This window comes from Marimonas arenosa, from assembly GCF_030848945.1.
GTDB classification, from domain to species: domain Bacteria; phylum Pseudomonadota; class Alphaproteobacteria; order Rhodobacterales; family Rhodobacteraceae; genus Marimonas; species Marimonas arenosa.
Genome location: NZ_JANHAX010000001.1, coordinates 1 through 110,343 on the forward strand (window position 1 = coordinate 1; position 110,343 = coordinate 110,343).

At 64.7% G+C, this 110,343-nt stretch carries 115 protein-coding genes; 57 read left to right on the plus strand and 58 right to left on the minus strand.

Going from position 1 to position 110,343, the window contains the following annotated elements:
* The 5 genes from NO357_RS00005 to NO357_RS00025 form a co-directional block, all read right to left on the minus strand.
* Positions 1–304: biotin/lipoyl-containing protein (locus NO357_RS00005; protein WP_306733556.1), on the minus strand; the 304-nt coding region annotated here is incomplete at its 3' end.
* 13 nt (positions 305–317) lie between these two features.
* Complete coding sequence (locus tag NO357_RS00010) at positions 318–752, minus strand: hypothetical protein (protein WP_306733557.1); 435 nt, start codon at positions 750–752, stop codon at positions 318–320.
* A 4-nt stretch (positions 753–756) separates the two neighbouring features.
* Entirely contained in the window at positions 757–2,136 is a 1,380-nt protein-coding gene (locus tag NO357_RS00015) for a pyruvate dehydrogenase complex E1 component subunit beta (protein ID WP_306733558.1), read from the minus strand.
* 27 nt (positions 2,137–2,163) lie between these two features.
* A complete protein-coding gene (gene pdhA, locus NO357_RS00020) occupies positions 2,164–3,159 on the minus strand; it encodes a pyruvate dehydrogenase (acetyl-transferring) E1 component subunit alpha (protein ID WP_306733559.1) in 996 nt (331 codons plus the stop codon).
* Positions 3,160–3,319: 160 nt separating this feature from the next.
* On the minus strand, positions 3,320–3,619 hold the full coding sequence (locus NO357_RS00025) for an FtsB family cell division protein (RefSeq protein WP_306734745.1): 300 nt from the start codon (positions 3,617–3,619) through the stop codon (positions 3,320–3,322).
* Between the two features lie 166 nt (positions 3,620–3,785).
* Between NO357_RS00025 and NO357_RS00030 the strand changes: the two genes are divergently transcribed.
* The 6 genes from NO357_RS00030 to NO357_RS00055 all read left to right on the plus strand — a co-directional run bounded on the left by NO357_RS00030 (position 3,786) and on the right by NO357_RS00055 (position 9,382).
* Positions 3,786–5,408, plus strand: coding sequence for an acyl-CoA dehydrogenase family protein (locus NO357_RS00030; protein ID WP_306733560.1), 1,623 nt, complete (start codon positions 3,786–3,788; stop codon positions 5,406–5,408).
* Complete coding sequence (locus NO357_RS00035) at positions 5,405–5,854, plus strand: PaaI family thioesterase (RefSeq protein WP_306733561.1); 450 nt, start codon at positions 5,405–5,407, stop codon at positions 5,852–5,854. The genes NO357_RS00030 and NO357_RS00035 overlap by 4 nt, the downstream gene beginning before the upstream one ends.
* A gap of 160 nt (positions 5,855–6,014) precedes the next feature.
* Entirely contained in the window at positions 6,015–6,521 is a 507-nt protein-coding gene (locus tag NO357_RS00040) for a peptidylprolyl isomerase (RefSeq protein WP_306733562.1), read from the plus strand.
* A complete protein-coding gene (locus NO357_RS00045; protein ID WP_306733563.1) occupies positions 6,514–7,062 on the plus strand; it encodes a peptidylprolyl isomerase in 549 nt (182 codons plus the stop codon). The genes NO357_RS00040 and NO357_RS00045 overlap by 8 nt, the downstream gene beginning before the upstream one ends.
* Positions 7,063–7,164: 102 nt before the next feature.
* On the plus strand, positions 7,165–8,127 hold the full coding sequence (locus tag NO357_RS00050; RefSeq protein ID WP_306733564.1) for a DUF3179 domain-containing protein: 963 nt from the start codon (positions 7,165–7,167) through the stop codon (positions 8,125–8,127).
* Positions 8,128–8,188: 61 nt separating this feature from the next.
* Complete coding sequence (locus NO357_RS00055) at positions 8,189–9,382, plus strand: thioredoxin domain-containing protein (RefSeq protein WP_306733565.1); 1,194 nt, start codon at positions 8,189–8,191, stop codon at positions 9,380–9,382.
* A gap of 3 nt (positions 9,383–9,385) precedes the next feature.
* Here the strand turns inward: NO357_RS00055 and NO357_RS00060 are convergent, their stop codons facing one another.
* The gene (locus NO357_RS00060; RefSeq protein WP_306733566.1) at positions 9,386–11,158 is read right to left on the minus strand and encodes an SLC13 family permease; all 1,773 of its coding nucleotides are present in this window, start codon (positions 11,156–11,158) and stop codon (positions 9,386–9,388) included.
* A 179-nt stretch (positions 11,159–11,337) separates the two neighbouring features.
* Here NO357_RS00060 and NO357_RS00065 point away from each other — a divergent pair, with 179 nt between their 5' ends.
* The 3 genes from NO357_RS00065 to NO357_RS00075 all read left to right on the plus strand — a co-directional run bounded on the left by NO357_RS00065 (position 11,338) and on the right by NO357_RS00075 (position 13,221).
* Complete coding sequence (locus NO357_RS00065; RefSeq protein ID WP_306733567.1) at positions 11,338–11,532, plus strand: hypothetical protein; 195 nt, start codon at positions 11,338–11,340, stop codon at positions 11,530–11,532.
* A 102-nt stretch (positions 11,533–11,634) separates the two neighbouring features.
* A complete protein-coding gene (locus NO357_RS00070; protein ID WP_306733568.1) occupies positions 11,635–12,381 on the plus strand; it encodes a YebC/PmpR family DNA-binding transcriptional regulator in 747 nt (248 codons plus the stop codon).
* Between the two features lie 414 nt (positions 12,382–12,795).
* The gene (locus NO357_RS00075) at positions 12,796–13,221 is read left to right on the plus strand and encodes a c-type cytochrome (RefSeq protein WP_306733569.1); all 426 of its coding nucleotides are present in this window, start codon (positions 12,796–12,798) and stop codon (positions 13,219–13,221) included.
* Positions 13,222–13,391: 170 nt separating this feature from the next.
* On the opposite strand, the gene NO357_RS00080 is transcribed toward NO357_RS00075, so the two are convergent.
* Together NO357_RS00080 and NO357_RS00085 are read right to left on the minus strand one after the other, a co-directional pair.
* The gene (locus tag NO357_RS00080) at positions 13,392–14,087 is read right to left on the minus strand and encodes a dienelactone hydrolase family protein (RefSeq protein WP_306733570.1); all 696 of its coding nucleotides are present in this window, start codon (positions 14,085–14,087) and stop codon (positions 13,392–13,394) included.
* Positions 14,088–14,117: 30 nt separating this feature from the next.
* Positions 14,118–15,014, minus strand: a complete 897-nt coding sequence (locus NO357_RS00085; protein WP_306733571.1) for a LysR family transcriptional regulator ArgP — start codon at positions 15,012–15,014, stop codon at positions 14,118–14,120.
* 89 nt (positions 15,015–15,103) lie between these two features.
* Here NO357_RS00085 and NO357_RS00090 point away from each other — a divergent pair, with 89 nt between their 5' ends.
* The 3 genes from NO357_RS00090 (at position 15,104) to NO357_RS00100 (ending at position 17,716) form a co-directional block, all read left to right on the plus strand.
* Positions 15,104–15,703, plus strand: coding sequence for a LysE/ArgO family amino acid transporter (locus tag NO357_RS00090; protein WP_306733572.1), 600 nt, complete (start codon positions 15,104–15,106; stop codon positions 15,701–15,703).
* A gap of 96 nt (positions 15,704–15,799) precedes the next feature.
* Positions 15,800–16,732, plus strand: a complete 933-nt coding sequence (locus NO357_RS00095) for a pirin family protein (RefSeq protein ID WP_306733573.1) — start codon at positions 15,800–15,802, stop codon at positions 16,730–16,732.
* Between the two features lie 78 nt (positions 16,733–16,810).
* Positions 16,811–17,716 carry a DMT family transporter gene (locus tag NO357_RS00100; protein ID WP_306733574.1) on the plus strand — a complete coding sequence of 302 codons (906 nt, stop codon included), beginning with the start codon at positions 16,811–16,813 and terminating at the stop codon, positions 17,714–17,716.
* A 46-nt stretch (positions 17,717–17,762) separates the two neighbouring features.
* Here the strand turns inward: NO357_RS00100 and choV are convergent, their stop codons facing one another.
* Genes choV through NO357_RS00120 form a run of 4 tightly spaced genes read right to left on the minus strand, consistent with a single transcriptional unit; the run spans position 17,763 to position 21,248 of the window.
* Positions 17,763–18,797: a choline ABC transporter ATP-binding protein gene (gene choV / locus NO357_RS00105; RefSeq protein WP_306733575.1), complete on the minus strand. Its 1,035-nt coding sequence runs from the start codon at positions 18,795–18,797 to the stop codon at positions 17,763–17,765.
* The gene (gene choW, locus NO357_RS00110; RefSeq protein WP_306733576.1) at positions 18,794–19,627 is read right to left on the minus strand and encodes a choline ABC transporter permease subunit; all 834 of its coding nucleotides are present in this window, start codon (positions 19,625–19,627) and stop codon (positions 18,794–18,796) included. Before choW ends, choV begins: the two co-directional genes overlap by 4 nt.
* A gap of 9 nt (positions 19,628–19,636) precedes the next feature.
* A complete protein-coding gene (locus tag NO357_RS00115) occupies positions 19,637–20,251 on the minus strand; it encodes a hypothetical protein (RefSeq protein ID WP_306733577.1) in 615 nt (204 codons plus the stop codon).
* 55 nt (positions 20,252–20,306) lie between these two features.
* On the minus strand, positions 20,307–21,248 hold the full coding sequence (locus NO357_RS00120) for a choline ABC transporter substrate-binding protein (RefSeq protein WP_306733578.1): 942 nt from the start codon (positions 21,246–21,248) through the stop codon (positions 20,307–20,309).
* Between the two features lie 81 nt (positions 21,249–21,329).
* On the opposite strand from NO357_RS00120, the gene betI reads away from it, so the two are divergent.
* The 7 genes from betI (at position 21,330) to NO357_RS00155 (ending at position 27,904) form a co-directional block, all read left to right on the plus strand.
* Entirely contained in the window at positions 21,330–21,914 is a 585-nt protein-coding gene (gene betI / locus NO357_RS00125; RefSeq protein ID WP_306733579.1) for a choline-binding transcriptional repressor BetI, read from the plus strand.
* Positions 21,911–23,419 carry a choline-sulfatase gene (betC, locus tag NO357_RS00130; protein ID WP_306733580.1) on the plus strand — a complete coding sequence of 503 codons (1,509 nt, stop codon included), beginning with the start codon at positions 21,911–21,913 and terminating at the stop codon, positions 23,417–23,419. Before betI ends, betC begins: the two co-directional genes overlap by 4 nt.
* 99 nt (positions 23,420–23,518) lie before the next feature.
* Positions 23,519–24,160, plus strand: coding sequence for a glutathione S-transferase family protein (locus NO357_RS00135; RefSeq protein ID WP_306733581.1), 642 nt, complete (start codon positions 23,519–23,521; stop codon positions 24,158–24,160).
* A 78-nt stretch (positions 24,161–24,238) separates the two neighbouring features.
* On the plus strand, positions 24,239–25,897 hold the full coding sequence (betA, locus tag NO357_RS00140; RefSeq protein WP_306733582.1) for a choline dehydrogenase: 1,659 nt from the start codon (positions 24,239–24,241) through the stop codon (positions 25,895–25,897).
* 96 nt (positions 25,898–25,993) lie between these two features.
* Positions 25,994–27,001 carry an amidohydrolase family protein gene (locus NO357_RS00145; RefSeq protein WP_306733583.1) on the plus strand — a complete coding sequence of 336 codons (1,008 nt, stop codon included), beginning with the start codon at positions 25,994–25,996 and terminating at the stop codon, positions 26,999–27,001.
* The gene (locus tag NO357_RS00150; RefSeq protein ID WP_306733584.1) at positions 26,998–27,555 is read left to right on the plus strand and encodes a hemerythrin domain-containing protein; all 558 of its coding nucleotides are present in this window, start codon (positions 26,998–27,000) and stop codon (positions 27,553–27,555) included. The genes NO357_RS00145 and NO357_RS00150 overlap by 4 nt, the downstream gene beginning before the upstream one ends.
* 109 nt (positions 27,556–27,664) lie before the next feature.
* Positions 27,665–27,904, plus strand: a complete 240-nt coding sequence (locus NO357_RS00155; protein WP_306733585.1) for an HP1242/YdcH family protein — start codon at positions 27,665–27,667, stop codon at positions 27,902–27,904.
* Here NO357_RS00155 and NO357_RS00160 read toward each other — a convergent pair.
* The 3 genes from NO357_RS00160 to NO357_RS00170 form a co-directional block, all read right to left on the minus strand.
* Positions 27,901–28,695, minus strand: a complete 795-nt coding sequence (locus tag NO357_RS00160) for an alpha/beta hydrolase (protein ID WP_306733586.1) — start codon at positions 28,693–28,695, stop codon at positions 27,901–27,903. The two genes, NO357_RS00155 and NO357_RS00160, sit on opposite strands and share 4 nt — an antisense overlap.
* Before the next feature lie 8 nt (positions 28,696–28,703).
* Positions 28,704–30,107 (minus strand): helix-turn-helix domain-containing protein, encoded by a 1,404-nt coding sequence (locus NO357_RS00165; RefSeq protein WP_306733587.1) that lies wholly within the window; start codon positions 30,105–30,107, stop codon positions 28,704–28,706.
* A gap of 224 nt (positions 30,108–30,331) precedes the next feature.
* On the minus strand, positions 30,332–31,552 hold the full coding sequence (locus NO357_RS00170; protein WP_306733588.1) for a multidrug effflux MFS transporter: 1,221 nt from the start codon (positions 31,550–31,552) through the stop codon (positions 30,332–30,334).
* Between the two features lie 273 nt (positions 31,553–31,825).
* Here NO357_RS00170 and NO357_RS00175 point away from each other — a divergent pair, with 273 nt between their 5' ends.
* The 7 genes from NO357_RS00175 to NO357_RS00205 all read left to right on the plus strand — a co-directional run bounded on the left by NO357_RS00175 (position 31,826) and on the right by NO357_RS00205 (position 37,808).
* Positions 31,826–33,358 carry an acyl-CoA carboxylase subunit beta gene (locus tag NO357_RS00175; RefSeq protein WP_306733589.1) on the plus strand — a complete coding sequence of 511 codons (1,533 nt, stop codon included), beginning with the start codon at positions 31,826–31,828 and terminating at the stop codon, positions 33,356–33,358.
* A gap of 8 nt (positions 33,359–33,366) precedes the next feature.
* Positions 33,367–33,795 (plus strand): DUF6497 family protein, encoded by a 429-nt coding sequence (locus NO357_RS00180; protein ID WP_306733590.1) that lies wholly within the window; start codon positions 33,367–33,369, stop codon positions 33,793–33,795.
* A 214-nt stretch (positions 33,796–34,009) separates the two neighbouring features.
* Positions 34,010–34,150, plus strand: a complete 141-nt coding sequence (locus tag NO357_RS00185; protein ID WP_306733591.1) for a hypothetical protein — start codon at positions 34,010–34,012, stop codon at positions 34,148–34,150.
* A gap of 63 nt (positions 34,151–34,213) precedes the next feature.
* A complete protein-coding gene (locus tag NO357_RS00190; RefSeq protein WP_306733592.1) occupies positions 34,214–34,582 on the plus strand; it encodes a hypothetical protein in 369 nt (122 codons plus the stop codon).
* A gap of 340 nt (positions 34,583–34,922) precedes the next feature.
* Positions 34,923–35,132 (plus strand): hypothetical protein, encoded by a 210-nt coding sequence (locus NO357_RS00195; RefSeq protein WP_306733593.1) that lies wholly within the window; start codon positions 34,923–34,925, stop codon positions 35,130–35,132.
* A gap of 140 nt (positions 35,133–35,272) precedes the next feature.
* Positions 35,273–37,273 (plus strand): acetyl-CoA carboxylase biotin carboxylase subunit, encoded by a 2,001-nt coding sequence (locus NO357_RS00200; RefSeq protein WP_306733594.1) that lies wholly within the window; start codon positions 35,273–35,275, stop codon positions 37,271–37,273.
* Between the two features lie 49 nt (positions 37,274–37,322).
* The gene (locus tag NO357_RS00205) at positions 37,323–37,808 is read left to right on the plus strand and encodes a hypothetical protein (protein ID WP_306733595.1); all 486 of its coding nucleotides are present in this window, start codon (positions 37,323–37,325) and stop codon (positions 37,806–37,808) included.
* A 19-nt stretch (positions 37,809–37,827) separates the two neighbouring features.
* On the opposite strand, the gene NO357_RS00210 is transcribed toward NO357_RS00205, so the two are convergent.
* Positions 37,828–38,322, minus strand: a complete 495-nt coding sequence (locus NO357_RS00210) for a DUF4174 domain-containing protein (protein ID WP_306733596.1) — start codon at positions 38,320–38,322, stop codon at positions 37,828–37,830.
* A 54-nt stretch (positions 38,323–38,376) separates the two neighbouring features.
* Between NO357_RS00210 and NO357_RS00215 the strand changes: the two genes are divergently transcribed.
* Complete coding sequence (locus tag NO357_RS00215; RefSeq protein ID WP_306733597.1) at positions 38,377–39,408, plus strand: hypothetical protein; 1,032 nt, start codon at positions 38,377–38,379, stop codon at positions 39,406–39,408.
* Positions 39,371–41,500, plus strand: a complete 2,130-nt coding sequence (scpA, locus tag NO357_RS00220) for a methylmalonyl-CoA mutase (protein ID WP_306733598.1) — start codon at positions 39,371–39,373, stop codon at positions 41,498–41,500. Before NO357_RS00215 ends, scpA begins: the two co-directional genes overlap by 38 nt.
* A gap of 78 nt (positions 41,501–41,578) precedes the next feature.
* On the opposite strand, the gene NO357_RS00225 is transcribed toward scpA, so the two are convergent.
* Together NO357_RS00225 and NO357_RS00230 are read right to left on the minus strand one after the other, a co-directional pair.
* On the minus strand, positions 41,579–42,217 hold the full coding sequence (locus tag NO357_RS00225; protein ID WP_306733599.1) for a phage tail protein: 639 nt from the start codon (positions 42,215–42,217) through the stop codon (positions 41,579–41,581).
* Between the two features lie 50 nt (positions 42,218–42,267).
* Positions 42,268–42,906, minus strand: a complete 639-nt coding sequence (locus NO357_RS00230; protein WP_306733600.1) for a phage tail protein — start codon at positions 42,904–42,906, stop codon at positions 42,268–42,270.
* Between the two features lie 248 nt (positions 42,907–43,154).
* On the opposite strand from NO357_RS00230, the gene NO357_RS00235 reads away from it, so the two are divergent.
* The 6 genes from NO357_RS00235 to NO357_RS00260 are packed head-to-tail and all read left to right on the plus strand — an operon-like array spanning position 43,155 to position 46,907.
* The gene (locus tag NO357_RS00235) at positions 43,155–43,640 is read left to right on the plus strand and encodes an MAPEG family protein (protein WP_306733601.1); all 486 of its coding nucleotides are present in this window, start codon (positions 43,155–43,157) and stop codon (positions 43,638–43,640) included.
* Positions 43,641–43,650: 10 nt separating this feature from the next.
* Positions 43,651–44,265, plus strand: a complete 615-nt coding sequence (locus NO357_RS00240) for a VOC family protein (protein WP_306733602.1) — start codon at positions 43,651–43,653, stop codon at positions 44,263–44,265.
* The gene (locus NO357_RS00245; RefSeq protein WP_306733603.1) at positions 44,262–44,738 is read left to right on the plus strand and encodes a GNAT family N-acetyltransferase; all 477 of its coding nucleotides are present in this window, start codon (positions 44,262–44,264) and stop codon (positions 44,736–44,738) included. Before NO357_RS00240 ends, NO357_RS00245 begins: the two co-directional genes overlap by 4 nt.
* Positions 44,739–44,792: 54 nt before the next feature.
* Positions 44,793–45,479: a molecular chaperone DjiA gene (locus NO357_RS00250; protein ID WP_306733604.1), complete on the plus strand. Its 687-nt coding sequence runs from the start codon at positions 44,793–44,795 to the stop codon at positions 45,477–45,479.
* Positions 45,479–46,510, plus strand: a complete 1,032-nt coding sequence (locus tag NO357_RS00255) for an endonuclease/exonuclease/phosphatase family protein (RefSeq protein ID WP_306733605.1) — start codon at positions 45,479–45,481, stop codon at positions 46,508–46,510. The genes NO357_RS00250 and NO357_RS00255 overlap by 1 nt, the downstream gene beginning before the upstream one ends.
* A gap of 31 nt (positions 46,511–46,541) precedes the next feature.
* Entirely contained in the window at positions 46,542–46,907 is a 366-nt protein-coding gene (locus tag NO357_RS00260; protein WP_306733606.1) for a hypothetical protein, read from the plus strand.
* Between the two features lie 131 nt (positions 46,908–47,038).
* Here NO357_RS00260 and NO357_RS00265 read toward each other — a convergent pair whose 3' ends face one another.
* From NO357_RS00265 to NO357_RS00285, 5 genes are all read right to left on the minus strand, one after another.
* Positions 47,039–48,577, minus strand: a complete 1,539-nt coding sequence (locus NO357_RS00265) for a trimethylamine methyltransferase family protein (protein WP_306733607.1) — start codon at positions 48,575–48,577, stop codon at positions 47,039–47,041.
* Between the two features lie 226 nt (positions 48,578–48,803).
* A complete protein-coding gene (locus NO357_RS00270; RefSeq protein WP_306733608.1) occupies positions 48,804–49,643 on the minus strand; it encodes a TPM domain-containing protein in 840 nt (279 codons plus the stop codon).
* A gap of 62 nt (positions 49,644–49,705) precedes the next feature.
* Positions 49,706–50,875, minus strand: coding sequence for a pyridoxal phosphate-dependent aminotransferase (locus NO357_RS00275; protein WP_306733609.1), 1,170 nt, complete (start codon positions 50,873–50,875; stop codon positions 49,706–49,708).
* 49 nt (positions 50,876–50,924) lie between these two features.
* Entirely contained in the window at positions 50,925–51,275 is a 351-nt protein-coding gene (locus tag NO357_RS00280) for an MmcQ/YjbR family DNA-binding protein (protein WP_306733610.1), read from the minus strand.
* Between the two features lies 1 nt (position 51,276).
* A complete protein-coding gene (locus NO357_RS00285) occupies positions 51,277–51,873 on the minus strand; it encodes a hypothetical protein (protein WP_306733611.1) in 597 nt (198 codons plus the stop codon).
* Positions 51,874–52,076: 203 nt separating this feature from the next.
* On the opposite strand from NO357_RS00285, the gene cysS reads away from it, so the two are divergent.
* The 4 genes from cysS to NO357_RS00305 all read left to right on the plus strand — a co-directional run bounded on the left by cysS (position 52,077) and on the right by NO357_RS00305 (position 56,827).
* A complete protein-coding gene (gene cysS / locus NO357_RS00290) occupies positions 52,077–53,537 on the plus strand; it encodes a cysteine--tRNA ligase (protein ID WP_306733612.1) in 1,461 nt (486 codons plus the stop codon).
* 199 nt (positions 53,538–53,736) lie between these two features.
* The gene (gene cimA / locus NO357_RS00295) at positions 53,737–55,353 is read left to right on the plus strand and encodes a citramalate synthase (protein WP_306733613.1); all 1,617 of its coding nucleotides are present in this window, start codon (positions 53,737–53,739) and stop codon (positions 55,351–55,353) included.
* Between the two features lie 8 nt (positions 55,354–55,361).
* Complete coding sequence (locus NO357_RS00300) at positions 55,362–56,066, plus strand: class I SAM-dependent methyltransferase (RefSeq protein WP_306733614.1); 705 nt, start codon at positions 55,362–55,364, stop codon at positions 56,064–56,066.
* Positions 56,063–56,827, plus strand: a complete 765-nt coding sequence (locus NO357_RS00305; RefSeq protein WP_306733615.1) for a squalene/phytoene synthase family protein — start codon at positions 56,063–56,065, stop codon at positions 56,825–56,827. Before NO357_RS00300 ends, NO357_RS00305 begins: the two co-directional genes overlap by 4 nt.
* Before the next feature lie 58 nt (positions 56,828–56,885).
* Here NO357_RS00305 and NO357_RS00310 read toward each other — a convergent pair whose 3' ends face one another.
* From NO357_RS00310 to cobA, 3 genes are read right to left on the minus strand one after another with little or no spacing between them, the layout of a single operon-like run.
* On the minus strand, positions 56,886–58,109 hold the full coding sequence (locus tag NO357_RS00310; RefSeq protein WP_306733616.1) for an MFS transporter: 1,224 nt from the start codon (positions 58,107–58,109) through the stop codon (positions 56,886–56,888).
* 43 nt (positions 58,110–58,152) lie between these two features.
* The gene (locus NO357_RS00315) at positions 58,153–59,433 is read right to left on the minus strand and encodes a cobyrinic acid a,c-diamide synthase CobB (protein WP_306733617.1); all 1,281 of its coding nucleotides are present in this window, start codon (positions 59,431–59,433) and stop codon (positions 58,153–58,155) included.
* The gene (cobA, locus tag NO357_RS00320) at positions 59,430–60,290 is read right to left on the minus strand and encodes a uroporphyrinogen-III C-methyltransferase (RefSeq protein WP_306733618.1); all 861 of its coding nucleotides are present in this window, start codon (positions 60,288–60,290) and stop codon (positions 59,430–59,432) included. The genes NO357_RS00315 and cobA overlap by 4 nt, the downstream gene beginning before the upstream one ends.
* A gap of 233 nt (positions 60,291–60,523) precedes the next feature.
* Here cobA and NO357_RS00325 point away from each other — a divergent pair, with 233 nt between their 5' ends.
* The 4 genes from NO357_RS00325 to NO357_RS00340 are packed head-to-tail and all read left to right on the plus strand — an operon-like array spanning position 60,524 to position 63,210.
* A complete protein-coding gene (locus tag NO357_RS00325; protein WP_306733619.1) occupies positions 60,524–60,742 on the plus strand; it encodes a twin-arginine translocase TatA/TatE family subunit in 219 nt (72 codons plus the stop codon).
* A gap of 7 nt (positions 60,743–60,749) precedes the next feature.
* Positions 60,750–61,337: a Sec-independent protein translocase protein TatB gene (gene tatB, locus NO357_RS00330; RefSeq protein ID WP_306733620.1), complete on the plus strand. Its 588-nt coding sequence runs from the start codon at positions 60,750–60,752 to the stop codon at positions 61,335–61,337.
* The gene (gene tatC, locus NO357_RS00335; RefSeq protein WP_306733621.1) at positions 61,334–62,365 is read left to right on the plus strand and encodes a twin-arginine translocase subunit TatC; all 1,032 of its coding nucleotides are present in this window, start codon (positions 61,334–61,336) and stop codon (positions 62,363–62,365) included. The genes tatB and tatC overlap by 4 nt, the downstream gene beginning before the upstream one ends.
* Positions 62,365–63,210: an ATP-binding protein gene (locus NO357_RS00340; protein ID WP_306733622.1), complete on the plus strand. Its 846-nt coding sequence runs from the start codon at positions 62,365–62,367 to the stop codon at positions 63,208–63,210. Before tatC ends, NO357_RS00340 begins: the two co-directional genes overlap by 1 nt.
* A gap of 168 nt (positions 63,211–63,378) precedes the next feature.
* On the opposite strand, the gene NO357_RS00345 is transcribed toward NO357_RS00340, so the two are convergent.
* From NO357_RS00345 to NO357_RS00360, 4 genes are all read right to left on the minus strand, one after another.
* Positions 63,379–64,572, minus strand: coding sequence for a LysM peptidoglycan-binding domain-containing M23 family metallopeptidase (locus NO357_RS00345; protein ID WP_306733623.1), 1,194 nt, complete (start codon positions 64,570–64,572; stop codon positions 63,379–63,381).
* Between the two features lie 56 nt (positions 64,573–64,628).
* Positions 64,629–65,282, minus strand: a complete 654-nt coding sequence (locus NO357_RS00350; RefSeq protein WP_306733624.1) for a protein-L-isoaspartate(D-aspartate) O-methyltransferase — start codon at positions 65,280–65,282, stop codon at positions 64,629–64,631.
* Positions 65,279–66,058: a 5'/3'-nucleotidase SurE gene (surE, locus tag NO357_RS00355; RefSeq protein ID WP_306733625.1), complete on the minus strand. Its 780-nt coding sequence runs from the start codon at positions 66,056–66,058 to the stop codon at positions 65,279–65,281. Before surE ends, NO357_RS00350 begins: the two co-directional genes overlap by 4 nt.
* Before the next feature lie 118 nt (positions 66,059–66,176).
* On the minus strand, positions 66,177–66,821 hold the full coding sequence (locus NO357_RS00360) for an SDR family NAD(P)-dependent oxidoreductase (RefSeq protein ID WP_306733626.1): 645 nt from the start codon (positions 66,819–66,821) through the stop codon (positions 66,177–66,179).
* A gap of 140 nt (positions 66,822–66,961) precedes the next feature.
* On the opposite strand from NO357_RS00360, the gene NO357_RS00365 reads away from it, so the two are divergent.
* On the plus strand, positions 66,962–67,270 hold the full coding sequence (locus tag NO357_RS00365) for a hypothetical protein (RefSeq protein ID WP_306733627.1): 309 nt from the start codon (positions 66,962–66,964) through the stop codon (positions 67,268–67,270).
* A 16-nt stretch (positions 67,271–67,286) separates the two neighbouring features.
* Here the strand turns inward: NO357_RS00365 and NO357_RS00370 are convergent, their stop codons facing one another.
* From NO357_RS00370 to NO357_RS00420, 11 genes are all read right to left on the minus strand, one after another.
* Positions 67,287–67,604 carry an amidophosphoribosyltransferase gene (locus NO357_RS00370; RefSeq protein ID WP_306733628.1) on the minus strand — a complete coding sequence of 106 codons (318 nt, stop codon included), beginning with the start codon at positions 67,602–67,604 and terminating at the stop codon, positions 67,287–67,289.
* Positions 67,605–67,726: 122 nt separating this feature from the next.
* Positions 67,727–69,178, minus strand: a complete 1,452-nt coding sequence (purF, locus tag NO357_RS00375; RefSeq protein ID WP_306734746.1) for an amidophosphoribosyltransferase — start codon at positions 69,176–69,178, stop codon at positions 67,727–67,729.
* Positions 69,179–69,303: 125 nt separating this feature from the next.
* On the minus strand, positions 69,304–69,861 hold the full coding sequence (locus tag NO357_RS00380; protein WP_306733629.1) for a CvpA family protein: 558 nt from the start codon (positions 69,859–69,861) through the stop codon (positions 69,304–69,306).
* 28 nt (positions 69,862–69,889) lie between these two features.
* On the minus strand, positions 69,890–71,254 hold the full coding sequence (radA, locus tag NO357_RS00385; RefSeq protein WP_306733630.1) for a DNA repair protein RadA: 1,365 nt from the start codon (positions 71,252–71,254) through the stop codon (positions 69,890–69,892).
* A 218-nt stretch (positions 71,255–71,472) separates the two neighbouring features.
* On the minus strand, positions 71,473–71,922 hold the full coding sequence (locus tag NO357_RS00390) for a paraquat-inducible protein A (protein WP_306733631.1): 450 nt from the start codon (positions 71,920–71,922) through the stop codon (positions 71,473–71,475).
* Positions 71,923–72,268: 346 nt separating this feature from the next.
* Positions 72,269–73,015, minus strand: a complete 747-nt coding sequence (locus NO357_RS00395) for an ABC transporter ATP-binding protein (RefSeq protein WP_306733632.1) — start codon at positions 73,013–73,015, stop codon at positions 72,269–72,271.
* A gap of 85 nt (positions 73,016–73,100) precedes the next feature.
* Positions 73,101–73,883 (minus strand): MlaE family ABC transporter permease, encoded by a 783-nt coding sequence (locus tag NO357_RS00400; protein ID WP_306733633.1) that lies wholly within the window; start codon positions 73,881–73,883, stop codon positions 73,101–73,103.
* Positions 73,880–74,917: an alanine racemase gene (gene alr / locus NO357_RS00405; RefSeq protein ID WP_306733634.1), complete on the minus strand. Its 1,038-nt coding sequence runs from the start codon at positions 74,915–74,917 to the stop codon at positions 73,880–73,882. The genes NO357_RS00400 and alr overlap by 4 nt, the downstream gene beginning before the upstream one ends.
* Before the next feature lie 57 nt (positions 74,918–74,974).
* Positions 74,975–75,760: a DUF1194 domain-containing protein gene (locus tag NO357_RS00410; RefSeq protein ID WP_306733635.1), complete on the minus strand. Its 786-nt coding sequence runs from the start codon at positions 75,758–75,760 to the stop codon at positions 74,975–74,977.
* A gap of 143 nt (positions 75,761–75,903) precedes the next feature.
* Positions 75,904–76,332: a hypothetical protein gene (locus NO357_RS00415; protein ID WP_306733636.1), complete on the minus strand. Its 429-nt coding sequence runs from the start codon at positions 76,330–76,332 to the stop codon at positions 75,904–75,906.
* Entirely contained in the window at positions 76,332–77,813 is a 1,482-nt protein-coding gene (locus NO357_RS00420) for a replicative DNA helicase (protein WP_306733637.1), read from the minus strand. Before NO357_RS00420 ends, NO357_RS00415 begins: the two co-directional genes overlap by 1 nt.
* Before the next feature lie 296 nt (positions 77,814–78,109).
* Here NO357_RS00420 and NO357_RS00425 point away from each other — a divergent pair, with 296 nt between their 5' ends.
* Positions 78,110–78,850, plus strand: coding sequence for a vWA domain-containing protein (locus tag NO357_RS00425; protein ID WP_306733638.1), 741 nt, complete (start codon positions 78,110–78,112; stop codon positions 78,848–78,850).
* Here the strand turns inward: NO357_RS00425 and NO357_RS00430 are convergent.
* The 8 genes from NO357_RS00430 to NO357_RS00465 form a co-directional block, all read right to left on the minus strand.
* The gene (locus NO357_RS00430) at positions 78,847–79,527 is read right to left on the minus strand and encodes an orotate phosphoribosyltransferase (protein ID WP_306733639.1); all 681 of its coding nucleotides are present in this window, start codon (positions 79,525–79,527) and stop codon (positions 78,847–78,849) included. The two genes, NO357_RS00425 and NO357_RS00430, sit on opposite strands and share 4 nt — an antisense overlap.
* 82 nt (positions 79,528–79,609) lie before the next feature.
* Positions 79,610–80,647: a dihydroorotase gene (pyrC, locus tag NO357_RS00435; protein ID WP_306733640.1), complete on the minus strand. Its 1,038-nt coding sequence runs from the start codon at positions 80,645–80,647 to the stop codon at positions 79,610–79,612.
* Positions 80,648–80,688: 41 nt separating this feature from the next.
* Positions 80,689–81,651, minus strand: a complete 963-nt coding sequence (locus NO357_RS00440) for a phosphoadenosine phosphosulfate reductase (protein ID WP_306733641.1) — start codon at positions 81,649–81,651, stop codon at positions 80,689–80,691.
* Between the two features lie 144 nt (positions 81,652–81,795).
* The gene (locus NO357_RS00445) at positions 81,796–82,836 is read right to left on the minus strand and encodes a glycosyltransferase family 2 protein (protein ID WP_306733642.1); all 1,041 of its coding nucleotides are present in this window, start codon (positions 82,834–82,836) and stop codon (positions 81,796–81,798) included.
* A 4-nt stretch (positions 82,837–82,840) separates the two neighbouring features.
* Complete coding sequence (locus NO357_RS00450; RefSeq protein WP_306733643.1) at positions 82,841–83,551, minus strand: FkbM family methyltransferase; 711 nt, start codon at positions 83,549–83,551, stop codon at positions 82,841–82,843.
* A 15-nt stretch (positions 83,552–83,566) separates the two neighbouring features.
* Positions 83,567–85,960: a glycosyltransferase family 2 protein gene (locus NO357_RS00455; protein WP_306733644.1), complete on the minus strand. Its 2,394-nt coding sequence runs from the start codon at positions 85,958–85,960 to the stop codon at positions 83,567–83,569.
* Positions 85,957–86,610, minus strand: a complete 654-nt coding sequence (locus NO357_RS00460) for a sulfotransferase family protein (RefSeq protein ID WP_306733645.1) — start codon at positions 86,608–86,610, stop codon at positions 85,957–85,959. Before NO357_RS00460 ends, NO357_RS00455 begins: the two co-directional genes overlap by 4 nt.
* Positions 86,607–87,638, minus strand: a complete 1,032-nt coding sequence (locus NO357_RS00465; RefSeq protein ID WP_306733646.1) for a glycosyltransferase family 2 protein — start codon at positions 87,636–87,638, stop codon at positions 86,607–86,609. The genes NO357_RS00460 and NO357_RS00465 overlap by 4 nt, the downstream gene beginning before the upstream one ends.
* A gap of 232 nt (positions 87,639–87,870) precedes the next feature.
* Between NO357_RS00465 and NO357_RS00470 the strand changes: the two genes are divergently transcribed.
* The 4 genes from NO357_RS00470 (at position 87,871) to NO357_RS00485 (ending at position 92,236) form a co-directional block, all read left to right on the plus strand.
* Positions 87,871–88,779, plus strand: coding sequence for an AAA family ATPase (locus NO357_RS00470; protein ID WP_306733647.1), 909 nt, complete (start codon positions 87,871–87,873; stop codon positions 88,777–88,779).
* 62 nt (positions 88,780–88,841) lie between these two features.
* Entirely contained in the window at positions 88,842–90,104 is a 1,263-nt protein-coding gene (locus NO357_RS00475) for a vWA domain-containing protein (RefSeq protein ID WP_306733648.1), read from the plus strand.
* 171 nt (positions 90,105–90,275) lie between these two features.
* Complete coding sequence (locus tag NO357_RS00480) at positions 90,276–91,238, plus strand: XdhC family protein (protein WP_306733649.1); 963 nt, start codon at positions 90,276–90,278, stop codon at positions 91,236–91,238.
* Positions 91,235–92,236: a molybdopterin-binding protein gene (locus tag NO357_RS00485; protein WP_306733650.1), complete on the plus strand. Its 1,002-nt coding sequence runs from the start codon at positions 91,235–91,237 to the stop codon at positions 92,234–92,236. Before NO357_RS00480 ends, NO357_RS00485 begins: the two co-directional genes overlap by 4 nt.
* A gap of 11 nt (positions 92,237–92,247) precedes the next feature.
* On the opposite strand, the gene NO357_RS00490 is transcribed toward NO357_RS00485, so the two are convergent.
* The gene (locus NO357_RS00490) at positions 92,248–92,835 is read right to left on the minus strand and encodes an SAM-dependent methyltransferase (protein WP_306733651.1); all 588 of its coding nucleotides are present in this window, start codon (positions 92,833–92,835) and stop codon (positions 92,248–92,250) included.
* A 69-nt stretch (positions 92,836–92,904) separates the two neighbouring features.
* A complete protein-coding gene (gene infC / locus NO357_RS00495) occupies positions 92,905–93,444 on the minus strand; it encodes a translation initiation factor IF-3 (protein ID WP_306734747.1) in 540 nt (179 codons plus the stop codon).
* 203 nt (positions 93,445–93,647) lie between these two features.
* Between infC and NO357_RS00500 the strand changes: the two genes are divergently transcribed.
* A complete protein-coding gene (locus NO357_RS00500; protein WP_306733652.1) occupies positions 93,648–94,448 on the plus strand; it encodes a translation initiation factor 3 in 801 nt (266 codons plus the stop codon).
* 74 nt (positions 94,449–94,522) lie between these two features.
* On the opposite strand, the gene NO357_RS00505 is transcribed toward NO357_RS00500, so the two are convergent.
* The gene (locus NO357_RS00505; RefSeq protein ID WP_306733653.1) at positions 94,523–95,362 is read right to left on the minus strand and encodes a ferredoxin--NADP reductase; all 840 of its coding nucleotides are present in this window, start codon (positions 95,360–95,362) and stop codon (positions 94,523–94,525) included.
* A gap of 166 nt (positions 95,363–95,528) precedes the next feature.
* A complete protein-coding gene (locus NO357_RS00510) occupies positions 95,529–95,786 on the minus strand; it encodes a DUF2849 domain-containing protein (RefSeq protein ID WP_306733654.1) in 258 nt (85 codons plus the stop codon).
* A 147-nt stretch (positions 95,787–95,933) separates the two neighbouring features.
* Between NO357_RS00510 and NO357_RS00515 the strand changes: the two genes are divergently transcribed.
* On the plus strand, positions 95,934–96,395 hold the full coding sequence (locus NO357_RS00515) for an Lrp/AsnC family transcriptional regulator (RefSeq protein ID WP_306733655.1): 462 nt from the start codon (positions 95,934–95,936) through the stop codon (positions 96,393–96,395).
* A gap of 102 nt (positions 96,396–96,497) precedes the next feature.
* Here the strand turns inward: NO357_RS00515 and NO357_RS00520 are convergent, their stop codons facing one another.
* Complete coding sequence (locus NO357_RS00520; protein ID WP_306733656.1) at positions 96,498–97,664, minus strand: cytochrome P450; 1,167 nt, start codon at positions 97,662–97,664, stop codon at positions 96,498–96,500.
* A gap of 59 nt (positions 97,665–97,723) precedes the next feature.
* Here NO357_RS00520 and NO357_RS00525 point away from each other — a divergent pair, with 59 nt between their 5' ends.
* The 6 genes from NO357_RS00525 to NO357_RS00550 all read left to right on the plus strand — a co-directional run bounded on the left by NO357_RS00525 (position 97,724) and on the right by NO357_RS00550 (position 106,184).
* A complete protein-coding gene (locus tag NO357_RS00525; RefSeq protein WP_306733657.1) occupies positions 97,724–99,400 on the plus strand; it encodes a sensor histidine kinase in 1,677 nt (558 codons plus the stop codon).
* A complete protein-coding gene (locus NO357_RS00530) occupies positions 99,397–100,623 on the plus strand; it encodes a sigma-54-dependent transcriptional regulator (protein WP_306733658.1) in 1,227 nt (408 codons plus the stop codon). Before NO357_RS00525 ends, NO357_RS00530 begins: the two co-directional genes overlap by 4 nt.
* 283 nt (positions 100,624–100,906) lie before the next feature.
* Positions 100,907–101,908 (plus strand): TRAP transporter substrate-binding protein, encoded by a 1,002-nt coding sequence (locus tag NO357_RS00535; RefSeq protein ID WP_306733659.1) that lies wholly within the window; start codon positions 100,907–100,909, stop codon positions 101,906–101,908.
* Positions 101,909–102,038: 130 nt separating this feature from the next.
* Positions 102,039–102,776 (plus strand): TRAP transporter small permease, encoded by a 738-nt coding sequence (locus NO357_RS00540; protein WP_306733660.1) that lies wholly within the window; start codon positions 102,039–102,041, stop codon positions 102,774–102,776.
* A gap of 3 nt (positions 102,777–102,779) precedes the next feature.
* Positions 102,780–104,174, plus strand: a complete 1,395-nt coding sequence (locus NO357_RS00545) for a TRAP transporter large permease (protein ID WP_306733661.1) — start codon at positions 102,780–102,782, stop codon at positions 104,172–104,174.
* A 126-nt stretch (positions 104,175–104,300) separates the two neighbouring features.
* Positions 104,301–106,184 carry an SLC13 family permease gene (locus NO357_RS00550; protein WP_306733662.1) on the plus strand — a complete coding sequence of 628 codons (1,884 nt, stop codon included), beginning with the start codon at positions 104,301–104,303 and terminating at the stop codon, positions 106,182–106,184.
* Positions 106,185–106,290: 106 nt separating this feature from the next.
* Here the strand turns inward: NO357_RS00550 and tpiA are convergent, their stop codons facing one another.
* From tpiA to NO357_RS00570, 4 genes are all read right to left on the minus strand, one after another.
* Positions 106,291–107,043 (minus strand): triose-phosphate isomerase, encoded by a 753-nt coding sequence (tpiA, locus tag NO357_RS00555; RefSeq protein ID WP_306733663.1) that lies wholly within the window; start codon positions 107,041–107,043, stop codon positions 106,291–106,293.
* Between the two features lie 76 nt (positions 107,044–107,119).
* A complete protein-coding gene (locus tag NO357_RS00560; protein ID WP_306733664.1) occupies positions 107,120–107,512 on the minus strand; it encodes a HesB/IscA family protein in 393 nt (130 codons plus the stop codon).
* 29 nt (positions 107,513–107,541) lie between these two features.
* A complete protein-coding gene (locus NO357_RS00565) occupies positions 107,542–107,904 on the minus strand; it encodes an SUF system Fe-S cluster assembly protein (RefSeq protein WP_306733665.1) in 363 nt (120 codons plus the stop codon).
* 371 nt (positions 107,905–108,275) lie between these two features.
* Positions 108,276–109,058 carry an enoyl-CoA hydratase-related protein gene (locus tag NO357_RS00570; protein WP_306733666.1) on the minus strand — a complete coding sequence of 261 codons (783 nt, stop codon included), beginning with the start codon at positions 109,056–109,058 and terminating at the stop codon, positions 108,276–108,278.
* 108 nt (positions 109,059–109,166) lie between these two features.
* Between NO357_RS00570 and tgt the strand changes: the two genes are divergently transcribed.
* Positions 109,167–110,297 carry a tRNA guanosine(34) transglycosylase Tgt gene (gene tgt / locus NO357_RS00575; protein WP_306733667.1) on the plus strand — a complete coding sequence of 377 codons (1,131 nt, stop codon included), beginning with the start codon at positions 109,167–109,169 and terminating at the stop codon, positions 110,295–110,297.
* Positions 110,298–110,343 lie beyond the last annotated feature (46 nt).

The window sequence follows — 110,343 nt, forward strand, 5'->3', positions numbered from 1 at the left end:
CGGCAGGCGCGGCCGCGGCGGGAGCGGGGGCCGCGCTGCCGGCATCGGCCGGCACCTCTTCGCCTTCTTCCACCAGCACGGCGATGGCGGTGTTGACCTTCACGCCCTCGGTGCCCTCGGCCACCAGCAGCTTGCCGATCACGCCTTCGTCGACCGCCTCGAATTCCATCGTCGCCTTGTCGGTCTCGATCTCGGCCAGCAGGTCGCCGGATTGAACCGTGTCGCCCTCCTTGACCAGCCATTTGGCCAGCGTGCCTTCCTCCATCGTCGGAGACAGGGCGGGCATCAGGATCTCGGTTGCCATCGTCTTGGTCCTCTCAGTTCGCCGGGGCCTTGGCCTCGACCTTGATCTCGTAATCCGGCCCTGCCACGAAGGAGAGTTCATGCTCCCTCAGGTGCAACCGGTAGTGCTGATGTTCTTCCACCGAATCCCCGAACGGCGGAGGAACGGCGGCGCGAATGGCGCGCATGGTCGGCGACGCGCTGGCACGTTGGAAAAAACCGGGTCGGCCAGTGCGATCTGTCTGCGGTTCGACATCCTCGCGGGTGATCTGCCCGCCGTCCGAGCCGAACACGTCCTCTTTCATCGTGAAGCCGATCACGTCGGAAAACCGCAACTCGCCCGCATCGCCCGATCCCGGCGCGAACACCCGCACCGTCACGTCGCCCGCCTCGAAACGGAAGCTTTCGAGCAGGACAAAGCCGCCATGGGCTTTCGAGGTGCGGATACCTGTCGGGATCGTCTCGAACATGGGCCTACCGGTAGGTCACTTCCTTCACCGCGGCGATCACCTCGTCGGCGGTCACCAGGGCGTGTTTTTCGAGGTTGGCGGCATAGGGCATGGGCACGTCCTTGCCGGTGCAGTTGACCACCGGCGCATCGAGATAGTCGAACGCGCGCTGCATGATCGTCGCGGCCAGGTGGTTGCCGATCGACCCCACCGGCCAGCCTTCTTCCACCGTGACGCAGCGGTTGGTCTTCATCACCGAGGCAATCACCGTGTCATAGTCGATCGGGCGCAGGGTGCGGAGATCGATCACCTCGGCTTCGATGCCGTCAGCGGCGAGTTTCTCGGCCGCCTCCAGCGCGTATTGCATGCCGATACCGAAGCTGACGATGGTCACGTCGGTGCCCTCACGCCATACCCGCGCCTTGCCGAAGGGAATGGTGAAATCATCCATCACCGGCACCTCGCCGGTGCGGCCATAGAGGATCTCGTTTTCCAGGAAGATCACCGGGTTGGGATCGCGGATCGCGGTTTTCATCAGGCCTTTGTAGTCGCTGGCCGAATAGGGCATCACCACTTTCAGGCCCGGGATCTGGGCATACCAGGCGGCGTAGTCCTGGCTGTGTTGGGCCGCCACGCGGGCCGCCGCGCCGTTGGGGCCGCGGAACACCATCGGCGCGCCCATCTGGCCGCCGGACATGTAGAGCGTCTTGGCGGCCGAGTTGATCAGGTGGTCGATCGCCTGCATGGCGAAGTTGAAGGTCATGAACTCGACGATCGGGCGCAGGCCTCCCATGGCGGCACCGACGCCGATACCGGCGAAACCGTGCTCGGTGATCGGCGTGTCGATCACCCGTTTTGCGCCGAACTCGTCCAGCATGCCCTGAGAGACCTTGTAGGCGCCGTTATACTCGGCCACTTCCTCGCCCATCAGGAACACGGTGTCGTCGCGGCGCATCTCCTCGCTCATCGCGTCGCGCAGCGCTTCACGCACCGTTTGGCTTTTCATCTCTGTGCCTTCCGGCCAGTCGGGGCTGAGATCGGGCGCCGGCGCTGCCGGTGCCGCGGCCGCTGCGGCGGCGGCCGGGGCAGGGGCAGGGGCAGGGGCAGGGGCCTCTGCCGCGGGGGCGCCGGCGGTCTGGCCCGCGTCCGCCGGCACCTCTTCGCCTTCCTCGACCAGCACGGCGATGGCGGTGTTGACCTTCACCCCTTCGGTGCCTTCGGGAACCAGGATCTTGCCGATCACGCCTTCGTCGACCGCCTCGAATTCCATCGTTGCCTTGTCGGTTTCGATCTCGGCCAGGATGTCGCCCGACTGGACGGTGTCGCCTTCCTTGACCAGCCATTTCGCCAGCGTGCCCTCTTCCATGGTGGGCGACAGCGCGGGCATCAGGATTTCGGTTGCCATTGTCTTTTTCTCCAGCCTGTCAGAGGGTTACGCTTCGGCGTAAATGTCGGTCCAGAGCTCGTCCAGCGCCGGTTCGGGACTGGTGCGGGCAAACTCGGCGGCGTCGTTGACAACAGCCTTGATCTCTTTGTCGATCGCCTTGAGGTCGTCCTCGGAGGCATGGCCTCCATCGATCAGTAGTTCTCGCACATGCTCGATGGCGTCGGACTTCTCACGCACCTTCTGCACCTCTTCGCGGGTACGGTATTTCGCCGGGTCCGACATCGAGTGGCCGCGATATCGGTAGGTCATCATCTCGAGGATATACGGCCCCTTGCCGGCGCGGCAGTGCGCCACCGCCTTTTCGCCGGCTTCCTTGACGGCCAGCACGTCCATGCCGTCGACGGTTTCACCGGGAATGCCGAACGCCTCGCCGCGGGTGTGGATATCCGGCGACGAGGTCGAGCGCTGTTGCGCCGTGCCCATGGCGTATTTGTTGTTCTCGATCACGAAGACCACCGGCAGATCCCACAGCGCGGCCATGTTGAAGGTCTCATACACCTGGCCCTGGTTGGCGGCGCCGTCGCCGAAATAGGTGAAGGTCACGCGACCATTGTCGCGGTACTTGTCAGCGAAGGCCAGTCCGGCACCCAGCGGCACCTGTGCCGCGACGATGCCGTGGCCGCCATAGAAATGCTTCTCCTTCGAAAACATGTGCATCGAGCCGCCCTTGCCCTTGGAATAGCCGCCTTCGCGGCCGGTGAGCTCGGCCATCACCCCGCCGGGATCCATGCCGCAGGCCAGCATGTGGCCGTGATCGCGGTAGGAGGTGATGCGCTTGTCGCCGTCTTCGGCCACCGCTTCGAGACCGACGACGACCGCTTCCTGGCCGATGTAGAGATGGCAGAACCCGCCGATCAGGCCCATGCCGTAGAGTTGTCCGGCCTTTTCCTCGAATCGTCGGATCAACAGCATGTTGCGATAATACGCCTTGAGCTCATCTCCTGATGTATTTGATTTCTTTGCAGGTTTCTTTGCGGCCATGGGGCGGGGCCTCCGTCTGGGAAAAAGTAGTTTAGCTTTAAACTATTAAATAGCGTATTCTGCGGCGTCATGCGAGCGGAAAATCCCTGCCGCAAGCCGGACGGCCGGTGGCGGTCACTGCGGTGATGTTGGAGCAAGCGGGCAACCTTGCCCGGCCGGGTCAGCGAATGACGATTTCGTCGGCGCGGATCAGGCCGAGAACGTCGCGGGTCTGCTGATCGAGCAGGTCGAGGTCGAGATAATCGTCCGACAGCCGCCGGGTCCGGTTCTCCATCCGGGCAACCTCGGCGTCCAGCGCCTCGAGCTCGGCCCGCAGTTCGGCGCGTTCGGCGAGGATTTCGGCGCGGCGAAACAGGCCGTAGTCGCCCTGCACCGCGGCGAAGGTGAAGTAGAGCCCGAGCGAAAAGGCGAGGGCGAAAAACGCCATGCCGCCCAATGCGGGCCGATAGCCACGGGAAATGCGAACCTTCATGTCTCTCTGCCGAACCGGGGCATTTTCGCCCTCGTTGCCTCAATGCGTCGTGTTGTGACGTTGGGAAATACATGCCACAGCCGATTCGGCTTGTGAATCCCCCTTTTTCTCGTGGCTGCGATTTGCTCTGATTGACCAGAAGGGAGAGACGAAAATGACACAATCGCCACCGCGCAGCCATCTGCCCACGCATGAGGTCGAGAACCAGCCGGCGGCGCGCGACGGGTTCGATCTTTGGGCCGCCGACCCGGTCCTGCGCGACCATGTCGCGTTATCCTCGGCCGATCCCGGCCCGCTGGGGCACTATGGCGCGCTGATGGGCGGCGCGGAGATGCGCGAGGCCGGGCGCGCGGCCAACCGTGTGCCGCCCGAGCTGGTCACCTTCGACCGCTCCGGCCGACGGCTCGACGAGGTGCGGTTTCACCCGGCCTATCACCAGCTGATGGATACGGGTCTGTCGGCCGGGTTTGCCGCAGCGGCCTGGGACGGAGCCCCCGGCGGCCACACGGCGCACGCCGCGATGTGCTACATGACCAGCCAGGTCGAGCCTGGCGTGACCTGCCCGATGGTGATGACCTATGCCGCGGTGCCGGCGCTGGCCGCCGCGCCGGACCTGGCCCGCGACTGGGTGCCGAAGCTCACGGCGCGCGCCTACGACACCGCCCTCGCGCCGGTGACGGAAAAACGCGCCGCCACGCTCGGCATGGCGATGACCGAGAAACAGGGCGGCTCGGACGTGCGCGCCAACAGTACGGTGGCAACACCCGATGGCGACGCCTACCGCCTGCGCGGCCACAAGTGGTTCTGTTCGGCGCCGATGTGCGACGGTTTCCTGACGCTGGCCCAGGCGCCCGGCGGGCTGACCTGTTTCCTGGTGCCGCGCTGGCTCGACGGCGAACGCAACAGCCTGCACGTGATGCGGCTCAAGGACAAACTCGGCAACCGGGCCAATGCCAGCTCCGAGATCGAATATCACGACACCCTGGCCTTCCGCCTCGGCGACGAGGGCCGCGGGGTGAAGACCATCATCGAGATGGTGCACCACACAAGGCTCAGCACCTCGATCGCGCCGGCCGGGCTGATGCGGGCGGCGCTGGCCGAGGCGTATTACTGGGTCCACAACCGCTCGGCCTTTCAGCGCCGGCTGATCGATCAGCCGATGATGCGCGCGGTGCTGGCCGACCTGACGCTCGATTTCGAGGGCAGCGCGGCTTTGGCCTTCCGCATCGCCCGGGCGTTCGATGGCAGCAGCGAAGACGACCGCGCCTTTGCCCGCATCGCCGTCGCGCTGGCGAAGTTCCTCGGCAACAAGCTCTGTCCGAACGTGATCTACGAGGCGATGGAGTGCCTTGGCGGGGTCGGCTACACCGAGGAGACGCCGCTGCCGCTGCTCTATCGCGAGGCGCCCCTGAACTCGATCTGGGAAGGCTCCGGCAATGTCATCTGCCTTGACGTTCTGCGCGCACTCAGCCGCGACCCGGCGGCCCGCGATGCTCTGGAGACGGAGCTGGCCGCGGCGAGGGGCACCAGCCGTGCCTATGATGCGGCGCTGACCGCCCATCGCGCCCGCTGGCCGGCACTGCCCGCCGAGGATGAGGCGCGCTGGTTCGCCGAAAGCCTCGCCACGCTGCTGACAGCCGCGGTGCTGCTGCGGTTTTCGCCACCCGCCGTGGCTGAGGCCTATGCCGCGACCCGGCTCGACCCGGCGGGCAGGGGGCGCGTCTACGGAGCCGTCACCGGCCTCGACAGCGGAGCGATTCTGGAGCGATTGGGATGAGCTTCACCACCTACGGTGATTACGCCGCCCGCACCCGTGACAGTTTTGACCGCCAGGCGGCGATGCGCACGCTGGGGATCGCGATCACCGATGTCGCGCCGGGCCGGGTCTGGCTGACCCTGCCGTTCCGCGCCGACCTGACCCAGCAGCATGGGTTCCTCCATGCCGCGGTGATCACAGCCGCGATGGACAGCGCCGCCGGCTACGCCGCCTATACCTTGATGCCCGAGGACGCCGGCGTACTGACCGCCGAGTTCAAGAGCTCGTTTCTCGCCCCGGCCAGGGGCAGCCGGTTCAATGTCGAGGCCCGGGTGCTGAAACCGGGCCGCACCCTGATCTTCACCGAGGCCGTGGCCCATGCCATCGACGGCGCGGCCGAACGCGAGATCGCCCGTCTGACGGCGACGATGGTGGTGGTGCAGGGCCGGGCAGATGTGACCGGGTGAGGGGAGTGATCTGATTGTGCGCCTCTGGCGCGCAGTTTGTTGATTGGGGGCGCTGCCCCCAAACCCCCGGAGTATTTCCGGCAAGATGAAGCAATCGGGGTGGTTGTTCCCTGTGGCAATGCGGCATAGGTATCGGGCAATGACACGAGAGGAGGGCCACATGGCCGAGATCAAGGATCCCGAAAACACCATTCTGATGGAGCTCAAGGGCGGCACCGTCACCATTCAACTGATGCCCGACGTGGCCCCCAAGCACTGCGAGCGGATGAAGGAACTGGCCCGCGCCGGCGCCTATGACAACGTCGCCTTCCACCGGGTGATCGACGGTTTCATGGCCCAGACCGGCGACGTGCAGCATGCCAACATGGAACAGGGATGGAACCCGCGCATGGCCGGCACCGGCGGTTCGGACTTGCCGGACCTGCCGGCCGAGTTCAGCCGCCTCCCGCATGCCCGCGGCACGCTGGGCGCGGCCCGATCGCAGAACCCGAACAGCGCCAACAGCCAGTTCTTCATCAACTTCAAGGACAATGATTTCCTCAACGGACAATACACCGTCTATGGCCAGGTGATCGACGGCATGGAACATGTCGACGCGATCCAGCGCGGCGAACCGCCCACCAACCCCGACCGGATGATCAGCGTCAAGGTGGCCGCCGATGCGTAAGCTGGCCTGTCTGCTGGCCCTGATGGCCAGCCCCGCCTTCGCCACCGGCTTGCAGATCGAGGTCGAGGGGGAAGCTGCCAACGGCATGATCGAGATCGATCTTCTGGAAGACGTGGCACCGGGTCACGCCGCGCGCATCGCCGAACTGGCTGCGGCCGGTGCCTATGACGGCGTCGTCTTCCACCGGGTGATCGACGGCTTCATGGCCCAGACCGGCGACGTGCAATTCGGCAAGATCGGCCAGGACATGCGCCGCGCCGGCATGGGCGGTTCGGACAAGCCCGACCTCAAGGCCGAGTTTTCGGATGTGCCGTTCGACCGTGGAATCGTCGGCATGGCCCGCAGCCAGGACCCCGACAGCGCCAATTCGCAGTTCTTCATCATGTTCGACGAAGGCCATTTCCTCAACGGGCAATACACCGTTGTCGGCAAGGTCACCGGCGGCATGGAAGTGGTCGACGCGATCAAGCGCGGCAAGGGCCGCAACGGCGCGGTGATCGGCCATCCGGATGTTATGAAAACGGTGACCGTGACCGAGTGATGCCGCAGGGCGCCCGCCGCGCACCTCGCTTCACAAGCCCGTGTGCCGGGCTGGGCAGGACTACATGGATGGGCCATCCTTCGTCATCAGGGAGAATGGCCCATGTTGTTTCGCGCTGTATCGGTGTGGCTGCTGCTGGCCGGGACGGTGCAGGCCGATCCGGCGTTCTGGCGTCACGAATGGCCGCAGACGGATTTTACCGTCACGTCGGTCGACAGCTGGACCGAGATCCTCTCGGGCGGCCCCGGCAAGGACGGCATCCCGGCGCTGAACGATCCGGCCTTCGTCCCCGTCGCCCGCGAAACCCGCATCGACCCCCGCGAGCCGGTCATCGCCGTCGAATTGCCGGGCGAGCGCCCGCGAGCCTATCCGATCCGCTATCTGACCTGGCACGAAATCGTCAACGACCGGGTTGGCGAAGTGCCGGTGGCCGTGACCTTCTGCCCGCTGTGCAACTCGGCCCTGACCTTCGATCGGCGGGTCAGGGGACAGGTGCTGCGGTTCGGCGTCACCGGCAAACTGCGGAATTCCGACATGGTGATGTATGACGTGGAGACCCAGAGTTGGTGGCAGCAGGCGCTGGGGCAGGGCATCGTCGGAGAGATGACCGGGGTCACGCTGACCCCGTTGCCGAGCTGGATGGAAAGCTGGGACGGGTTCCGGTCGCGCAACCCTGACGGTCTGGTGATGGACGAACCGGCCCACGCCCGGGCTTATGGCCGGAACCCCTATCGCGGCTACGATTCGTCGGCGCGGCCGTTTCTCTATTCCGGCGAGACCCCGCCACACGGCATCGATCCGTTGGTGCGGGTGGTGCGCGTCGGGGACCGCGCCTGGCCGCTCGCCCGGCTGCGCCAGGCCGGACGGATCGAGGAGGCCGGCGTGACCCTGTCGTGGCAGGCGGGGCAGGCCTCGGCGCTCGATACGGCGCGGATCGGGCAGGGGCGCGACGTGGGCGGCGTCCGGGTGCGCGATGGGCAGGGTCGGGACATCGCCCACGACGTACTGTTCGCCTTCGCCTTTCACGCTTTCTGGCCCGACGGCACCTGGATGCTGGGAAACTGACGCCGCGCAAAGGTTTGACCCGGATCAAGGCGGCTGTGGTACGGCGGTCTAAAGTGCCGCCATGATAGCATGTTTCATCCTCCGGATCGGCTTGCTCCTGCTGGCGGGCTGGATCGCCGCAACCGGGACACTGGCAACCGCGAGCCGGGCTGAAACACCTGTCACCCTCTATCTCTTCTGGCAGGAGGGTTGCCCGCATTGCGCCCGGGCCAGAGCCACGCTGGCGGGAATGCAGGCCGAGTCACCGGATCTGCAGGTGGTGCCGATCGAACTGGGCGTCAGCGAGACCGACGATGCGGTGTTCCGTGCGGTGATCCGCCAACTCGGCATCGACAGCCCCGGCGTGCCGCTGGTGGTGGTCGGCGACGCGGGTGCAATCGGTTTTGCCGGCGGCGGCTTTTCGCAGCGCCGCTACCAGACCCTGATCGCGCGCTGCCGCGCCGGGCCGTGCCCGGATCTGGTCGCGGGTCTCGGCGCTCCGGCCCCGCCGACCGCCCCGCCCGAGGCCGGGCTCGGGCCGATCAGCCTGCCCTGGATCGGCGAGGTCGATCTCGGCGCGCTGTCGCTGCCGCTGCTGACCGTGGTGCTGGCCGGGGTCGACGGGTTCAACCCTTGCGCGATGTGGGTGCTGGCGCTGCTGATCGGGCTGCTTCTCGGGGTGCGCGACAGCCGCCGCATGTGGCTTCTGGGGGGCGTGTTCCTGCTGGCCACCGGGGCGATGTATTTCGCGGTCATGGCGGCCTGGCTCAACGTTGTGTTGTGGCTCGGCGCGGTTGGCTGGATCCGGCTGGTCATCGGCGCGCTGGCTGTCGCGGCCGGGTTCTACTACCTGCGCGAATACTGGACCAATCCCGACGGGCTCTGCCGGATCACCGACGGCGCCCGCCGCGGCACGATTTCGCGGGCCTTCCAAACGCTGGTGGAACAACCCAACCTGCTGGTTTCGGCACTGGGGGTCGCCGTCCTGGCCATCGCTGTGAACCTGGTGGAACTGGCCTGCTCGGCCGGGCTGCCGGCGATCTACACCCAGGCGCTGGCAATGCATGATCTGACAATGCCGGCCTATTACGGCTACCTGCTGCTCTATCTCGCGGTGTTCCTGCTTGACGACACAGTGCTGTTCGTCGCCGCCATGTTGACCCTGCGCACAGCGGTCCTGAGCGGGGGGTATTCGCGCTACGCCCATCTCATCGGCGGCATCGTCCTGCTGGCACTCGGTGGGGTGATGATGCTTCGGCCTGACCTGCTGGGCTAGGGCTCACATCGGCCAGAAGATCAGGATCAGCGGCACCGACACCGCCACGACCAGGATTTCCAACGGCAGGCCCATGCGCCAGTAGTCGCCGAAGTGATAGCCGCCGGGGCCGAGGATGAGCGTGTTGTTCTTGTGCCCGATGGGGGTGAGGAAGGCGCAGGACGCCGCCACGGCCACGGCCATCAGGAACGGGTCGGGCGAGACGCCCAGCGTCTGCGCCATCTGGATGCCGATGGGGGCGGCCACAATGGCGGTGGCCGTGTTATTCAGGACATCCGACAGGGTCATCGTGACCACCATCAACACCGTCAGGATCGCCCAGGGCGCCCAGCCCTCGGTCAGGCCGATGAGGCCACCGGCGATCAGTTGGGTGCCACCCGATTCCTCGAGCGCCGCGCCGAGCGGGATCATCGACCCCAAGAGCACCACGACAGGCCATTCGATCTGATCGTAAAGCTCGTTCAGCGGGACAACCCGCATCAGCACATAGGCCACCACCACCAGCCCCAGGGCGATGGGCAGGTAAAGCAGGCCGAAACTGGCCGCGGCGACGGCGGCCGCGAACAGGCCGATCGCGGCCCAGGTCTTGGTGTTCTCGGTCACCGCCAGTCCGCGTTCGGCGAGCGGCAGGCAGCCCAGCCACTCGGTCACATCCGGTCCGGCGCCCTTGGGCACGAGCAACAGCAGAATATCGCCGGGGCGCACCTTCGTCTGGCGCAGGTGGCTGGTGATCCGCTGGCCCTGGCGCGAGATGCCCAACACGATGGTGCGCTGGCGCCAATGCAGGCCGATGCTCTGTGCCGTCATGCCGGCAATGCGCGCCTCGGCCGTGACTACCACCTCGATCATGTCGAGCCCTTCGCCGGCAGCCTTGAGCCGTTCCTCGCGTTCTTCCTCGGAGAAGGCCAGGTTCAGCGCGCTGCGGAACTCGTCAAGCGCCTCGGGCGTCGCTTCGAGCACCAGCGCGTCGCTGGCCCGCAGGATCACGTTGTGCGCCACGCCATACAGCCGCTTGCCGTTGCGGATCAGGCCGAGGATCGCCACGTCGGCCTTCTCGGCCTCTTCGTCGAGCTCGCCCAGCCGCTGCCCGATCAGCTTGTTGTCCTCCGGCACGGTCAGTTCGGCAATATAGGCGCCGAGGTCTTCGACCGCCTTCAGCGCATCCTCGCGCTGCGGAATCAGCCGCCAGCCGATCAGCGCCACGAAAACCAGCCCGATCACTGCCGTCAGCGCGCCAACGGGGGCGAAATCGAACATCTTGAACGGCGCCCCCAGCGATTCGTCGCGGATCGCGGCGATGATGATGTTGGGCGGCGTGCCGATCAGCGTCGCCATTCCGCCCAGGATGGTGGCAAAGCTCAACGGCATCAGCGACATCGCAGGGGGCCGGCCGGCCTTGCGCGCGGTCTGGATATCGACCGGCATCAACAGGGCCAGCGCGGCGACGTTGTTCATGAAGGCCGACAATACCCCGCCGACGCCGCCCATGATGGCGATGTGGCTGCCGAGACTGCGCGAGGCGTCGATCAGCGTCCGGGTGATCAGGAGCACTGCACCGGACCGCACCAGCCCGGCCGATACCACCAGCACCAGCGCCACCACCAGCGTCGCCGGGTGGCCAAAGCCGTCGAAGGCGTGCTTGGTCTCGACCACGCCCAGCACGACGCCGGCCATCAGCGCCGCGAAAGCCACGAGATCGTAGCGCCAGCGCCCCCAGAGCAGGAGCCCAAACACCGCGCCGAAAAGCGAGAAAAGAATAATCTGATCGTTCGTCATGCCCCAACCCTAGCCGCTTCGCCGGACACGCGCGACGGGGAATTCTGGCACGCTTGCCTCGATCCGGTGCAGGCCGCGTTCAATCCCTAAATTGCAGCGGGTTTTGCCACCGCGCGTTCATCCGATCTCAACCTTTTCGGCGCCAGTTTCAGGCGGGTGAGCATAAGGAGTTGGATGCGATGCCGGACGTCACAAACGCGAATCACGACAAGCCTCGGTTTCTGTTCGCCGAGGAAAGCGGGCTGGCCCTGTTCGAAAACCGCCATACCGGCCGGCGGTTCTGGCTCGATCTCGAGGATTGGCAGGATATCGTGGACTGTCTGCGGTCGGGTTGGAGCCCCGACTCGGTCCGCTCGCGACAGGCCCAAGGCTGATCCCCGGGTCTGCCTGTCGGCTCGCCGCAGCCCGGTGCTTGAACCCGGCCCCCGCCTTCGCCTATAGAGGCGCGGTCAGGAACATCACGTCGGGAGAGCGACATGGCCGGCCACTCCAAATGGGCCAATATCCAGCACCGCAAGGGGCGCCAGGATGCGGCGCGCTCGAAGCTGTTTTCAAAGCTGTCGAAAGAGATCACCGTTGCCGCCAAGATGGGCGATCCCGACCCCGAAAAGAACCCGCGCCTGCGGCTGGCGGTCAAGAACGCCAAGTCGCAGTCGATGCCGAACGACAATATCGACCGCGCCATCAAGAAGGCCACCGGCGGCGAGGGCGAGGAATACGAGGAAATCCGCTACGAAGGCTATGGTCCCAACGGCGTGGCGGTGATCGTCGAGGCGATGACCGACAACCGTAACCGAACCGCCTCGAACGTGCGCTCGACCTTCACCAAGAACGGCGGCAACCTGGGCGAGACCGGCAGCGTCGGCTTCATGTTCGATCGAAAGGGCGAGATCACCTATCCCGCGTCGGTGGGCGACGAGGACACGGTGATGATGGCCGCGATCGAAGCCGGCGCCGAAGATGTCGAAAGCTCCGAGGACGGCCATATCATCTGGTGTGCCGATACCGACCTGAACGAGGTGTCGACCGCGCTCGAGGCGGAACTGGGCGAAAGCGAGGAGACTCAACTCACCTGGCGGCCGACCACCACCACCGAGCTTGACCTCGAGGGCATGCAGAAGCTGATGAAGTTGGTCGACGCGCTCGAGGACGACGACGACGTGCAGCGCGTCACAACCAATTTCGAGGCAACCGACGAGGTGATGGAGCAACTGGCGGGCTGAGCCACCTGCCGGTCGGGCGCCGGACCATCTGCTGGATCACCTCTGGTTCGGCTGAACCCTCGGGCTATCGCGCGATCGCGGTTCTCCCGGCTGACTCCGCTCTCGCCCACGTCGAATCCGCGACGGATACCTGGTTTGAACACCCGGCCGGGAACACCCGTTTCGGCAGTGTCGCGACGCTCATACCAGACTTCCGATGCTATGCCGGTTTCTTCTTCGGACCGGATGCCCAACCTGGCTCTCCCATGGCGCGATCGCGCGTCCGGGCGGAAAGCATGGCCGAACTCCGAAAGGCCGTGACCTCATTGATCTCAGTCAACAACGCCGTTCTACTGCAGGTGATAAAATAAAAAAGTGTAGGAATTTGTATGGGATTGAGTACGGTTACAGACAATCAAGGTAGGGAGGAAAGACATGAAGTTCCGTTTTTTTGAATTCGCTCTGGCCGCCGTGGTCGCCGGGTCGCAGCTGACACCGGCCGTCGCGGAACCCGTGGACCCGGTTGCGACCGGCAAGCAGATCTATGAAGAGCGCTGCCTGATTTGCCACGGTGCTAATGGAAAAGGCGACGGCGCTGTCGGGGAGATGTTCGAGACCCGTCCCGGCGATCTGACCACGCTGCAGCCGGAAGGCCAGTTCTTTCCTTACATGGACGTGCTGGCAAAGATCGATGGCCGTGAGGTCGTGATGGGCCATGGCACCGAAATGCCGATCTGGGGCGAGGCCTTCATGGTCGACGCCCTGGAAGATCGCGGCGTCAATCCCAAGGATGCCGCCGCAATCGTGAACGCTCGGTTGGCGTCGCTGCTGTTCTATCTCGCCACCTTGCAGGGGCAATAAGGCGTCTGCCGTCCGGCAACTGCGGGTGAAAAAAACCTTCTGTTGCCGGACCGGAAAACCAGCAAAGATGCCTAAGGATCTGGTGGCGGAAGGGGCGGATGGTGTTTTGGTTCGCTTCCTTCGCCGTATGCATTCGGCCACCGGATCCGGTTATTGAAGGGTATTGCGCTTCAACTCAGCGTTTCCTCGAAAAACCGCGCCATCGCGTCCCAGGAGCGGGCGTTTGCGGTTTCGGAAAAGCCCATTCCCGGGGCGTTGGCATTGGGGTTGGTGAAGGCGTGGCCGGTATGGCCGAACGCCAGGAACTGCCAGTCCTTGCAATGGGCGGTCAATTCCTCGGCCAGCGCCACCTTGACCTCGGGCGGGTCAAGCGGGTCGTCCCAGCCGTCGAGGATGAGGATGGCGGCCGTCATGTCCCGTGAGCCGGCGGGCGGCGCGTCATAGACCCCGTGGAAACTTACCCCGGCCCGGAAATCGGCGCCGCTGCGCGCCAGATCCAGCACCGCCTTGCCGCCGAAGCAGAACCCGATGGCGCCGCAGCGCCCGGCATCGACCTGCGCCAGGCCCTTGAGCGCGTCGAGCGCTGCCTGCATCCGCGTCGCCAGCAGCGGGCGGTCGGTATTGAGCAAACCCATCATCGCCGCCGCCTCGTCGCGCGTGCCGGCGAGCGCGCCGTTGCCGTAATAGTCGACCCCTAGCGCGACATATCCCATCGCCGCCAGCCGGTCGGCGTGGCCGCGCTCCATGTCGCTGAGGCCCATGAAGGCCGGCACCACCAGCACGCCCGGGAACGGGCCATTGCCTTGCGGCAAGGCAAGGTAGCCATGGCAGCTTGTGTCACCGGCATCATAGATCATCTCGGGCATGGGCCCCGTCTCCTCGTGTTGCGTCAGGGATCAGCCGTCGGGGCCTTCCAGCGCGCCGCCGGCTTTGTCGCGCACTGCCTGCGTCAGCGGTGCCAGCACTGGCGCCAGCATGCGGCTGACCTGCCAGTAGAGCGGCACGTCGAGCGGCGCCTCTTCTTTCAGATGCACCAGGTGACCGCGTCGCAGCTGACGCCAAACCATCGGCACCGGATTCATCCCCCAGCCGAGACCGTGTTGGGTGCCGGCGGCGAAGGCGGTGCTCGACGGCACGCGGTGGGCCGGAGGCTGCCCGACGGGCTTGCCAAAATGCGTGCTCACCCAATTCGCCTGCAAATCGTCTTTCTCGTTGAATTGCATCACCGGCGCGCGGGCCAGCGTCTTGGCGTTCACGCCCCCGGCGAACCAACGCTCCATAAAGGCAGGGCTGGCGCAGGCGACATAGCGCAGGCTGCCCAGCGCGTGCACGTCGCAGCCCTGGACCGGCCGGGCATGATCGGTCACCGCCGCCATCACTTCGCCGCGGCGCAGCCAGTCGGCGGAATGGGATTCGTCGTCCACCACCAGGTCGAAGGCCAGCCCGTCATGGCCTTCCAGGGCGGCCAGAAACCAGGTGTCGAGACTGTCGGCATTCACCGCGATGCGCACCCGCACCGGCCCCGTCTCAGGTTCGGCTCTTCCGAGGTCACGGCTGACCTGGTCTTCCATCAGCGCCACCGCCTCGGCATGGGCGGTCAGCCGGATGCCGGCCTCAGTACCGCGGCACGGGCTTTCGCGCAGCACCAGCACTGCGCCCACCTGTTCCTCAAGCGCCTTCACCCGCTGGGAAATTGCCGACTGCGTCACGCCCAGTGCGCCGGCGGCGGCCTCGAAGCTGCCCAGCCGCAGGATGGCGGAAAGTGCGGCCAGTTGCCTGCTGTCGAACTGCATTAGCCCCTCTTATCACGGTTCAATATCTTTAACTGGACCTAGCGCATCCTCGGCATTAGGCCAAGCAAAACCTCTTGCCGGAGCATCGCATGACCTCCTTTCTCGCCGGTTTCTCGCTGGGCTTTTCGCTGATTCTCGCCATCGGCGCGCAGAACGCCTTCGTGCTGCGTCAGGGGCTCCGGCGCGAGCATGTGCTGGCGACGGTGCTGATTTGCGCGCTGTCCGACGCGGTGCTGATTGCCGCCGGGGTGGCGGGGTTCGGGGCGCTGGCCCGGGCCGTACCGGGGTTCGAGACGGTGATGCGTTTTGGCGGCGCGGCGTTTCTGTTGTGGTACGGCGCCCGAAACTTCGCCGCCGCCTGGCGTGGCGGAGAGCGGCTCGACAGCAGCGGCGAGGCCCGCCATTCCCTGCGGGGCGTGGTGCTGACCGTTGTGGCGCTGACCTGGCTCAACCCGCATGTCTATCTCGACACGGTGGTGCTGCTGGGCTCGGTGTCGGCGCAATATCCGGCCAGGACCGCCTTCGCGGCGGGCGCGATCTGTGCCAGTTTCACCTTCTTCTTCAGCCTGGGCTATGGCGCCCGGTTGCTGGCGCCGCTTTTCGCCCGACCGGCGGCGTGGCGGGTGCTGGATGTCGTGGTCGGTGCCACGATGTGGGCGATTGCCGCAAAACTCGTGGCGGGCGGCTGACCCGCGGGCCGCACAGTCCCTGTGCGCGCCGGCCGGCTTGTGCCGGGGCAGGGGGCGTCCCACCTCGGACCCTGTACCACAGGAAAGGAGCGCAACATGAGCTGGAACCCCGCCCTCGAACCGCAATGCCCCGCCGCCGGGCGACTCGACGATATCGAAACCCTGATCATCCCACGGGCCCGCGATCTCGGCGGGTTCGAGGTGAGGCGCGCCTTGCCGGCGCCGAAACGTCAGATGGTCGGCCCGTTCATCTTCTTCGACCAGATGGGCCCGGCCGAATTCCTGACCGGGCAGGGGATCGACGTGCGCCCGCATCCGCATATCGGGCTGGGTACCGTGACCTATCTCTATGGGGGCGAGTTCGAGCACCGCGACAGTCTCGGGACCCATCAGATGATCTACCCGGGCGAGGTCAATTGGATGGTGGCGGGCAACGGCGTCACCCATTCCGAACGCACCAGCGACACCACCCGCCAGCGCCGGTCCAACCTCTTCGGCATCCAGACCTGGGTCGCCCTGCCCGAAGACCAGGAAGAGCGGGAGGCCAGTTTCGAACATCATGGCCAGGACGCGTTGCCGCTGCTTGAAGGCGAAGGCAAGACGCTGCGCCTGATCATTGGCCGCGGCTGGGGCGAGCGGGCGCCGGTCTCGACTTTCACCGACATGTTCTATGCCGACGTGGTGATGCAGCCCGGTGCGCGCCTGCCGCTGCCCGTGGATCACGAGGACCGCGGCGTCTATGTCACCCAGGGCTCGGTGACCGTCGCCGGCGAGGTGTTCGAAGCCGGGCGCATGATGGTGTTCCGCCCCGGCGATGCGATCACGCTGACCGCTGGAGAGCGGGGCGCACGCATCATGGCGCTGGGCGGCGAGACGCTGAACGGCCCGCGCCATATCTGGTGGAATTTCGTGGCCTCGTCGCGCGACAAGATCGAGGCGGCGAAAGAGGCCTGGGCCGCAGGCGACTGGGCGCATGGCCGCTTCCGCCTGCCGCCGGGAGATGACGCCGAGTTCATCCCGCTGCCCTGAGCGCGGGGCGCTGTGACGCTGCGATCCGTTAACAAGTTATCCCTTGCGGCCCGCTACCGGCCATGAGCAGATGACGGCATGGAGACCCCGCCGCAGTCGAACCCCGTCAGGGGGGTGTTCTGGATGCTCGTCACCGGGGTGTTCTTCGTCGCCGTGACCGCGGTGGTGAAGGTTCTGGGCACGCGTATCCCCGCGCCCGAGGCGGCGTTTCTGCGCTACGCGCTGGGGCTTGTTTTCCTGATCCCGATGCTACGCCCGCTGATGAACGCGCGCCTGACCGCGCGGCAGCTCAAGCTGTTTTCGTTTCGCGGCGTGGCCCACACCGCCGGCGTGGCGCTGTGGTTTTTCGCCATGGCGCGCATCCCGATCGCCGACGTCACCGCGATGAACTATCTCGCGCCGGTCTATGTGACCCTCGGTGCGGCGCTGTTTCTGGGCGAAACGCTGGCGCTCCGGCGCATCCTGGCCGTGGTGGCGGCCCTGATCGGTGCGCTGATCATCCTGCGCCCGGGCTTTCGCGACATCGGGGCGGGGCACCTCGGCATGCTGATCGCGGCGGTGTTCTTCGCCGCCTCCTATCTCACCGCCAAGCGCATGGCCGACGAAACCGGCGCGGCGGTGACCGTGGCGATGCTGTCGATCACCGTCACAATCGGGTTGGCGCCGCTGGCGCTGATGAACTGGGTCACGCCCACGCTGCACGAGCTAGGCCTGCTTTTCATCGTCGCCTTCCTGGCCACCACCGGGCATTACACCATGTCGGTTGCGCTCGCTGCGGCGCCGGTCACCGTGACCCAGCCAGTTGGCTTTCTGCAGCTGGTCTGGGCGGTGCTGCTGGGGGCGTTCGTCTTCGATGAAGGCATCGACATCTGGGTCATCGTCGGCGGCGGCGTGATCATCGGCGCAATCAGCTTCATGACCTGGCGCGAGGCTGTGCTCAAGCGCCGGTTGCGCACGCCGGTGGCACCGGCCACCAAGCTCTAACCGTCCCTGACCGGTCCTCGTACCTGCGCGTGGCGCGGCGTCCGCGTCAGGCCCGCGGATCCAGAAGTTTGGCCAGCACCCTGTCCTTGGTGACCTGCCCGATCAGTCGGCCGTCCTCGACCACGCCCACCGGCGCGCCGCTGTGGCCGACCTTGTCCATCACCGCGCGGATGTCGGTATCCGGACCGACCGTCACTTTCGGCTCGCCGGCCACAGGCTCCATCACGTCGCGCGCGCACAGCACGCCGAGCGGGTTCATATGCGCCACGAAATCGGCGACATAGTCGTTGGCGGGGTTCGAGAAGATCTCCTGCGGTGTGCCGCATTGCACGATCCGGCCACCGTCCATGATGGCGATCCGGTTGCCGATCTTGAACGCCTCGTCGAGATCGTGGGACACGAAGATGATGGTGCGGTGCAGCCGCTCCTGCAATTCCAGCAACTCGTCCTGAAGCCGGGTGCGGATCAGCGGGTCAAGCGCCGAGAACGGCTCGTCCATCAACAGGATCGGCGCATCGGTGGCGAAGGCCCGCGCCAGACCAACCCGCTGCTGCATGCCGCCCGACAGATCGCCGACCTTGCGCTCGGCCCAGTCGGACAGCCCGACGATCTCGAGCTGTTCATCGACCTTGGCCCGCCGCTCGGCCGCGTTCATGCCCCCCAGCTCCAGCCCCAGTCCGACATTTTCGCGCACCGTGCGCCAGGGCAGCAGGCCGAAGGCCTGGAACACCATCGCGATCTGGCTCAGCCGCATCTCGCGCAAGGTTTTTGCGTCGGCCTGGGTGATGTTGACCATCTCGTCGCCGCGCTTGACCTGCACGCTGCCGCGTACCACCGGGTTGAGCCCGTTGACCGCCCGCAACAGCGTCGACTTGCCCGAGCCCGAAAGCCCCATCAGCACCAGGATCTCGCCGGCCTCGACTTCGAGCGAACAGTCATGAACCCCGAGAACCTGACCGGTCTGTTCCTGGATCTCCGGCCGTTCCAGCCCCTGGTCCATCATCGGCAACGCCTTCTCGGGATGTTCGCCGAACACGATCGAAACCTTGTCGAATATCACCGTACTGTTTCTGGAGGTCATTTGCGGTCGATCCTCAGCATCCGGTCGAGCATAATCGCCACCACGACGATGATGAACCCGCTTTCGAACCCCAGCGCGGTGTTGACCTGGTTGAGCGCGCGCACCACCGGCACGCCCAGCCCGTCGGCGCCGACCAGCGCGGCGATCACCACCATGCTGAGCGATAGCATGATCGTCTGGTTCAGGCCGGTCATGATCTGGGGCAGGGCGAAGGGCAGCTCGACCTTCCACAGCACCTGTTGCTTGGTCGCACCAAAGGCCTGCGCCGCTTCCAGAAGCGGCTGCGGCGTCGAGGTAATGCCAAGATGGGTCAGGCGAATGGGCGCAGGCAGCACGAAGATCACCGTCGCGATCAGTCCCGGCACCATGCCGATGCCGAAAAACACGATCGCCGGGATCAGGTAAACGAAGGTCGGCAGGGTCTGCATCAAATCGAGCACCGGCCGCATCGCCGCGTAAAGACGCGGCCGGTGCGCCGCGGCGATACCGATCGGCACGCCCACCGCCATGCAGACCACGCAGGAACTCAGCACCAGCGTCAGGCTCTCGGTGGTTTCCTCCCAATAGCCCTGGTTGAGGATGAAGAGGAACCCCAGCGCCACCAGCAGCGGGGTTTTCCAGCCGCGTTGCAGCACCCAGGTCAGCGCGACAAACGCCATCACGACCAGTAACTCGGGCGGTGTTTGCAGCACCCAAAGGATCGCCTCGATCAACAGCTCCATGACCCAGCTCAGCCAATCGAAAAACGGCTCGCCGGTTTCCTGCAGCCAGTCAAAGAACCGCTTGGCGTATTTGCCCACAGGAATCTTTTCCTCGGTCAGCCAGTCCATGTCATTCCCCTAGCGTTCGACATCCGATTTGGTTCCGATCCAGGTGTAGGCGAAGACCGGCACTGCTCCGTCGGCCCCGATCTCCCGCGCGGCGAGCACCAAGCCCAGCGCCGGGGCATAATCGAGTTCGAAACGCTCGGCCTTGCCGCCCGGCGTGATGCGCTCATAGCGCAGGTGCCAGCTGTCATAGCGGCACTCGGCCAGCGTATAGCTCTGTCGTCCGAGAAAGGCGACACGCAGCGCGATCTGCTCGCGCCCGCCGGAACTGTCCAGAACTTCGCCGGTCAGGGTGACCTCGCCCAGCTCGTCCAACCGGTCGAGCGCCGAAACATCGCCCCGGTAAACCGTCCGCAAGCCGCGGTCGCCCACCCGCTCGGACCTGCTCGCCAGACCGTGGGCATACCAGGCGACGCTGTTGCGGCTGCGCCCGTCGCGGTGTTCGTGGCGGACTTCCATCAGCCCCTGCGCGGTGCGCTCGAAATCGGCCCTCCGGAAGGCCGTGCCGTTCTGCACAAGGACCACGCCCCGGTCGAGATCGGCGGCGGACGGGCAGGAGGCCGAGGCCGTGGCGGGCATCAGCAGGGGCAGCAGAACGAGAAACCGGCGCATGACGGGGCGTGACATGGACAGCGGCGGGCGCTGGCTTCGCAAAAAGCCGCGTCCGCCGCCGATGGTGCGCTCAGAGGCCGAGCTTGGCCTTGACCGCGGCCACGGCGTCGCCGCCATCCATCGTGGTCACGCCGTCAAGCCAGGCCATGAAGGCATCCGGGTTGGCCTTGAGCCAGGCAGCGGCAGCATCCTGCGGGTCTTCGCCATCGTTCAGGATCGCACCCATGATCTGGTTTTCCATGGCCAGCGTGAACTTGAGGTTGGCCAGCAGGGCGCCGACATTCTTGCACTCGTCGACATAGCCGGCGCGGGTATTGGTATAGACCGTGGCCCCGCCCAGGTTCGGCCCGAAATAGTCGTCGCCGCCGGTCAGGTAGCCCATCTCGAAATTGGCATTCATCGGGTGCGGCTCCCAGCCTAGGAAGACGATCGGTTCATCCTTGCGCGTGGCGCGGTCCACCTGCGCCAGCATTCCCTGTTCCGAACTTTCGGCCACCTCAAAGTCCTTGAGCCCGAACGCATCGCTGTCGATCATGTCCTGGATCAGGCGGTTGCCGTCGTTGCCCGGCTCGATCCCGTAGATCTTGCCGCCCAGGGCATCGTTGTGCTTGGCGATATCGGCGAAATCCTTGATGCCAAGGTCCATCGCTACCTTGTTGACCGCCAGGGTGTATTTCGCGCCCTCGAGGTTCTCGCGCACCGTGTCCACCGTGCCGGCCTCGCGGTGCGGTGCGATATCGCCTTCCATCGTCGGCATCCAGTTGCCCAGGAACACGTCGACGTCACCTTCGGCCATCGCGGCATAGGTCACCGGCACGCTCAGTACTTTTATGTCGGTCTCGTATCCCAGTGCCTCCAGCACCAGCGTTGTGGCCGCGGTGGTGGCGGTGATGTCGGTCCAGCCGACGTCCGAGAAGGTGACCTTGCCGCAGGCCGCATGGCTGCCGGCAAAGGCAGGGCCGGCCGTCAGCGCGGCCAGCGCCAGGGCGGAGAAGGTGGTCTTGAGGGTCATGGATCAGTCTCCCTGTTTTTCTTGATTGACGAGTCAATAAAAAGCCAACAAGCTTCCGGCAACTCTTTTCAGGAGTGTGCGATGCCCAAGCTTGGGATGGAGCCTATCCGACGCGAGGCTCTGGTGAAAGCCACGATTGCCGAGATCGGCCAACATGGCACGCTTGACGTGACCGTGAGCCAGATCGCGCGCCGGGCGGGGATGTCCTCGGCGCTGGCGCATCACTATTTCGGCGGCAAGGAACAGATCTTCGTCGCGGCGATGCGCTACACGATGGGGGTCTATGCTGCCGAGGTGCGCGGCGCGCTGGCGATGGCCGAAGGCCCGGCGGCGCGGGTCGAAGCCATCGTGCGGGCGTCCTTCTCGGAACGGAACTTCCGCGGCGACACGGTCGCCGCGTGGATGAATTTCTATGTTCTCGCTCAGACCTCGGACCAAGCGCGGCGTCTGCTCAACGTCTATCACCGCCGCCTGCGCGCCAACCTTCGCCACGGCCTGCGCCCGCTGATGGGCGCGCGCGCCTTCGATGTCTCCGAACGGGTCGCGGCGCTGATCGATGGCGTCTACCTGCGCCAGTCGCTCGGGCACGGCACGCCGGACCGCGCCTCGGCGGTGGCGCATGTCATGGGCGCGGTGCACTGCGCGCTTGAAGGAGCAAAGCCATGACCAGACCCAACATCCTTGTCCTCATGGTCGACCAGCTCAACGGCACGCTCTTCCCGGATGGCCCCGCCGACTGGTTGCACGTGCCCAACCTGCGCGCCCTGGCCGAACGCTCGACCCGCTTCGTGAACGCCTATACCGCGAGCCCTCTCTGCGCCCCGGGCCGTGCCGCCTTCATGTCGGGCCAACTGCCCAGCCAGACCGGCGTCTACGACAACGCCGCCGAGTTCGCCTCACAGATCCCGACCTATGCCCACCACCTGCGCCGCGCCGGTTACCAGACCACGCTCAGCGGCAAGATGCATTTCGTCGGCCCGGACCAGCTGCATGGCTTCGAGGAACGCCTGACCACCGATGTCTACCCGCCCGATTTCGGCTGGACGCCCGACTACCGCAAACCCGGCGCGCGCATCGATTGGTGGTATCATAACCTCGGCTCCGTCACTGGCGCGGGCGTGGCCGAGATCACCAACCAGCTCGAATACGACGACGAGGTCGCCTTTCACGCGGTGCAGAAGGTCTATGACCTCGCCCGTGGCCACGATTCCAGGCCATGGATGCTCACCGTCAGCTTCACGCACCCGCACGACCCCTATGTCGCGCGACGTAAGTATTGGGATTTGTATCGCGATTGCGAATACTTGTCTCCCGCCGTTAAACCCATCCCCTACGCGGATCAGGACCCGCATGCGCAGCGAATCTTCGACGCCAACGACTGGCGCAGCTATGAGCTGACCGACGAGATGGTCGCCCGCGCCCGTCGCGCGTATTTCGCCAACATCTCCTATCTCGACGACAAGATCGGCGAGATTTTCCTGGCACTCGAGGCCACGCGGCAGGAGGCGATCGTCGTCTTCGTCTCGGACCACGGCGACATGCTGGGCGAGCGCGGGCTGTGGTACAAGATGTGCTTCTACGAGGGTTCGGCCCGGGTTCCGCTGATGATTTCCGCTCCTGAAATGAACCCCGGGCATGTCTCGGACCCGGTCTCGACCATCGATGTCTGCCCGACGCTGTGTGAACTGGCGGGGGTGAGCATGGACGAGGTGATGCCCTGGACCACCGGCGAAAGCCTCGTCGGTCTGGGACAGGGCCGGATGCGGCGCTGCCCGGTGGCAATGGAATACGCCGCCGAGGCCAGCAATTCGCCACTTGTCGCGCTGCGCTGGGGGGACTGGAAGTACACCAATTGCGCGCTCGACCCCGAGCAGCTTTTCGACCTGAAGAACGACCCTCACGAGCTTGAAAACCTGGCGGAAAACCCTTCCTATGCCGCGACGCTGGAAAAGTTCCGCCTCGAGGCCGCCGCCCGCTGGGACCTGGAGCAGTTCGACGCCGACGTGCGCCAAAGCCAGGCCCGGCGCTGGGTGGTCTACGAAGCGCTGCGCAATGGCGACTATTTCCCCTGGGACTACCAGCCGCTGAAAAAGGCCTCCGAGCGCTACATGCGCAACCACATGGACCTCAACGTGCTGGAGGAAAACCAGCGCTTTCCGCGGGGGGAGTGAGGGGCGGATGACGATGCGCCGCCCCCTCGACCCGCCGCCCGCCCGCCCACCCCGGCGCGCCTCGGGGGCGCCGCGCCTGTGCCTTTGCGGAGATCGCCGATGCTGACCGTCTATGGCCGCGCCACCTCCTCGAACGTGCAGGCGCTCCTCTGGGGGATGGAGGAGATGGGCCTGGTCTATGAGCGCGTCGACTATGGCGAGGTGCATGGCGGGCTCGACACGCCCGAATTTGCCGCGATGAACCCGCATCGCCGCATTCCGGTTCTGAAGGTGGGCGACACTGCGCTTTTCGAAACCGGCGCGATCCTGCGGTACCTCGCCACCCGCCACGCCCCCGACAGCTTCTGGCCCGCAGATCCGCTGGCGCGGGCGCAGGTCGACATGTGGGCGGAATGGGCGAAATACGAGGTCGCCGCGCGCTTCACCGGCCCCGTGTTCTGGCGCAACACCCGCACCGCGCCGGAACGGCGCGATCCCGCTCTCATCGCCCGCAACCTCGCCCGGTTCGAGGATGCGCTGGCCCGGGCCGAGCCGCGCGTCACCTCCCATCCCTACCTCTGCGGTGAGGCGCTGACGCTGGCCGATATCCAGCTCGGCCATGTGCTTTACCGCTATTTCGACACCGATCTCGCCCGCCGCGCCCTGCCTGGCCTCGGTGCCTATTACGCCCGGCTCACCACCCGCCCGGCCTATCGCGCCACGGTCATGGTCTCCTATGACGTCCTGAGGAACACGTTCTGATGCATCTGCCCACGCCTCTGCTCTTTCTTGGCAAAAATACTCACGGCATGCCCGTGGCCACGCGCGCCGGGGCCTGACGTGCAGGCCGATTACGTCATCGTCGGCGCCGGCAGCGCGGGCTGCGCCATGGCCTACAGGCTGGCCGAGGCCGGACGCAGCGTCATCGTCATCGAGCACGGCGGCTCTGACGCAGGCCCGTTCATCCAGATGCCGGCGGCGCTCAGCTACCCGATGAACATGTCGATGTATGACTGGGGCTACCGGACCGAGCCCGAGCCGCAGTTGAACAACCGCCGCCTGGTCGCGCCGCGCGGCAAGGTGCTGGGCGGCTCGTCGTCGATCAACGGCATGGTCTATGTCCGCGGCCATGCCCGCGACTTCGATCATTGGGCCGCGCAGGGCGCGCAGGGCTGGGCCTTTGCCGACGTGTTGCCCTATTTCAAGCGCATGGAGACATGGCACGATGGCGGCCATGGCGGCGACGCGTCCTGGCGCGGCGGCGACGGCCCGCTACATGTCACCCGGGGTCCACGCCGCAACCCGCTTTATCACGCCTTCGTCGAAGCCGGTCGCCAGGCCGGATACGAGGTCACCGACGACTATAACGGCCAGAAGCAGGAAGGCTTCGGCCCGTTCGAGCAGACGGTGTGGCGCGGCCGGCGCTGGTCGGCCGCCAATGCCTATCTCAGACCGGCGCTGAAAACCGGACGCGTGCGCATCCTGCGCGGTCTGGCCAGCCGCATCGTGATCGAAAGTCACCGTGCCACCGGGGTCGAAGTTCTGCGCGGCAGCCGGCCGATGATCGTGCAGGCGGGTGCCGAGGTCATCGTCGCCGCGTCGGCCTTCAACTCCCCGAAATTGCTCATGCTTTCCGGAATCGGGCCGGCCGCGCACTTGGCCGACCATGGTATCGCGGTAATCGCTGATCGCCCCGGCGTCGGCCGGAACCTGCAGGACCATCTCGAAGTCTATTTCCAGATGGCGGCGTCCCAGCCGATCACACTATACCGGCACTGGAACATCATTTCCAAGGCGGTGATCGGCGCGCAATGGCTGGTCACCGGCAAAGGCCTCGGCGCCTCGAACAATTTCGAATCCTGCGGCTTCATCCGCTCGCGCGCCGGCGTCGAATACCCGGATATCCAGTTCCACTTCCTGCCCTTCGCTGTGCGCTATGATGGCAGGGCCGCGGCCGAGGGCCACGGTTTCCAGGCCCATGTCGGACCGATGCGCTCGCCGTCGCGCGGCACGGTCACGTTGCGCTCGCCTGACCCGCGCGCGGCGCCGCGTATCTTCTTCAACTACATGAGCACCGATCAGGACTGGCAGGATTTCCGCCGCTGTCTGCGCCTCACGCGCGAGATCTTCACCAAGGAGGCGTTCCAGCCTTTCGTCAAACACGAAATCCAACCCGGGGCCGACAAGGTGACGGATGACCAGCTCGACGATTTCATCCGCGAGCACGCCGAGTCGGCCTATCACCCCTGCGGCACCTGCAAGATGGGCGCGGCCGACGATCCGATGGCGGTGGTCGACCCGCAGGCCCGCGTCATCGGCGTTGACGGGTTGCGCCTGGCCGACAGCTCGATCTTCCCGCGCATCACCAACGGCAATCTCAACGCGCCCTCGATCATGGTCGGTGAAAAGGCGGCCGACCACATCCTGGGCCGCAGTCCGCTGCCTGCCGCCAATGACGAACCGTGGATTCACCCCGACTGGCGAAGCGCGCAGCGCTGACGTCCGGTCCGGTCCGGTGCGCCTCGTCACGACGCCACGAAACATTTGCCGCCACCCCGGCACACTCCTACGCTGTGGCAAAACGGAAGGCAGCACATGCAATACCCCGAGAACCTCAATGCCTGGCATGCCCAGGTCCGCGAAGACATCGTCGATCCCGACCGCGAGATCACCGACCCGCACCACCATCTCTGGGCCGGACGGCTGGGCTACGACTACGAGCTCGACGAGCTCTGGGCCGATACCCAGGCGGGGCACAACGTCACGAAAACCGTCTTCATCGAATGCGGCTCGGGCTATGATCGTAGCTCGCCCAAACCCTTCGCGCCGATCGGCGAAACCGACTATGTCGAGGCGATCGCCGCAGCTGCGGCGACACAACCTGAAAAGGCCCAGGTCGCCGGTATCGTGGCCCATGCCAACCTGCGGCTCGACCCGGAAACGCTGCATCAGGTGCTCGATGCGCACGCGGCAGCCTCTTCCCGGTTCCGCGGCATTCGCCACGCCGGGGCCTGGGATGCGGAGCGCGACCGGATCATGTTCCAGGGCCAGCCGATCCCGCATCTCTATCTCGATCCGGATTTCCAGCGTGGCGTCGCGGTGCTGGGCGAGCGCGGCATTCCCTATGATACCTGGCACTTCCATCCCCAGAACGGTGAGTTCCTCGACCTTGCCAAGGCCTGTCCCGGCACCACCATCGTGCTCGACCATTTCGGCACGCCGATGGGCACGGTCCGCTTCGCCGGCCAGCGCGAGGACCGGTTCGAGGACTGGAAACGCGAGATGGCCGCCATCGCCGCGTGCCCCAATGTCGTGGCCAAGCTCGGCGGGCTGGCGATGCCGGTCAACGGTTTCGGCTGGGACGGCCGCGCCACGCCGCCGTCATCCGACGAACTGCTCGAGGCGCAGCAGCATTACTATCACCACATGATCGAGATTTTCGGCGCCGAGCGCTGCATGTTCGAATCGAACTTCCCGGTCGACAAGCTGTCGGTCGGCTACGTGGTCTACTGGAACGCGATGAAGAAGATCGCCGCGCGTTATGGTGCGGCGGCGCAGGACGCGATGTTCAAGGGCACCGCCGACCGGGTCTACCGGTTGTGAGCGACCCGCTCGACATCGCCACCCGCCACGGCCTGCCGGACGAGTTGCGTGTCCTGGCACGGCTCTATCCGCGCAGCGACTGGCACGGGCACCCGAATTTTTCCGATCTGGTCGCGTTCTGGCTCGACCGGCACCTGATGTTCCGCGAAATCATCACCCGGATGCAGAGCGCCACGCAGATGCACATGGCCAGCCCGCAGGCGCGGTTCGGCACCGAGATCGCCCGCTACACCGGCTTCTTCCTGAACCAGCTGCACGAGCATCACGGGATCGAGGATCACCACTATTTCCCCCACCTCAAGACCCTCGATTTCCGCCTGGTCCGAGCTTTCGACATGCTCGATGCCGACCACCACGCCCTCGACGGTCACATCCATGCGCTGGCCGGGGCGACCAACACGGTGCTGGCCGACCTGCGCGCCGGCAAGGCGGGCGAGACCGGCCCGCTCCTCGAGGCACAACAGGAGTTCGACCGCTTCCTCGACCGCCATCTCGCCGACGAGGAAGAGGTGATCGTGCCGGTGCTCTTGAAGTACGCCCCCGATATCGGCTAGGAGCCGCGCGAACAGCGGCAACGGCGGCCGTCTTTTGATCCGTGTCAAAGTGCACGCGACAGGCGGTGGCCTAAGCTGTCCTGCAATCCGAGTCAGAGGAGAGACACGCATGTCCAACACCCCGCACGAGCTGCACGAAGAGTTCCCCGAACATGTCGACAAGATGAGCGCGCTGAGAAACGACGACGCGCATTTCGCCAAGCTGTTCGACGACTATCACGAGATCAACCGCGCCGTGCATCGGGCCGAGATCGATATCGAGCCGACCGACGACTTGCACCTGACCGAGATGCGCAAGCAGCGAATGGTGCTGAAGGACGAGATCTACGCCATTCTGACCCACGGCTAACCGCCCGGGCGCTCGATGAAGCGCCAGAGCACGGGAAGGGTGTCGCTGCGCCACAGGTCGGTGTGCTGCCCGCCCGGCACGGCATGAAACTGCTTCTGTTGCGACGGGGCGGCGGCGAAAAGCCGCCGCCCCATCCCGATTGGGATCACCGCGTCGCGCGTGCCATGCAGCACCAGAAGCGGTGCCCGCAGCGCCGCGATGCGGTCGAGAGAATTCCACCGGTTCTGCATCCGGGCGATCTGGGACTCGAGCTGCGGATAAGCGGCACGCGCCACCGCCTGCACCGAGGTGAACGGCGCCTCCAGAACCAGCCCTGCGGGCTGGCGGCCGGTTTCGGCAATCGCCGCCAGCGCCACCCCGCCGCCCAGTGACTCGCCATACATCACCACCGGCGAGTCGCCGGCAAAGTCGCCGATCCGGCGCCATAGCCGGGCCGCGTCATAGCCGAGGTTGCGCTCGCTCGGGCGGCCGGTCGAGCCGGACGAGCCGCGGTAGCCCAGCGCCACCAGCCCGTAGCCGCGCTCGGCAAACCGCTTGAACCGTCCCGTCCGGGCGGCCAGGTTGCCGGCATTGCCGTGGAAATAGAGGATCACCGGCTTGCCCGGCCGGGCTGCGCCCACCCAGAGCACCAGCGTCTCGTGGCCGCTGACGAAGATCGCTTCCTTGAGCGCCAGACCGAGGTCGCCCGGCCGGACCCTGGTGTCGTCGAAAGGATAGACCAGCGCCCGCTCCATGCGCTGAAGCGCCAGCGGCCCGCCCAGCGCGACGACGACCGCCACCAGGGCCAGCATTCCACATCTCAGCCGACCTCGTACGGCAGCACGCCGCGCTTGTGTGCGTCGATTGTCAACCGCCGCTCCAGCGGCGGCACCGACCGCTGGTGGCAGTTGACCCGCTCGCAGATGCGGCAGGAAATGCCGATCGGCTCGAAACTCTGACGCTCGCTCACGTCCAGCCCGTCGGCATAGACCAGGCTGCCGGCATGGGCCACGTCGCAGCCCAGCGCGATGGCGAAGCGCCGCACCGGTGCGCCGAACGATCCGCCGGGTTTCGAGACGTCGCGGGCGATCGAGATATAGCGCACCCCGTCCGGCGTCTCGGCCAGCTGGCGCAGGAAACGTCCCGGCGTCTCGAAAGCACGGTGCACGTTCCACAACGGGCAGGCGCCGCCGAAGCGGGCAAACTGCAGCCGGGTCGCCGAATGGCGCTTGGTGATGGTGCCGGCTTGATCGACCCGGACGAAGAAGAACGGGATGCCCTTGGCGCCGGGGCGCTGCAGGGTGCTCAGCCGGTGCGCCACCTGCTCGATCGAGGCCCCGAACCGCTGGCTCAGCCGTTCCAGGTCGTGCCGGGTCTCCTGCGCCGCCGCCAGAAAGGCGCCATAGGGCATCAGTGCCGCGCCGGCGAAATAGTTGGCCAGGCCGATCTTGGCGATGCTGCGGGCCTCGTCGCTCTGGAATCGCGCCAGATCAAGCGTGGCTTCCAGCAGCGCATCCTGTTTCAGCAGCGCCAGTTGCAGCAGCAGTTGGAAGGCGCGGGTTTCCGGGGCCGCCCGGGCCGACAGCGTCAGCACCCGGGTTTCCGGGTCGAACCGGCGCAGCGCGGCCTCGTCGCTTTCCTGCACCCGGATGCCTTCCTTGGTCAGGCTGCGGACCGCATGCGCCGCAATCCCGCCGCCGCCCGGTGCGGCGTTCTGGGCAAAGCGTTCGGCGGCGCGGTCGACCGCGTCGATATAGTTGTCGCAATAATGGAAGAAATCGCGCACCTCGTCCCACGGGCTGGCCTGCATCCGGGCGTCCTCGCGCCCCAGCGCCTCGTCAAGGCTGGCCAGTCGCTCGTGGGTCTGGCGATAGGCCCGGTGCAATTCCAGGAAGGCCCGCGCCAGCCCCGGTGCGTTCGACGCCGTCAACCGCAGATCGGCCAGCGGCGGCGGGTCGTCGGCGAAAACCGGGTCGGCCATCGCCTCGCGCATGTCGCTGACCAGCCGCTCGCTGTCGCCGCTCGAAAGCTCGGTGACGTCGAAGCCGAACTCCTGCGCCAGCGCCAGCACCACGGTGGTGCTGACCGGCCGCTTGTTGTTTTCCATCTGGTTGAGATAGGGCAGGGACACGCCCAGCTTGGCGGCGAAATCCTTTTGCGTCAGGCCCAGGCGGCGGCGGGTTTCGCGCAGCTTGGCGCCGGCATAGATCTTCGGGTTGGCCATTACGGGCAGGCTCCGGGTCGCTAAGATGCAAACCTGATATTGCAAAATCCCGGCTTTGCATAGCGGCGCGCGCCCCGTTAACCAATGATCCGGCCGTCAGACCCGGTGTCACCGCCATACGCATCGCAGCCGGCGTGCCAGCCGGGCTGCCATACGCCCGGTTTCGGGCCGAGTCGAAGGGTTAACGCTTGCCCCGGGGGCAGGTCGTCGCAGCACCGAAGGCGTTACGCCAGCCCGCCCAGCCGCGCTTCGCGCCGGATCACCATCAGGATCAACGCGATCCCCGCCACGGTGGAAACCGTCATCAGGAGCACCAGCGGAAAGGCACTGGTGCCATCCTTGAGCAACACGCCCGACAGGGCCGACAACCCGGCGCCGCCGCCCAGCATCATTGCGCCGCTCAGCCCCGAGGCGGTGCCGGCCAGGTGCGGCCGCACCGACAGCGCGCCCGAGACGCCGTTGGGGATCGACATGCCGTTGCCGACGCCCACCGGCACCATCAGGGCAAAGAAGGTCCACAGCCGTTGCGCGCCGGCCAGTTCCAGCACCAGCGACAGGCCGACGCCGGCGAAGGTCACGATCAACCCCAGCAACAGCATCCGGTTGATCCCCACTCGCGACGAATAGCGTCCGGCGAAGAAATTGCCGAAGAAATAGCCCAGCGACGGCGCGGCGAAATACAGGCCGAGTTCCTGCGGTTCGAGGTGGAACACGTTGGTGGCGACGAACGGCGCGCCACCGAGAAACGCAAAGAACGATCCCGCCGCGAACAGCGTCGCCATGCTATACCCCCAGAATCGCGGGCTTTTCAGAAGTTCTGGCACCTCGCGATACTGCTGCGCAAGGGTGAAGCCCGACGGCTGTGCCGTCTCTCCCAGATCGACCCAGGCGAGAGCGAAAATCACCAGCCCGGCTGCAAACAGCAGCCAGAAATTGGCATGCCAGCCGTAATGCTGTTCCAGCCAGCCGCCCACCGCCGGGCCCAGCATCGGGATCACCGCCATGCCCATCGTGACATAGGCAATCTTGGCGCCGGCCTCGTCGACCGGGGTGGTGTCGCGCACCACGGCGCGGCTCAGCACCATCGCCACCGCAACGCTGGCCTGCATCATCCGGAAGGCCAGGAAAACCGCCACATGGGTGGAAGCGAGGCAGCCCAGCGTGGCCACCAGATAGATCGCCAGCCCGGCCAGGATCACCCGGCGGCGGCCGTACTTGTCGCTGATCGGCCCGATCACTATCTGCAGAACCGCGTTGACGAACAGATAGACCCCGACCGACAGCCCGATCACCGCCGGCGTGGTGTCGAAGTAGTCCGCCATGCCGGGCAGCGAGGGCAGAAACAGGTTCATCGCCAGCGCCGAAACCCCCGCCAGCGCGATCAGCGTGCCGATATGCGGCGGGCTGGCGCGGTCGAGAAAACGGACAGGAGCGTGCGGACGCATTGCGAAAACTTCGAAATTTCGGTTTATGTTGGCCAGATCGACGGCGGTATGCCATGCATGTCTGAACAGAGGTGAACTTGATCAGGTTCCCGCCCAGAAGGCCAGACCGCCCGCCCGGAAAACCCTTGCCCCGACAAAATGCCGTTGCGGAATTTCCGCTTTTGCAATTTGCGGCTCGATTCTTAGCATCAGTTTGCAAATTTGCCGAATTTCGCTTCTGTGGCGGTTTTCTCCCCTGTATGTTGGCGCAAACCGGCCTCAACGGGGGACCCCATGAAAGACATTCTCCAGGAACTCGACAATCGCCGCGACGTAGCCCGCAAGGGCGGCGGGGACAAACGCATCGAAGCGCAACACGGCAAGGGCAAGCTGACCGCCCGCGAACGCATCGAATTGCTGCTCGACGAGGGCAGTTTCGAAGAGTTCGACATGTTCAAAACCCATCGCTGCACCGATTTCGGCATGGAGCAACAGAAGCCTTACGGCGACGGCGTGGTCACCGGCTGGGGCACGATCAACGGCCGCATGGTCTATGTCTTCTCCCAGGATTTCACCGTCTTCGGCGGCTCGCTTTCTGAAACCCATGCCGAAAAGATCTGCAAGGTCATGGACATGGCGGTGCAGAACGGCGCGCCGGTGATCGGCCTCAACGACTCGGGTGGTGCCCGTATCCAGGAGGGCGTGGCCAGCCTTGCCGGTTATGCTGACGTGTTCCAGCGCAACATCATGGCCTCTGGCGTGGTGCCGCAAATTTCCGTCATCATGGGCCCCTGCGCCGGCGGCGCGGTCTATTCGCCGGCGATGACCGATTTCATTTTCATGGTGAAGGACACTTCCTACATGTTCGTCACCGGGCCAGACGTGGTCAAGACCGTGACCAACGAAGTGGTCACCGCCGAGGAACTGGGCGGTGCCTCGACCCATACCAAGAAGTCCTCTGTTGCCGACGGCGCGTTTGAAAACGACGTCGAGGCCATGGCCGAGGTGCGCCGTCTGGTCGATTTCCTGCCGCTCAACAACCGCGAAAAACCACCGGTGCGGCCGTTTTTTGATGCGCCCGACCGGCTGGACGAAAGCCTCGATACGCTGGTGCCCGACAACCCCAACACGCCCTACGACATGCACGAGCTGATCCTGAAGGTGGCGGACGAGGGTGATTTCTATGAAATCCAGGCCGATTTCGCCAAGAATATCGTCACCGGCTTCATCCGAATCGAAGGCCAGTCGGTCGGTGTGGTAGCCAATCAGCCGATGGTGTTGGCCGGCTGCCTCGACATCGACTCGAGCCGCAAGGCGGCGCGCTTCGTGCGTTTCTGTGACGCTTTCGAGATCCCGATCCTGACCTTCGTCGATGTGCCGGGCTTTCTGCCGGGCACCAGCCAGGAATATGGCGGGGTGATCAAGCACGGCGCAAAGCTCTTGTTCGCCTATGGCGAGGCGACGGTGCCCAAGGTCACGGTGATCACCCGCAAGGCCTATGGCGGGGCCTACGACGTGATGGCCTCCAAGCACCTGCGCGGTGACTTCAACTATGCCTGGCCCACTGCCGAGATCGCGGTGATGGGCGCCAAGGGCGCCACCGAGATCATCCACCGCGCCGACCTGGGTGACCCGGACAAGATCGCGGCCCACACTAAAAATTACGAAGACCGCTTCGCCAACCCCTTCGTGGCTGCCGAGCGCGGCTTCATCGACGAAGTGATCATGCCGCATTCGACCCGCAAGCGGGTGGCCCGGGCCTTTGCCAGCCTGCGCAACAAGAAGCTCCAGAACCCCTGGAAAAAGCACGACAACATCCCGCTCTGACCGTCGAGATGCAATCGCGCGCCACATCATATCTCGGGTCGGCGGCGGCCGCCGCCGCGCTGCTTTGTAGCGGCGTGGCAACGGCGTCCGACGCCCCGCCGGTGCCGCTGCTTCCGTCGGGTCTGGAAGCGGTGCTGCAGGAGGTTGTGGAGGACGTAAAACCGGACGGCACATTTGACTACGTCAGGTTCAGGTTCGTGGCCCCGGGCGTGGTCGGCGACGGGGCGCCGGACCTCGAAGCCCGGGCGGAAGACATGGATTTCCTGTGCGGCGAATACGCGCTGCCGTGGCTGGCCGAGGCCGGCGCGGCCTTCGACAAGATCTCGATTTCGATCTCCGACAGAGAAACCGAGTTCGGTGTCGCCAACCCCGACGTTACTCAGTTTTTCGAGCTCTATCGCGTTGAAAACGGGCGCTGCATCTGGGAGGAATTCTGATGCAGCCACAACATCTTGCGGCGCGCACGTGGTATCGTCCCAAGGTTGAGGCTTTGGAGTCACAACCTGTGGACAAGCATGTGGATAAGTTCCTTTCGATCGGGGATTCCGCTATTCTTGTTTCGGGTTCTCTCCAGAGCCCACTTACCTCGTATGAGGGGCAGGAAGGGTGCAAAAAGCCCGAGCTGTCCGTAACAAGAGACAGGAGAAACAGATGTCGAAAGCCATCAAGAGCGTTCTGGCGCTTGGCCTTGCAGCCCTTGTGGTTGCCTGTGCCCAGCAGGAAGAGGAATTCGTCGTGGTCGACCCCGAGCCGATCTCGACCGAACCGACCTACACCGGTAAGTACAAGTAACCGGTGCTCGGGACAGGCGCTCGCGCCTGTCCCGCCTTTGTCCGTCCATGCGGGGGACGGGCCATGCTGAAACACCGCGGCTTTCCCGGCCGTCTTCCCGGCACCGATTTCCAGTTCACCATACGTCGCGCTAACCCCCGCGGGATCACGCCGCTGAAAGCGCGCGAGCGGTTCCGCGACCGCCGGCCGGCCGACCGTCGCGCCGACGAGGCGTTCCTGGCCGCGCTGTGGGCCTATTTCGGCGAGAGTCCGTTCGAGCGCGGCAATCTCGACGCCGGTCGGCTGAACTGGCTGTTCGGCCGCGAGGTGATTCCCGCCGAGGATCCGTTCGATCCGGAAAGCTACGAGGCGCTTCTGAGAATCGATGTCGACGCCGCCCGCGCGGCCTTTCCGCAGGTTTTCGAGGCAGACGAGTGGGGGGGATCGGCATGATTTCGCTTCCCGAGCGTCAGTTTGAGCGAATCCGCGCCCAAAATGCCCGCTGTGCTTGTGCCCGCTTGGCAACCTGCGCCGGTGGCCGCAATGTGATGACTGTAGTGGCGGTCTCACGCGAGACCGAGACGCATTGTCTGAACCGTTACCCTTCCCCTAAGGGGCGGACTGGTTGTCCCCAAGGCCGTCCGCCCCATTTTTCTGCCCCGGACTCAATGTGTTGCAGCATTCGGCGAGGCCCCGCCGATGACCTGGAGTCACGCAGATTGTGCTTCACAAACCTGAACGAAGCCGCCATTCCGATGGTCGCAAGAACCATAACGGAAAGAGGCAACTCAAAATGCGCACACCACTCACGGTTCGACTTGCCGCGCTCGTGTCGCTCGCCGTCGTTGCGGCCTGCGGGGAAACGCCGGTCGAACAGGCGCTCATGGGCGGCGGTGCCGGGGCAGCCACGGCAATGGTATTGGATGGCAGCGTTGCCACCGGCGCCGTCGTCGGTGCCGCGGCCAACGTGGTCTACTGCCAGAAATACCCGACGCGCTGCTGACCGCGGCAGCGTCGTAAACCCCGCACACGCGCGGGCCAGCCTTTTTCGGGCCACCACCGGGCATTCGCCCGGCGGTGGCCTTTTGCATGCCAAATCCTCGGGGGGGCAATCCCCGGGCGAAACGACGGAAGGGACGCGACATGTTCAAGAAGATCCTGATTGCCAACCGGGGCGAGATCGCCTGCCGGGTAATCAAGACAGCCCGCAAGATGGGCATCGCCACGGTGGCGATCTATTCGGATGCAGACCGCAACGCGCTGCATGTGCAGATGGCCGACGAGGCGGTGCATATCGGCCCGCCGCCCGCGAACCAATCCTATATCGTGATTGGAAACGTGATGCGGGCGATCAAGGAAACCGGCGCCGAGGCGGTGCATCCGGGCTACGGTTTCCTGAGTGAAAACAGCAAGTTCGCCGAGGCGTTGGAAGAGGCGGGTGTCGCCTTCATCGGCCCGCCCAAGGGGGCGATCGAGGCGATGGGCGACAAGATCACCTCGAAGAAGATCGCCCAGGACGCCAAAGTCTCGACCGTGCCGGGCTATATGGGTTTGATCGAGGACGCCGATGAGGCGGTGAAGATCTCCAACGAAATCGGATACCCGGTCATGATCAAGGCCAGTGCCGGCGGCGGTGGCAAGGGCATGCGCATTGCTTGGAACGACGAAGAGGCGCGCGAAGGCTTCCAGAGCTCGAAGAACGAGGCGGCCAGTTCGTTCGGCGACGATCGCATCTTTATCGAAAAATTCGTGACCCAGCCGCGCCACATCGAAATCCAGGTGCTCTGTGACAACCACGGCAACGGCATCTATCTGGGCGAGCGCGAATGCTCGATCCAGCGCCGCAACCAGAAGGTGGTGGAAGAGGCTCCGAGCCCGTTCCTCGACGAGGCGACCCGCAAGGCGATGGGCGAACAGGCCGTCGCCTTGGCCAAGGCGGTGGGCTACAGCTCGGCGGGCACGGTGGAATTCATCGTCGACGGGCAGAAAAACTTCTATTTCCTCGAAATGAACACCCGCTTGCAGGTGGAACACCCGGTGACCGAGCTGATCACCGGCGTCGATCTGGTCGAACAGATGATCCGGGTCGCTGACGGTGAGAAGCTGGCGCTTGCGCAGAAGGACGTTAAGCTCAACGGTTGGGCGATCGAGAACCGGCTCTATGCCGAAGATCCTTATCGCGGTTTCCTGCCTTCGATCGGGCGGCTGACGCAGTACAACCCGCCGGAAGAAGTGGTGGAACCGGGGCACATCGTGCGCAACGATACTGGCGTCTATGACGGCGGCGAGATCAGCATGTATTACGACCCGATGATCGCCAAGCTCTGCACCTGGGCGCCGAGCCGCGAAGAGGCCATCGAGCACATGAGGAACGCCCTGGATGCCTTTGAAATAGAAGGGATCGGTCACAATTTGCCGTTCCTCAGTGCGGTGATGGACCATCCCCGCTTCATTTCCGGCGACATCACCACGGCCTTCATCGCCGAGGAGTATCCCGACGGGTTCGCCGGGGTCGAATTGCCCGAGTCGACGCTGCGCCGCATTGCCGCTGCCTGCGCCGCGATGCACCGGGTGGCCGAGATCCGGCGCACCCGCGTTTCGGGACGGATGGACAACCACGAACGGCGTGTTGGAAGCGACTGGGTGGTCAGCTTGCAGGGCGAAAGCTTCCCGGTCACCATCGCCGCCGACCACGACGGCTCCACCGTGACTTTCGAAGACGGCACCCGGCACCGGGTCACCGGCGATTGGACCCCGGGCAAGAGTCTGGCCGACATGGTTGTCGATGGTGAGCCGCTGGTGCTCAAGGTCGGAAAGATCTCGGGCGGGTTCCGTATCCGTTCGCGAGGCGCCGATCTCAAGGTCCACGTCCGCACCTCGCGCCAGACGGAACTGGCCGCCTTAATGCCCGAGAAACTTCCGCCTGATACATCCAAGATGCTGCTCTGCCCGATGCCGGGCCTGATCGTGAAGGTCGATGTCGAAGTCGGGCAGGAGGTTCAGGAGGGCCAGGCGCTCTGCACCGTCGAGGCGATGAAGATGGAAAATATCCTGCGGGCCGAGAAGAAGGCCATCGTGTCCAAGATCAACGCCGGCCCGGGCGACAGCCTGGCGGTGGACGACGTGATCATGGAGTTCGAATAGGGCGATGACCGGCGGCGGGTGTCAAGGCAGGCCAAATGGAACGGGGGCCATGCTGGCCCTGACCGGCCTGCTGACGCTCACCGCCTGCGACCGTCATTCCGAGGACGAAGCCCGCACGCTGCTTTCCGGCTGGGTCGATCTCGGCGATACGCTCTATTTCGAAAGCCAAAGCGGCTGCACGGCTGGGGTGTTCCGGGTGAAATCGGCGGACGTGAAGGCGCGTGTGCCGGTGTTCGACTCGGCGCAGGCCGTGGTCATGAACGGCAAGCAGGAGGGTCCCTTTGCACTGCGAGAGCCGGGCAAGACCGCCGATCAACTGTTCATTGACCTGATGAATGCCCATCGTCCGACCGGAGTCGCGGTGCAGTCGGCCAGTGTCGAGGCGCGGCCCTGCATGAACGACAAGGCGCGCAACTCGTTCTTTTCCGTGTTGAATGCCGACCGTTCGGTGGTGATCTTCTCGCGGGCCGACCGCGCCTATGCCGTGCTCGATCCCCTGCGCGGCATCGTGATGTTGACCAGCGGGGGCGAATGATGCCGCGCGCGCATTGGGTTCAGTCGTTGCGCAGTTCCTCGCGGCGGATCTGCATCTTGTCGATCGAGCGCGAGATTTCCCGAACGTGCCACGGTCGGGGTTTTCGCAGGTATACGTGCCCGTCCTTCCCGATCAACACCAGCATGAAGCCGCGGGGACGAAATTTCTCACGCAGTTCCGACATACGCGTCGGATCGGTGTCGATCAGAACGATCACGTCGCGCTCCACGAGATCTTCCACTCGCGCCTCGATCAGCGCCATCTGCTCCTCGAAGCGTGGGTCACCGGGGCTGTCAGAGAAGATCACCAGCAGCCGGTTTCTCCAGAGGAATTTAGACAAATCCGCGTCACTGACGGTTTCCGCCGACGGCGCAAGCCGCGGTGGAAGACCGTTCTGCGCGATTGCCGGAACGGCAAAAAATACTGCAATTACAAATACCAATACCGCTTTCATGGCGCCTCCTGCGGTTGATGATATAAGCGGTCTGCGCGCAATTGCGACCATGAAATGCATTGCGCCCGAAAAAACCTGCGCCGTTAAGCGCTTTGTCAGCACTGGGAGGACAGTATGACCCCTGCAGTTCTCTCCCAGCCGCGATACGCGGTTCTTGCTGACATGGGGCGACGGATCATGGACGTCATTCTTCACATCGGTGCGCAGCGCACGGCGACGACGACATTTCAGGCCTATCTGCGCGCCAACGCGCCGGGGCTCGCCGCGCAGGGTGTCGGGTTCTGGGGACCGCTGCGCACGCGCCATGGCGGCCTGCTCAGCGGCATCCTGCCCGATCAAACGGACGACCGGGGCAACCCGGTCATCCCCGAGGCGCAACGCCTCGATCGTGCGCGCCGCCGCATCTGTGCGCAGGTCGAGACGGTAGCGCGCCGCGGGTTCAGTCACCTGATCATCAGCGATGAAAACATCCTCGGCACGGTGCGCCAAAATCTGCGGGCGCTGGCGCTGTATCCGCAGGCCGGCGAACGTCTGGGGCGCTTCGCCACCGCCTTCGACGGTGCCGTCGGCCGCGTGGTGCTGTCGTTGCGCGCGCTTGACGACTACTGGGCCTCGGCCTGGGCCTTCGCTGTGGGGCGCGGCCATCGGCTGCCGTCCCCGGGCGAGCTCGACCGGCTGGTCGTGTCCAGACGCAGCTGGCAACAGGTGATCAAGGACGTGGCGGCGGCCTTTCCCGGCGCAGACCTCCAGGTTCATGCCCATGAAATACATGCTAGCCGCCCCGACCAGCGGTTGCGCCAGATGGTCGATGGCGCCATCACCGCGCCGATGAAGGACGCGCGACACTGGCTGCACCGGGCCCCGGACCTGCCGCAGCTGCGGGCGCGTCTTGCAGCACGCGGCGGCGATCCCGAAACCTTGCCCGCGGGCGGCGGTCGCTGGCAACTGTTCAACAGCGACCAGGCCACGCGCTTACGTCAAACACATGAGGACGACCTGCTCTGGCTTGCCGCCGGGGCAGGGGGGCTTGCCACACTCATCGAGGAAGATCAGCCGGACCAGGCGGGGGACAACCTGCCGGGCGGCGCAACGACAAGAGGACAAGAGGATGACCAACAAGACCGAAGACTGGCGCGCACTGGCTGAGAAAGAGCTCCGCGGCCGGCCGCTCGACGATCTGACCTGGAACACGCTCGAAGGCATCGCGGTCAAACCGCTCTATACCGAGGCCGACATCGCCAGCCTGCCGCAGATGGGCGAAGTGCCGGGCGTCGGGCCGTTCACCCGCGGCGTGCGCGCCACGATGTATGCCGGCCGGCCCTGGACGATTCGGCAATATGCCGGTTTTTCCACCGCCGAAGCAAGCAACGCCTTCTACCGCAAGGCGCTGGCCGCCGGGCAGCAGGGCGTGTCCGTCGCCTTCGACCTGGCGACCCACCGTGGCTATGACAGCGACCACCCCCGCGTGGTCGGCGATGTCGGCAAGGCGGGCGTCGCCATCGACAGCGTCGAAGACATGAAGATCCTGTTCGACGGTATCCCGCTCGACAAGGTGTCGGTCAGTATGACGATGAACGGCGCGGTGATCCCGATCCTGGCCAATTTCATCGTCACCGGAGAAGAGCAGGGGCACGACAAATCGGTGCTGGCGGGCACCATCCAGAACGACATTCTGAAGGAGTTCATGGTGCGCAACACCTATATCTACCCGCCCGCGCCCTCGATGCGGATCATCTCCGACATCATCGCCTATACCTCGGATCACATGCCCAAGTTCAACTCGATCTCGATCTCCGGCTACCACATGCAGGAGGCCGGCGCGAACCTGGTGCAGGAACTGGCCTACACCCTGGCCGATGGCCGCGAATATGTCCGCGCCGCGATCGACGCCGGCATGGATGTCGACAAGTTCGCCGGCCGGCTCAGCTTCTTCTTCGCCATCGGTATGAATTTCTTCATGGAGGCCGCCAAGCTGCGCGCCGCGCGGCTTCTGTGGCACCGGGTGATGACCGAGTTCGGTGCCAAGCAGGAACGCTCGAAGATGCTGCGCACCCATTGCCAGACATCCGGCGTCAGCCTGCAGGAGCAGGACCCCTACAACAACGTCATCCGCACCGCCTACGAGGCGATGGCGGCGGTGCTGGGCGGCACCCAGTCGCTGCACACCAACGCGCTCGACGAGGCGATTGCGCTGCCCACCGATTTTTCGGCACGAATTGCGCGCAATACGCAGCTGATTTTGCAGGAGGAAACCGGCATCACCAAAGTTGTCGACCCGCTGGCCGGCTCCTACTACGTCGAGGCGCTCACCAACGAGTTGGCCGAGAAGGCCTGGGCGCTGATGCAAGAGGTCGAGGAAATGGGCGGCATGACCAAGGCGGTCGAAAGCGGTATGCCCAAGCTCAGGATCGAGGAATCGGCGGCCACACGCCAGGCGTTGATCGACCGCGGGCAGGAGGTGATCGTCGGCGTCAACAAGTACCGGCTCGACAAGGAAGACGAGATCGACATTCTCGACATCGACAACCAGGCGGTGCGCGAAGCCCAGATCGCCCGACTCGAGAAGATCCGCGGCACGCGCGACGAGGCCGCGACCCAAACCGCGCTCGACGAATTGACGCGCCGCGCGAAGGAGGGCGGCAATCTTCTGGAAGCCGCGGTCGAGGCCGCAAGGGCAAGGGCCAGCGTGGGGGAAATCAGCATGGCTATGGAAAAGGAATTCGGCCGCCACCGCGCCGAGGTGAAGACGCTGGCCGGGGTCTATGGTGCAGCCTACGAAGGCGATGAAGGCTTCGCTGCGATTCAGAAAAGCATTGAAGCATTCGCCGAAGAGGAAGGCCGTCGACCGCGCCTTCTGGTGGTCAAGATGGGCCAGGACGGCCATGACCGCGGTGCCAAGGTGATCGCCACCGCCTTTGCCGATATCGGCTTCGACGTCGATGTCGGCCCGCTGTTTCAGACCCCGGAAGAGGCCGCTCAGGATGCAGTCGACAACGACGTGCACGTGGTCGGTATCTCGAGTCAGGCGGCGGGTCACAAGACGCTGGCGCCGCAGCTGATCGAGGCGCTGAAGGAAAAGGATGCCGAGGACATCATCGTGATTTGCGGCGGAGTGATCCCGCAGCAGGATTACGACTTCCTCAAGAAAGCCGGCGTCAAGGCGATCTTCGGTCCGGGCACCAACATTCCCCAGGCGGCCCAGGAAATCCTCGATCTGATCCGCGCCGCCCGCGACTGAAAACAGAAAAAGAAACGGAGGCCCGATCATGGGCCTCCGTGCGTGTCGTTTCTTACAAGCCTGTCCGTCGGCACCGGCTCAGTTGCGCGATGGAAAAACCCCGTTCAGCGCGATGCACCACTTCATCGCCAGGTACGGTCCGCGATGGGTCACCGGTTGGTTGCCGCCGGTATTGGAAATCATGCCGGGATCCATCTGCTTGTCCGGCGGTCCGTCGTGATAGGCGGTGTATTTCGTGGCGTTCGGATCCGCCGGGATCGGCGCGACGATGGCAATGAAATCATTGCCCGGCCCGCCCTTGTCGCCGCCGTCGGCGACGGCGTTCACCATGTGGTTGTGCGACGGCAATTGCTGGGTGGTCACGGTGAAGCGTTCCGTGCCACCCCGCTGGCCCTGTAGATAGGTGGCAAGGCCGGGGCCGCTGCCATACCCGATCGGGGCGCGACCGCGCAGATCGGGGAGCGCGAAACTTGTGCGGCAGTCACCGCCGAAGCTGCATCCCAGAAGCGAGAACAGCGCCTGGTAGTTGTTGATGGGCAAAATTGCCCCATTGGCCTCTGCCCAGTTCCGTGGGCAGAAATTGAACCCGACAAGCATCGTTTCGCCGATATAGGGGTTGTCCCCGGCAGCGCCCCGTGCCGGGGTCATGGTCACGAACGCAGCGGCGAGCCCAAGGGCTGTCACCCCGGCCTTCAATTTGGAAACTGAATTGGTCATTTTCGTCCTCGCAAGAGTTCTTTGGCTGTCATGTGTGTCTGTTCCGCCGGTCAGTTGCGGGACGGGAAGATGCCCTGCGTGACAATGCACCACTTCATCGCCAGGTAAGGTCCGCGATGGGTCACCGGCTGGCTGCCTCCGTTGTTCGAGACCATGCCGGGATCCATCTGCCTGTCGGGCGGCCCGTCGTGGTAGGCCGAGTACTTGGTGGCGTTGGGGTCGGCTGGGACCGGTGCGACAATTGAAAGGTAGTCATTGCCTGGCCCGCCCTTGTCGCCGCCTTCGCCAACGGCGTTCACCATGTGGTTGTGCGATGGCATTTGCTGGGTGGCCATGGTGAAGCTCTCGGCTCCGCCGCGCTGCCCCCAGCTGTAGTTGCCAAGGCCCGGGCCCGCCCCGTATCCGATCGCGGTGCGGCCGCGCAGGTCGGGCAGGCCGAACGTCGTGCGACCATCGCCGCCAAAGGTTGTTCCAAGCAGTGAGAACAGAGCCGTATTCTGTGAAATAGCAAGCAGTTGGCCTGCCGCCTCTAACGTCGCACGCGGGCAAAAATTGTACCCGACAAGCATGAGCTCGCCGATATAGGCGTCGGTGCCGGCCTCGGCCCGGGTCGTTCCCAGCGGTGAAATAGCGACGGCAAGTCCCAACGCCGCAGCGCTGCAGGTGATTTTCATTTTCAGGTAGGTCATGACTGCATCCTTGTGCAAAAGTCTCAATGGCTGAATCAATATGCCCGGTCATCTTCGCCCGGAACAAAATAAAAGGGCGAGACCGAAAACTGACTAACAGAATCACATTATGGCGCGCCGCGGTTCTTTTTCAAAATACTTCCGCGCGCAGCCGCGCCAGGTGACGCTCGGTCCCTTGAATTTGGGGCTTGCAATTCGCGTCACGCGCCAGAGGATTGCGGATAAGCTTTTCTGACCGGCGGGGTGTCATGGGAAAACGGCGCAAGATCGCAACCGGGATGGCGCTGGCCGTGCTGTGGGCCGTGGCGATCGTCTGGCTGCCGCAAACGATGAAACCGCCGTTTCTGCCGCTCAACACGGTGATCATTGCCGCGCTCGTTCCCGGCGGGTTGGTGATGGTGCTGATGGTTGCACGGCTGGCACAGCGCCGCTTTGTCGACGACGTGGCGATCGATGGCGGGTCGTTTCCGCTCGGTTCCGGGGGCGACATCGACCAGCGCGTCCTGACCAATACCGTCGAACAACTGATGCTGGCCGTGGCGCTCTGGCCGTTCGTGGCGCTGACGCTGGGCGGGCTGGTGGTGCTGTGGATGGGTGCGGGTTTTGCGGTTGCGCGGCTGGCTTTCTGGATCGGCTATCACATCTCGCCGCCGCTGCGTGGGTTCGGCTTCGCCGCGACCTTCTATCCCACCGCGCTGGCCACGCTGTGGGCGCTGTCGATCTGGCTGTTCTAGGGGGCAAGACATGCTGAAACTCGATCACATCGCCGTCGCCTGCGAAGCCCTCGAGGAGGGGCGGGCGCATGTCGAACAGGCGCTTGGCGTTTCTCTCGAACCCGGCGGCAAACATGCCCGGCTCGGCACTCACAACCTGCTGATGGGGCTCGAGGACGGTGTCTATTTTGAAGTCATCGCCATTGACCCCGAGGCCCCCGATCCCGGCCTGCGGCGCTGGTTCAACCTCGACGATTTCCAGGGCGCGCCGCGGCTCACCAACTGGATCTGCCAGACCGATGATCTCGACGACGCGCTGGCGCTGGCGCCGCCGCAGATGGGCCAACCGATCGAACTCACCCGCGGCGATCTGCGCTGGATGATGGCGGCCGGGATCGACGGGCGGTTGCCGTTCGATCAGGGATTCCCGGCGATCATTTCCTGGGGGGCGAGCCCGCATCCCTCGACCCGGCTAAAACCCTCCGGCCTCCGGCTCGAGCGGTTGATCATCACCAACCCGCAGGCGGCGGCGCTGCGTGCCGCGCTGGCCCCACTGGTATCGGATGCACGCATCGTGATCGAACAGGGCGATGTCGGCATGCGGGCCGAGTTCTCCTCGCCCACTGGGCAGAAGGTGCTGGAATGATCCGAACCGCGCGGGTCGAAGATGCCGCCGGTATCGCCGCGATCTGGAATCCGATCATCGCTGACAGCAGCATCACCTTCACGTCCGAGCCCAAGACCGAGGATGGCCTGCGGGCGCTGATCGCCGCCCGGGGCCCGGCGTTCTTGGTGGCCGAGCCCGCCGACACGATCCTCGGCTTCGCCACCTTCGGCCCGTTCCGCAGCGGCCCCGGCTATGCCGCCAGCGCCGAACACACGATCCTGGTGGCGCCGGCGGCGCGGGGCCGGGGGCTTGGCCGGACACTGATGCAGACGCTGGAAGACCGCGCCCGCGCTGCCGGACTGCATGTGCTGATCGGCGGGATCAGCGGCGAAAACGCCGCCGGCATCGCCTTCCACGCTGCGATGGGGTTCTGCGAAACCGCGCGCATGCCGGAAGTGGGGCGGAAATTCGGTCGCTGGCTCGATCTGGTCTGCATGCAGAAAATCCTCTGACCGCGGCCTTTTTCCCGACTGACTTCGCTGCGCCTGCATCGTATGGTGCGCGTCATGTCGATCTGGACCCGCATCACCGCCGCCGTAGCGGCTCTGGCCAAGGGCGAACCGCTTTCGGCTGTGTTCGACCATTTGCGCGCGCCGCCCGAACGCTCGGTCGGCTTCGCCATCGCCGTGATCGCGCTCGGCGCCAAGATGGCCAAGGCCGACGGACGCGTGACGCGCGACGAGGTCGCCGCCTTCCGAGAGGTGTTCCAGATCGCCAAAGAGGATGAGGCCGGGGCGGCCAGGGTGTTCGACCTTGCCCGCCAGGACGTGGCCGGGTTCGAAGACTATGCCCGCAAGATCCGCGCCATGTTCGGGCAGGACGATGAGGCGCTGTGCGACCTGATGGAGGGGCTGTTCCACATCGCCATGGCCGATGGCACCTACCACCCGAACGAGGATGATTTCCTCGCCCGTGTGGCCGGAATTTTCGATGTGCCTGAGGCGCGCTTCCGGCAACTGCGCTCGCGCTTTGTGCCGGATGCGGCGCCGGATCCCTATGACGTGCTGGGGGTGCCCCACGACGCCTCGATGGATGATATCCGCACCGCCTGGCGGACACTGGTGCGCGACACTCATCCTGACCGGATGATGGCCCGCGGCCTTCCGGAAGAGGCGCTGAAACTGGCTGAAAGCCGCATGGCGGCGATCAACCGGGCCTGGGAGGATATCCAGCACGATCGGGGCGTTTCCTGATGCGCATCGCCACCTACAACGTCGAATGGTTCAACAACCTGTTCGACGATGACGGTCACCTGCTCATGGATGACGGCTGGTCGGGCCGGCAGGACGTCACCCGCGCCCAGCAAACCGAGGCACTGGGGCTGGTCTTCACCGCGCTCGACGCCGACGCGGTGATGGTGATCGAGGCCCCTGACCACAACGGCAAGCGCGCCACAGTGCCGGCGCTGGAAGAATTTGCCAGCGCCTTCTCCCTGCGTGCCCGCCGCGCCATCGTCGGCTTCGAAAACGACACTCAGCAGGAAATCGCGCTGCTGTATGATCCCGACGCGCTCAGCGCCCGGCATGATCCGCTGGGCGATGAGACCGGCAAGAAAGGCTCGTTTGAGGCACCGCGTTTCGATTCCGTCTTCCGGATCGACCTCGACATCGACGCCACCGAGGATTTGGTGCGCTTTTCCAAGCCGCCGTTGGAACTGGCGTTGGAAACGCGGGGCGGCTTTGCCTTCCGCATGATCGGCGTGCATCTGAAATCCAAGGCGCCGCACGGTGCGCGGTCGCGCAACGAGATCATGAAGCTGTCAATTCAGAACCGCCGCAAGCAACTCGCCCAGGCGATCTGGTTGCGCCAGCGCATCGCCGAACATCTTGCCCAGAATACGCCGCTGGTCGTGCTCGGCGATCTCAACGACGGTCCAGGGCTCGATGAATACGAAGGCCTCTTCGGCCGCTCCTCGGTCGAGATCGTGATGGGCGAAAGCGATGGCCCGCCGCTCTACGACCCCCACGCCCGCCAGGCCTTGCTGCGCCGCATCGGCGCCCGTCCGAGCACGGCACGCTTTTTCCTGCCCGAACGAAACCGCTATCTCCAGGCTCTGCTCGACTATATCATGGTGTCGCCCGACCTGGCCGACCGGAAACCCGTCTGGCGCATCTGGCACCCGCTCGACGATCCCGACTGTTTCAAGCTGCCCGAACTGCACGATGCGCTGCTTGTCGCCTCGGATCATTTCCCGGTCACGCTCGATATCGAGCTGCCGTCTTAAAATCGTGACCCGGAAGGGTTATATTGCAGCCATGAAACAGATTGCTTCTTTTGCCCTTGTCTGCTTGCTCGCAGCGGCTCCTGCCACGGCGCAGGACGAAAGCGACGGGCTGTCGCTGATGGAAGAGGGGGCCAGGCTTCTCTTTCGTGGGCTGATGCAGGAAATGGAACCCGCGCTTGACGACCTGCGCAAGTTTTCCGAAGAGGTTGAGCCCGGGCTGCGGCAGATGATGCAGGAGATGGGGCCGGCGCTGGCCGATCTGATTGCCAAGATCGATGATTTCACCGCCTACCACCCGCCCGAGATTTTGCCCAACGGCGACATCATCATGCGCCGCAAGTCCCCGCTCGAGCGCGAACAGGACAAGGTCGAGAAGGGCGGCGAAATCGACCTTTAAGTAAGCACGACGGCGTTTCGACTGTCGCTGATCAGTCGCCTCTCGCGGTGGCGTCGCTGCTTTTCGCGTATCGGCTCAGCACCCAAAACCTCTGCAACAAGCCATTTCCAGCCCGGCTTCCGGAGCACCGCTTATCTTGGCAGATGGATCGTGAACCGCTCCCGGATCGCCCGGTCGAGATCGGGCGCAAAACGGGCGGCCGCAGGCTCGTTCAGGATCGCCTGCTTCCGCGCCGTGGCCCGCGCCAGCAGGTCGGGTCGGCCGTTTTCTACCCATTCCTTGGGTGAACTGCGGTTGCCCAAAGTGGGATAGACGTGATCGGCCTGCATCCGCGCAAGCGTCGCCGAGGTGCCGAGGTAATGCCCAGACCCGCCGAGGCAGACCTCGCGCATCTGGTCGAGCGCCAGGGTGTCGTCATCCACCTCGATGCCGCGCACGCAGCGCAGGGATTGCCCGATGATGTCATCGCCCAGAATGAGCGATTCATGGCAGAAGCCGAGCAGTGAGGCATGCATTCCTGCCGCTTCGTAGACCATGTTGAGCCCGGCCAGCCCGGCCATCACGTTGGAACACATCTGTTCCCAGCCGGCCTGCATGTCGGGCAGTTTTGCATCGGCGATCCCCGCCGCCGCGCCGCCAGGCAGGCCATAGAAGCGGTGCATCTGGGCGCAACCAGCGGTCAGCAGCGCCTGTTCCCCCGAGCCGCCGGTCATCGCGCCGGTTCGCAGGTCCAGCCCGAACGGCCAGGTGCCGAAAATCGTCGTATGCCCCGGCGCGATGGCGTTGACATAGACCACGCCAGCCAGGCATTCCGCCACGGCCTGCACGATCGCGCCCGCCACGGTCGAGGGCGCCGTCGCCCCGGCCATACCCGCGCTCAGCAGCAGCACCGGCATGCCGCCGGCGATTACCTTCTCCATCACCCGGCAGCTTTCGGTGGCGAATTTCATCGGTGGCACCACGAAACAGTTGGAGTTCGACACGAAGGGCCGCGCCCGCCAGGCGGCCTCACTGCCGGCGATCAGGTGCAGCATCTCCAGCCCGTCGTCGACGAAATCCGGATCGGTGAAAGAGGTGCCGACATGTTTGGTCGTGCCGGAACAGCAGGCATAGATGGTGTTGAGGTCCATTTCGCGGTTGTCGGGAATGTCGCGGGCCACCATCGGGCGTTGCAGGAAATGGATGTTGTCGAGCCGGTCGGTGATCCGCGCTGCATCATGCAAGTCCTGCACCGTGCTGTCGCGATAGGCCTTGCCTTCGACATCTACCATGCTCACTGCCGCACCTGCGGTGCCGTAATGCACCCGCGTGCCGGATAGCTGCAGGTCGTGGCGCGGATCGCGGCCGCAGAGCGTGATTTCCTTCGCCGCCTTGGCCAGCATGTCCTCGACCAGGGCACGCGGAAACCGCAGCCGCCCGTCTGTGCCCTGGATGGCGCCCGCCCCGGTCATGATCTCGACGCCCGAGGCCGGCGCATCCGCCAGACCAATTTCCTCCAGCGCCGTCAGGGCGGCCTGGTGGATCCGTGTCATGCCGTCGTCGCTCAGCGGCTTGTATTGCCCGCCGGAGAGCCCGGCACGGACCGGGCGGATGTGTTCGGAAAGCGGCGCCGTGCGAGCGGCGTGGCGGGCTTGGCGGCCGCCGGAACGGCGGGAAGTCTGAATGGTCATGTCGCGGGGGTCCTTGCCTCGTTCTGATCTTGGAAAATCAGAACAGGTCAGGCCGTCCCCGGGCGGCGCGGCCGCGTCCGGCTCCGATGGTGACCGTCACCAACGTGATCTTGCAGGCCAGGTCTTGCATGCGCGCGCCTTTCTCATGACGCGCTCAGAGTGCCACGCTGCCGGACCTGGTCTGATCCGGATGCGACATTCTGTCGTTTTCAGACCTTGAACAGGCTCACCATTTGCCGGAAGCACCGCCGCCGCCCGACGATCCACCACCGAAACTCGACCCGGAAGACGACCGCCTCGAACTGGAAATGCGAGAGATCGTGTAGCTCTCGACACCGTGATAGCCGCATTTCGGACAGTCCGTGACATGTTCCCCCCGGCCTTCACTGGTCCGGGTTGCCGCTTCGACGGTGGTGTCTTCGGTCTTGACCCCGCGCGCGCCGCATTGCGGGCACTTCGCGAGTCGGGCTTTCAGGTTGCGAACGGCGCCGACCAGCAGGATCGGGACGAAAATCAGCAGGAGCCACCAGGCGCTGACGCCGCCTTTGCGCTTTGGCGGCTCCGCCCCGGCGTGGAAGGGGCGGGCGATCTTTTCGATAAGCGTCTCGACACCGTATCGGATGCCGGTCACGTAGTTCTCTTTCTTGAACTGCGGCAGGATTTCCCGTTCCATGATCCAGTTGGCCTCGAACTGCCATTCCCCGGCATAGCCCTTGCCCAACTCGATCCGCGTCTCGCGGTCGGCCAGCAGCACCAGGAACAGGATGCCATCGTTGCGGTCCTTGTCGCCGATGCCCCACTGATCGAAGAGGCCGGCGGCGAAGGTCTCGAGATCCTGATCGGGCGCGAACATGTCCTTGCGCGACAGCGTCACCACCGTCATTTCGATACCGGTGTCTTCGCGCAACTTGTCCAACTCGGCGCTGATCTCGGCCTCGGCTTCGGGCGGCAGAAGGCCGGCGAAATCGTTCACCGTGATCGACTCGTAATCGGGATAGGTCTGCGCCAGAACCGCGGCGGCCGACATCAGCAAAGCCACACACCCGCTCAGAAGAAAGCGTTTCATTTCAATTCTCTCGATTGCGAAAACGATGTTCAAGCATAGGCCCGGAGGGCGCGTAAAGGCAATCAGATTTGCGCCGCGGCAAATTGCACCAGTTCCTCCAGCGCCGCGGCGAACGCGTCATCCGCGATGGTCGTCGCCACCCGCACATGCCCGGCCGCCGCCCGGCCGAAACTTTCGCCCGGCATCACCGCGATGCGGCGTTGGTCGAGTAACTTCTCGGCGAAAGCAGTGCCGGAAAGGCCGGTGGTGCGGATGTCGAGCATCAGGTACATCGCCCCCTGCGGCGGCACCGCCCGCACAACGTTCTGGCCTTCAAGGATCTTCAGCGCGATCTCGCGCCGGCGGCGGAACGGTTCGGCGATGCCTGTCTCGAAGTCGATGCCCCGGCGCAAGGCAAACAATGCCGCTTTCTGGATATAGCCGGCCACGCCATAGGTGGTATGGGTCGACAGGTTGATCAGGTGCCGAACCGCCTCGTCCGGCCCGATGATCCAGCCAATTCGGCTGCCGGTCATCGCGTGGCTTTTCGACATCGAGCCCACCACCAGCGTGCGGTCCGCCATGCCGGGCAGGGCGCGCATCGACAGGTGTTCACCCTCCCAGATCTGGGTGTCATAGACCTCGTCCGAGATGACCCAGAAATCATGTGTCTGCGCCGCCTCGGCGACCCCTTCCAGCGTGGCCCGGGAATAGACCACCCCGGTGGGATTGTTGGGCGTGTTGATCAGCAGCGAGGCCGCCCCGGGGGCCGCGGCTGCGATGTCCTTCGGGTCCGGCTGAAAGGCGTTCTCGGCCCGTGCCGGCACCGCCACCGGCACCGCGCCGGCCCCGCGCAGGGTACCGGGATAAGTGGCATAATAGGGATCGATAAAGAGCGCCCGGTCGCCCGGATCGCAGGCTGCCATATGTGCGGCGAACAGCGCGGCCTGGCCGCCCGCGGTGATCACCACGTTGTCACCTGTCGTCGGCACGCCGGTGGTCGCGGCAACCCGCGCCGCCACCTCGTCGCGCAGTGCCGGAATGCCAGGGATCGCAGCATAGCCGGTATGGCCCGCCTTCGCCGCCCGGTGCATCTCGTCGAGGATGGCGGCATCGGTGCCGACATCGTGCTCGCCGATCGTCAGTTCAGTGACCGACTCTCCGGCTTCGACCAGTGCGCGTGCCTTGAAATACAGCGCCCATCCTCCCGATTCGTCCTCGGTCAGGGTGGTGATCCGTTTCGACAGCTTCATGGCGCTCCCCTCGTGTCCTGCGCCTGACAGCCAGACCGGGCCGGGCTTGTCAATCCGAACGCGGGGGCAGGGCCGCCTGGGCCTTTTTCGTCAACCCCGCGCGAATCGTGTCATAGGCAACCCCCAGCCGGTGGCGCAGCTCGGCCTCCTGCATGCCCTCGAACGGCAAATGGATCCACGAGCGATGGAAATAGGGCGCTTTCACGCCTACGCCGGCCTCGATCAGCATCTGCGCCGTCTCCACGTCCGGGCATTTCAGCGACACGCCGCCGCCCTGGCTCCCGACACAGGCGAAAATCTTTCCGCCGACCTTCCAGGTATCGTGGCCCGGCCCGAAGGGTTCGGACCATTCCGCCCCGGGCAACGTGGCGGCGATACGATTCACCAGCTCGCGGCTCATGTCATGTCTCCTTGATTGCAGCCCAGGTCGCCAGCGCCACACACATACCCGCCCCCGCGCCCGACACGGCCCCCAGCGCAGCTACCTGCCAGAGCGGCCAGCTGCGCTCGGCTAGGCTCGCGGCCAGCATGATCAGCGCCATCGCCGGAACCCAGCCCAGCACATTGGCCAGCACCCACCGTCCGCGTGCCACCGAAGCGGGCAGGGCAGGCAATTGCACCAGTCCCATCACGGCGCCCATGCCCAGCCCCACGCCGCCGCCGGCCAGCGCGATCAGCCACAGGGGCGGCTCGAGCCCCTGCGCCCCGGTATCGCCGCCTCCGGCCATGCCCAGAAGCGAGAGACCATAGCCCAGCACCGCACCTGCCACGGTCAACCCGATCCAGGCCACCGGCCTGGCCCCCAGCCGCCGCAATCCGCTGGCCTGCGCTGTGCCCAGGCACAGCCCCTCGAACCCGCCGGCGAGCAACACGGCGCCGGCCTCGACCCCGATCAGGCCACGGTCGATGGCGGCATAGGTGCTGGCCACCACGGCGATGCCCAGCGCCTCGGCCAGCCCAAGCGCGCCCAGCCAATAGGATCGACTCACATCTGCCATGCCCCGAGGCTACCGCCTTCGCTCGTCGCCACAAAGCCGCTTGGCAGGATGGCGATTTTCCCCTAATCTCGCCCCCATGAACGGAACCTGCATCATTATCTGCTGCATTACCGACTGACATCGTCAGGCGGGCCGTTCTTTTAGTTTCCTATCCGATGTGAAGTTGCTAAGCCCGCCGCGGAACCGCCGTGCGTGAGGGCCTCATGACCGAGATCAAGCTGTACAACACCAGAACGCGGAAGAAGGAGCTCTTCCGCCCGATCGACCCGTCGAACGTGCGGATGTATGTCTGCGGCCCCACCGTCTATGACCGCGCCCATCTCGGCAACGCCCGCCCCGTGGTGGTGTTCGACACGCTGTTTCGCCTGTTGCGCCACGTCTACGGGCCGGATCACGTCACCTATGTGCGTAACTTCACCGACGTCGATGACAAGATCAACGCCCGCGCCGCCGAGAGCGGCCGGTCGATCTCCGAGATCACCGTCGAGACGACGCAGTGGTTCCTCGACGACATGGCGGCGCTGGGCGCTTTGGAGCCCACCCACATGCCGCGCGCGACCGAGTACATTCCACAGATGATCGCGATGATCGAAGATTTGATTGCGGGTGGATTTGCTTATCCCCGTGAAGGCCACGTCCTGTTTCGGGTGCGCAAATACGCTGATTACGGCAGGCTGTCGGGCCGGTCGGTCGATGACATGATCGCTGGCGCCCGGGTCGAGGTGGCGCCGTTTAAGGAAGACCCGATGGATTTCGTGCTGTGGAAGCCGTCTTCGGACGACCTGCCGGGCTGGGACAGCCCGTGGGGCCGCGGCCGCCCCGGCTGGCATATCGAATGCTCGGCGATGAGTTACGAGCTTCTGGGCGAGTCGTTCGACATCCACGGCGGCGGTAACGACCTGATGTTCCCGCACCATGAGAACGAGATCGCGCAAAGCTGCTGCGCCCACCCGCAGGGCGATTTCGCCCATGTCTGGATGCATAACGAGATGCTGCAGGTCGAGGGCAAGAAGATGTCGAAGTCGCTCGGCAACTTCTTCACCGTGCATGACCTGCTGACCGGCCATGACGGCGAACCCCCGGTGCCGGGCGAGGTGATCCGCTTCGTGTTTCTGTCGACCCATTACCGCAAGCCGATGGACTGGACTAAGCAAAAGGCGCGTCAGGCAAAGGGAGAGTTGGATTTTTGGGCGACAACACTCTCTACGCTCCCTGAATTGTCCGAGCTTGAAGCCTCCGATGGAAATCCCGATCCGATCATTGTTGAGGCATTGGCGGACGATCTGAACACGTCTTTGGCAATGACACGCCTAAAGAAAATGGCGCGCGAAATCGATGATCGTAGAATTTTCGCCGCACTTAGTGTCGATGAGCAGGCAGAAAGACTTCACGCGTTCACTGCCAGCGCAGCGATATTGGGTTTCGACGTTGTGGAAATGGCCAAGAAACTTCGAGACCAGCCTTTGGAAAAGGACCTCAAATATTTTGAATTGGCTTTGGTCTTTGAAAGGGCTCAGGCGAAGAAAACGAAAAACTTCGAAGAAGTAGATCGTCTCAAAACCGCGCTTCTCGGCGCCGGTGTCGAAGTGCGGATGAGCAAAGAAGGTGTAGAGCTTTTACCGGGACCCGATTTCGATCCCGCCAAGCTGGAGGCCCTCAAATGATGCGCCTCATGCAACAGAGGGCAGTGCCCGGCCGCGGGTGGGCGAGAAGCGCCCGCCCGGGGGGGCGGCCGGGCGCTGCCCGTGACGCAAGCGTCCCGGGCGGAATTGCTCGCAACCCCGTCCCGGACTTGATCCGGGGCCTCTTCCCGACGCAGGAAAAGAGGCCCCGGGTCAGGCCCGGGGCGCGAGGGAGCAGGCCATGACCGAACGCCTCTACATCTACGACACCACGCTGCGCGACGGCCAGCAGACCCAGGGTGTGCAGTTTTCCACCCCGGAAAAGCATGCAATAGCCAAGACCCTCGACGCGCTCGGCGTTGATTACATCGAGGGCGGCTGGCCCGGCGCCAACCCGACCGACAGCGAGTTCTTCGCCGAGGCCCCCAAGACCCGTGCCACCTTCACCGCCTTCGGCATGACCAAGCGCGCCGGCCGCAGTGCGGAAAACGACGACGTGCTGGCCGAGGTGATGAACGCGAACACCCCGGCCGTCTGCCTGGTCGGCAAGACCCATGATTTCCATGTCGACACCGCGCTCGGTATCAGCCTCGAGGAAAACCTCGACAACATCCGCGCCTCCGTCGCCCACATGGTGGCGCAGGGCCGCGAGGCGCTGTTCGACGCCGAACATTTCTTCGACGGCTACAAGGCCAACGCGCCCTATGCGCTGGAATGCGTGCTGGCGGCCTATCACGCCGGCGCCCGCTGGGTGGTGCTCTGCGACACCAACGGCGGCACCCTGCCGTCGGAAATCCACGACATCACCCGCGCGGTGATCGAGGCCGGCGTGCCGGGCGATCACGTCGGCATCCACACCCATAACGATACCGAGAACGCCGTCGCCGGTTCCCTGGCCGCCATCGACGCCGGCGCGCGGCAGGTGCAGGGCACGCTGAACGGTCTGGGCGAACGCTGCGGTAATGCCAACCTGACCACGCTGATCCCGACGCTGCTCTTGAAAGAACCTTATGCCAGCGCCTTCGAGACCGGTATCAGCAAGGACGCGCTGAAATCCCTCACGCTCGCGTCGCGCCAGCTCGACGACATCCTCAATCGCGTGCCGATGCGCCAGGCGCCCTATGTCGGCGCCAGCGCCTTCGCCCACAAGGCCGGTCTGCACGCCTCCGCCATCCTGAAGGACCCCACAACCTACGAACATATCGACCCCGAAACCGTGGGCAACGCCCGCATCATCCCGATGTCGAACCAGGCCGGGCAATCCAATCTGCGCCGCCGCCTCGCCGATGCGGGGATCGAGGTTGACCCGGGCGACCCGGCGCTGGCCCGTATCCTCGAGGAAATCAAGCGGCGCGAAGCCGAAGGCTATACCTATGACAGCGCCCAGGCCAGTTTCGAACTTTTCGCCCGGCGCGAACTCGGCATCATGCCGGAGTATTTCGAGGTCAAGCGCTACAAGGTCACCGTCGAGCGGCGCAAGAACAAGTATAACCGCATGGTCAGCCTCTCTGAGGCGGTGGTGGTGGTGAAGGTCGATGGCGAGAAGAAGCTGTCGGTCTCCGAAAGCCTCGACGAAAGCGGCTCCGACCGCGGCCCGGTCAACGCTCTGTCGAAGGCACTGGGCAAAGACCTGGGCCGCTACCAGGCGGTGATCGACGATATCCAGCTGGTCGACTTCAAGGTCCGCATCACCCAGGGCGGCACCGAGGCGGTGACCCGCGTCATCATCGACAGCGAAGACGGGCAGGGCCGGCGCTGGTCAACCGTAGGGGTCAGCCCCAACATTGTCGACGCCAGCTTCGACGCCTTGCTGGATGCGATCAACTGGAAGCTGCTGCACGAGGGCGTGGCAGCGTGAGTGCGGAGATGGCAGCCTTCTTCCGCCTGCACCGGGGCCTGCCTCGCGAAGGCCCGGGCTGTGACAGCGACGTGGCCTGGGCGGTGGAACAGGCGGGGCTGCGCGACTTCAAACGCGTACTCGATGCCGGCTCGGGTCCGGGCGGTGACGTTGCGGCGCTGCGTGCGGTAGCGCCCGAGGCCGAAATCGTTGCCATCGACAACCACACGCCGTTCATCGACGACCTGAAGACGCGCTTTTCCGATGACGCCGGCGTCATCGGCTATGTCGGCGACATGATGGCCGCCCAAGGCCCGTTCGAGCTGATCTGGTGCGCAGGCGCGATCTATTTTGTCGGCGTGACCGAGGCTCTGGCCGGCTGGCGTGACGCTCTTGCATCCGGCGGGGCGGTAGCGTTTTCGCAGGCCTGCCTGTTCCGCCCCGATCCGCCGGCTGCGGTTGATGCGCTGTTCGAAGGTTACCCGGTCACAGATGTTGCCGGCATTGCGGCACAGGTGGCGGCTGCCGGCTATGAGCTTCTGGCCGCGCGCCCGGTGTCGGACGCCGCCTGGGAGGCCTATTATCAGCCGATGGAGGCCCGTATCGCCGCCCTGCGCCCCGGCGCGGACGCGGCCCTCACCCAGGTCCTCGACGAGGCAGACCGCGAGATCGCGACGTGGCGGGCCCATGCCCGCGACTTCGGCTACCTGTTGTGCGTGGCGCGCCCGCGATGAGCGACGATCTGGCGGCTTGCGCGCGCATCGTCGAGCGCGGCGACCCGGCGCGGTTTCGCGCCGTCATGGCCGCGCCGCGAACCGCGCGAGACAAGCTCTTTCCGCTCTATGCATTCAACGTCGAGGTCGCCCGCGCGCCCTTTGTGACCACCGAGCCCGGCATCGCCGAGATCCGGCTGCAGTGGTGGATCGACGCGCTCGAGGAGATCGCTTCGGGCGGGGTGGTGCGGCGACACGAGGTTGTCGTGCCGTTGGCGCTGGCGCTCGCGCCGAAGCAAGCCCGCGCTCTGCAAGGTCTGGTCGAGGCGCGCGTCCGCGACATCTACAACGCCCCCTTTGCCGATGCGGCGGCGCTGACGTCCTATCTCGCGGCCACCTCCGGCACCCTGCTCGAATTGGCGGCGGGCCTGCTCGGTCAGGCCGATCCCGGCCCGGCGCGCGCGGCCGGGCTGGCATTGGGGCTCGCCAACTGGTTTCAGGCCGTGCCGGCGCTGAAAGCCGCCGGCAAACACCCGTTGCCGCAGGAAGAGCCGGACGCGTTGGCGGGGCTGGCGGCCGAGGGGCTCGGCGCTCTGGCCCGGGCCCGGCAGCAGCAGATCGTGAGACGGGCGCGGCCGGCCTTCTATACCGTAGCCGGGGCGCACCGGGTGCTCGCCCGGGCGCAATCCGATCCCTCGCGCGTCCTCGAAGGCCGCCTGGCGCCCGGTCCTCTCGCCGCTAGTGCCGCGCTGATGCAGGCCGTGCTGCTCAATCGCTGGTAACCGGTCCGCCGGATGCCCGCCGGTGGTGCAAATCCGCTCGGGCAGCGTCAAACTCGGCTTATGCGTAGCCATCGTCGCGGCGGAACCACAACCAGATCAGCGCGCCGCCGGCCAGCATCAGGAACGGGGCCATGGCCAGGTTGACGCTGGCCCAGCCGGCCTGGGCATCGCCGCCCGAGCAGTTCATCAGCCCGCCCGACGCCAGCGAGGCGAAGGTCACGCCGCCGAACACGATCAGGTCGTTCATTCCCTGGATCCGGCCACGCTCCTCCGGGCTGTGGGCGCCGGCCAGCATCGTGGTGGCGCCGATGAAGCCGAAGTTCCAGCCGATCCCCAGCAGGATTAGCGCGATGAAGAAATTTTCAAGTTCGACTCCCTGCAGCGCGACCGCGCCAGCGCCAGCCAGGATGACGAGCCCCGTCGCCACGATGGTCTTGACGCCGAACCGGGCAATCAGGTGACCGGTGAAGAAGCTCGGCAGATACATCGCCAGCACGTGGGCCGACACGATATTGGCCGCTGTGCCGGTCTCGAAGCCGCAGCCCACAACCGCCAGCGGCGTCGAGGTCATCACCAGGTTCATCAGCGCGTAGGAGACCATGGCGCAGATCACCGCCACGGCGATCAGCGGCGTGGAAATCAGCTCGCGCCGGGTCCGGCCCACCGGCGCGCCTTCCTCGGGAGCGCGCGGGCGGGGGATGTCGAGGAACAGGAACAGCATCGAGCCCAGCACGTTGGTCACGATCACGGCGAGGTAGGTGCCCATGAACGGGATCACCATCGCCTCGGCGGTGAGTTTCACGACCTGAGGCCCGATAATCGCCGCGGCCAGACCGCCGGCCATGACATAGGAAATCGCCTTGGGCCGGAAATCGTCGCTTGCCGTGTCGGCTGCGGCGAAACGGTAAAAGCCGTGCGCCGACATATAAACCCCGGTCAGAAACGAGCCGGCCAGGAAGATCGGGAAAGAGGCGAGATAAAGCCCGTAAGCCCCCACCGCGCCGCCGAGTGCGCCGAAAGAAGCGCCCAGGAAGAACCCGGCCTGACGGCCATATTTCTGCATGATCCCCGCCACCGGTGTCGCCGCCAGCATCGAGCCCAGCACGATCAGTGAAATCGGCAGCGTGGCGAAACAGGGGTTCGGTGCAAGGCTTTGGCCTGCCAGCCCGCCGATGGTGAAGATCATCGGCATCTGCGCTCCCAGGATGGCCTGGGCCAGCACGAGGATCGTCACGTTGCGCTTGGCGCGGGCGTCGTCAATGGTCAGGGTCGCGTCAGTCATGGCGTCCGCCTATCCCTTTGCACCGGGGGTGGCAAGCGCGCCCTTACGTCTCACCCGCCAGGTCGATCAGATGCGCAAACGACCCCGCGACCCTGTCTCGAACCAACCCCATCTCGGGCAGGGCAGCACCCTCGGCGTCGGTCGCGGCGAACAGCGGGGCGGCGTCGCCTTCGGACACCGTCGTCGCATAGTGGAATTCGTGCCCGGCAAAACGCCCGGAGAACGGCCCGTTCAATGCGGTCAGGTTGCGGTAGCCAAGATGCAGGCGGCGCGTTTCGAACGAAGTTTTCAAAGGCAGCAGCCCCAGCATTTCATGCCGCTGCCCGCCAGCCTCGATAAGGCTATCTCCCAGAACCATATATCCACCGCATTCACCATATATATCAGATGATTGCGCGGCCTTCCTCATGCTTTCAGCAAAGCACGACGACGCTGCCAACCGCCCAGCGTGCAGTTCGGGATAGCCGCCCGGCAGATAGACGAACCCGGCCTCGGGCACCGGTTCATCGGCCAGGGGCGAGAAGAACCGAATCTCGGCCCCGGCCGCACGCCAGTCGCTGAGCAGATGCGGGTAGGAAAAGGCGAATGCTTCATCGCGGGCCACCGCGATCACCTGGGCCGGTGGCGGAAACGTCCGGGAGCGGCCGGCAGGCCGGGCGAGCGGCGTCGCCAGCGCCAGCAGCGCCTCGGTATCGAGGCTGTCGGCCAGCGCCTGGGCGGCGCAGTCCAGAAACGCCTCGAGATCGCCGCGCTCCTCTGCCTGCACCAGCCCGAGATGGCGTGAAGGCAGGGTCAGCGCCGGATTTCGATGCAAGGCTGCCAGCACCGGCAGGCCCAGCGGCACCAGCGCCCGGCGCAGCATCGCTTCGTGCCGGGGCGAGCCAACGTTGTTCAGGATCACGCCGGCGATCCGCACCGCCGGATCGTGCCCGGCAAAGCCTGCGACCAGGGGTGCGGCCGACTGGGCCATATGGCTGGCATTGACCACCAGCACCACCGGGATCTGCAGCGCGCGCGCCACGTCCGCCGCCGCACCGCGGCCGTCCGGCGGTGCGCCATCGAACAGTCCCATCGCGCCCTCGACGATCAGCAGCCCGTCGCCCGCGGCCAATGCGCGGATCCGCTCCGGCGTCATCGCCCAGGCATCGAGATTGGGGCAGGGCGCGCCGCAGGCGGCCTCATGAAAGCGCGGGTCGATGTAATCGGGCCCCGACTTGGCGCCGCGCACCGCGACGCCGCGGTTTTTCAACAGCCGCAACAACGCCAATGTCACCGTGGTCTTGCCCGCGCCCGATCCCGGCGCGGCAATCAGCAGGCCGCTCACGCCTGTTCGGCGGGCTTGCCCCGGCCCAGCGGGTCGAGATTGCGCGGGGTCTCGCCGCGGGCCAGTGCCTGCCAGTCCAACACCTGCCGCATCAGAACCGCACGGCCGACGCAGACGATCGCTGGCGGCTCCATGCCGCTGGCCTCGATATCCGCGGCCATTTTGCCCAGCGTGGTCTCCAGAACCTTCTGATCGGGCGTTGTCGCCTGGCTGACCACCGCCACCGGCTCGTCGGCCGGCTTGCCGCCCGCCATCAACGCATTGGCAATCCGGTCGGCATGTTTCATGCCCATGTAGATCACCAGCACCTGCGCCCCCTTGGCCAGCGCATCCCAGTTGAGCGACGCCGGTGTCTCGCCCGACTGATCATGCCCGGTGACGAAGGTCACCGCCTGGTTCACGTCACGATGGGTGACCGGCACCCCGGCATAAGCCAGCCCGCCGATGCCGGCGGAGATACCGGGGATGATACGGACGTTGACGCCGTGCTGAATGAGAGTCTGCGCCTCTTCGCCACCGCGGCCGAACACGAACGGATCGCCGCCCTTGAGCCGCAGTACCCGCTTGCCCTCCTTGGCCAGATCGACCAGCCGGAGCGAAATGTCACGCTGCTTGACCGACGGTTTGCCGCCGCGCTTGCCGGCATACATGTGCTCGGCCTGCGGTGCCCAGTCCAGAATCGTGTCCTCGACCAGCGCGTCATAAACCACCACGTCGGCCTGGCGGAGTGCGTTGAGCGCGTGCAGCGTCAAAAGCCCCGGATCGCCGGGGCCCGCGCCACACAGCCACACCCAGCCCGGTTCCATAACCGGCCAATCGTGCTTCGGCAGCGGAAGATGCGTCTCTGAATCGCTCATGGGCCCCTTATGCCGCGCTTTTCGCCCCCGTAAAAGAGCGGCAATTCGCCCTTGTCCATGCCGTCCGGTGCCGTCGCACCGGGCACTCTCGGCCGGAAAACGCGCAATTTCACCGGGCCACGGCACAGTTTCGGCCTTTCATCCCGGGCGCCAAGCCACTAGATAGCTTGACAGCACGTATCTCGGGCCCGGTGCCACAATCTTCGGCGCCGCTCGATCTAGGGAGAAGACGCATGCTCAACAATATCGGCCTTCCCGGCCTTCTGCTCATCGCCGTCGTGGTGCTGGTGCTTTTCGGCCGTGGCAAGATCAGCTCGCTCATGGGCGAGGTCGGCAAAGGCATCACCGCGTTCAAGAAAGGCGTGAACGAAGGCACCAAGGAACTCGAAGACCAGGCAGCCGAGTCGGCCAAGGACGTGACCCCGGCCGAAGAAGACAAAGACAAGGCCTGACGCCGCAATGGATCTTGGCTGGTCCGAGCTCTTGGTCATCGGTGTCGTCGCGCTGATCGTGGTGGGACCGAAAGACTTGCCGGTTCTGTTCCGCAAGGTGGGGCAGTTCGTGGGCAAGGCCCGTGGTATGGCGCGGGAGTTTTCCCGCGCGATGGAGCAGGCCGCCGACGAGGCCGGCGTCAAGGACACCGCCAAGTCGCTGAAATCCATCGCCGATCCCAAGCAGATGGGGCTCGATGCGGTCAAGGACGCCACCGACAGCTTCAAGACCTGGGATCCCGACAGCCACACCGGCAAGCTCGCCGCCGAGCGCGCCGAAGCAGCCGAGAAGATTCGCGAGGCCGCGGCGAAGAAAGCGACCGAACGCAAGGCCGCTGAAGAAGCTGCCCAAGCGGCCGAGGCCGACACACCGGCTGACACGTCGAAACAACCGGCGGCCAAGGCGTCCGTGGCGAAAAAACCTGCGGCCAGGAAACCCGCTGCCAAGAAGCCTGCCGCGAAAACCAGCGCCAAAAAGGCAACGGCGGCGAAAGCCTCGGCCAAGAAACCGGCGGCGAAGAAGGCGACCACCAAGAAAAGCGAGTCGAAGGCATGAGTCCCTCGGACGCCCATGACGAGATTGAAGACAGCTCGGCGCCGCTGATCGAGCACTTGGCCGAGCTGCGCACCCGGCTCATTTATTCTGTCATCGCCTTCATCGTCGGCATCGTGGTGGCCTTCGCCGTCGCCGAGCCGATCCTGCAGTTCCTGCTGGCGCCGATCGAGGCCACGCTGCGCGACCTGGGCGATCCGGCCCCGACGCTGCAATATACCTCGCCGCAGGAATATCTCTTCACATTGTTCCGCATCTCGATGGTGTTCGGCTTCGCGCTGGCGTTTCCGGTGATTTCCTACCAGATGTGGCGCTTCGTGGCGCCGGGCCTCTACCGAACGGAAAAGAACGCCTTCCTGCCGTTTCTGATCGCCTCGCCGTTCATGTTCTTCCTCGGGGCGGCCTTCGCCCACCTCGTTGTCACGCCGCTGGCGATGCAGTTCTTCCTCGGCTTTGCCGATGTCAGCTCGATTTTCGCCAACCTGCTCTCCGGGGCCGTCGACAGTCTGCCGCAAGACGCGGCGGTGGTGCCCGAGACTGAGTCAGGCATCAAGATCACCTTCTTCGGCAAGGTCAACGAGTCCCTCGACATCACGCTCAAGTTCATCATCGCCTTCGGGCTCTGCTTCCAGCTGCCGGTGCTGCTGACGCTGATGGGCAAGGCCGGCCTGGTGAATGCCGCCGGCCTCGGTTCGGTGCGGAAATACGCCATGGTCGGCATCCTGGTGCTGGCGGCGCTGGTGACACCGCCTGACGTGATCACCCAGGTGATCCTGTTCACCGTGGTCTACGGCCTCTACGAGGTATCGATTCTCCTCGTCGCCCGGGTGGAAAAAAAGCGCGAGGCCGAGCTCAAGGCCCAGGGCCTTTGGTTCGAGGACGACGACGATGAGGCGGAATCCGAGGCCGATCTCTCCGAGGACATTTTCGGCGAGGGCGACGAGTTCGACGACCCGCTGCTCGACGAGTTCGAGGAAGACGACACCGCCGGGGATGAGGACGATGATCCCGGCATGGTGGATAAGTCCTGATGCCGAAGAAAGCGCGGAAACGCATCGCCGCTGCGCTCGAGCGGATGTCGCCGGCGCCTCTTGCGGCGCCTGATTTCGCCGCTGCCGACGCCTTCGTCTGGCATGTCGAGCCTGACCGGCTGGAGCCGGTGGCAAAGATCTCGCGGGTCGATCTTTCGCTTCTGGTCGGCGTTGATCGCTCGCGCGATACGCTTCTGGCCAACACGATGCAGTTCGCCCGCGGCCTGCCGGCCAACAATGCGCTGTTGTGGGGCGCGCGCGGCATGGGCAAGTCTTCGTTGGTCAAGGCGGTGCATGGCGCCGTGGTGGCCGACGGCCTGCCGCTCAAGATCGTCGAGCTGCAGCGCGAAGACCTGCCATCGGTGGGACGCCTGCTAAACCTTCTGCGCGCTGAACCGGACACCCGGTTCCTGCTGTTCTGTGATGACCTGTCTTTTTCCCATGACGACCAGCACTACAAATCGCTGAAGGCCGTGCTCGACGGTGGGGTCGAAGGCCGACCGGCCAACGTGGCCTTCTACGCCACGTCGAACCGCCGCCACCTGATGCCCCGGGACATGATCGAGAACGAACGCAGCTCGGCCATCAACCCGTCGGAAGCGGTCGAAGAAAAGGTTTCGCTGTCGGACCGTTTCGGGTTGTGGCTCGGGTTCCACCCGTGCAGCCAGGACGAATACCTCGAAATGATCCGCGGCTATTGCGACCACCACGGCATCGAGATTTCCGACGACGACCTGCGCGCCGAGGCGATCGAATGGCAGGCCACGCGCGGCGCGCGCTCGGGCCGGGTCGCCTGGCAATACGTCACGGACCTGGCCGGGCGGAAAGGCGTCGGTCTGGGCTGATCGGCGCCGCCGTCGGCCCGCACCGGGCGGGGAGTTAACCGGTTGCCTTGCAGTTTCTTGCGCCACCGTGCGCCAGACAGGCAGCCAGCCGGATTGCCAGCCAGCCTGCCATACACGGCGCGTCCGGCTCCATTAACCATTTTAACCGCCCGGGGCGGCAGGTTAACTCTATCGCAAGTAGGGCATCGGATCGACGCTGTCGAAGCCTTTGCGCACTTCAAAATGCACGTAAGCGCTCTTGCCGGACCGGATCGCTGCGATCTTCTGACCCCGGCGCACGGTGTCGCCCTTCTTGACCCCGATATCGGCGACATTGGCATAGACCGTCAGCAGGTTATTGGCGTGTTTCACAACGATGATCGGCACCTGGTCGGCATCTGCGGTGATTGCCGCCACGGTGCCGGCCTCGGCCGCCTGGATGGCAGTGCCAGCGCTGGCGGCAATATCGATACCGTCGTTCTTACCCTTTGAATATTCACGGATAATTTTGCCCTGCACCGGATAAGCCAGCTTGCCGCCGGTGCTGGCCGCGGTCTGGGTCTTGCCAAGGTCGGGAGCGGCCGTACTGGCCTCCTGTTTGATTTCGGCGACCGGCTTTGTCTTCTCGTCCGGCAGCGGCGTCACGGCGCTTGGCGGCAGTGGGGTTGGCGTACCGGTTCCGGGCAGTTCGGCGGTGCCGGAGGCCGTTTTGTCTTTCGGCTCGGGCGTCTTCGCCACGGGAATCAACAGGTATTGTCCCTCTCGGATCGCGAAATCGCTGCCCAGCCCGTTCCACTCGGCGAGCGCGCGCACCGAGACGTTGTAGAGGCGCGCAACCGTGAAGGTCGTCTCGCCCCGCTGCACCTTGTGTCGCTTCGGTTCAAGGCCGCGCGCAATCTTCGGCTCGGCGGCAGGAAGGGCCGTGGTTTCAACTCGTTGGCTGTCGGCCTTGGCAATGGCCCCACTGGCCAGCGTGGTGATATCGACCCCAGGCGGCTGGATCGGACCGGTGGTCGGTGAGCCGGTCGCGGGCGACGGTTCAGCCACGCGCCTGGGCAGGGCGATAACCTCGCCCTCGCGCAGGCGGTCGGTGGTCTTCATGCCGTTGTAGCGGGCGAGCCCGTCGGCATCGGCCCCGATTCGGGCAGCGACATCCGCCAGCGTGTCACCGCGCTGTGCTACAGCAACTTGGTAATTCGGATAGGAGATGATGCCGCGATCGTCGGGATTGGGGCGCTGCGCCGTCGCCTGCCGCGCCGCATCGGCGGTGTTCAGCCCACCGAGCGCGCCGCGGAAATCCAGGTCAATGGGCTGGTCGCAGGCCGACAGCGCCAGCGCGCTGCCAAGCAGAAGAATAGGGGTGGGTCGCCATGAAAACCGCATCTCGATATCCTCACCTGTCCTCGCATTTTCGAGGGTCTTTATTTTGTTTCAAACACTTACGTGTCTCGCCCCAACCCTTCGAGCAGGGGGACGAAACGCACCGGGCGAAGCTCGTCATAGTCGAAACCGCTGTCCTGCCGCGTCACCTTGATCAGGCTCTGCACCGCGTCCGACTGCCCGACCGGCACAACCATGATACCGCCGATTTTCAATTGCGCCAAGAGCGGCCCCGGCGGGTCTTCCGCCGCGGCGGTCACGATGATGCGGTCGAACGGTGCCTGCTCAGGCAATCCGAAACTGCCATCGACGGTCATCGCGGTGATGTTGGTGAGGTCAAGCGCCCGAAAAATTTCGGCTGCCTCGCGCACCAGCCGGCGATGACGGTCTACGGTATAAACCCGGCGCGCCAGCAGGCTGAGAATGGCGGCCTGGTATCCCGAGCCGGTCCCCACCTCCAGCACCTTGTCGCGCGGGCTGACATTCAGCGCCTGGGTCATCAGCCCGACCACCGAGGGTTGCGAAATCGTCTGGCCGCAAGCAATCGGCAACGGCATGTCTTCGTAGGCTCGCTCCGCAAAGAGCCCCCGCACGAACGCACCGCGATCGATTTTCTCCATCGCGTCCAGCACGCGCGTATCGGTCACCCCTTTCGAGCGCAGCGCGAACAGGAATTGCATCTTGCGTTGCGCGATGTCGTCAGGGGTGATCATTCGATTGCCTTCAACGGGTCAAGCACCTCATGTGCGGTCAGATCGGCGCGCATCGGCGTGACCGAGATATAGCCTTCGAGGTTCAGTGCTGCATCGGTACCAGGGTCGGTAGGCCGGTGCTGCTCGCCGCCGCGGATCCACAGGAACTTCCGACCCGAAGGCGAATGGTGTGGCTCGGTCGAAAACCGAGTGTGGCGGCGGAAGCCCTGCGGCGCGACACGGGTGCCCAGCACCCGGTCGGCGGGTTGGGGCGGAAAATTGACGTTATAGAACAGGCGGTAGTCAGCCTCTTCCCGCGGTGCGGCGGCCAGCACCTTGCGGATGACCTCGGCGCCGTACACCCGGGCGGCCTCGAACGGGTCGTCGGCATGGAAATTCTGCGGCCCGAGATATTGAGACAGGGCAAAGGCCGTGACCCGCTGTAACGCCCCTTCCAGCGCCGCGCCCAGCGTACCGGAATAGAGTGCGTTCTCGGCCGAGTTGTTGCCGCGGTTGACGCCCGAGAGGATCAGATCGGGCTTTTCCTCCATCACCTCGTGGATGCCCGCAAGCACGCAATCGGCAGGGCTGCCTTCGGCGGCATAGCGGCGTTCGCCCATCTTCGAGATCATCATCGGGTGGGTATAGCTGATGCAATGCGCCACGCCTGACTGCTCGAAGGCTGGCGCCACGGTCCAGACTTCACCATCCGGGCCCGCCAGGTCAGCCGCGATCGCGGCCATTACCTCGAGCCCTGGGGCGTTGATCCCGTCATCGTTGGTTATCAGAATGCGCATCGCTTATCCGGCTCGTTTTCCGATTGCTTACACCCATTTCCGCGTGATCTGAACCTGGGAAAGCACCTCCGGGCTGCAGAGTGGCGGACTGCTGGAAATTGATCACAGCCTGTGGTGCTCACAGCTCCAGCCCGGCCAGCAGGCGCGCCGCTTCATGCCGCGGAGACGCGAGCTGCGCGCGGTCCTCGCCGGGGAAGAAGCGGGCACGGGTAGCCGTCGGCATCGGGGCCGGTGACAACACATGAACATGCGGACCAGTCTTTACAGTCTCAGCCGCCCAGCTGCGCGCCAGAGCGATCTGGGCCGTCTTGGTCGCCCCATAAGCGCCAAAGAACTTTTCGCCGCCGCGCGGGTCTTCGAAGAACAGCGCGGTGCCTGTCCGGCCCAGCAGCGGGGTGACGAAGCGGATCAGCGTGCCGGTGGCGGTTATGTTGACCGCTACGGATTTGTCCCAGTCCTTGGCGTCGATATGATCGGCGGGTGACAGCGGCGCAGCGTGGATTGCACAGTGAGCCCAGAGGTCGATCCTGCCCCAGCGGTCGTAAACTGAGCGGCAAAGCTGCGCCATGGCGTCGGTGTTGGTGATGTCCATCGGCGCCAGCGTGGCGGCATGCCCGCCGGCTTGAATGCGGTCGTCAAGTTCTTCCAGAGCGCCGGTGGTGCGAGCCACGGCGACGATGTGATGACTGGGCGCCAGCGCCTCGGCCAAGGCAGCACCCAGACCGCGCGAGGCACCGGTGATGAGGGCGATCTTCTCGGACATGAGGCTCTCCTTCAGGCTTGGGCCGGGTATTCCAGAGCCGGGCGGGACTGTCCAGTGCGTGAAGGGGCCGTGGCATCCCGGGACTTGGCGGGGAGCCGGTCATGGCGCATCATGGAACCGGCAGAACGGGAGGGTCGCGCATGCGTGTTTTGGCAGTGGTTCTGGCGCTGTCGGCGATTCCAATGGCGTCGCGCGCCGACGAGATCAGTGGTGACTGGTGCTCTGACGGCGGCGCGCAAGTGCGGATTGACGGCGACAAAATCCGGACACCCGGAGGCCAGCAAACGCAGGGCGTATATAGCCGTCACCGCATCGATTTCGTTATTCCCGAGGGAGAGCCGGATGCCGGGCTGAGCGTTGCCATGCGGCAGCTCTCGGAGGAGCGGGTGATCGTAACCTACGACGGGGGTGAGCCCGAGGAATGGCACCGTTGTAAATTGGTTAGCTGAACCGCGGTGCGGCGGGCTAGCGTCCCTGCCCGTGATGGGGCATGCCCCGTCGGGGCCGATCTGCGTCGCCGGGCGAAACCAGCGTGCTGACCCGTCCGGACGTTTCGATGACGACCTTGCCGTCGCTGATCGCCTGAACCGTCATGTCGCCGACGGTATCGCCGGTCGTGACCCGGCGAGTATCGCCGTCGGGCAGGCGCAAGATCGCGCCGGGGCGGCTTTCACTGCCGAACGTACCGAGAAGGATGAGCCCATCCGTGTCAAATCGGGCCGTGACGGTCGCGAGGCGCGCGGCCTGATCTAAGCCGGGCGCAGTGGGGTCTGGATGTGCCATGAAATGTATCTGTCAGCTGTCTTTTCGCATTCGAACAGCGCAGATAGGTTGGTTTCTGCAGGTGCGAAAGAGCGGATCTTCAGCAGCGGGGTCGAGCGGCGGAAATGCGCCAAAACAAGAAGTTACTCGGCGGCTTTCAGCTCGAATCCTTTTTCGATCATGTCCGACGGGGCCACCGGGTATTCCCCTGAGAAGCAGGCGTCGCAGTATTGCGGGCATTTGGCGTCGCGTCCCGTTGCTTCGCCCACGGCACGATAGAGCCCGTCGAGCGAGATGAACTTAAGACTATCGACGGCGAGGTGATCGCGCATCTCGTCCTCGCTCATCGTCGCGGCTAGCAGCTTCTCGCGCTGCGGCGTGTCGACGCCATAGAAACAGGGCCAGGCAGTTGGTGGTGAGGCGATGCGGAAATGCACCTCCTTGGCGCCGGCATCGAGGATCATTTCCTTGATCTTGCGGGACGTGGTGCCGCGCACCACGCTATCGTCGACCAGAATGACCCGTTTGTCGCGGATGAGTGCCCGATTGACATTAAGTTTCAACCGCACGCCCATGTTGCGGATTTGCTCGGTCGGCTCGATGAAGGTGCGGCCCATATACTGGTTGCGGATGATGCCCATGCCGTAGGGGATGCCGCTTTCGTGGGCGAAGCCGATCGCCGCGGGCGTGCCGCTGTCGGGCACAGGGCAGACCAGATCGGCCTCGACCGGGGCCTCGCGGGCCAGCTCCACCCCGATCTGGCGCCGGGTTTCATAGACCGAGCGGCCGCCGATGATGCTGTCGGGGCGCGAGAAGTAGACATGTTCGAAGATGCAGAACCGGGCCGGCTGTTTGCGGAAGGGGAAATGGCTTTCGACCCCATTTTGATTGATCACCACCATCTCGCCCGGTTCGATCTCGCGGACGAACTCGGCGCCGATGATGTCGAGCGCGCATGTCTCCGAACTCAGCGCCCAGCCTTCTCCGATCCGACCCAGAACCAGCGGCCTTACTCCGAGCGGGTCACGCACGCCGATGAGCTTTGTGCGGGTCATGGCGACGATCGAGAAAGCGCCCTCGACCCGCCGCAGCGCATCCTGCATCCGCTCGGGGATGTTGCGTTGCAGCGAGCGGGCCATCAGGTGGATGATGCATTCGCTATCGGACGAGCTCTGGAAAATCGAGCCGCGGTCGATCAGTTCGCGCCGCAGTGCATCGGCATTTGTGATGTTGCCGTTATGGGCAATCGCTGCGCCGCCCATCGAGAATTCGCCGAAAAACGGCTGTACATCACGGATCTGAGCGGCTTTCGAGCCGGCGGTAGAATAACGCACATGCCCGATGGCCAGCGGGCCCGGCAGGGTTTCCATCAGCGATTGTTTGGTGAAGCTGTCACGCACATAGCCGAAGCGGCGGGCCGAATTAAAGCCTTCGACCGGGTCGTGGCTGACGATGCCGCCGGCTTCCTGGCCGCGATGCTGCAGAGCGTGTAGCCCAAGCGCGACAAAATTCGCCGCATCGGTCACGCCGATCACGCCGAAGACACCGCATTCCTCTTTCAGCTTGTCATCATCAAAAGGATGGGCGGGACGCATTGGCAAGGGCACGGGTGGCAGCTCCGAATCCATCGTCTTGGCTTCACGCCTGTTTGTAAGGGCTGTGACGCGCCATGTCACGAAACGATAACAATTGGAAGCCACGTCGTGCGGCCTGCGGCAATTTACTCGCTGCAGGCGCCCACCAGTTCCTCGTATTGGCGGGTGATCCAGCCGAGCGCCTCTTCAGGGTTGTTTTCCTCGATCGCGCCGGTCAGACGCGAGAAGACGCGATGCGAACGCGAGTCGTCGATCATTTGGATGTTCTGGCCGGTCACCACGGTTTCATAGACGAAAAAGGCGATCGCCACGAGCAGGATGCCGCGCAGCACGCCGAAGAGAAAGCCCAGCCCCTGGTCGAGCCCGCCCAGAACCGAGCGTTGCACAACCGAAGAGAACAGTGGCGTGAACAGCGAAGCCACCACGAGGGCAACGGCGAAGACCCCGGCGAAGCCGGCAATCATCGACAATTCGCAGCTGTCGGCGAGTAGTTTTTCCCCGACATAAGGGATTTCTTTCATCAACGGCTGCACCTGCGGAGCGAACATGAAGGCCAGCACGGCGGCCACGACCCAACCGGCGATGGCCAGCGTCTCGCGCACCAGGCCGCGAGAATAGGCCAGCAGTGCCGAGACGACGATGACCAGCGCAACCACGCCGTCGATGATGGTAAAGCCTTCCATGATGGTCCCTTTGTCCTGTTCTCTGGTCTCAGCCCGCGCCGAAAATCTCACCGACGAAGACCGAAAGATCGCTCATCTGCGTCAGCTTCATGCCCTCATTTGCCGCGGTTTTACCGCCACGGGGCAAGATGGCAGAGGTGAAACCAAGTTTTTGCGCTTCTTTCAACCTATTTTCGGTTTGGCTGACGGCGCGCAACGCGCCTGAAAGGCTGATTTCGCCGAAAACTACCGTATCAGCGGGCAAAGCGGCATCTTCCCGCGCAGAGAGCAGCGCCGCGGCGACGGCAAGGTCGGCGGCCGGGTCGGAAATTTTCATGCCGCCGGCGACGTTGAGATAAACATCAAGACCGGTGAAAGGGATGCCACAGCGCGCCTCCAAGACGGCGAGGATCATCGCCAGCCGCCCGCCATCCCAGCCCACCACGGTGCGTCGGGGCTGGGCATGCGGCGAGGGGGCGACCAGCGCTTGGAACTCGACCAGCACCGGACGGGTGCCCTCGATTCCGGCGAAGACAGCCGAGCCCGGGCTGGGATTGCCGCGTTCGCTCAGAAACAGCGCCGAGGGGTTCTTCACTTCAGTCAAACCGCTGCCGGTCATCTCGAACACGCCGATTTCGTCGGCCGGGCCGAAGCGGTTCTTTACGGCGCGCAGGATGCGGAATTGGTGGCCGCGCTCGCCTTCGAAATAGAGCACGGTGTCGACCATGTGTTCGACCACGCGGGGGCCGGCGATCTGGCCTTCCTTGGTGACATGGCCGACCAGCACGACCGAGACGCCGATGCGCTTGGCGAAGCTGGTCAGCTCGTGTGCGGCGGCGCGGACCTGGGAGACCGATCCGGGCGCACTTTCGACATTGTCGGCCCACATGGTCTGGATCGAGTCGATGATCGCCAGTGCCGGCCGCTCGGTTTCGAGCGTGGTCAGAATGTCTCGCAGATTGGTTTCGGCCGCCAACTGCACCGGTGCGTCGGTGAGACCGAGTCTTGCCGCGCGCATGCGCACCTGGGCGCTGGCTTCCTCGCCGGAAACATATACCGTTTTCAGTCCCTTACGGGCGAATTCTGCAGCGGCTTGCAGGAGCAGGGTGGACTTGCCGATGCCCGGGTCGCCGCCCACGAGAATCGCCGAGGCCGGAACGAGGCCGCCGCCCAGAACCCGATCGAGCTCATCCAGCCCGCTTGTGGTGCGCGGCGGCGGGGCCTCTTCGGTGCCGAGATCGCTGAGTTCCATGGCGCGGCCGCGCCTGGACCCCAGCGATTTCAACGCCGGGCCCGCCGATAGCGGCATCTCTTCGGCAATGGTGTTCCATTCACCGCAATTGTCGCAGCGCCCGGACCATTTGGAAAAGCGGGCGCCGCAGGCCGAGCAGGTGAAGCTGGGAGTCTTTGCCATACCCGGCGTGATGCATGAGCAATTGGGTGACGTCAAATGTCAATTTCGATGGGCACAGGATGCGGTGAAAAAGTAAACGCGCGCTGAGTCGGTCGCGCGGTCGACCGCTCCGCGGATGTTGAGGGGAAATCGCTCAGGATCATGTTCCGCGCGACCAAACGAAACACGCCATCGCAGATGGATGAAATAATGTGAAAACAAAAAGATGTTATCGGAAGTTAAGGTAAAATATTCTTCTTTAGAGTGCGGTTCGTCAAAATGCTGATAGCCAGGGAGGCGAGGATGCAGGCGGTGAACAGGTAAAGTCCCCAGGCGGTCTCGATCTTGCCGATTCCGATGCCCTTGGACAAAGTGATGTAGAGCGCGATGAGAAAGATGTCGGCCATAGCCAGCTTGCCCAGAACGTGCAGCACCGGCAGGAGTTTGTCCGACAGCAGGTTGAAGTGAACCAACCCCAGCCCGATGGTTTTGAGATAGGGCGCGAAGAGTGCAAAGAACGTGACCAGGAGTGCCAGGTAAACGTCGGATTTCCAAAGGCTTTGAAGGCCGGAGACGACACTGATCTCATCGAGCTTGAACAGCGGCAGGCCGAGGCCCGCGCGCATCAGTGGCGCGAACCAGGCGATGGGAAAAAGCACGATCAGGGCGAGGTTGGCGATACGCAGCATGGGGTCTCCGGGTGGGGCGCGTCTCTTGCAGGTAAGCCGGTTGGCGCCGCGATGCAACGCGGCACGTCAACCGTATTTTCATCTTGGTGAACGCGCGGTGGTCGAAAACAAAGCCTGTATGGCACCCTGGCTGGCCGTCTGGCTGGCGCTCCGTCTGGCGCGCGGTGGTTAATGTTTGGTGAATGACAGAGGGTTAAGGCGGCGGGCGGTGGTCCGCGGCTGGCCGCCCTCTCTGAGCTGCGCCCATCCGCCCGGCCCACGCATCCGAGAGATGAAGGATTAGCGACGGCGCCAGACCCACGGAATGTCGTTGCCGCCGAAGAGAACCCGGCGGGATGGCGGCGGGTCAGCGCACCGCCTCGATCGGACCTTCGGCGCGACCGTGGATGAATTGATCGAGATAGGGGTCGCCGGAATTGTCCATCCGGGATACCGGGCCGGTCCACTTGATCACGCCGTCGTGCAACATGGCGACATTGTCGGCGATGGCGCGCACCGAGGACATGTCGTGGGTGATGGTCATGGCGGTGGCGCCCATCTCGGTCACGATTTCGCGGATCAGTTCGTTGATGACGCCGGCCATGATCGGGTCGAGGCCGGTGGTGGGTTCGTCGAAGAAAATGATCTCGGGCTCGGCGGCGATGGCGCGGGCGAGGCCGACGCGTTTCTGCATGCCGCCCGACAGCTCGGCCGGGTAGAGATCGGCGGTCTCGGACTTGAGGCCGACGCGGCGCAGCTTCTCGACGGCGATGTCGCGCGCCTCGGCCTTGGGGCGCTTGAGCGAGCCGCGCAGGAGGCGGAAGGCGACGTTTTGCCAGACCGGCAGCGAATCGAATAGCGCACCGCCTTGGAACAGCATGCCGAAACGGGCGAGAAAGGCATCGCGGTCGCCCTTGGTGACGTCCTGGCCGTCGAGCGTGATGGTGCCGCGGTCGGGGGTGACGAGGCCGAGGATGCATTTCAGCGCCACCGACTTGCCGGTGCCCGAGCCGCCGATGATGACCATCGAGGTCGATTTCGGGATGGTGAGGTTGACACCCCGCAGGACCTTGTTGGACCCAAAGGCCTTATGGACGTCCGAAAGCTCGATCATCGGTGGCGCGTGCGGTTGGCGTGGACCGGGGCGCTGCCCCGGACCCCGGAGTATTTTCGGCAAGATGAAAGGGGGCGGGTTTGCGTCATGCTGAGAAGAACAGTTCGGTGAGAATGTAGTTGGCGGCGAGGATCAGCACAGAGGCGGCGACCACGGCGGACTTGGTGGCGCGGCCGACGCCTTGCGCGCCGCGCCCGGAGTGCATGCCGTAGAAACAGCCCATGGTGGCGACGATGAAGCCGAACACCGCGCCCTTGATCAGGCCCGACACCACGTCCCAGGTCTCGAGGAAATCGGCGGTGTTCTTGAGGTAGGCCGCGGCGTTGAAGTCGAGCCGGGTGATGCCGACGAGATAGCCGCCCATGATGCCGATGGCATCGCCGACGCCGACCAGCACCGGCACCGCCAGCGTGGCGGCCAGCACCCGTGGCAGGGTGAGGTATTTCATCGGGTGGGTCGACAGCGTGACCAGCGCGTCGATCTGCTCGGTGACTTTCATCGTGCCGATCTCGGCGGCGATCGACGAGGCGACGCGCGCGGCGACCATCAGTCCGCCCAGCACCGGGCCCAGTTCACGGGTCATGCCGATGGCGACAATCGAGGGCACCACGGATTCGGCGTTGAAGCGCGAGCCGCCGGCATAGATCTGCAACGCCAGCGCGCCGCCGGTGAACACCGCGGTCAGGCCGACGACGGGCAGCGACAGCCAGCCGATCTGGACCAGTGCGTGCAGGAATTCGCGGCCATAGAAGGGCGGGCGCAACAGATGGGTGACGGTTTCGAACGCATACAGGGCCAACCGGCCGATCAGCGCAAGGGCGGCCAGTACCGGCCGGCCGATGGCGGCAAGGGAGGCGGTCAGGCTCATCCGCCGGTATAGCGCCGCGTGTAGCGGGCCCCCAGCGACGTGAGGATTTCATAGCCGATGGTGCCGGCGTCGGTGGCGAGCGCATCGACCTTCTGATTGGGACCGAGGATATCCAGTGCGACGGGCGTTTCGGACAGGTGAGTGACGTCGACGCCGATCAGGTCCATCGAGACACGGCCGAGGATCGGGCAAGGCGTGTCACCGTGCCACAGGCTGCCGGTGTGCGACAGTGCCCGCAACAGACCGTCGGCGTAGCCGCCGGAAACGGTGGCGACTCGGGTGGGATCGGCGGCCTCCCAGCTGTTGCCGTAGCCCACCGTTTCGCCCGGTTCGAGGTCGCGGACCTGAATCACCGGCAGCTCGAGCCGCACCACCGGCGTGGCGAGATCGAATGGCAGGCCGCCATAGAGGCCGATGCCGGGGCGGGTGACGTCGAAGTGATAATCGGGGCCCAACAGGATACCGCCGGTGGCGGCGAGCGAGCGCGGCGCGTCGATATCGCCGGTGATCTCAGCGAATTGCGCCAGTTGTGCCCGGTTCATCTCGTGGCTGGGTTCGTCGGCGCAGGCGAGGTGCGACATTACCAGGGTCGGGGCCTGGGCCAGTGCGATGTCGCGGATGGCGGCCCATTCGGCGGGTTCCATGCCGAGCCGGTTCATGCCGGTGTCGAGCTGGATGCCGAAGGCGTGGCCCGGCAGCGCTTCGACATGGCGCAGCAACTGGTCGACATTGTTGATCATCGGTGTCAGCGCAAGGTCGCCGATCATATCGGTATCGCCGGCCATGTGACCGGACATGACGTTGATTTCCGGCCCCGGGCCCAGCGCCTCGCGCAGGCCGGCGCCTTCTTCGGCCACCGCTACGAAAAAGCGGCGGGCGCCGGCGCGGGCGAGGGCCCGGGCGACCTTTGCCGCGCCGAGACCGTAACCATCTGCCTTGACCACGGCGCCGGTCTCGGACTCGGACAGAGCGGCGAGGGACCGCCAGTTCTGCACGAGGGCATCGAGGTCGATGGTAAGAGTTCCTGTGGCCATGAGGCTTTGTTGTCGCGGGCGCGGAGAAGGTCAAGGGGGAAAGGCGCGGCGGGCGGTTCAGGGATCGAGAAAGCCGCGCTGCATGTTGCGCTGCCAGATCTTTTCGCCGATCAGGCAGTCATAGGCCTGTGCCGGGATCATGCGGGTGCGGCCGGGGGGAGTATGACCCGCGATTTCCTGCACCAGTTTTCGGCGCAGGGCGGGAGCGAACTCTTCCCAGCTGCGGACCGGCAGGACGAAGGCGCCGGGGCCGCCCACCACGCATTCGGCGTAGTAGATGTCGAGATCGGGGATGCCCCAGATGTCGGAGGCGGTGTCGCGAGTCATCAGCGGCAACCCGTTGATCGTCAGCCCGAGCCCAACGGCGCGATCGCGGGCGGCGGTGACCGGCGGACCCATGTTGTTCGGACCGTCGCCCGAGACGTCGATGACGCGGCGCAGGCCGGTGAAGGCGTTGCTGTTGATCGCGCGTTCGCCATAGAGGAGAATCGAGGAGATCGAGGTGCGGCGGCGTGGGTTTTCGAAATTGGCGGTGATGGCTTCGGCGACCTCGGTCATGTCCTTCAGCGACGCAACCCGCGTCCACGGCACGACCACCTTGTGGCTGCCGGTGCCGGCCCATTCGACATAGGTGATGGCCACGACGCCGAGCATACCGCCGCGGATTGCGTCCATCACCGAGGGGCTGAGCAGTGCGGCGGCGTAGCCCTGGCGCTGAATTTCAAGTTCTTCGAAGGACATGGATTGCGAGACGTCGACCGCGAGGAACAGTTCAAGATCGACCTCTTCAGCGGCCCGGGCTGGCAAAGTGAAGAGGATCAGGAAAAACAGAAGCGTGCGCATAACCGTATTGAGGCGGCAAAGCGGCGGTCTGTCCACTCTCATTCGGACGAAGTTCGGGAGCGGTATTGGACGGCGTTGGGGCAAGCCTTCGAAAAAGGGCGCCATTCCCGCCTCAAAGGCCAGTGGGTCGACCTTTTCGGCGGTCAGCCCGGCTGGGCCATGGAATGCCACCAAATCCGCACGTTCGTTGCCAGGCCGGCATGGTTGAATTGTCCCACCAGCGTGCCGTCGAGGATCATCCGTGGCAGCGGGTCGTCGGGGCGACGATCAGGCAGGCCGGTGCCGGTGGATTTGGCCCAGATCTCGAACAGCTCCTCTGAGGCGACCTGGTATTCGACGTGCCAGTGTGCGATGCCGCCGTTCGGGGTTTCGGCCAGCACCTCGTTTTCGTGGCTGATGCTCTGTTGCAGCTTGATGCGGTCCCAATAGGTCTTGCGGAGCTCGAACGTGTCCTGGCACTGGAACGGGGTGTTCCAGTACTGGCCGTTCTCTGTGAAAAGGCCGGCGAAACCTTCGCTGTCCTGTTCCAGCCAGACGCGCTTGTAGGCGGACATGAAGGCGTGGATCGGCATCAGAACTCGCTGCCTTGCTGCCACGGTTTGACGAGGTTGCCGAAGCGGGTGAATTCGCTTTCGAAACTCAGTTCGACGGTACCGATCGGGCCGTGGCGCTGCTTGCCGATGATCACCTCGGCCTTGCCGTGGAGCCGGCTCATGCGGTCCTGCCAGTCGGCCATTTCCTCGAGTCTTTCGTCGGAAGGTTTCTCGCGCTCCACATAGTATTCCTCGCGGAAGACGAACATCACGACGTCGGCGTCCTGTTCGATCGAGCCGGATTCGCGCAGGTCCGAAAGCTGCGGGCGCTTGTCGTCGCGGCTTTCGACCTGGCGCGAGAGCTGCGAGAGGGCGACGACCGGGATTTCGAGCTCCTTGGCGATGGCCTTGAGGCCCATCGAGATTTCGCCGATTTCCTGCACCCGGTTGTCGGAGGTGCCGCGCACCAGCTGCAGGTAATCGACGATCAAGAGGTCCAGCCCGTGGGTGCGTTTCAGCCGGCGGGCGCGGGCGGCGAGTTGAGCGATCGGGATCGCCGCGGTGTCGTCGATATAAAGCGGGCAGCTTTCCAGCGCCTTGGCCGCGTCGACGAAGCGTCGGAACTCGCTTTCGTCGAGATCGCCCTGGCGGATCTTGTGGCTGGAGATTTCCGAGGCTTCGGCCAGGATCCGACCGGCGAGCTGTTCGGCGCTCATCTCGAGCGAGAAGAAGCCGACCACGCCGCCGTCGATGGCGCCTTCGGAGCCGTCCGGGCGCACGCCGCGGCGGTAGGCCCTGGCGATATTGAAGGCTACATTGGTGGCCAGCGAGGTCTTGCCCATCGAGGGCCGCCCGGCAAGGATCAGCAGGTCGGACTTGTGCAGGCCGCCGAGCTTGTGGTCGAGATCGACGAGTCCCGTGGCGAGGCCGGCAAGCCCGCCGTCGCGCTGATAGGCGGCGTTGGCGACGTTGACGGCGTCGGTGACCGCCTTGAGAAAGCTCTGGAAGCCGGTTTCGGCCTGGCCCTGTTCGGCCAGTTGGTAGAGCGCTTGTTCCGCCTCGACGATCTGTTCCTTCGGTTCCGAGGCAACGTCGACCCGGGCGGCCTTGGCCGAAATGTCCTGCCCCAGCCGGATGAGATCGCGGCGGATCGCCAGATCATAGATCATCTGGGCATAGTCGCGCACCGCAAAGGCCGAGATCGCGGCGCCGGCCAGCCGGGCGAGGTAGGCCGGGCCGCCCAGTTCCTTGAGCCCCTCGTCATCCTCGAAGAAGGCCTTGAGCGTGACCGGCGAGGCGAGGTTGTTCTTGGCGATCCGCGCTGCGGCGGTCTCGAAGATGCGCGCGTGCACCGGGTCGTAGAAATGCTGCGGGCCGATGATCGCGGCGACCCGGTCGTAGATGTCATTGTTGGTCAGGATCGCGCCGAGCAGTTGCTGTTCGGCTTCGATCGAGTGGGGCATGGTCTCGGGGTTCTGGACCTCGGCCCCGGTGGCATTGAATGTGGCGACTTCGTTCATAATGTTCGCTTTCCCCCTGAGGCCTGCGTTCTACGCAAAGCCGCGGGGCAGAGGCAACTTGTATGTTTTTGTGGATAGGCTGTGCATATCCGAGCCTCCGCATCATATTGCGCGAATTCGGGGTCACGGGTCAACATGTTGCGGTCTGCCCGGGGAACGATTGGCGGTTTTTCCCGGGACGGGCGAGGGTTTTCCGGCAGAGCCGTGAACGCCGCCGACAGCCAGGGAACCGCGCTATTGGACAGAGGCGCCGGGATTTGCCAGAGTTTCAAGAGATTTGGCCAAAGGACGCACAGGTGAGCGGGGTTTGCACACAGATTCGGCGGTTGACCCTGGCTGGGGCGGCGATTCTCTGGGCCGGCGGTTCACAGGCCGAGCCGGGCTGCCGGAGCGATGCCATGCTGGTGTTCGACGGCTCGGGCTCGATGGCGGAGATGGGCTTCAACCTGCTGAACGAGCCTCGGATATTTTCGGCGCGCCGGGCGCTGCGCCGGTCGGTGCCGGGGATCGCGGCGGCACGGCGGCTGGGGCTGATCATCTACGGTCCGGGGCAGGTGGGCGGTGCCTGTGGCAATGTCGACCTGCGGTTCCCGCCGATGCCGGATGCGGCGCCGCGGATCATCAGCGAGATCGACGCGCTGCGCCCGGACGGCGAGACGCCCTTGACCGAGGCGGTGCGGATGGCCGCCGGGGTGTTGGAGTACAAACGGCGGCCCGGGGTGGTGGTGCTGGTCACCGACGGCAAGGAAACCTGCGGCGGCGCGCCCTGCCAGCTCGCCGCCGAACTTGCCGCGGAGGCGGCCGACCTGACGGTGCACGTGATCGGCTTCAAGGTGCAGTCGGAGCATTTCAACTGGCCTTCGGCGCCGGTCTCGGAACAGAGTGAGGGGCACACCGTGGCGCAATGCCTCGCCGACCTCACCGGCGGCAGCTATGTCTCGACCGAGACGGTCGACGAGCTGGCGGCGGCGCTGCGGCAGGTTCTGGGCTGCCAGATGATCGGGCAGGCGAGCTTATCGCAGCGGAAAGGTGGTTAACCTTTCTTATGCGAGTCTTGCCAGGCGCGGGGATCATTGAGGAAGGCCTCGACCCCGGCCAGGGTTTCGGTGTCGAAGGCGCTCTGGGCCTTGGCCTCGGCCAGCACGTCCCACCAGGTGCAGAGACAGTGCAGTTGCACACCGTGGTCGCTGAGCGTTTTCTCGGTCTCGGGGAAGATGCCGTAGTAGAAGATCACGGCGGTGTGGCCGCAGCTGGCACCGGTGTCGCGGATGGCGTCGACGAAGGAAAGCTTGGAGCCGCCATCGGTGGTCAGGTCCTCGACCAGCAGCACGCGCTGGCCCTCGGACATCGCGCCCTCGATGCGGGCGTTGCGGCCATAGCCTTTGGGTTTCTTGCGCACGTAGGTCATCGGCAGGCCGAGGCGCTCCGCCACCAGCGCAGCGAAGGGAATGCCGGCGGTCTCGCCGCCGGCGACGTTGTCGAAGGCCTCGAAGCCCGCGTCTCGCATCACCGTGACGGCCAGGAAATCCATCAAAGTGCTGCGGATGCGCGGATAGGAGATCGGCGTGCGGCAATCGATGTAGGTGGGGCTTGGCAGGCCAGAGGCCAGCGTGAACGGCTCGCGGGCGTTGAAATGCACCGCCTTGATCTCCAGCAGCATCCGGGCGGTGAGGCGGGCGATTTCTTCCTTGGACGGATAGGAGGAGGGGATCATGCGGCGGGCCTTTTTGTGGTGGCGGGCGCCGGGGGGCCAGCCCCCCGGACCCCCCGGGATATTTCAGGAAAGAGGAAGGAGGTTAGAGCGGGCTCCAATAGACCGGGAAGCCCGGGTCGAAGACGGTCACGGGGCCGTCGCCGGTTTCGATTTTCTCCGGGAATTGTACGGGGTGATCGGATCTGGCAAGGGTGAGGGTGCCTTGGTTCGGGGCCAGGCCGTAGAAGGCGGGGCCGTGCAGGCTGGCAAAGCCTTCGAGCCGGTCGAGCGCGCCTTCGTCTTCGAAGACATGGGCCAAGAGCGCCATGGTATTGGTGGCAGTGAAACAGCCGGCGCAACCGCAGGCGTGTTCCTTCAACGCGTCGATATGCGGGGCGCTGTCGGTGCCGAGGAAGAAGCGTTCGTCACCGGAGGTCGCGGCGGCGCGCAGGGCCAGGCGGTGTTCCTCGCGCTTGGCCACTGGCAGGCAGTAGTAGTGCGGCTTGATCCCGCCGACCAGGATGTGGTTGCGGTTGATGATCAGGTGATGGGTGGTGATGGTGGCGCCGAGGTCTTTTTCGGCAGTTTTCACGTAGTCCACACCATCTTTCGTCGTGATGTGTTCCATGATCACCCTGAGGCCCGGGGTGGCACGGCGCACGGGATCGAGCACGCGGTCGATGAACACCGCCTCGCGGTCGAAGATGTCGATGTCGGGATCGGTGACCTCGCCATGGACGCAGAGCGGGCAGCCGATTTCGGCCATCTTGTCCAGCACGCCACGCACACGCGCGAAGTCGCGCACGCCGGAGGCGGAGTTGGTGGTGGCGCCGGCCGGGTAGAGCTTGACCGCGGTGATCAGGCCGGACGCGTGGGCCCGGGCCAGATCCTCGGGGTCGGTGTCCTCGGTCAGATAGAGCGTCATCAGCGGGGTGAAATCGGCGCCGGCGGGCATCGCTGCGAGAATGCGGTCGCGATAGGCTTGCGCGTCGGCGGCGGTGACGACCGGCGGCACCAGGTTGGGCATGATGATGGCGCGGGCGAAATGACGGGTGGTCTCGGGCAGGACGCCGGCCAGCATGGCGCCATCGCGCAAATGCAGGTGCCAGTCGTCGGGGCGGCGGATGGTGATCGTGGTCATGCCGCCCGCTTAGCCGAAATGCTTGGCGCTTTCCAGAGGGGTCAGGCGCCGTCAGTGGAAATCCCGGCATTGTCGTCGCGGGATTCGCGCTCGAGCGCCTTGAGGCGGCGGGCGAAGCGCGGGGCGTTGTCGAGGCGGGCCAGCACGTTACGGCAGATCATGGCGGCCAGCCCGGGCCGGTCATGGTGGTCGACATGTGCCAGTACGGCGCGCAGGTAAGGCGGATGGTCGCGGCGCGCGCGCATCAGTTGCGCAAAGCCCTGCGTGTCGAGCGTGCCGTCGGCGGCGGCGCTGAGCAGGGGGATCAGCAGGCCCATTTCGATCAGTTCGCTCTGAATTGCCGAGCCCATGAAGCGCAGGCGGTACTTGTCGACATTGCGCCGGGTGAAGAGCGCGGCGTGCATCGCGTCGAGCTCGACCTGGGGGTCGTAGATGACATAGGCGCACGCGGCGGCATCGAGCATGTCAGGGGCATAGCCGTAGCGGTCGGTGAACGACGTGCGGCGCATGTGGGTGAAGCGCTCGTCCCATTCGGTGACGCGCGGATCGAGCGTGGCCTGAGGCTGGATCGACAGAACCTTGGCGCCAGGCGCTGCCACGGAAAACGCGGCGGCGGCATAGCCGCAGGGGCCGGCACCGTAGAACAGGATGGTGTCGAAGTCGTCGAAGAAACCGTCGTCGATCAGCGCATCGAAATAGCCGTAGACCTTGGGATCGCGGAACCAGGTGTCGCCCTCGGAGATCAGGGTGAGAGAGGACCAGCCGTTGGTGTCGACCATCTGCCAGCCGATCGGGCGGGCGGCATCGGACAGCGCCCGAATGCCCTGGATCGACTCGAAGCTGACCAGCAGGGTCGACCCGGCATCGATAAAGGCAGCGGCGTGCTTGCGCCCAAGCGGCTGGAAATGGCCGCGCGCCTCGGCGGTGTCGGCGAGCCGGGTAAGCCACTCGGCCTTGTCGAGACCGGAGAGGTCGGTGTCGATGGGTGCGGACGTATCCTGCATCGCGATCTGCCTCGGGTTTGGCCACGCATTTTTTAGCGCGGACCGTGTTTTGCCGATCTGAATAGGCGGCAAATCAGGCGAAATTGCGAAAAATCCATGGGGTTTTCGAGCAGGCAGGCGCGGCTTGCGGAAGACCGCCGGGGGTCAGCCCGTCTGGCGGCGCTGGGCCTGCTGCATCAGGAAACGGGCAGTCTGCGGCGGCAGCGGGCGCGAGGGCGGGGTCTGCAGCAGCCGACCGTAGAGCGCGCGAAACGGCTCTTCGGTGAGCAATTCGAGAAAGCGTGCCTTGCGCCAGGCGACGGCGTCGGCGTGCAACTCGGCGAGTTGCGGATCGGCTTTGAGGGCCGCGAGCCGCTCGGCTCGGGGGATAGCAAGCGCCGCGATGGTGCGGTCTTCCTCGTCGATGTAGTTGCGTTCAACCCAATAGTCGAGATCGAGCATGTGGTCACTGTGCACCGCCCGGCCGCGATCGGCTTTGACCACGAAGTTCTCCATGCTGCCGAGGGGATAGTGGTTGAGTTGGGCGAGCGCGTTATTGGAGCGGCCGAATGGCGAAAAGATCTGCCCGGTCTTGAATTTCTGGTCCAGCTCGCGGCCTTCGCCGTCGAACCAGCGGGCTTCGGTGAGCCGTTCCCTGACCGGTGCACGGGGGCGGTGGATGCCGAGCTTGCGGTAGGTGCCGTCGTTGCGGAACAGCGTCTTGAACATCGCGGCGCGCCAGGGCCAGTACATGATGGCGGGCGCGGCGCGGGTGAAGGTGTCGAGCACCGGCGTGTCGTCGTAGCGTGCCAGGCCCATCGAGCCGAACAGCCGCCAGGTCAGCGTGATGGCGGTGGCCCGGGGCAGGGCGGCCAGCAGCGCGGGGATGGTGTGATCGCCGACATGGATGTTGATGAATTCGTCGACATCGAGGGTGATGATCCAGTCGGCCTGCCTGACCTCGGGCCGCTTGTCGGCGCGTTTCATCGCGTTGAACTGGATGCCGCCCTTGTCGTAGGGGCCGCGGTTGCGGACATGGGTGACATGGCCTTGCTCTTGAAGCCGGTCGAGCATGGTGTCGGTGCCATCGTCGCAATCGTTGGAGAAGATCAGGAAATCGGTCACCCCGGCCGCCTGGTGGTGGGCGAGCCATTCCAGCAGATAGGCGGCTTCGTTGCGAACGGTGAGAACGGCGAGTATTTTCAAGGCGTCACCATTCTCTCCTGAAGACAACGACCTTGCGATGGGACCAGCGCGGGTAATAGGTGAGGCCGGCGTGGTGCATGGCTTCGAATACGGCACGCACGCCGGGCGCGCCGATCCATTGCGGGTGCAGTTCGATCACCGCGGCGCGCAGGCCATCATAGCGCAGCGCCGGCAGGATCTCGGCTTCGCCGCCCTCGATATCGCAGACCAGCACATCGGGTTTGATCTCCCGGAACACGGTGTTGATACCGCGCACTTCGATCTGCTCGACCGAGAGAATGCCGTCTTCCGGGCCGGTTTCGGGGCTGAGCGAAGAGGCGAGGAAGTTGCGGCGGCAGTAGAAGTCGCGTGGCTTCCCCTTGCGAGGCGCGAGCAGCGCATTGTGCACGGTTGCATTGGTGACGCCGTTCAATTCGTGGGTCTGGCGGATGTAGTCGATCAGGTAGGGATTGGCCTCGAAGGAGTGGATGGCCGCGACCGGGCGCTTGGCGCCGATCAGGGTGGAAATGTAGCCGATCCCCGCGCCCAGTTCGAGCACGGTGTCGCCGTCGCGGGCGATCTTCATCACCGCGTCGGCCTCGAAACCTTCATAGCTGTTCTGGCGCAGGGCACGACGGATGCGCGGCCGGGTGATGTCGGAGTGTTTCGGCATCCTGATCCCGCGCGAGATGATGTGCGGAACCGTGTCCTGAAGGGGCTGTGCACTGCCGTCCATATCCTGGCTCTCCTCCTAGCTCTCCATGTCGAGCGCGAGCGCGTAGGCCACCCGCTCGGTCTCGGTCAGTTTGATCTTGAGCGCCTGGTCGTAAAGTTCCTGGAATTCGGGCAGGCCGAGCAACTCATCGGCTTTGGCGCGGTGCCAGGCAAGGCCCTTTACGTGCAGATCGCGCAACGTGTCATCTTCCATCAATCGGTCGTATTCGGCTCGGGTGCGCGGAACGTTGCGCTTGATGGTGATGTCCTTGAAATCGGACCAGTCCATGCGGATCCAGTAGTTCAGCCCAATCGACCGGTCGACATGCAGGGCGCGGCCCCGCTGGCGTTTGATCAGAAAACTTTCCGCCGATCTGAGCGCGTAATGGTTCAATTGGATGAGATCGTAGCCGATCGATTTCTTCGAGTTGCGCCAGCCGTTCTTGGCCACTTCGCGGGTCATGTCCTGACCCGATCCGTTGATCCATTTCACTTTGTTTTCAAAAGCTTCATCCAATTTGTTCGGGCGGTGGCAGGAAATTTTCGCATATGCCCCGATATTGCGATACATGGTCTTGAAGCCCCAGACGGTGTGGGGCTTGGGGCAGTATTTCGGAGCGCAGCTTTCGAATTGTTCGATGACGAATTCGTCGCGCAGCTCACGCACGCCGTTATGGCCGAACAGCCTCCAGGTCATGGCGACATTGGTGGCGTCGGGGACGCGCTGGAAAAAATCCAAGAGCGTGCCGTTGCCGCAGCGCACGTTGATGAACTCGTCGACGTCGATATGGGCGATCCATTCGGCGTTTTCGATCAGCGGTTCCTTCAGGGCCTTGTTGAGCGCAGATTGCTGCGGCGAGTTGCCTTTCCACGCGTCATTGTTGCGGTGCTGCAATACGCCCATTTCCTGCAGCCGGTCGAGAATCTCGGAGGTGCCGTCGGTACAATCGTTGGTGTAAATCAGGAAATTGTCGACGCCGATGGCGCGGTGATAGGCAACCCACTCGACGATATAGGGCGCCTCGTTCTTCATGCAGCCGACAATGACGTTGCCGGCGTTGCCATCGGGCAGCGGGCGCGGGGTCATGGGCGTATAGGCGGCGGCCAACTCTTCCTCGTTGACGCGGCCCAACTTGTTGTGGGGGGCAAAGGATGAGTGACGCAGCTTGGCGAAGTTCTGTTTGGCAAGGGCGGGGAGGATGAAACGCGCGGTGTCCGACAGGCCATCCCCGGCAGGCGCGACCGGCGGGGCCACGCCGGGTGTGTTCGGCTCCGGCTTGTCTGTCTGGCTGTCGAGTTCCTTGAGAGCCGCAAGCTTGGCCTTACGCTCCTCGCGGGTGGCCTTGTCGATGCGCCACATGAAGCTCAGGAGATACTGCGAGGCACGGTAGCCGTTGCCGGGATCGGCCTCTTGCCAGGGCTTGAGGGCGCGGTCGCGCTTGAGGCTGGCCTCGGACAGCGCGGGGTGCGATGCGCACAGCGCCTTGAGCGCAGGCTCGAAGGACCTGGAGATCTCGGACAGCGCACCGGGGGCGATGGGATCACCGCCGATTTCAAGTTCGGCCAGGAATTTGCGCCACAGCGGCCGCGGCAGGATCCGTTTGCGCGCCGCCAGAACCTTGAGCAGAAGTTCATTGAGTTGCCGGGCCCGGGCGACCCAGGCCGCAGATGGCTGAAGCGATAGCGGCGCGGGATCGGCGCGGCCGATATTGGCTTCGATATCGAATGCCTGACGAAGTTCGTCTGTCGCCTCGGAGCCGCAGAACAGCGTTTCGTCATAGGGCCTAAGCGTGACCGCCCCGGCGCCGAAGACGCTTTCCCAATGTGCGACGAGGCGGGTGTAGTCGAGCCAAAATGGCGGTGCCTGGGTTTCGAGAAACTGCCCGGCCTGCGGGTCGATCCGGTGCGCGTCAAGTAGCGCGTCGTCCCACCAGTCGGCCGATCCAGCCAGGTCGATTTCAAGATCCAGCAGCGCGGCGCGGCCCTCCATCACCTGGGCGGCATAATGGCGGGCCAGCACGCGGCCGGGTTCGTCGACATGGGCGACAATCCGGATGTCGTCGGAGAACGGCGCCAGCAGCGCGTGCAGCCGTTCAAGCTCGCTTTCACGAGCGAGCGAGGCACCGAGCTGAGAGGCCGAGAGGATCAACTGCTCGGGGCTGTGGGTCTCGACCTCGCGCCGCAGTCCGGCGGTCAGCTGTTCACGCAGGCCAGCCTGCGATGCCGGTGTGATGAAGCCCCGGTTGAACCGTAGCGGGTCGACATGGTCGGGATCGGTCACCGCCATGAACAGCCGGGTGTGGTTCTTCGATCCCGGCGTGCGCGGGAACAGAACGCCTTTCGACAGCAACCCCTCGCGCTTGGCGTCGAGCACTTGCTGGAGCCGGTCGGTCCCGACCTGTTCGAGCCCGATATGCAGGAACAGTTTCATGCCGCCCCCGTGCCGATCACTGTGTCTTTGCCGGCGCCATCGTGTGCGTTTAGCCGGCCCCACCAGGGCAGATCGCGACCGAGGAAGGCGCCGATCTTCTGTGGCGCTTGCCGATCGGCGACGTCGTATTCGAGAAAGTTGTCGGCACCGTCGAAGATCTTGCGCAGGAAGGCGTGGTGGGCGGAAATCCACCTGGCGCGCTCGTGCAGGGTCTGACCGTAGGTCCGCGGCAGACCGGGCACGGTCGAGGCAGGCAGACGGTCGGAGCCGAGGTCGGACCATTTCAGCATGCTCATCGCCTGATCGCCGGGATCGCGGGCGGAGGCCAGAAAGCGCAGGTTGGGGTGATGCTCCTGCAGGGCCGAGATCACGCCGAAATCGGTTTGCGGCCAGAGCGAATGCGGGCCCCGCAGCATGTTGATCTCGGTGAAGGCGTCGAACTCGTCGAGGGTTTCAAGCGGGTCCCCGGTGGTGAAGTAGCCGTGATACATCTGCCCGCCGACCCAGCGGCCGCGCAGCTCGGGTCGGGCTGTGTCGCGGCGGCGGATGCGATAGTCGGCGACCGTGAAACCGGCCTCGCGCAGAGCGCGGGCCAGCGTGGTGGTGCCCGATTTCGGCAGCCCGAGGTTAACGACGGTCAGGCGGCTCATGATGCCAGCCCAAGTTCGATCAGCATGGCTTCTTCCTGCGGGCTGATCTTCGGCGCTGCTTTCAGTTGCTCATACATCGTGGCATTGGCGGGCTGGGCCAGCAATTCGTCGCGCTTGGCGATATGGGCGGCCACGGCGTCGTCGTGCAAAGCCTTGATTTCGGGATCGGATTTCAGGTCGTCCAGCGCCTTGCCCAGGTCTGGCAGATAGCGGTGGATCGATCTGTCGAGAAAGGCGTCGTCGTTGCGTTCGCGCCAGTAGGTATCGTCGAAGTCCCGGTTCTCACGGTTGACGTCGCCGCGATCGTTCTTGACGAGGTAACTGTCGAGAGAGCGCAGCGCATAGTGATTGAGCGTGGCAAAGGCCCGCGCGCCCTTGGCCGGGAATTTGCGGATACGCCGCGGGTTGGCTGCGACCAGGAAACGATGCGGCACCGGCCGGCCCGAGCCGTCGGTCCAGACCGGGCGCTTTTTCTTCGCCAGCTTGTCGCGGAAGAAGGGCCGGTGGGCGCCGAAATACTTCAGCGGAAAATCCTGACGCACCAGGCTTTTGACCTCGATCGCGGTTTCGCCGCACCACAGGTCGGGATTGTGCGAGCGGGTGAATTGTTCGATGACGGGACGGTCTTCGAAGCGTTCGATGCCGGCATTGGCGAAGAATTGGAAGGTGACGGAAATGGCCTGTGGATTACCGCAGGCGTCGATCAGCGCCGGGATGGTGTGATCGCCGGTGTGGATGTTGAGAAACTCGTCGACGTCGGCAATCCAGACCCAGTCGGCCCGGGTCACGATGTCCTGTGTCTTGGCGTCTTTCAGCGCCTCCATCTGGTAGTTGCGCCCTTTCGCCGGGTTTGGCAGGTGCCGCACGATCCCGCGCGCCATCAGCGCGTCGAGCAGCCGGTCGGTGCCATCGCTGCAGTCGTTGGAATAGAACAGGTGGTCGGTCACCCCGATCAGCCGGTTGAAGGCGATCCATTCCAGCAGGAAGGGGCCTTCGTTCTTGACGCAAGTGATCGCCGTGATGCGCATCACGACGCCCCCGCCGACTTGTCGGAAACCTGTTGCATGCCTCTGCCCGCCTGGCACCTTGTTGCCAATCCCGGTGTTTTACCCGGGTTTTCGTTGACACAAAGCATCGCATCCAGGGTAAAAAACGTCAATCTTTCTCGGGATTTTCGTCGCTTGCGCGGCGAAAGCGCGACGTTGGTGTTGCTTGACGGCAGCGCCGGGTCATGCAGGGATGGCGCTCGGGAGGTTGCGCATGAGCGAGATGACTTCGATCGATGACGTGCAGGAGATGCTGGCCGGGCAGAACTATATCTGTGGCCGGGCGCTGGCGACGGTGGTGTTCCTGGCTTTGAGGCTGGGGCGGCCGCTGTTCCTGGAGGGTGAGGCCGGGGTCGGCAAAACCGAGATCGCCAAGGCAATTGCGTCCGGGTTGGGGCGACGGCTGATCCGGCTGCAGTGCTACGAGGGGCTCGATGCCGCTAGCGCGGTTTACGAATGGAATTTCGCCGAGCAGATGATCGCGATCCGCACCGCGGAAGCTGCCGGCGGCGCCGATGCCGATATGCTGAAGACCGAGCTCTTCACCGAGGATTACCTGATCGAACGGCCGTTGTTGCAGGCGATGCGACCGCAGGTGGACGGGGCGCCGGTGCTGCTGATCGACGAGCTTGACCGCACCGACGAACCGTTCGAGGCGTTCCTGCTGGAGGCGCTCAGCGATTTCCAGGTGACGATCCCCGAACTGGGCACCGTCAAGGCGCCCGAGCCGCCGATCGTGATCCTGACCTCGAACCGGACCCGCGAGGTGCACGATGCCTTGAAGCGCCGTTGTCTCTATCACTGGGTCGACTATCCCAGCTTCGAGCGCGAGATCGAGATCCTGCATGCCCGCGCGCCCGAGGCGGCGGACGATCTGAGCCAACAGGTCGTGGCTTTTGTTCAGCGCCTGCGCAGCGAAGATCTGTTCAAGAAGCCCGGCGTCGCCGAAACCATTGACTGGGCGAAATGCCTGCTGGCCTTGGACGTGATCGACCTGAGTCCCGAGGTGATCGCCGACACGCTGGGCGCGATCCTGAAATACCAGGACGACATCGCCAAGCTTCAGGGCTCGGAGGCCAAGCGCATCCTCGACGACGTAAAGGCCTCGCTGGAACCGGCATGATCCTTCATCTTGCCCCAAATACTCCGGGGGTGTGGGGGCAGAGCCCCCACGCAGGGTGACGCATGGTCGAGTTTCCCGCGCTCGAGCTGCCGGAAAATCCAAAGCTCACCCACAACATCACCCATTTTGCCCGGGCGCTGAGAAAGGCGGGCTTGCCGATCGGGCCGGGGCGGGTGATCGACGCGATCCGCGCGGTCGAGGCGGCGGGGTTCACCGAGAAGGCCGATTTCTACTGGGTTCTGCACGCCTGTTTCGTGAACCGTCCCGAACACCGGAAAATCTTCGCCCAGGTCTTCCGGCTCTACTGGCGCGATCCGCGCTACATGGAGCACATGATGTCGATGATGCTGCCCGCGATCCGCGGCGTGCAGGAAGAGCGCCGGGCCGAGGCCGGCGAGAAGCGGGCGGCCGAGGCGCTTCTGGAGGGGGTCGAGCGTGACGCGCCGGATCTGCCGGAACAATCGGGCGAGGAGGTCAAGATCGACATCGATGCGTCGCAGACGATGTCGGGCGAGGAGCGCCTGCGCAGCCTCGATTTCGAGCAGATGAGCACCGCGGAGATCGCCCAGGCGAAGCGCATGCTGGCGAAGCTGACCCTGCCGGTCCGGCCGATCCCATCGCGCCGGACCAAGGCCTCGCATCTGGGCCACCGGCTCGACTGGCGGCGGACGCTGCGCGCGGCGATGAGACAGGGCGGCGAGATCCGCGGGCTTGAGCTGAAGGCGCCGCGGCTGCGCTGGCCCAACCTGGTGGTGCTGTGCGACATTTCCGGCTCGATGAGCCAGTATTCCCGCATGGTGCTGCATTTCCTGCACGCGGTGGCCAACCACAAGGGCGCGGGCTGGGCCAAGGTGCATGCCTTTACCTTCGGCACCCGGCTCACCAACATCACCCGCCATCTGGCAACCCGCGATGTCGACCAGGCACTGGCCGCCGCCGGGGCCGAGGCGCAGGACTGGGAAGGCGGCACGCGGATCGGAGAATGCCTGCACGCCTTCAACCGCGACTGGTCGCGCCGGGTGATGGGGCAGGGGGCGGTTGTGCTTCTGATCACCGACGGGCTTGACCGGGACGAGGTGAACCTGCTGGAGCGCGAGATGGAACGGTTGCATCTGAGCGCGCGGCGCCTGATCTGGATCAATCCGCTGCTCAGGTGGGACGGGTTTGCGCCCAGAGCCCGTGGCATCGCGGCGATGCTGCCGCATGTCGACAGTTTCCGCGCCGGCCATTCGATCGGGTCGTTGGAGGACCTTGCCGCGGCGATCTCGCGCCGCGATGATGCCGGCGAGAAGCTGCGCCTGATGGAACTGCTGCGGACCGGTTGAGCGGAGCCGCGACCTTCGTGCGGTCCGGACGGTGCCGCCGGTGGTCCGTTGGCATTGAATTGACCTTCAATTCTCACCGGTTAGCCTGATCTGGCGTGACGGTTCTGCCAAAGTCGGGGGAGACAAGCCGGGCAGGCCGCGCCATACTGCGCAGGCGAGGGGAGAGCTGTGATGGACCGTTTCGACAACATGCCCGAAATCGCGCTGGACTGGCATGGCGCGGGCCGCAAGGTGGCGCTGGCCACGGTAGTGCAGACCTGGGGCAGCGCGCCGCGCCGGGTGGGCAGCCAACTGGTGATCTCGGGTGATGGCGCGATCGAGGGATCGGTTTCGGGCGGCTGCGTCGAGGGCGACGTGGTGCTCGAAGCGCTGGAGGCGATCGAGGACGGCAAACCGCGGATGTTGGAATACGGCGTCAGCGATGGGGATGCCTTCGCCGTTGGCCTCGCCTGCGGCGGCACGATCCGGGTGATGGTCGAGCCGATCGGGCCGGTTCTGCCGCTGGACTTGCTGCAAGAGCTGGTGGCGGCACGAGCGGCCCGCGAGAAAGTGGCGGTGGTCTCGCCCCCGGGTGATGGACCGCGGCGGCTGGTACGCGCCGGCTTCGACGACCGCTTCCGCATGGACCGGTCGGGTTTCGAGGAGGATGGCAGCTTCGTTACCGTTCACAACCCGCCGCTGCGGATGCTCATCGTGGGCGCCGTGCATATCGCCCAGGCCCTGGTGCCGATGGCGCGGCTGGCGGGGTTCGACCCGCTGCTGGTCGAGCCGCGGCCGGCGTTTGGCTCGCCCGAACGGTTTCCCGGCGAGACGATCCTGGACGACTGGCCGGATGAGGGTGTGCGGGCGCTGGGGCTCGATGCTCGCACGGCGCTGGTGCTGCTTACGCATGACCCCAAGCTCGACGACCCGGCGCTGATGGAGGCGCTGAGGTCGGAGGTGTTCTATGTCGGGGCGCTGGGGTCGACCCGGACGCATGCGAAACGTGTCGATCGGTTGACGGCGGCGGGCTTCTCGGAGGCGGAGATCGCCAAGATCCATGGACCCGTGGGCCTTGACATCGGGGCGGCGAGTCCGGCGGAGATCGCGCTGTCGATTCTGGCGGAAGCGGTGAAAGTGTTGAGGAAGGGATGAAGTTCGGACCGGTTGCCACGCACGCGGCCGAGGGGGCCATCCTGGCGCATTCCGTCGAGGCCGGCGGAAAGAAGCTGCGCAAGGGATTGGTGCTGGAGGCGGCACATGTCCAGGCCCTGAGACGGGCCGGGATCGCTGAGGTCATCGTGGCGCGGCTCGAGGCCGACGACGAGCACGAGGACGTGGCCGCCCAGACCGTGGCCAAAGCCCTGGTCGCCGGCGCCGGGGCCGGGCTGCGGCTGACGCGGGCCTTCACCGGGCGGGTGAACGTGATCGCCGAGGGGCCCGGCGTGGTTCAGATCGACGAAACGAAAATCCACGAGGTCAACCGGGTCAACCCGATGATCACCGTGGCAACGGTGCCGTCCTACCAGCAGATGGAAGCCGGTGGCATGGTGGCGACGGTCAAGATCATCTCCTATGGTGTGCCGGGGGCGGATGTCGGCAAGGCCGTGGGCCGCGCCCGCGGTGCTTTGCGCCTGCAGGCGCCCGAGATCACCGACGCCACGCTGATCATCACGGAAATTCCCGGCGGGCCGGGGGACAAGGGCCGTGAGGCGATCGAGACACGGCTGAAACGTCTCGGCGTGGCGCTGGCCGAGGTGGTCACCGTGCCGCACGAGACGGCAGCGCTGGCCGCCGCCCTTGAGCAGGCGCGCGGCGCGCTGATCCTCATTCTGACCGGTTCGGCCACCTCGGACCCGCATGACGTGGCCCCCGAGGCGGTGCGGATGGCGGGCGGCAAGGTGCGTCGTTTCGGCATGCCGGTCGATCCCGGCAACCTGCTGTTCACCGGCAAGCACCGGAAACGCCCGGTAATCGGCCTGCCCGGTTGTGCCCGCTCGCCCGCTTTGAACGGGGCCGACTGGGTATTGTCGCGTATGGTCTGCGGGGTGGATGTGACGGGCAAGGACATCGCGGCGATGGGCGTGGGCGGGTTGTTGAAAGAAATCCCGACCCGACCGATGCCGCGGTCGGGGCGCAAGGCAAAGAGCTGAGCGGCGCCGGCTTAGGCTGGCTTGCGGGCGATGAAGTCGATATAGGCGGCGATACCCTTTCCGGATTGGGCCTCGCGTTCGTATTCCGACACCTCCAAAATTTCCCAGCCGGGGAAGCTCTCGCGCAGGGTTTTTTCGGTATACATGTTGGCGACATGCGGCGGGCCGCCAGTGCCGTGCACGACCTGTTCGGGGGTATAGCCGTGCAGCATGACGATACCGCCCGGCTTCGTGACCTTTTGCATCTTGGCAAACAGCTTGTTGCGGTCGACCGGGCCGACGAACTGAATGAAAAGGCCGGCGACGATGTCGTATTCACCCGGGAACTCCTGGGCCATCACGTCGAACTGGCGGAAATCCACGGTGACGCCGCGGTCCGTCGCCAGGGCCCGGGCCTTACGCAGGGCCGAAGGAGCGAATTCCAGCGCCGTCACCTGCAGGCCTTTTTCGGCCAAGTAGACCGAGTTGCGGCCTTCACCGTCAGCGACCGACAGGACGGTCAGCCCCGGTTTGAGCCAAGCCTCGTGGTCGACCAAGAACCGGGCCGGTTCTTTACCGAAGACATAATCCGATGTTGCGGCGAAACGTTCTTCCCACATGGGCCTGTCTCTCTCGTCTGAAAAGAAAACGCCCCACCGGGGACGAGGCGCGGCAATCGGCAGCAGCGGTTACCTGGGCGCGATCATCATGATCATCTGGCGCCCTTCCATCTTCGGCATGTTCTCGACCTTGCCGATTTCGGCGATGTCCTCGGCGACCCGCTCAAGCAGTTCGCGTCCAAGGTTCTGGTGCGCCATCTCGCGGCCGCGAAAGCGCAACGTGACCTTTACCTTGTCGCCGTTGTTCAGAAACTTGACTACGTTGCGCATTTTCACGTCGTAATCGTGCGTGTCGGTGTTGGGGCGGAATTTCACCTCCTTCACCTCAATGGTCTTCTGTTTCTTGCGGGCTTCGGATTCACGTTTCTGCTGTTCGTACTTAAACTTGCCGAAATCCATGATTTTGCAGACCGGCGGAGTGGCATTGGGCGAGATTTCCACCAGGTCAAGGCCGGCCTCTTCCGCCAAGTCGAGCGCGCGTTCAGGGGTCACAACCCCATGGTTTTCGCCTTCGGCGCCGATCAGGCGGATTTCCGTGGCGCGGATCTTGTCATTGACGCGAGGGCCGGTGTCGCGCGTGGGCGGCGCGTTGTGAGGTCTGCGGGCTATGGTTTTGTTCCTTCAGTTGTGGATCAGGCTTTCAGAGCCATCAGGGTATCGCCGCGCGGGGGGCGATTCAAGCGGCAATAATTCGCCGGTTGTGAGCCGGGGGCGGCGTGTTTTCCCCTTGCCGTTGCGCTATGATGGGCGGCATCTGCCGGATGTAGAACGGCTCGCGCGAGCGAGGACGACAAGACCGAAAGGAATAAACCATGAAAAACCTGTTGTGGGTGGTTGTGATCGCGATTTTGCTGGGTGTGGGCTATTATGTATATAAGGGTCAGTCCGTCACAGAAGCTGTTGATTCCGCTACCGAAACCGTATCCGAGACAAGCGAAACGGCCGGCGACGCCGTGTCTGACGCCGCCAGCGAGGCTGCGCAGGCCGCCAGCGACGCGGCGCAGAGCGCAGTCGATACCGCAACGCAAGCCGCCGAAAGCGCCGCCGATGCGGCAGGGCAGGCGGTGGAAAGCGCCACCGAAGCGGCCAGCGACGCGGCCCAGGCCGTGAGTGAAACTGCCAGCGAGGCTGCCACCGCAGCCACCGAGGCGGCCAGCGGTGCCGTCGAAAGCGCGACCGAGGCCGCGGGCGCGGCTGTGGATGCGGCGACCGAAGCAGCCGAATCGGCTGCTGAGACGGCTGGCGACGCCGCCAGCGATGCCGCGAGCACGGCGACGGAGGCGGCGACTGACGCGGTCGATACCGCAACCGGGGCAGCGACCGAGAGTGCAGCACCTGCAGCCGATGCGGTCGAAGAGTCCACCGCCGCGGCCACGGAAGCCGCGACCGAACCGGCGCCGGAAGCGGCAACCGAGCCCGCCAGCGAGGGGATCATGCAGTATCTAACGCCGGAGACGTTCGACGCGTCGAAGGTCACCGAAATGATTGAGGCCTCGGACAAGATCTCGGCGCCAATCAAGGTGATCATCAAGGCCGGGATCGAGAAGGCGACGGAAGATCCGTCGCGGATTCCGCAGCTGATCGACCAAATCAAGGGCTATCTCAAACTCTGAGCTCGACTCCGAAAAAGCGAAACCGCCGCTGGGATACCCTGCGGCGGTTTCTTTTTGCGAATCTTGCCCGCGGTTCAGTCGAGAAAGGCTTTTTCGACCACGTATTGTTTGGGATCGGAATTGGCGCCTTCCTCGAGCCCCATTTCTTCCAGCATCTCTTTCAGTTCGAGATTGAAGGCAAGATTGCCGCAGATCATTGCGCGGTCGTTTTCAGGGCAAATCGGCTCGACGCCCAAGTCCTTGTAGGCCTCACCAGAACGCAGCAGATCGGTGATCCGACCCATTTTGGGGCTCTCCTCCCGCGTGGTGGTGGGGTAGTATTTGAGCTTCTTGAGGTTTTCTTCGCCGAGGAATTCGGCCAGCATCTCGTCGCTGCGGATCTGGTCGATCAACTCCTTGCCGTATTGCAGTTCGCCAACTTCGCGGCAGGTGTGGGTGATGATAACCTCGTCGTAATCTTCGTAGGTCTGCGGGTCGCGCAGCAGCGACGCGAAGGGGGCAATCCCGGTGCCGGTGGCGAAAAACCAGATGCGTTTGCCGGGCAGCAGTGCGTCATGCACCAGTGTGCCTACGGGTTTCGGGCGCAGGATCACCTCGTCGCCGGGCTGGATATGCTGCAGTTTCGAGGTGAGCGGCCCGTCTTGCACCTTGATCGAGTAGAATTCGAGTTCCTCGTCCCAGGACGGCGAGGCAATCGAGTAGGCCCGCAAGAGCGGCTTGCCGTTGTCGCCCATCAACCCGATCATCACGAACTCGCCCGATCGGAAGCGCAGCGAAGCCGGGCGCGTTACACGAAAGGAAAACAGCCGGTCGGTCCAGTGCTTGACCGACAGCACGGTCTGGGCGTCGGGCATGGCGGGGGCTTTGGGCGCCTTGGGCGCGTTTGTCTCGGTCACGTGTGTCGACTCGTTCATAATTGTTCGTGGGCAAACGAAACTGCCCCTCCTTAACAGATCGGAGGGGGTTTAGAAGGTATATCTTTAGTGTGTCTTTGATCTGGCTCAAATGGTGGCGGCGGACCACACAACCGTCGCGCCGACCTGTCAGGGCCGGCGCGACGCTTTTCCGAAGGTAGGGGGGTTACTCGGCGGCGAGGTCGGAGGCCAGAACCGGCACCGGGCCGTTTTCGGTGATCTCGATCGGGGTCAGGCGCGGCGCATCGACCAGGCGGGTTTGTTTCGAGGCAACGAACAGACGGAAATCGGCGTGCTTGTCATCGTCGATGAACTCGGCATGCAGGATCTCGGGGCTCCATTCGTCGCAGCCGGTGAGATAGACGCGATTGCCGCTGGAGCGGGCGGTGGCGGTGACAACCTTGGGCGAAATGTCAGTGGACATGGGAATGTTCCTTCGATTGGATTTGCGCTTGGTGTCAATTTAGGAAATAGTTCCGGTTATGCGCCAGAGGTCTAGAGTAATAAGAACATACGTTCTGCGAAGCCCGGGTTTTCGTGGGTTTGTTCGCCAAAATGGAAGGATGTGACGATGCCGGTTCGGCTAGATGATCTAGACCGGAAGATTCTTTCGGAGCTGCAACGCGATGCGGGACAGTCGCTGGACGAAATCGCGAAAAAAGTGAGCTCTTCAAAGACACCGGTGTGGAACCGGGTGAAGAAGATGCGCGAGGCTGGTGTGATCCGGCAACAGACGGTGTTGCTCGATGCCGAGGCGTTGGGGTTCGAGGCCTGTTTCTTCGTTCTGATCCGCACCAGCGAACACGAGGCGGAGTGGCAGGCGCGGTTTCTGAAAGCGTTGCAGGACCGGCCCGAGGTGCAGGAGGCGCATCGGCTGGCCGGCGATATCGACTATATCCTGAAGGTGCGGGTGAAAAACGCACGCGCCTACGATTCCTTTTATCAGGCGCTGATTTCCGAGGTGAAGGTGCATAACGTGACGGCGCTTCTCAGCATGGAGGAGATCAAGGCGAGCGTGGCGCTGCCGCTGTGACCAGGCCAGGGGTTGGCGAAGTCGCTGTTCGCGCGCGGGTCGGCTTTCTGAAGCTCTGCTTCGGGTCGTCGCGGTTCTGGTCCCGGTCGAATCCGTGCGGTTCTAGCCGCGCCTGACCATCAGCCGGGTGAGACCGCGGAAGTGGTAGGTGTCGGCATAGCGCGGCGGTTCTGCCAGCCGCAGTCCGGGACAGCGTTGAAACAGGGTCGCAAGCGCAATGCGTATCTCGAGCCGCGCCAGGGGCGCGCCGATGCAGAAATGGATACCGCCGCCAAAGCTGTGGTTGGTGACGATGGGGCGCGCCGGATCGAAGCGATCGGGATCGGGCCATTGCGCGGGGTCGCGATTGGCGCCTGCAAGCAGCAGGCCGACCTGGTCGCCGCGGGCAAACCGGTGGCCGAAGACGGTGGCGTCTTCATAGACGTGGCGGGTGAACAAATGCAGCGGCGGGTCGAAGCGCAGGGTTTCTTCGACCGTTGCCTCGGTGATGGGCGGTTTGCCGTGGTCGAGCAGGGTCTTCACTGCATTGCCGAGACTGTGCACCGTCGCCTCGTGCCCGGCGTTGAGCAGTAAAATGCAAGTGGTGATCAGTTCGTCGGTGGTCAGGTGGACGCCGTCTTCTTCCGCGGTGATCAGCTGTGTGATCAGATCGTCGCGCGGGTCGCGGCGGCGGCGGTCGATGTATCGGCGCATGAACGCGGCGAAATCCGTGGCTGCGCCGGCAGCGGCCTCTTCCATCGCGCGAGTGCGGCGGGCCTGGTACATGCCGACAATGGCGTGTGACCAGGCGAGCAACTGCGCCGCCATCTCTTCGGGCACGCCGAGCAGACGGCAGATGATGCGGATGGGAATTGGTGTCGCGAAACCCGACAACAGGTCGAAAGGTTCCTCCGGGAAGGTGTCGATCAACGCATGCGCCAGGGCCTTGATCTCGGGCGCGAGTACGGCGATGCGAGCCGAGGTGAAAGTGCGGGTCAGCAACCGACGGATGCGGCTGTGGCGCGGCGGTTCGAGCTCGAGCAGGGAATGGGCTTCGAGTGCGTAGAACGGGGCGAGGTGCGGCGGGATCTCGGGGGCCAACTCGGCCGGGCATTCGCGGCCCAAGCGTCGGTCGCGCAGAAGTGCGTGCACGGCGGCGTGCGAGGTCGCACAGACGAGGCCGTAGTCAACCCAGTAGACCAGTTCGCCGGCGGCGCGGGCGCGAGCATAGAACGGGTAGGGGTTCTGGACGAACCCGGGATCGCTGGGTGACTGGCGGAGCTGCTGCATGGCGTCATTTGCGGCAAGGCGTCTGGTCTTTGCAAGCGGGGCGCGGTTAAATCGGCGCTATGGAACACGGGGTCATCAGACGTGGCTGGCTGGTGCTGGGCTTTCTCGCCGCGGTGGCGGCGATGTCCGCGGGCATTTTCACCTATGGCTATGGCCAGGCGCTGGACCGGCTGGCGCAGCAAGGGATGGCCGACCTGTCCTTGGCGACCGACCGGCTGACCGGGCAGCTGCAGCGCTATCAGGAGATGGCGGTGCTGCTGGCGCCGCACCCGACGCTGGATGCCGGCGACCGTGACGCGGCGAATGCACTGCTGCTGGCGGCTTCGGACAAGACGGCGGCACTGAACCTTATCCACGTCGATCGGACCGGGCGGGTGCTGGCCCGGGCGACAGCTGCGGGGGCGCAGAGCGTGGCGCAAGGCCCGTGGGTGGAACGGGCGATGCACGGGGCCTTGGGATCGGGCCACGGTTTCTTTGGTGATGATGCGCGACGGGCCTATGTCTATGCGGCGCCGAGATTCGCAGCCGACGGAGGGGTGACGGGGGCGCTGGTGGTGGCGGTTGATCTTGCAGCACTTGAGGATGACTGGCGCGGATCGCGCCCGGCGGTGTTTTTCGTGGACCAGGCCGGGGTGGTCTTCATCTCCAACCGATCCGAACTGCTGTTCTGGCGGCGTGACGGCGAGGGGCTGCGCCCGCAAGATGGCGCGGAGCCGAGCTTTGCCGTGACTTTGAGGTCCGGGCAGGAAATCTGGGCGCTGGATTGGGGGCCGTACATTCCACGCCGCGCGCTGCATCTGAAGCGGGACTTGCCGGTGATCGGAATGCGGGCAGAAGCGCTGGTGGATACCCTGCCGGCGCTGCGGTTGGCCGGGTTGCAGGCCGCGGTTTTCGCGGCTCTTTGGCTGGTGTTCGGTGCGTTTCTCTACCTGGCGATGGAGCGGCGGCGGGCGTTGACGCTGGCCAACCGTCTGCTCGAGGCGCGGGTCGATGCCCGCACCAAAGAACTCAAACGCGCCCAAGCTGACCTGGTGCAGGCTGGCAAGCTGAGCGCGCTTGGGCAGATGAGCGCCGGGATCAGTCACGAGCTCAACCAGCCACTGATGGCAATCCGGCAGTTCGCCGAAAACGGCGCGGCCTTTCTCGACCGCAATTGTCCCGAAAGGGCGCAGGAGAACCTGGGCCGGATTTCGGACATGGCGGCGCGCGCGGCCCGTATCATCCGCAACCTGCGCGCCTTTGCCCGCAACGAAAGCGAACCGATGGGGCGGGTCGATCTTGGTCAGGTGATCGACACGGCGGTGGAACTGACCGAGGCCAGGCTGCGCAAGGATGAGGTCGCGCTGGACTGGGTGCGCCCGGCCGGGCCGGTTTTCGCCCTGGGCGGCGAGGTGCGGCTGGCTCAGGTCTTCGTCAACCTGATCAACAACGCCGCCGACGCCATGGCTGGGCAGGAGGGCTCGCGGCGCATTCGCATCGGAATCGAGGAAGGTCCGCAGCTTGCGGTGACGGTGCGAGATACCGGTCCTGGCATTTCCGACCCGGACCGGATCTTCGAGCCGTTCTATTCCACCAAGGAGGTGGGCAGCGAAGAAGGAATGGGCCTGGGGCTGTCGATTTCCTATGGTCTGGTGCAGAGTTTCGGCGGTAACATCCGTGGCGAGAACTGCGCTCCGCGCGGTGCCGCCTTCACCGTCGAGCTGGAGCGATGGCAGGACGAGGAGGCGGCAGCATGACGCGCAAGGTGCTTCTGGTGGACGATGACGCGGCGGTGCGCGAGGCGCTGGGTCAGACGCTGGAACTGCACGACCTGGAGCCGGTTATCGCGGGATCTTTCGTGGTGGCGAAGGACCACATTTCGCCGGCCTTCGACGGGGTGATCCTGTCGGATATCCGCATGCCGGGACGTGACGGGTTTCACCTGCTCGACCATACACGCACGGTGGACCCGGAACTCCCGGTGATATTGCTGACCGGCGAGGGCGATATCCCGATGGCGGTGAAGGCGATGGGGCAGGGGGCGTTCGCCTTTCTGGAAAAGCCCTGCGCGCCGGCCGACCTTGTCGGAGCGCTTCAGCGGGCATTGAAGACCCGGGCGCTGGTACTGGAAAACCGCCGTCTCAAGGTGCAGCTCGAGGCGGGCGACCCGGCCTCGCGGATGTTGTTCGGCACCTCGACACTTGCCGAGGATCTACGCCACCGGGTCCGTGCAGCCGCCGCAACCCAGGCCGAGGTTTTGGTGACGGGGGCGCCTGGGTCGGGGGTGTCGAAGGTCGCCGAGGTGATCCACCTGATGTCGAAGGCCGGGCAGGGCCCGTTCGTCAAGCGCCCTGCGGCGGGGTTGAAGCCTGGCGATCTGGAAATGCTCTGCCGCGAAGCCGCGGGGGGCTCGCTTTTTCTCGAGGAAATCGGAGCTCTGCCCGAACGCACGCAATATGCCGCGCTGGAGCGGATCGAGCAGGGGGCCGGGGCGCGGGTGATCGCGGGCACGACGGCGGACCTGGATGCAAAGGTCGAGGACGGCGCGTTCAGCGCCGATCTGTTCTACCGGCTCGACGTGATGCGGGTGCGGATCCCGTCGCTGAAGGAACGGCCTGAGGACATTCCGGTGCTGTTCCGGCACTACGCGGCGCAGGCGGCCGAGCAGGCCGGGCTGACGCCGCCGGAGATCTTGCCCGAGCATCTGGCTGAGCTGATGGCGCGGGACTGGCCCGGCAATGCCCGTTCGCTGATGAGCGCCGCGATGCGCTTTGTTCTGGGTACGGCCGACGAGGTCGGCGGCGACGCCGGAGCGGGGCTGGCCGAGCAACTGGCGCGGGTGGAGCGCTCGCTGCTGGCGGCCGCGCTCGGGCGGCACAAGGGCCGCGCCAGTGCCGCCGCAGAGGCGCTCAAACTGCCGCGCAAGACTCTCTATGACAAGTTGGCCCGGCACGGGCTGAAGCCCGAAGATTTCCGCTGATCGGGTGAAGCTTGCTTCGGCCGGAAGTGCGGATTCGATACATAGCTAGGGTGTGCGGTTTTTCGCACAAGCGTGGATCGGGTCGTGCGGGGAATCACACAACGATCCGCCGGCGGGTTTGGTGAGCGCTGAAGAGCAGGTGATAAGCCATTGAAAGAAAAGAAAACCACCTCAAATCGCGCCGCCGTTTCTTGTGGGCTTGTCGATGCGCTGCGCCATGTCGACTATGACGAAATCTGCTCGATTTCCGGGCGTGTGTGATCAATTCCAGGGAGGAAATGACATGAAATTCCTGACCACTGCCGCAACCGTGCTGGCTCTGACCGTGACCGCAGGCGCCGCCGCTGCCGCCTGTGACGATGGCGAGATCGTCATCAAATTCAGCCACGTAACCAACACCGACAAACATCCGAAGGGCATCGCCGCGACGCTGCTGCAGCAGCGCGTGAACGAGGAGATGAACGGTAAGGCTTGTATGGAGGTTTTCCCCAACTCGACGCTCTACAACGATGACCAGGTGCTGGAAGCGATGCTGCAGGGCGACGTTCAACTGGCCGCGCCGAGCCTGTCGAAATTCGAGAAGTTCACCAAGCAGTTCCGGATCTTCGACCTGCCCTTCATGTTCAAGAACATCTCCGCCGTGGACGCCTTCCAGACATCGGAAACCGGCCAGGCGATGAAGGCGTCGATGACCCGTCGCGGCCTGCTCGGGTTGGAATTCTGGCACAATGGCATGAAACAGTTCTCCGCCAACAAACCGCTGGAGACGCCGGGGGACGCCGCCGGGCTGAAATTCAGGGTGCAACCGTCGGACGTGCTGGTGGCGCAGATGCGCGCACTGGGCGCGAGCCCGCAGCCGATGGCGTTCTCGGAGGTCTACGGCGCGCTGCAGACCGGCGTTGTCGACGGGCAGGAGAACACCTGGTCGAATATCTATGGCCAGAAATTCTTCGAGGTGCAGGACGGTATCACCGAGACCAACCACGGCATCATCGACTACCTCGTGGTGACCAGCATCGACTGGTGGGACAGCCTGCCGGCGGATGTGCGTGACCAGTTGGGCACCATCCTGCGCGAGGTGACCGAGGCGCGCAACGCCGAGTCGACCAAGGTGAACGAGGATGCCAAGCAGGCGATCATCGCCGCCGGCGGTGTTGTGCGTCAATTGACACCGGAGCAGCGCCAGGACTGGGTTGACGCGATGAAGCCGGTCTGGAGCGAGTTCGAGGGCGACGTGGGCACCGACAACATTGCCGCCGCGCAGAAGATCAACGAAATGAACTGAGCCCCAGGGGGCAAACACGATGGCTTCGGCCCGGCGCCTGCGGGCGGCCGGGCCGCGCCCAAAAACAGCCGCACCGGTCCGTGAGGGGCCGCAGACGGACGCTGTCGCAGAAAAACAGGGGGAGTGAGCCATGTCCGGTCCAGTGCGTCCGAGCCCGCCGCGCAGCCGTTTTGGCCGTGTCATAGACACGCTCGAAGAAAACATCATCGCGCTTCTGCTCGGGCTCATGGCGCTGTTGACCTTCGCCAACGTGGTCGTGCGCTATGTCTTCAACTCTCGTGTCGGGGACTGGATCGAGCAGGGCACCGGATTGAGCCTGCCGACCGAGATCCTGTGGGGGCTCGAAGTGACGCTTGTGCTGTTCGCCTGGTTGGTGCTGTTCGGGATTTCCTACGGGGTCAAGATCTCGGCGCATCTCGGGGTCGATGCGATCCTGAACATGGTCTCGCAGGGCACACGGCGGAAAATGGTGATCCTGTCGGCGGCGGCTTGCCTGATCTATTCCCTTCTGCTGTTTAAAGGGGCCTGGGATTACTGGGCGCCGTTCGGCGGGTTCAACGCGACCGAGGGCCGGTGGTTTCCGACCGGGTTTGCCAATTCGCGCGATCAGGCGTGGTACGAGACCGAACAGATCCCGATGCTGAGTTGGCTGCGTTGGATGGAAGACGTGTTCAACGCGGGCGAAACTTACGAGAAGATTCCGCGTTTCATCCCCTACGTCATTCTTCCGATTGGCGCGGCGCTGCTGCTGTACCGGTTCGTCCAGGCCACGGCGGGGATTTTGCGCGGCACACGCGACTCACTGATCGTGAGCCACGAGGCTGAAGACGCGGTGGAAGAAGCCGCGGCGCAGCACAAAGAGGGCTGATCCATGGATATCGTCTTTCTCTTCGCGATGGTGATCGGCCTCTTGCTGATCGGGGTGCCGATTGCGGTTTCGCTCGGCCTCAGTTCGATGATCTTTCTGCTGGTGTTCTCAGAGACCTCGCTGGCGTCGATCGCGCAGTCGCTCTACCAGGCGATGGCAGGGCATTACACGCTTCTGGCCATTCCCTTTTTCATTCTCGCCTCGTCCTTCATGTCGACGGGCGGGGTGGCCCGGCGGATCATCCGCTTCTCGATCGCCTGCGTCGGTCATCTGCGCGGCGGGTTGGCGATTGCCGGCGTCTTTGCCTGCATGCTGTTCGCGGCGCTGTCGGGGTCTTCGCCGGCAACCGTGGTCGCGATCGGGACCATCGTTATCGCGGCGATGCGGCAGGCCGGCTATACCCGAGAGTTTGCCGCCGGCGTGATCTGCAACGCCGGCACGCTGGGCATTCTGATCCCGCCGTCCATCGTCATGGTGGTTTATGCCAGCGCCACCGACGTGTCGGTCGGGCGGATGTTCCTGGCGGGCGTGATTCCCGGACTCCTGGCCGGGATCATGCTGATGGTCACAATCTACATCATGGCCCGTATCCGCAACATGCCCAAGGGCGAATGGCTGGGCTGGGGCGAGATCGCGTCCTCTTTCGGCGACGCGTTCTGGGGGCTTATGCTGATCGTGATCATCATGGTGGGGATCTATGGCATTCCCGGTATCACCCCGGCAATCTTCACGCCGACGGAAGCGGCCGCGGTGGCGTCGGTCTATGCCTTCCTGATCGCGGTGTTCGTCTATCGCGACATGGGGCCGCTGGCCGCTCGGGACGGGGAAGAGCGCAAGAGCCTGCTGCAGAAGCCGCAGGCGCTGATCACCGCGTTCTGGCATCCCGACACGCGCAAGACGCTGCTGGAGGCGGCCAAGCTGACCATCATGCTGATGTTCATCATCGCCAACGCGCTGATCCTCAAGCACGTTTTGACCGACGAGCAGATTCCGCAGCAGATCGCGGGGGCGATGCTGGAGGCGGGCTTCGGCAAGATCATGTTCCTGATCGTGGTCAACGTGATCCTGCTCATTGGCGGGCAATTCATGGAGCCGTCGGGGCTGATCGTGATCGTAGCCCCGCTGGTGTTTCCGATCGCTATCGAGCTCGGGGTCGATCCGATCCATCTGGGCATCATCATGGTGGTGAACATGGAGATCGGGATGATCACGCCGCCGGTCGGGCTCAACCTGTTCGTGACGTCGGGCGTGGCGGGGATGCCGATGATGAATGTGGTCCGGGCGGCGCTGCCGTTCCTGGCGGTGCTGTTCGTGTTCCTGATCCTGGTAACCTACGTACCCTGGATATCGACCTTCCTGCCCACCACGCTGATGGGGCCGGAACTCGTGACCAACTAGCCACTTGGGCTAAAGCCAAATCGGACGAGCGGGCCTGCGGTCCCGCTTTTTTTCAGATAGCGACAAAATATCCTTTGGGATGCACGCAGCACGGACATATGCTGATCCGTGAATGGGAGGGATTTCATGGATGTCGCCGTACTGACCTTCGAGATGATCGTGGTTCTGGCCGTGCTGGGTCTGACCGTGTTGCTTTTCGTTACCGAGTTTTTCCGGATCGATTTTACCGCGATCCTGATCATGGTCCTGCTGGGCATTCTGAGCCAGTTTCCGAGCATGGAAAACCTGGCCGATCCGCAGCACCTGTTCGACGGTTTTGCCTCGAACGCGGTAATCTCGATCATTGCTGTGATGATCATCGGGGCGGGGCTCGACCGAACCGGGCTCATGAGCAAGGTGGCGGCGACCATCCTGAAATATGGCGGGCGGACCGAAAAGCGGATCATCCCGATCATTTCCGGCACGGTGGGTTTCATTTCCTCCTTCATGCAGAACGTCGGGGCAGCGGCGCTTTTCCTACCGGTGGTCTCGCGCATCTCGGTGCGCACCGGGTTGCCGCTCTCGCGGCTGCTGATGCCGATGGGGTTCTGCGCCATCTTGGGCGGGACCATGACGATGGTGGGCTCGTCGCCACTCATTCTTCTCAACGACCTGATCGTGACCGCGAACCAGAGCCTGCCGAAACACAACGAAATGCAGCCCTTCGGGCTGTTCTCGGTGACGCCGGTGGGGCTGGCGCTGGTGCTCTCGGGGATCCTCTATTTCGTGTTCTTCGGCCGCTGGGTGCTGCCGTCGCGGGTTCTGGGCGACGACCGGACCTCGGGCCAGGCAGTTGGCGAATATCTCAAGCAGACTTACGGCCTGAAATCCGACATCGTCGAGGTCCGTTTCCCGGCGGGCAACCTGCTGGAAGGCCAGACCTTTCGCGACATCATGCAGGCGCACAACCTCTATATCATCGGCTCGGCCCGCGACGGCCGCCGCTACATGACGCCGCCGGTGGACACCAAGATCGAGACGCCATGCCGGCTGGCGATTCTCGGTCGCCGCAAGGTGATCGAGGAGGTGGCGGGCTGGTATGGGCTCGATGTGCTCGACGATCTCGATGTCTTTGCCGAGGATTTCGCGCCGACGGTGGCCGGGGTTGGCGAGGTGGTCGTGCGCCCGACCAGTCCGGTGGTGGGCAAGACTCCGCTGGAAGTGGCGATGCGCCGGACCTATGGCATGAGCCTGCTGGCGGTGCACCGCGCGGGTCAGACCTACAGTCTGGTGGAAACCCAGGAGCATACCGCCGATGATATCCTGAACATCCCTTTGCAGGCGGGCGATACGCTCGCGGTCTTCACCACTTGGGAGGCCCTGGCGCGCTTGGCGCAGCGCCGCGATTTCGTGGTCGTGACCTCGGACTTCCCGCGCGAGGAGATGCGGCCCAAGAAAGTCGGCTGGGCGTTGGTGTTCTTTCTGATCGCGCTATCGCTCATCCTGTTCACAGATGTGCGGCTGTCGCTTGCGTTGCTGGTTGGCGCCGCCGGTATGATCGCCACACAGGTGTTGCGGATCGACGAAGCCTATGAGGCGGTGAGCTGGCAGACGGTGTTCCTGTTGGCGAGCCTCATTCCACTCGGCCAGGCGGTGCAGCATACCGGTACGGCGGCCTGGATCGCGCATCAGGTGGTGTCGCTGCTTGACGGCTGGCCGATCTGGTCGCTGCAGCTGGGCGTGGCGATTCTGGCGACGGTGTTCACGCTGGTGATGTCAAATGTGGGCGCGACGGTGCTGCTGGTACCGCTGGCGGTGTCGATCGCCGTGCAGGCCGGCGGCGATCCGGCGATCTTCGCCCTGACCGTGGCGATCTCGACCTCGAATTCGTTCCTGATCCCGACCCACCAGGTCAACGCGCTGATCATGGGACCGGCGGGGTACAAGGTGGCCGATTTCGTGCGCTCGGGCGGTATCATGACGGTGATCTTCCTGATCGTGTCGATGACGGTGATGAACTTGGTCTATTGAACTGGCGGCCTGCTGCGCAGGCAGGATCCGTTGCGTTCGGGCCACGCAGGCCTTGGGGGCTCTGCCCCCAAACTCCCGGGATATTTCGGGTCAGATAAAAAAAGGATCAGGCGCTGGCTTCCAGGGCCTTGATAATGGGGGAGAAATCTTCTGCCTTCAGCGAGGCGCCGCCGACGAGCGCGCCGTCGACATTGGGAACCGCGAAGATCTCGGCCGCGTTGCCAGGATTGACGGAGCCACCATAGAGGATGCGCACGCCGCGGCCGACACCAGCGCCGAAGCGGCGTTCGAGCCGGGTGCGGATGAAGTCATGGACCTCGCCGATCTGGGCCATGTTCGGGATCATGCCGGTGCCGATGGCCCAGATGGGTTCGTAGGCGATCACCAGGTTCTCGGCCGTGGAATTGTCGGGCAGCGAGGCGGCGAGTTGACCGGCGATGATATCGAGCGTGTTGGCGGCCTCGCGCTGAGCGAGGCTTTCGCCAAGGCAGATGACCGCAGCCAGGCCGGCGCCCTGGGCGGTGCGGCCCTTGGCGCGCACCATTTCGGAGCTTTCCTCGTGATCCTCGCGGCGCTCGGAATGGCCCAGGATTACCGCGCTGGCGCCGGCATCGACCAGCATCGCGGCCGAGATGTCGCCGGTATGGGCGCCCGAGAGCTCGGCATGGCAATCCTGTCCGCCGATTGAAATATTTGCATTTTCAACGGTCTGCGCGGCGGAGCTGATCAGGGTCGCGGGCGGGCAGACAAGAATGTCGACATCCGGTTCGGGATGGGTCTGGGACAGCGCTTCAAGCTCGGCGAGCGCGGCCCTGAGGCCGTTCATCTTCCAATTTCCGGCGGCGAGTTTACGGCGCATGCGGTTCTCCCTGTCTCTCCCGTTCGCGCCATCATCGCGGGGATTGCGCGTGGGTCAAGGGAAGCAATGTCGCGGTTCAGAGTTTCGGCGCGCCGTTCTCATGTTCGGTCGCCAACTCGTCGATATCCTTGAATTTAATCGACTCGCCGCAGCCGCAGGCCTCGGTCACGTTGGGGTTGTTGAAGACAAAACCGGATTCCAGAAGTGAGGTCTTGTAGTCAATTTCGGTACCGAACAGGAACATCTGGGCCATCGGGGCGATCATCACCCTTGCGCCGTCCTGCTCGACCACCTCGTCATTGGGGTCGACCTCGTCGACGTAATCCATGGTGTATTCCATGCCGGCGCAGCCGCCTTTCTTGACGCCGATACGCAGGCCCTGGTGGCCCTCTTTCGCCATCAGTTTCGAGATCTGGGAAATGGCCGTGGCGGTCATCGTCACGGCCTGTCTTCCGGGAATGCCAAACATGAGCGTCGCCTTTCAGTCCGTTGATTATATTACATGAAGCCGAGTTCGAGCCGGGCCTCGTCGCTCATCATATCCATGCCCCATTGCGGCTCCCAGGTCAGTTCGACGGTCACATGCCGGACGCCTTCGATGGTCGAGACCGCGTCCTGCACCCAGCCCGGCATATCGCCGGCCACCGGGCAGCCCGGCGCGGTAAGCGTCATGACGACATGAACGTCGCAATCGTGGTCGATGGTGATCGTGTAGATCAGGCCGAGGTCGTAGATATTCACCGGGATCTCGGGATCGAAGACCGAACGGCAAGCCTCGACCACCGGATCGTAGAGCTTGTGCGACGTGGTCGAGGGCGCAATCAACGGGGTGCCTTCGAGCGGCTCGGGATGTTCGGTCATGGACTGCCTCACGAATTTCCTGACGAAACATATAAGGTTTCAGGACTGACCCGTAAAGAGGTGCATCTGCGACAAAGGTTAACCTTGCCGTACGGTGGAAACAGGCGGTCTGGCATCCCGGCTGGCAGGCTGGCTGGCACCCTGTCTGGTGTGCGCTGGCGAAAGGTTTTGGTAGGGGGTGGGGTAAACCGAGCGTGCGGAGGCCTGCTCCGGCGCTGTTTCAAGGAGCGGTTGGTCATGTTGGACCCATGCCGCTGGCGTAACGACAGGGCACGGCGTCGCGAACGATCCTGTGCTGTCGTCAAATCCGACATGCGCCGACGAGGACGTCCGACCTCACGCCATTGCGTCCCGGAGCCCGGAGCCCTGAGTCACTCGTTCCAGCGCGAGGTTTTTTCATGCGCGATCCGGTCCGGGTCCATGAAATGGCCGATCATGGTTTCGGTCGCGAGGTCGTAGGCTGCGGGCAGGTCGATGTCGAGGTGGCGCAGCGTCGTCCCCTTGCCGGCCGCGATCGGGCCGGGGTTGCGGGTGGCCAGCGTTCGGGCGAAGGCGGTGGTGCGCGAGGCGAGTTCGGACGGATCGGTCACCTCGTTGACCAGGCCGGCGCGCAAGCCCCAGGCGGCGTCCTTGACCTCGCCCGAGAGCAGCAGTTCCATCAGGTGCTTGCGACCCACCGCGCGCGACACCGCGACGGCCGGGGTGGTGCAGAAGCCGCCGTTATTCACGCCGGGCAGGCAGAAGCTGGCGTTATGGGAGGCGAAGGCCAAGTCGCAGGCCGCAACCAGCTGCAGTCCGGCGGCGGTAGCGATGCCATCGACCTTGGCGATGGTGGGCTTGGGGCTGAAAGTGACGGCCTGCATCATCGCGGCGCAATCATCGAAGAGCTGTTGCAGATAGACGCGGCCATCGTCGGGGTCGGCGCGGTGGCGGGCGATTTCCTTGAGATCATGGCCGGCGCAGAAGATATGACCGGGTCCGTCGATCACGATCACGTTGGCATCGGCGGTTTCATTCGCCTCGGTGATCGCCGCGTGCAGCGCGGCGATCATCGCCGAGGACAAAGGGTGCGCCTTGCCGCCTCCCAGCGTGAGCGTGCAGACGCCATCGGTGAGCGTGGCGGTGACGAGGTCGGGTGCTGGCATCTGGTTCATCGAAAGGTCCTCCCGGCTGCAACTGTGCCGAGGCAGGCCGGGGCGTGCAAGGCTTGGCTTTTGATCCGCCGTGACGTTAAAGGGGCGCGTCGGGCGAAGGATGGGATCATGAGCGAGCGGTTTTCCTTTGAGCTGAAAGCCACGGACGGGGTGGCGCGGACGGGGGTGATCTCGACCCCCAGGGGCGCGATTTGCACGCCGGCTTTCATGCCGGTGGGCACGGCCGGGACGGTAAAGGCGATGATGCCCGAGAGCGTGCGGGAAACCGGCGCGGATATCCTGCTTGGCAATACCTATCACCTGATGCTGCGGCCGGGGGCGGATCGGATTGAGCGGCTGGGCGGGTTGCATCGGTTCATGAACTGGCCGCGGCCGATCCTGACGGATTCGGGCGGGTTTCAGGTGATGTCGCTGGCCGGTTTACGCAAGTTGACCGAGCACGGGGTGACGTTCAAGAGCCACATCGACGGGTCTAAACACGAACTGACGCCCGAGCGGTCGATGGAGGTTCAGCGGCTTTTGGGCAGCGATATCGTGATGTGTTTCGACGAATGTCCGGCGCTGCCGGCGACCGAAGCGGCGGTGGCCGAGAGCATGCGTCTCAGCATGCGGTGGGCGGCGCGGTCGAAAGACGCCTTCGGCGACCGGCCGGGACATGCGCTGTTCGGGATCATGCAGGGTGGGGTGACCCGGGACCTGCGCGAAGAAAGTGCCGAGGCGCTGCGCGAAATCGGGTTCGACGGATATGCCATTGGCGGGCTGGCGGTGGGCGAAGGGCAGGCGGCGATGTTCGGTGTGCTCGACTATGCCACCGGCTTCCTGCCCGAGGATCGACCGCGTTACCTGATGGGCGTGGGCAAGCCCGACGATATTGTCGGCGCTGTCAAACGCGGCGTCGACATGATGGATTGCGTGCTTCCCAGCCGCTCGGGGCGGACCGGGCAGGTGTTCACCCGGCGCGGCGTGGTCAACATCAAGAACGCACGCCATGCCGACGATCCGCGGCCGCTGGATGAACTCTGCGGCTGCCCGGCCTGTCGCAACTATTCCCGGGCGTACCTGCATCACGTGTTCCGCAGCCATGAGATCATTTCCTCGATGTTGCTGACCTGGCACAACCTGCACTATTTCCAGGAAATAATGGCGGGGATGCGCGACGCGATTGCCGAGGGGAGGTTTGCGGCTTGGGAGGAAGAGTTTCACGCCACGCGCGCGATCGGCGATATCGAGCCGGTGTGACGGCGGGACGGCGCTCGGCTTCGCCATCGCCCCACCCACCATCCCG

Excerpts from the sequence above, each read along its gene's own strand:
- NO357_RS00250 (WP_306733604.1), top strand. The coding sequence starts at position 44,793 with ATGTCGATCTGGACCCGCATCACCGCCGCCGTAGCGGCTCTGGCCAAG.
- NO357_RS00260 (WP_306733606.1), top strand. The coding sequence starts at position 46,542 with ATGAAACAGATTGCTTCTTTTGCCCTTGTCTGCTTGCTCGCAGCGGCT.
- NO357_RS00515 (WP_306733655.1), top strand. The coding sequence starts at position 95,934 with ATGCCGGTTCGGCTAGATGATCTAGACCGGAAGATTCTTTCGGAGCTG.
- NO357_RS00055 (WP_306733565.1), top strand. The coding sequence starts at position 8,189 with ATGATAGCATGTTTCATCCTCCGGATCGGCTTGCTCCTGCTGGCGGGC.
- NO357_RS00525 (WP_306733657.1), top strand. The coding sequence starts at position 97,724 with ATGGAACACGGGGTCATCAGACGTGGCTGGCTGGTGCTGGGCTTTCTC.
- NO357_RS00165 (WP_306733587.1), bottom strand. The coding sequence starts at position 30,107 with ATGGCCAACCCGAAGATCTATGCCGGCGCCAAGCTGCGCGAAACCCGC.
- NO357_RS00015 (WP_306733558.1), bottom strand. The coding sequence starts at position 2,136 with ATGGCAACCGAAATCCTGATGCCCGCGCTGTCGCCCACCATGGAAGAG.
- NO357_RS00550 (WP_306733662.1), top strand. The coding sequence starts at position 104,301 with ATGGATGTCGCCGTACTGACCTTCGAGATGATCGTGGTTCTGGCCGTG.
- NO357_RS00570 (WP_306733666.1), bottom strand. The coding sequence starts at position 109,058 with ATGAACCAGATGCCAGCACCCGACCTCGTCACCGCCACGCTCACCGAT.
- NO357_RS00410 (WP_306733635.1), bottom strand. The coding sequence starts at position 75,760 with ATGCGCACGCTTCTGTTTTTCCTGATCCTCTTCACTTTGCCAGCCCGG.
- NO357_RS00200 (WP_306733594.1), top strand. The coding sequence starts at position 35,273 with ATGTTCAAGAAGATCCTGATTGCCAACCGGGGCGAGATCGCCTGCCGG.
- NO357_RS00265 (WP_306733607.1), bottom strand. The coding sequence starts at position 48,577 with ATGACCATTCAGACTTCCCGCCGTTCCGGCGGCCGCCAAGCCCGCCAC.
- NO357_RS00120 (WP_306733578.1), bottom strand. The coding sequence starts at position 21,248 with ATGACCCTCAAGACCACCTTCTCCGCCCTGGCGCTGGCCGCGCTGACG.
- NO357_RS00380 (WP_306733629.1), bottom strand. The coding sequence starts at position 69,861 with ATGGAAGGCTTTACCATCATCGACGGCGTGGTTGCGCTGGTCATCGTC.
- NO357_RS00520 (WP_306733656.1), bottom strand. The coding sequence starts at position 97,664 with ATGCAGCAGCTCCGCCAGTCACCCAGCGATCCCGGGTTCGTCCAGAAC.
- NO357_RS00500 (WP_306733652.1), top strand. The coding sequence starts at position 93,648 with ATGAAAAACCTGTTGTGGGTGGTTGTGATCGCGATTTTGCTGGGTGTG.
- tatC (WP_306733621.1), top strand. The coding sequence starts at position 61,334 with ATGAGTCCCTCGGACGCCCATGACGAGATTGAAGACAGCTCGGCGCCG.
- NO357_RS00215 (WP_306733597.1), top strand. The coding sequence starts at position 38,377 with ATGACCCCTGCAGTTCTCTCCCAGCCGCGATACGCGGTTCTTGCTGAC.
- NO357_RS00235 (WP_306733601.1), top strand. The coding sequence starts at position 43,155 with ATGGGAAAACGGCGCAAGATCGCAACCGGGATGGCGCTGGCCGTGCTG.
- NO357_RS00270 (WP_306733608.1), bottom strand. The coding sequence starts at position 49,643 with ATGAAACGCTTTCTTCTGAGCGGGTGTGTGGCTTTGCTGATGTCGGCC.
- NO357_RS00440 (WP_306733641.1), bottom strand. The coding sequence starts at position 81,651 with ATGCAGGATACGTCCGCACCCATCGACACCGACCTCTCCGGTCTCGAC.
- NO357_RS00475 (WP_306733648.1), top strand. The coding sequence starts at position 88,842 with ATGGTCGAGTTTCCCGCGCTCGAGCTGCCGGAAAATCCAAAGCTCACC.
- NO357_RS00305 (WP_306733615.1), top strand. The coding sequence starts at position 56,063 with ATGAGCGACGATCTGGCGGCTTGCGCGCGCATCGTCGAGCGCGGCGAC.
- NO357_RS00325 (WP_306733619.1), top strand. The coding sequence starts at position 60,524 with ATGCTCAACAATATCGGCCTTCCCGGCCTTCTGCTCATCGCCGTCGTG.
- NO357_RS00365 (WP_306733627.1), top strand. The coding sequence starts at position 66,962 with ATGCGTGTTTTGGCAGTGGTTCTGGCGCTGTCGGCGATTCCAATGGCG.
- NO357_RS00455 (WP_306733644.1), bottom strand. The coding sequence starts at position 85,960 with ATGAAACTGTTCCTGCATATCGGGCTCGAACAGGTCGGGACCGACCGG.
- cysS (WP_306733612.1), top strand. The coding sequence starts at position 52,077 with ATGACCGAGATCAAGCTGTACAACACCAGAACGCGGAAGAAGGAGCTC.
- pyrC (WP_306733640.1), bottom strand. The coding sequence starts at position 80,647 with ATGACCACGATCACCATCCGCCGCCCCGACGACTGGCACCTGCATTTG.
- betC (WP_306733580.1), top strand. The coding sequence starts at position 21,911 with ATGACCAGACCCAACATCCTTGTCCTCATGGTCGACCAGCTCAACGGC.
- NO357_RS00345 (WP_306733623.1), bottom strand. The coding sequence starts at position 64,572 with ATGCGGTTTTCATGGCGACCCACCCCTATTCTTCTGCTTGGCAGCGCG.
- NO357_RS00470 (WP_306733647.1), top strand. The coding sequence starts at position 87,871 with ATGAGCGAGATGACTTCGATCGATGACGTGCAGGAGATGCTGGCCGGG.
- NO357_RS00350 (WP_306733624.1), bottom strand. The coding sequence starts at position 65,282 with ATGATCACCCCTGACGACATCGCGCAACGCAAGATGCAATTCCTGTTC.
- cobA (WP_306733618.1), bottom strand. The coding sequence starts at position 60,290 with ATGAGCGATTCAGAGACGCATCTTCCGCTGCCGAAGCACGATTGGCCG.
- purF (WP_306734746.1), bottom strand. The coding sequence starts at position 69,178 with ATGCGTCCCGCCCATCCTTTTGATGATGACAAGCTGAAAGAGGAATGC.
- NO357_RS00160 (WP_306733586.1), bottom strand. The coding sequence starts at position 28,695 with ATGCTGGCCCTGGTGGCGGTCGTCGTCGCGCTGGGCGGGCCGCTGGCG.
- NO357_RS00065 (WP_306733567.1), top strand. The coding sequence starts at position 11,338 with ATGCCGGACGTCACAAACGCGAATCACGACAAGCCTCGGTTTCTGTTC.
- tatB (WP_306733620.1), top strand. The coding sequence starts at position 60,750 with ATGGATCTTGGCTGGTCCGAGCTCTTGGTCATCGGTGTCGTCGCGCTG.
- NO357_RS00075 (WP_306733569.1), top strand. The coding sequence starts at position 12,796 with ATGAAGTTCCGTTTTTTTGAATTCGCTCTGGCCGCCGTGGTCGCCGGG.
- NO357_RS00040 (WP_306733562.1), top strand. The coding sequence starts at position 6,015 with ATGGCCGAGATCAAGGATCCCGAAAACACCATTCTGATGGAGCTCAAG.
- NO357_RS00300 (WP_306733614.1), top strand. The coding sequence starts at position 55,362 with ATGGCAGCCTTCTTCCGCCTGCACCGGGGCCTGCCTCGCGAAGGCCCG.
- NO357_RS00145 (WP_306733583.1), top strand. The coding sequence starts at position 25,994 with ATGCAATACCCCGAGAACCTCAATGCCTGGCATGCCCAGGTCCGCGAA.
- NO357_RS00185 (WP_306733591.1), top strand. The coding sequence starts at position 34,010 with ATGTCGAAAGCCATCAAGAGCGTTCTGGCGCTTGGCCTTGCAGCCCTT.
- NO357_RS00480 (WP_306733649.1), top strand. The coding sequence starts at position 90,276 with ATGGACCGTTTCGACAACATGCCCGAAATCGCGCTGGACTGGCATGGC.
- choV (WP_306733575.1), bottom strand. The coding sequence starts at position 18,797 with ATGACCTCCAGAAACAGTACGGTGATATTCGACAAGGTTTCGATCGTG.
- NO357_RS00490 (WP_306733651.1), bottom strand. The coding sequence starts at position 92,835 with ATGTGGGAAGAACGTTTCGCCGCAACATCGGATTATGTCTTCGGTAAA.
- tpiA (WP_306733663.1), bottom strand. The coding sequence starts at position 107,043 with ATGCGCCGTAAACTCGCCGCCGGAAATTGGAAGATGAACGGCCTCAGG.
- NO357_RS00030 (WP_306733560.1), top strand. The coding sequence starts at position 3,786 with ATGACACAATCGCCACCGCGCAGCCATCTGCCCACGCATGAGGTCGAG.
- radA (WP_306733630.1), bottom strand. The coding sequence starts at position 71,254 with ATGGCAAAGACTCCCAGCTTCACCTGCTCGGCCTGCGGCGCCCGCTTT.
- NO357_RS00390 (WP_306733631.1), bottom strand. The coding sequence starts at position 71,922 with ATGCTGCGTATCGCCAACCTCGCCCTGATCGTGCTTTTTCCCATCGCC.
- NO357_RS00090 (WP_306733572.1), top strand. The coding sequence starts at position 15,104 with ATGACCTCCTTTCTCGCCGGTTTCTCGCTGGGCTTTTCGCTGATTCTC.
- NO357_RS00370 (WP_306733628.1), bottom strand. The coding sequence starts at position 67,604 with ATGGCACATCCAGACCCCACTGCGCCCGGCTTAGATCAGGCCGCGCGC.
- NO357_RS00045 (WP_306733563.1), top strand. The coding sequence starts at position 6,514 with ATGCGTAAGCTGGCCTGTCTGCTGGCCCTGATGGCCAGCCCCGCCTTC.
- NO357_RS00175 (WP_306733589.1), top strand. The coding sequence starts at position 31,826 with ATGAAAGACATTCTCCAGGAACTCGACAATCGCCGCGACGTAGCCCGC.
- NO357_RS00010 (WP_306733557.1), bottom strand. The coding sequence starts at position 752 with ATGTTCGAGACGATCCCGACAGGTATCCGCACCTCGAAAGCCCATGGC.
- NO357_RS00310 (WP_306733616.1), bottom strand. The coding sequence starts at position 58,109 with ATGACTGACGCGACCCTGACCATTGACGACGCCCGCGCCAAGCGCAAC.
- NO357_RS00230 (WP_306733600.1), bottom strand. The coding sequence starts at position 42,906 with ATGACCTACCTGAAAATGAAAATCACCTGCAGCGCTGCGGCGTTGGGA.
- NO357_RS00450 (WP_306733643.1), bottom strand. The coding sequence starts at position 83,551 with ATGGACGGCAGTGCACAGCCCCTTCAGGACACGGTTCCGCACATCATC.
- NO357_RS00080 (WP_306733570.1), bottom strand. The coding sequence starts at position 14,087 with ATGCCCGAGATGATCTATGATGCCGGTGACACAAGCTGCCATGGCTAC.
- NO357_RS00095 (WP_306733573.1), top strand. The coding sequence starts at position 15,800 with ATGAGCTGGAACCCCGCCCTCGAACCGCAATGCCCCGCCGCCGGGCGA.
- NO357_RS00400 (WP_306733633.1), bottom strand. The coding sequence starts at position 73,883 with ATGAGCCTGACCGCCTCCCTTGCCGCCATCGGCCGGCCGGTACTGGCC.
- NO357_RS00070 (WP_306733568.1), top strand. The coding sequence starts at position 11,635 with ATGGCCGGCCACTCCAAATGGGCCAATATCCAGCACCGCAAGGGGCGC.
- NO357_RS00135 (WP_306733581.1), top strand. The coding sequence starts at position 23,519 with ATGCTGACCGTCTATGGCCGCGCCACCTCCTCGAACGTGCAGGCGCTC.
- NO357_RS00420 (WP_306733637.1), bottom strand. The coding sequence starts at position 77,813 with ATGAACGAAGTCGCCACATTCAATGCCACCGGGGCCGAGGTCCAGAAC.
- NO357_RS00050 (WP_306733564.1), top strand. The coding sequence starts at position 7,165 with ATGTTGTTTCGCGCTGTATCGGTGTGGCTGCTGCTGGCCGGGACGGTG.
- NO357_RS00190 (WP_306733592.1), top strand. The coding sequence starts at position 34,214 with ATGCTGAAACACCGCGGCTTTCCCGGCCGTCTTCCCGGCACCGATTTC.
- NO357_RS00210 (WP_306733596.1), bottom strand. The coding sequence starts at position 38,322 with ATGCATTTCATGGTCGCAATTGCGCGCAGACCGCTTATATCATCAACC.
- cimA (WP_306733613.1), top strand. The coding sequence starts at position 53,737 with ATGACCGAACGCCTCTACATCTACGACACCACGCTGCGCGACGGCCAG.
- NO357_RS00085 (WP_306733571.1), bottom strand. The coding sequence starts at position 15,014 with ATGCAGTTCGACAGCAGGCAACTGGCCGCACTTTCCGCCATCCTGCGG.
- NO357_RS00540 (WP_306733660.1), top strand. The coding sequence starts at position 102,039 with ATGTCCGGTCCAGTGCGTCCGAGCCCGCCGCGCAGCCGTTTTGGCCGT.
- NO357_RS00340 (WP_306733622.1), top strand. The coding sequence starts at position 62,365 with ATGCCGAAGAAAGCGCGGAAACGCATCGCCGCTGCGCTCGAGCGGATG.
- NO357_RS00505 (WP_306733653.1), bottom strand. The coding sequence starts at position 95,362 with ATGAACGAGTCGACACACGTGACCGAGACAAACGCGCCCAAGGCGCCC.
- NO357_RS00240 (WP_306733602.1), top strand. The coding sequence starts at position 43,651 with ATGCTGAAACTCGATCACATCGCCGTCGCCTGCGAAGCCCTCGAGGAG.
- NO357_RS00180 (WP_306733590.1), top strand. The coding sequence starts at position 33,367 with ATGCAATCGCGCGCCACATCATATCTCGGGTCGGCGGCGGCCGCCGCC.
- NO357_RS00395 (WP_306733632.1), bottom strand. The coding sequence starts at position 73,015 with ATGATCGAGCTTTCGGACGTCCATAAGGCCTTTGGGTCCAACAAGGTC.
- NO357_RS00245 (WP_306733603.1), top strand. The coding sequence starts at position 44,262 with ATGATCCGAACCGCGCGGGTCGAAGATGCCGCCGGTATCGCCGCGATC.
- NO357_RS00285 (WP_306733611.1), bottom strand. The coding sequence starts at position 51,873 with ATGGCAGATGTGAGTCGATCCTATTGGCTGGGCGCGCTTGGGCTGGCC.
- NO357_RS00035 (WP_306733561.1), top strand. The coding sequence starts at position 5,405 with ATGAGCTTCACCACCTACGGTGATTACGCCGCCCGCACCCGTGACAGT.
- NO357_RS00530 (WP_306733658.1), top strand. The coding sequence starts at position 99,397 with ATGACGCGCAAGGTGCTTCTGGTGGACGATGACGCGGCGGTGCGCGAG.
- NO357_RS00485 (WP_306733650.1), top strand. The coding sequence starts at position 91,235 with ATGAAGTTCGGACCGGTTGCCACGCACGCGGCCGAGGGGGCCATCCTG.
- surE (WP_306733625.1), bottom strand. The coding sequence starts at position 66,058 with ATGCGCATTCTGATAACCAACGATGACGGGATCAACGCCCCAGGGCTC.
- NO357_RS00170 (WP_306733588.1), bottom strand. The coding sequence starts at position 31,552 with ATGCGTCCGCACGCTCCTGTCCGTTTTCTCGACCGCGCCAGCCCGCCG.
- NO357_RS00460 (WP_306733645.1), bottom strand. The coding sequence starts at position 86,610 with ATGAGCCGCCTGACCGTCGTTAACCTCGGGCTGCCGAAATCGGGCACC.
- NO357_RS00205 (WP_306733595.1), top strand. The coding sequence starts at position 37,323 with ATGCTGGCCCTGACCGGCCTGCTGACGCTCACCGCCTGCGACCGTCAT.
- NO357_RS00060 (WP_306733566.1), bottom strand. The coding sequence starts at position 11,158 with ATGACGAACGATCAGATTATTCTTTTCTCGCTTTTCGGCGCGGTGTTT.
- tgt (WP_306733667.1), top strand. The coding sequence starts at position 109,167 with ATGAGCGAGCGGTTTTCCTTTGAGCTGAAAGCCACGGACGGGGTGGCG.
- choW (WP_306733576.1), bottom strand. The coding sequence starts at position 19,627 with ATGGACTGGCTGACCGAGGAAAAGATTCCTGTGGGCAAATACGCCAAG.
- NO357_RS00115 (WP_306733577.1), bottom strand. The coding sequence starts at position 20,251 with ATGTCACGCCCCGTCATGCGCCGGTTTCTCGTTCTGCTGCCCCTGCTG.
- NO357_RS00560 (WP_306733664.1), bottom strand. The coding sequence starts at position 107,512 with ATGTTTGGCATTCCCGGAAGACAGGCCGTGACGATGACCGCCACGGCC.
- NO357_RS00415 (WP_306733636.1), bottom strand. The coding sequence starts at position 76,332 with ATGCCGATCCACGCCTTCATGTCCGCCTACAAGCGCGTCTGGCTGGAA.
- scpA (WP_306733598.1), top strand. The coding sequence starts at position 39,371 with ATGACCAACAAGACCGAAGACTGGCGCGCACTGGCTGAGAAAGAGCTC.
- NO357_RS00535 (WP_306733659.1), top strand. The coding sequence starts at position 100,907 with ATGAAATTCCTGACCACTGCCGCAACCGTGCTGGCTCTGACCGTGACC.
- NO357_RS00280 (WP_306733610.1), bottom strand. The coding sequence starts at position 51,275 with ATGAGCCGCGAGCTGGTGAATCGTATCGCCGCCACGTTGCCCGGGGCG.
- alr (WP_306733634.1), bottom strand. The coding sequence starts at position 74,917 with ATGGCCACAGGAACTCTTACCATCGACCTCGATGCCCTCGTGCAGAAC.
- NO357_RS00545 (WP_306733661.1), top strand. The coding sequence starts at position 102,780 with ATGGATATCGTCTTTCTCTTCGCGATGGTGATCGGCCTCTTGCTGATC.
- betI (WP_306733579.1), top strand. The coding sequence starts at position 21,330 with ATGCCCAAGCTTGGGATGGAGCCTATCCGACGCGAGGCTCTGGTGAAA.
- NO357_RS00510 (WP_306733654.1), bottom strand. The coding sequence starts at position 95,786 with ATGTCCACTGACATTTCGCCCAAGGTTGTCACCGCCACCGCCCGCTCC.
- NO357_RS00100 (WP_306733574.1), top strand. The coding sequence starts at position 16,811 with ATGGAGACCCCGCCGCAGTCGAACCCCGTCAGGGGGGTGTTCTGGATG.
- NO357_RS00465 (WP_306733646.1), bottom strand. The coding sequence starts at position 87,638 with ATGCGCATCACGGCGATCACTTGCGTCAAGAACGAAGGCCCCTTCCTG.
- NO357_RS00255 (WP_306733605.1), top strand. The coding sequence starts at position 45,479 with ATGCGCATCGCCACCTACAACGTCGAATGGTTCAACAACCTGTTCGAC.
- pdhA (WP_306733559.1), bottom strand. The coding sequence starts at position 3,159 with ATGGCCGCAAAGAAACCTGCAAAGAAATCAAATACATCAGGAGATGAG.
- NO357_RS00565 (WP_306733665.1), bottom strand. The coding sequence starts at position 107,904 with ATGACCGAACATCCCGAGCCGCTCGAAGGCACCCCGTTGATTGCGCCC.
- NO357_RS00430 (WP_306733639.1), bottom strand. The coding sequence starts at position 79,527 with ATGATCCCCTCCTCCTATCCGTCCAAGGAAGAAATCGCCCGCCTCACC.
- NO357_RS00225 (WP_306733599.1), bottom strand. The coding sequence starts at position 42,217 with ATGACCAATTCAGTTTCCAAATTGAAGGCCGGGGTGACAGCCCTTGGG.
- NO357_RS00360 (WP_306733626.1), bottom strand. The coding sequence starts at position 66,821 with ATGTCCGAGAAGATCGCCCTCATCACCGGTGCCTCGCGCGGTCTGGGT.
- NO357_RS00195 (WP_306733593.1), top strand. The coding sequence starts at position 34,923 with ATGCGCACACCACTCACGGTTCGACTTGCCGCGCTCGTGTCGCTCGCC.
- NO357_RS00155 (WP_306733585.1), top strand. The coding sequence starts at position 27,665 with ATGTCCAACACCCCGCACGAGCTGCACGAAGAGTTCCCCGAACATGTC.
- NO357_RS00275 (WP_306733609.1), bottom strand. The coding sequence starts at position 50,875 with ATGAAGCTGTCGAAACGGATCACCACCCTGACCGAGGACGAATCGGGA.